Here is a 115,343-nt window from a genome sequence, read left to right on the forward strand (position 1 = left end):
TTTTCCACCCAGCCATGGCTCAGTGAAAGAGAAGTTATAAGAACGGTAAGCTTTACCATTGGAAGATACACGAACAGACAGTTTCTGACCGTCTCCACTTGGTAAAGGATCCCAGGTTTCTTTTCTGAAGATGTTACGTAGAGAGAAGTTATTGAACGTTACGCCGAGGGTACCGGTTAACCCGATATAACCACCCCAACCAGCAGACAGTTCCAGCTGGTCATTGGCTTTTTCTTCTACAGTATAGTCAATATCCACAGTACCATCCTGTACGTTAGGTACAGGGTTCATACCAATCTTTTCCGGGTTGAAGAAGCCGAGATTGGCAATTTCACGGTTGGAACGGATCAGATCCTGGCGGCTGAATTTTTCACCTGGTATGGTGCGCAGCTCACGGCGGATAACGTGTTCATTTGTTTTTTCGTTACCGGCAATGCGTACTTCCTTGATGGTAGCCTGCGGACCTTCACGTAAACGGATTTCGTAGTCGATGGTATCGCCACGGATCCCGATTTCCACCGGATCGATCTGGAAGAAGAGGTAACCGTAGTCCATGTAGTAACCACTGATATCGCCACCTTCCTGTGACATTTGTTTACCAATTCTTTTTTCCAGCAATTCCAGGTTGTACACATCCCCTTTCTTGATACCGAGTAAGCGGGTCAATACAGAGTCGGAATAACGGGTATTACCTTTCCAGGTGATATCACCGAAATAATATTTTTTCCCTTCAGAGATCTGCATATCAATATTCAGATTCTGTGTGCGGGTTTTGTAAGTAGTATCTTTTACGATGAGGGCATCACGATAACCTTTGGAGTTATAGAGACCTACTACTTTACTTTTATCTTCCAGGTATTTGGTTTCGTTGAACTTGGCAGAGCTGAACAGTTTAAAGCGGAAATAAGGATCCAGCTTTTCCAGTGCGCGGGTAGGTTGCAGGAAACCATAGGTTTGCCAGAAATCGTCCGGCTGGGCCAGGGAATCTTCATACACATGTTCCGTATCTGGATGCAGGGTAAAGCGGGAGCGCTCTTTGGTACCCTTCATCTTTTTCTTGATCTTGTTATCGGCAATGTTATAGTTGCCCACAAGATTAATTGTTTCGATACGTACTTTACTTCCTTTAGTGACAGTGAAGATGACATGTTTAGAGTTCACCTGTCCACTATCGGCTCTTTCTTCAATTTTTACACTGGCGTTACCAAAACCTTTATCCGCATAGAATTTATGTACTACCCCGATCACGTTTTGTTTCATCGCCTGGGTAATTACACTTCCTTTACGCAAAGTTGCTTTGGTAGCAATATCGTCTGCTTCGGTTTTTTTAATTCCTTTGAAGGAGAAAGTGGACATACGGGGCATTTCCGTTAATCCTATTTCCAGCCAGATCTTATTGTCTTCAATTTTGGTTACGTAGATGGTCACGTCTGCGAACAGTCTTTGTGACCAAAGGCTTTGGATGGCCTTGGTAAACTGGTCACCACCCGGATAGGTTACCTTGTCACCAACACTGAGGCCGGAAAGCGACAGCAGCAATGACTTATCCAGGTATTGGGTACCGGCAACGGTAATATCGGCAATTTCGTACTGTTGCGGATTTCCCATGTTAATAGGAGAAACGGCCGGCGGATTAGCAGGGGGCTGCGAGGGGGGCACGGTATCTTTTTGCTGAGCGGATACACGAATGCCTGCACTGCAACATAATGCTATAGCCAGAAGGCCCTTAGGAAATAATTTCTTCATTCTGCTGAATTTGTTCGCTTGTTTTGCCAAAGCGCCGTTCTCTGGTTTGGTAATTTAAGATGGCTTGGTAAAGATGTTCATTGCGGAAATCCGGCCAACGGGTATCTGTAAAATACAGTTCCGCATAGGCCAGTTGATATAGTAGGAAGTTACTGATCCTGCATTCCCCACTGGTACGAATCATTAATTCAGGGTCCGGCAGGCCGGTGGTACAGAGATATTTTTCCCATACCTCAGGTGTAACAGCTGCTGGGTCCAGGGCTCCATTTTTCACGTCCAGGGCTATTTTCCTGGCCGCATTCACGATTTCCCACCTTGCACTGTAGCTGAGAGCCATAATGAGATTGAGGCCGGTATTCTGGCTTGTAAGGGCTATTGCCTCCTCCATTTCCCGTTGAGCCTGGGGAGGTAACATATCCATGTCACCTATTACGCTCAAACGGATATTATTTTTTGACAATGTATTCACTTCCATCCGGATAGTGTTTACAAGCAGTTCCATGATGCCATTAACTTCGTAAACCGGGCGGTCCCAGTTCTCGGTAGAAAACGCGTATAGGGTCAGATAACCTATCCCAAGTTCTGCACAGGTCTCCACTATATTTCGCACACTTTCTACCCCCTCGTGGTGCCCGTACAGCCTGTCTTGTCCCCGCTCCTTTGCCCAACGGCCGTTCCCGTCCATAATAATGGCTATATGGCGCGGTAACCGTTGTAAGTCCAATTTATCCTTCAARCTCATTTGTGTCAGGCGTATTATAACAGATTATAACAGATTTACTAAAAGGGTGCAAAGATACAAAAATAGAGTAATGACTTTTTTGGCAAAGCCTAAGAAGGTGTTTTAACGTAGTTTTAACAGCGAATTCAATACCAGTGGGGATTTTAGCAATTTCGGAGACCGATGAAGGCGGTTCGCAGGTATGGAAAGGCCGCCGGCAGAAAGTATTTTCTTCTTAAATTAAAATTTACAGTTGTAAGAAGTAAAAAGAATACTGATCGTGAGCTCAATCGTTAAAAACTGATCCTTATCCCGGCTATTCCCGCGCTGCCGGCCCATTACCCCGATAGGTGTACCTTTTACCCCCGACCTGTCCTGCAATTGCGCAGCTACCGTTGGCTGCCCGTTAGGTAGGGCAGGAAAAGCAGCAGGGCCGGCGTAAGTAGTACTTACATCGTCCAGGTAATCAGTTTGCGTAAAACGATACAGGGCTTCGAGACCCACATTCACCTTTTTGGAAATATTATATTTAAAGCCCCCTCCTATTAACCAGGCATAAGATACCAGGCTATAGGGCTTGCGATCCGGATACAGAGCAGTTCCCTGTCCTTCGGTACGCATAGGCTGTAAAAAATATTTCACGCCGCCAAGATAAGTATAAGGGTTGTAATAAAAAATACTGGCTCCCCCTGTGAGATAGGGCGAAAACCGTTCATATAGGCTTCCGGGCTCAAACCGGAAAAAATTAAAGTCCCCCTGAAGGGACAGTTCAAACAAATTAGTATTGAAACTGAGGTTGCGGCGATTTTGAAATTCATTTTTGTTGTACACATCGGAGTAACCCAACTGCATGTACCGGCCATGCACCCGTACCCCTACATAATCATTCATATACTTTCTATAGTATATACCCACAGCAGGTTTCAGCGTATTCAACGCTCCCCGGGTATTCAGATCCCCGAAGTATTGCGCCCCGCCAATGGATAAACCCAACTCCCCTACATATGACAGCTCATTCTGCGCAGATGCACAATTTGCAAACAGACAACCTGTCGCCAACAGCAATAATAAGGGGATATATTTTAGATATAGAAAAGGTTTCAGCATAAATCAGTTCTACTTAAACGCTAAAATGCCGGATTTATTTAATGTATGGCTGATGATTATGCTTAATGTTTAAACGAACGCCTCATTCCCGGGCATAATTTATATTACAATCAGCGGGCAATATATTTGTAAATGTAACAATATATTTTACATTTCTATATTTTAATCGTGTTCCGCGCATCAATACCCCATAATAATTTATTGCGCAACGTGTGCAGAAAATTGCTGTCATCCAGCCTTAGCAAGCTCAGCTTGAATTCTTCCTTTTTAATAGCCAGCTGCACAGTATTATCAATTGTTTCCATGCGACTGTCCATAGTACACAGAAACTGATCACTGCGTCCTTCTACTTCGAAAGAAATGATATTATTATTTGGAACGATGATGGGCCTTACATTCAGGTTATGTGGCGCCACCGGGGTAATTACAAAATTGCCGGCATCCGGAAATACAATAGGGCCGCCACAACTCAGTGAATATCCGGTCGAACCGGTAGGTGTAGCCACTATCAGTCCATCTGCCCAATAAGTATTCAGGAATTCTCCGTTCAGGTAAGTATGTATCTTCACCATGGCGGAAGTATCCTTTTTGTGAATGGTAAACTCATTCAGGGCATAAGGCACGTCTCCGAACAGGGGCACATTAGCGTCCAGGTGTAACAGCGACCGCTGATCTACCACATAGGTACGGTTCAGCAACGCCTTTACCAGCGCATGAATTTCTTCTTTACCAATACTGGCCAGGAAGCCCAGACGCCCAAAATTAATCCCAATCACAGGAATATTGGTATCACGCACATAACAAACCGTGTCCAGCAGCGTACCATCGCCTCCAAGACTCATCAGAAAGTCAATTTTTCCCGGCAAATCTTCTGCAGAACTAAAAAGTAAAGGAACGCTTTCGAAGGGAATATGCTGCTGGAGGGTACGATAAAAAGGCTCGTAAATGATGGCCTCTATTTCCGCCCGCTGCAATTCTTCCAGCAATAAGCGGATGTTTGCAATATCTTCTGTAATAAATCCCCTGCTATATAGTGCTACCTGCATAATTTTTCTAAGCTTTTAGCTGTTAGCTGCCAGCTGCTAGTGCCGCTTTTCTAAAAGCTAACGGCAAAAAGCTAACAGCTCCACAGTTACATATCCACGCTCGTGTGTAAAAATAGTCCTTTTTGCCCTAACTGGTTAAAGCTATACTCTATCCGGAGGCAGGTATCATAGAACGAAACAATGTCCACGCCCACACCTGCGGTATATAACATCCGGTTATTCAGGAAACCGTTGCCCGGGTACTTACTATAAGCATAACCCGCGTCCCCGAATACTTTTGCAAGGATGCGCACCGGAACGGTGTTGAATTTTTTAGGAACAATGGGGAGTCTTAGTTTAACAGACAATAATTCCTGACGTAAGGTGGATTTAAGCACTGCGAAGCTGGTGCCATCTATCACATAATATTCCAGCCCGCGCAGGTAATCATCTCCGTAACCCAACGCCTGCTGGTTAATATATGGCTGTTCATTCGAGAACTTAACCTGACTGCGAATACCAAGCGCCGCAAAGGTTTTGGGGCGCAGTTCCCAGTATTTAGCCATGTTGAGCCGGAAATGAACATCATTAATATCGTCCCAGGGGCCCAGCCCTTTTTTACCCACTTCTGCCACCAGGTTAAAACCTTTCAGGGGATATACCCAGCTATCAGCTTTAATATAGGTTAAGCGATAGGTGATATCGAGGAAACGTATACGGGTACGGCCATGCCCCAGGTAGTTGGGGTTAAGAATGGCGACGGAATCCGCTACTTTTTCGTAGTTATAGTTCACAAAAACCTGGTGCCGTGTATTAATCGCCGGGCGATAGCTGTAGTTAAGTCCTACCATATACACCTGGCGTAAGAACTCATCTTTCCGGAAAAACTGTTGTTTGTTATTGCTGGTGCTGTCGTTCACCTCACGGTTACGCTTATAGGAAGCAATGATGCCTATCCCATGGCGAAAATGTTTATCGATATAGGGCAGATTATACTGAAGGGCAAAGCGCTGGGTGTAGCCGAACTGTAAAGCAGCATTCAGCGCGTCATTGCGGCCAGTCAGGTTCTCCTGGTTACCGCTTACGCCTATATTAACGCGGCTGAGACTATGCTTTTTTTCTACCCACCACTGGTTAAAGTTGCGATCTGCCAGTTTAAAGATAGGATAAGCAAAGGTGTACCAGCGTTCCCATACTTCAAATACGAGGTCGGCATTATCACCATTCCAGTTTTTTATATTGGCGGTAACATTCAGGAAGAGGGAGGTATTGAGCAGCTGTTTACGCCGCTCTTCGAGGGTATTGGCCAGGTCGCGGTAATAGATCGTATCTCCCGGTACAGTACTGATTTCACGTAAAATAATCGAGGTGCGGGTTTGTTTGTTGCCCGTTACTATGATATTACGCACCACCAGGTAGCTGCTATCCTTTGCAGCAACAGACTGTCCTTCAGCAATTTCCGGTAACACTATTCCCAACAGGCAGATCATGGCCAGCAGGTAGTAACAGCATCTCAGCATGTAGGTCCTGTAAAATTTTAAAACATGTTGACAATATCCAAATATAATGAAAAGCAGTATGCGGACTTTATCTTGCTGCTGATTAAAAAAATTAGCGAAGACAGATGTGGGTATATCCACATTTATCTTCGCTAATCATTATAAATCCAACAAAATAAAATCAATGTAATCCGGCTCCGGAAAAACTACATGCTGATATAATTCATCAACAGATCGTAATTCTTTTTGAGGAGTTCTTCTTCAGGTTCTTCCGCGAAAATGTATTTAATCACGTAGTTAAACCTTTCGAAGGTGGCCACCAATCCCTGTAATTCCTGTCTGTTTGTTTTCAATATCACTTCCAGCTTACCGGTAACCGGGTTGGTAATTGTATTTACGCTCAGCAGGGTTACATCATTTGACTCTGCGATACGGGCAATTTCGCTGAGGGCGTAGTCGCGCGGATCTACTTCAAAAGAGATGATACCACCGGGTTCCTTCACCCCGTTATATCTTGCTAAAGCTGCCAGGAGGTTATCTTTGGTAATGATACCGAGGTATTCATTTTCTTTGGTAACTACCGGAAGGGCAGACAATTTAAAATCGTAAAAAAGTTTAAGCGCTTCAAAGAGATGAGCATATTCCATGACAGCCGGGCGGGTACTTCCGTACTCCATAGATTCCAGGGGTACATCAGGGTCTTCGAGATCCATGATCTCGTCTTCCTCCACCAGGGCCAGGTATTTGCTATCTACTACCATCGGTAGTTGCGTCAGATGATATTCGTTCATCAGACGCAGCGCCTTTGCTCCTGTATCCGAAGGATGCAGAACAGGTACTGAAGATATGAGTTCTCTGGCAATCATGTGTAGCGTATTCTTACACAATAATAGGAAAGAATATGCCAACAGAAAAAGAAATTACATGTACGCGAAACCACTGCACCTTTTGGTACAGTCAGAAAACAACCGGGAAAATGCCGGTTTAACTGGCAGGATGATGTTTCAGTTTCTCCAGGAAAGCATGCAGGATTTTGTTGAATTCATCGGGTACTTCCATCATAGGAGCGTGTCCGCATTTATCAATAAACTGCAATTCAGAATTAGGTATCAGCTTTTTAAATTCTTCTCCTACCATAGGGGGTGTTACGGTGTCGTTCATACCCCAGATCAGTAAGGTTGGTTGTTTGATGTCCTGCAGCTCATCGCCGAGATTGTGGCGGATGGCGGATTTTGCCAGGGTGATAATTTTAATCACTTTCAGGCGGTTGTTTACAATTTCGAACATTTCATCTACCAGTTCTTTGGTAGCAATTTTCGGATCGTAAAAAGTAAGTTCTGCTTTTTTGCGGATGTATTCATAGTCTCCGCGTTTAGGATAGGTTTCGCCCATTCCATTTTCGAACAAGCCGGAACTGCCGGTCAGGGTCAGTGATTTAATAGATGCTTCAGGGTGTTTCAGCAGGTATACCAATGCCACATGACCTCCCAGTGAATTGCCCAGCAGGTTTACATTTTTGTAGCCTCTGGTTTCAACAAACTTGTGCACATATTTGGCCAATCCCCCTACCGATGTTTCCAGGATGTTTAAATCGTACAGGGGCAACATCGGGATCACCACCTTATTATATTGCCTGAAATATTCGATCATGTGCGAGAAATTGCTCAAAGCACCAAAAAGTCCATGCAATAATACCAGTGGTTCTCCTTCTCCTTCTTCTATAAAATTAAACTTACCCTGTGTTTTGATTTCGTAATCCATTGCCAAATCTTGAAAGTCAATTTTACGCTAAAATAATTCTTTTTATTAATCTAAATAATCTTTGAAACGAGTTATCCAGGTTGAATATGATGCGCCGCCGTCTCGAAAAATGACTGCAATTGGGCAAACATATTCTTAAAAACCGGGATCACCTGTCCAATATGATCCAACACCCACGGGCCAATATTCTCAATATATGGATATACAACAGATTGCAGCTTTGTTTCGGGGCTAAGCCAGTATACCTGGTTGGCCATCCATAGCATTACACTATAAATTATTATAAATATAACGCTATACAACAGTATTCCGCCCAGTTTATTCAGCCAGCCCAGCATCACCATTTCCACCAGCTTCTGTAACATCCCGGCTCCAAGCCTTACCAGCAGGATCACTCCTAGGAACAGGCAAATGAAACACAGAACAGGCACCCAACGGGAATGCATATCCCAATGCTGCTGTACATACAAAGCGGTAACCGCCGATAATTTCAGGGCGGCCGCCAGTCCCAGTATGACTGCTACCAGCGAAAACAAGGCTACTATCAATCCACGGGTATACCCTCTGTAAAGGGCAAAGACCATGATAATAGCAAAAATAATGTCTATAGGCATGATAGAGCTATAAGGACGGGCCATTTTCTGACAGAAACCAGTGACCCGCCTTCCGGCCAACACCCATTATCCTGTCAAAAAATGCCCGGCTCCTTTCAAATTATTTGCTAAGCAGTTCTTTTACCAGCGCGGAAATAGCCTTTCCATCAGCTTTGCCGGCCAGTTGTTTGGTAGCAGCGCCCATTACTTTACCCATATCAGCGGGTGAGCTGGCGCCGGTGGAGGCAATAATATCGGTAATGGCTGTACGTAATTCAGCCTCGCTCATTTGCTTAGGCAGGAAACGTTCAATAATAACCAGTTCTTCTTCTTCTTTTACTGCCAGGTCTTCACGGTTCTGCGCACGGAAAATTTCCAGGGAATCTTTTCTTTGCTTGGCCAACTTCTGCAAAATCTTCGACTCATCAGCTTCTGTCAGATCTCCACTTGCTCCTTCGGCCGTTTTAGCAACCAGTATAGCCGCCTTGATAGCACGGAGTGCACGCAGGTCAGCTTCCTTTTTACCCAGCATCGCAGTTTTGATTTCTGCGTTGATATTTAATTCTAATGACATATGGTAAGGTTTAATGGATTATTGTCCTTCTGCTGCTTGCTTATCCTGGAATTTCTTAAAGAAATCCTTGGCAAAAGCACGCATTTCATCGGCCTGGTCTTTATAAGGTGTGGCTCTTCCATAGGTATCGGCCATGGTCATCATAGTCTGAAAAAAGAAATCCGCCATTTCATCCACCATCATATCTTTTGTCCACAGGTCAATGCGGAGAGCCACCTTTTCAGCCGGATCCCAGAAAGATACGATCATGCCCTTGGCTTTGATCATTTTTTCGTCTTTATTATCTGTAGCGCTCCACTCTATTGACTCGGGCACCTTCTGATCGTCCAGCCCAACCTGGATCTTTATAGTAGATATCGTACTCATGATTTTCAATTAAAGCGCAAAAATAGCCATCATTTGCTGATTTTCAGACGCCGGTTTTCCGGAAACCGGAAATTGGCTGGCGTTAACAAGGCCATGCGGACATAAAATATCGTCTCTTTTATGCGGTTAAATGTGCCCACAATTGCTCCGCGGCTTGCTCCCAGCTGCTGAAAGGCTTTATGGGAGGTACTTTGGCCAGCAATCGTGTACGCAACTGCTCATCTTTATATAAAAGACTCATCTTTTCGGATAAGTCGTCCAGGCTGGCCGGATCAGCATACAACACAGTATCCCCGCCTGCTTCCCGGGCCGCCGCACTATCCAATGCAATTACCGGCACTTCGCAACGGTGCGCCGCATAGATGGGCAACGCCAGTCCTTCGAACCTGGATGGATATACGAGCGCATAAGCTGCACCCGTTAACCTGGCCAGTGTATCTTCGTCTGCCGCCTCCACATTAACTACGTCCTGCCGGAACTTATAACTTTGCAAGGCAGCAGCAATGTCGGCTCCTGCAGCGGTAATAGTTCCCGCCAGCACCAACTTGATATTACTGCGCTGCCGTTTCTTCAATGCCGAAAAAGCTTTCAGCACCGGGATAATATTATTTCGTGGATGCAGACTCCCTGTTACCAGGAAATATTCCGCTCCGCCGGTAAACGCCTTCTTCACGGCCTCCCGCTGCTCCCATTCCAATGGTTTGTAAAGCATGCTTAAACCGGTATCCAGTCTTGTCAGCTTTTCTTTCACGGCCGGCGCATAGCGAAGTATTTCGTCCCTGCTGATATCAGATAACGCCGCTATTCTCCTGGCACGGTCCAGGTATTTCGCGGTGTTCTTCTTCAGCGCCCGTTGGTGTATGCCTGGTTGTAAACCAGCATCTCTTAAAAAGGACAGATCCCTTACCAGCAGGCCGGCAGGGATTTTACTGCGCAGGGGTAATGCGCCATCCAGTCCCAGGAACATGTCCGGGCGGAAAGGCTTCATAGCCCGTACCAGCTGCCATTCCAGCCACCAGTAAAGATGCCAGGCTTTATTACCTTTCAGGGGCAATATTACCTTGGTCACATTTGCCGGAAAGCTTAGTCCGGCTGGTATCTCCCCATCAAAAAATAAAGTGAACTGATGCCCTGGCTGTTGCCGGCACATCGCCAGTATTATTTCAGTTGCCACTCTCCCGGTATCGGCAGGCATGTCCTGTCGTAAACAAGCGGCATTAACAGCAATTTGCATAAACGATTCCTTTGTCTGCGAGCTTGCAAACCTACACAATTTTAGTTTCGGGAGAGACTGATTTTGAGATTATCGCTTATTCCGCAGACTTATTGGTAATATTAAACACCTTTGGAGACGTAACATTGGCGGTATTACCCAGGGAGGCCAGCGTAATTGTTACCGTGTATGTTTTTAACGGTTTCAGGTGCTTCAGTGTAATAGTAAAAGGTGTCGTCTTTATATCAGCAACGGCGTCCTGCCCCAACGGAATATTACCGGTTTCTGTGGCCACATTCAGCGTCACCTTTACCCCCTTATCCGGTATTTTCGAAGTGATGTCTACCTTTAAACCATAGGTGCTGTCCAGGACTTGATTGTACTGACCCACTTTTATCTCCGGCAGTTCAAATGCCAGTGATTCCTCCTGCGTACTAGGCGCGGGATCGCTTCCTTTCTTCTTCTTACAGGAAGAAAAAGTTATCAGTGTAATGGCTAAAAATGCTGGGAGGTAGGTTTTCAATAATATCATCTCAAGTGTATATAGGACTATGAAATTAGCTTTTTTTTATATGCAAATCAAATTTTACTTCGCACATCCAGGGCATCGCGCAATCCATTTCCCAATAAATTGAATGCCAGCACCAACAGCATAATAGCAATACCAGGTGCCAGCGCCAGCAAAGGATTGTGGGTGATAATAAAGTTATAATTCTCCTTAATCATCAATCCCCAGGATGGCTGCGGCGGTTGCACTCCTACCCCCAGGAAGCTAAGCCCTGCCTCTACTACAATGGCGGTTGCGAAATTACCGGCGGCAACTACCATTACCGGCCCCATAATATTAGGTAAAATATGTTTTGCAATGATCCTTATATGGCTGTAACCCAGTGCACGGGCAGCTTCCACAAACTCCAGCTCCCGAATGGCCAGCACCTGCCCGCGGATAATACGGGCTACCCCTACCCACATCGTTAGCCCAACGGCAATAAATACCTGCCAGAAACCTTTGCCCAGCGCCAATGTGAGCGCAAACACCAGCAACAGCGTAGGCATGGACCATACCACATTCACCAACCACATGACCACGTCATCGGTCCGCCCTTTGAAATAACCCGCCACCGCGCCCAGTATCACACCGATGCTAAGGGATATGACAACAGCGATGCAGCCTACACCAAGACTTACACGCGTACCTACTATCAAACGACTTAAAATATCCCGGCCAAATTTATCGGTGCCCAGCCAATAGGTGCGGGAAAAAATACGCTCTTTCCCGATGTTTGCCCGTAAATCGCGGGTTGAAAGCGGAGTAGCCGGAGGCTTCCCATACCAGATAGTCGTGAGCGGATAAATTTCTTCCCGGCTGGTAGATTCATCCACGTAGCGCTGAATCACCAGGACGCTATCCCTGAACTGCCAGGACCGTATTGGGATCCAGGTCATGTCAGATTCCGCGCCGAACAACAATCGGGGAAAAACAGCAGTAGCCTTTACCGGCTGTTCCTTCCGCATGGCCAACATAGTTACCTGGAATCCGGGATGCTGCCCCTCTATTTCCAATACCATCCTGTTGGCATCCGGTGTATGATCGGGTGCAATGAAATAGGCCGTTACGCTGATAAATACAGAGAGGGTAATGACCAGCAAACCAGCCACCGCACCCTTATTGCGGCGTAATCGTTTCCAGGAAGATTGCATATTTGACAAAGGAGGCGTATTTAGTTTACCTGGCGGCCCTTCCACTGATAACTACCGAACTTCCCCAGCCAGCCTGCAATTACAATATAAGGAATATGAAATATCTGCCCGGGAATAAACCATAACAGGAGTTCTGTTTTATTGAAAAACCTGGCTACGGGCAGCAGGAAATATAGTTCCAGCGTCACTTTAAATAATAGAATGATCAGGAACCAGGGCCACCACACCGGTAGAAAAAGTGCGATCACCGCCATGGCCAACAACCCCGCATTGAAAAGATATACCAACAATAATACCCAGGTCAGTCTTTTATCTTCATACTTATCTGCTTTGGATGACCAGCGGATACGCTGATTCATGAAGTCTTTCAGGGTGTCTACAGCCAGGGTGCGTACAATGGCATCCTCACATTTCAGGTACATCACCCCTTCCGGATAAGCGCTATAAATTTTGTACATCAGCAGCATATCATCACCAGAAGCGATATTGTCTATCCCTCCGAATCCCCCTACATCATGAAAAGCCTGCTTTTCATAAGCCAGGTTAGCGCCGTTGCACATAGTGCCTGACGCCAGTGCGGCGGCGGCGCCGGTAATGCCCTGCATGGTCATGAAGTCCAGCGACTGTAATCTTTTAAAGAAGTTATGTTCCTTATAGAAGCTGACCGGTGCGGCTATAAATTTAGGTTGATGTTGCTCATAGTATTGTACCAGGGTTTCAATCCAGCGCGGCCCCATCACACAATCTGCATCTGTTGTAACTATAAGATCGCCGGTGGCCTGTGATATGGCTATTTCAATGGCTTTCTTCTTATAGGAATTAAGACGCTCCTGTTGATCCAGGTGCTGACTTAACTCCAGCAGGTGAATATTTTCTGCCGGATAATTACGGATAACTGCGGCCGTATCGTCTGTCGAAAAATCATCAATAATAATTACTTCCAGGAAGGTGGCATGATACGTTTGCCGGTGTAATGCTTCCAACAGTGCGGGCAGGTTATCAGCTTCATTTCTGGCGGGGATAATCACAGTTACCTTTGTATGCCCGACAGGATGTGCCACCGGGGAAAACTTCTTCAATCGCTTCCAGCCCAGACTATACCAAAGCATCAGTATACCATAGCCTAAGGCCAATCCAATTACTATTATTACAAAAAAATGCATCCAGGTTAAAGATTTTCTTTGATGATGAGCCCCAGCTGCTCCGATATCAGCTGATGCCCTTTTTCCAGTACCAGAATTTTAGAGGGAAATGAATCATCCGCAAAGCGGGTACCTAATACAGGTGGAATTACACGATCATATTTCCCAAAGATCAGGAGGGTTAAAACGTGATAACGTGATAATAATTGTTTACAACGCTTTTTATCCGGCATCATATGTCGCAGATTTGTCCATACGTTATACACCAGCTCCCGCTTCTCCACCTCATTCATCCGATGCAGTGCAAATTTATAGATGCTCTGATTGAGCAGCCCTAATTTGCGCCAGGTATGCAACAGGGTAAAAAACAGCTGCGGGTGATAGGTATTGTATTTAAATAATTTGTTGCCGACGGAGGTTTGTGTCACAAACATATGCCAGGGGTTATTTCTAAGTCCATCTGCCGCCGCCAGGATCAGGTGATCGATGCGATCCGCCAACTTTTCTACCAGGCATAATGATAGCCGTCCGCCCATGCTGTAACCTAACAGTGAAAATCTTTCCTTCCCCTGCTGCTGCAGTACCATCTGCACCAGGGCTACCAGGTCTTCTTTTTCAAATACCCGGTTTTCGGCCCATTCGGTACTTCCGTGTAGCGGCATGTCCAGGGCCACCATGGTAAAGGTATCTCCTAAAGTGGCGCTAAGCGGGCGAAAATGAGCAGCACTTTCACCAAAGCCATGCAAACAAATCAATAGTTCGCTGCCCGCACCTTCGCAGGTGCCGTGAAACCGGCTTTTCAAATATGACAGATAAAAATCAGGCATAAAAGGGGGACAATGATAGTGAATAATGCGCAAAGCGGATAGTTAGCCGCGGAAATTGTCTGAACCAGGATTACTGATTATGCTGATTTATTTTTTGTTAAAAATTACAAGCAGCAAAGATGAGTAATCTAATTGGTTTACATTCAGTTAAAAATAAAGGAATCCAGGGAATCAGTATAATCAGTATAATCCTGGTACAGACAGATTCCCCTTTCTGCTTTTTTCAGTAAATTACAGAACTACCAAAAATTCAGTAACATGGACGCAACAGTTGAAAATAAGACTGCGCTGAAAGGCGCAGAATTCCTGGTCAAGGAAAGTGCTCCTGAGGAAGTGTTTACTCCCGAAGACTTTTCGGAAGAACAGCTGATGATCAAAGACATGGCAGATCAGTTCATCAGTAAGGAGGTAACACCTATTGTAGAAAGAATAGACAAACAGGAAGAGGGTTTGATGCAATCGCTTTTGGAGAAAGCGGGTGAACAGGGTCTGTTAGGTGCTTCTTTCCCGGAAGAATACGGCGGATTAGGTAAAGATTTTGTGACAGCTACAATCATCAACGAAGGACTGGGTGCAGGTCACTCTTTCTCTGTTGCCATGGCAGCGCATACCGGTATCGGTTCCCTGCCGATCCTTTACTTTGGTACCGAAGAACAAAAACAAAAATACATACCGAAGCTCGCTAGCGGTGAAATGAAAGGTGCCTATGCCCTTACAGAACCGGATTCCGGCTCTGATGCGCTGGGAGCCAAGACCACTGCTAAACTGACGGAAGACGGAAAATACTACATTTTAAATGGCCAGAAAAGCTGGATCACCAATTCCGGTTTTGCAGATGTATTTACGGTCTTTGCAAAAATTGATGGCGACAAATTCACTGCATTCATTGTAGACAAGGGCACACCCGGATTTACACTGGGCGCAGAAGAACATAAAATGGGTATCAAAGGTTCCTCTACCCGCCAGATCTATTTCCAGGATGCAAAAATACCTCCCGAAAATGTACTGGGAGTGATTGGCAAAGGTCACCTGATAGCCTTCAACATCCTGAACATAGGTCGGTTGAAACTCTGCGCCGCCGCACTGGGCGCCTCCAAGAAGTGCATCAACACCTCCGTACAATACGCTAATACCCGTACACAGTTTAAACAACCAATCGCCAACTTCGGCGCTATCAAACATAAACTGGCGGAAATGGCGATCCGTACCTGGACGTCAGAATCAGCATTGTTCCGCACCGCTCAACTGATAGATGATAAAGAAAGAGAATTGCTTGCTGCTGGTAAACCCTTCAATGAAGCTTTATTAGGTGCTGCAGAAGAATATGCCGTAGAATGCGCCATCCTGAAAGTAAATGGTTCCGAAGTACTGGACTATGTAGTGGATGAAGGCGTACAGATTCATGGTGGTAACGGCTTCAGTGATGAATACATCATCTCAAAAGCTTACCGTGATTCCCGCATCAACCGCATCTTTGAAGGTACCAATGAAATCAACCGTCTCCTTACCATCGACATGACACTGAAACGTGCCCTGAAAGGTAAGCTGGACCTGATGACACCAGCCATGAATGTGATGAAGGAACTGGTAAGCATTCCAGACTTCGGCAACGATGATGAAACTCCTTTCAGCCAGGAAAGAAAAATGATTCTCAATTTCAAGAAAGCGATACTCATGGCTGCCGGCGCTGCTGCGCAAAAGCTGATGGCAAAACTGGAAAATGAACAGGAAATCCTCATGGATATCGCTGACATGGCCATTGAAACATTTGTGGCAGAAAGTGCCCTCCTGCGTTTAATCAAACTCACTAACAGCAAAGGCGAAAGCGCTGCTGAACTGCAGGCCGATATTGTACGCACCTTTATTTATGATGCAGCAGACCGTATCAATAAATCAGGTAAAGATGCGATCAACGGCTTCGCAGAAGGCGATGAACAACGCATGATGTTACTGGGCCTCAAACGCTTCACCAAAGCAGCTTCCTTTAATGCAAAAGATGCCCGCAGAAGAATTGCGGACAAGCTCATTGCAGATAATAAATATAGCTTTTAGCTGTTAGCCATTAGCTTTTAGTAAATGCAGCGAAGATGATGTAATGTTGATCTTCGCTGCATTTACTAAAAGCTAACAGCTAATGGCTAAAAGCTTTTTCTCCTATTCCCCTCACCTGCTTATCTTTACACTCTTTCAAGATATTGATGACAGGTTATTATGCTATCAGCGAAGTTTTTTCCTCAGATTGTTGTTGTACTTTGTATCCCCTTTATAGCCAGCAGCCAGGCATCTCTGCGTCTCAGCCAGCCTTCAAGGGATCAAAATAATGTAAGCACCTCCAAACAGTTTATTGCCGGTCGCACCTGTATTGGCTGTACCGTCCGCATTAATAATGATACTGTACACGTATACTCCACCGGCACTTTCGCCGCTAAATATGAACTGCCCACCGGCAGAAGCAGTTTTGCTGTTACCAGCGAAACACCTAACGGTGAAACCTACACGAAAAACATCGTCTATTATTACAACCAGCCACCGGCGGCAAGTGCTACCAATGTTTTCCGTATAGACTTTATAGAGATATCACCCTCCGGGAACCTTCAGTTATCAGAAGGCGACACATTGCGGATAAAAATGAAGGGCTATCCCGGTGAAGAAGCCAGCTGGTTTAATAACGCCCCCCTCCGCGAAATGCCCACCTCCCAAACGGGTGGAGTACCCGGCTATTACGGCGGCAGCTACATTATACAACCATCCGACTCACTGTTGAATGGCAAAATAATAGTACGGTTGCGTAAGCGCAGCGGAGAAACAGCTATACTTGGCAGCCCATACCGCTACAGTGTTATGCGCAACGAAATACCACTGACCGGCCGTACCATCGACAACATGACCTATCTTACTTCCAGCCCCCATGGCGACCGCCTTGGTCCTGATAAGATTGGTTATCTTGATAAAGATGTACTACTGCACATCGTTGGTAAGCAAGGCGACTACTATAAAGTAAAACTATCTTCCAAAACAACTGCCTTTATACCGGAGCCGTTGGTAGATACAGAAATTCCACAGGAGCAGCTCCCCATCAGCATTGCAGACGATGCCAAAATATGGGGCGATGACAGATACGATTACGTTTCTGTAGCCTTGTCAGACAAGTTGCCCTATACTTCCACCCAACTCGTTTCTTCTAAAAAAATTATACTGGATATACATGGCGCCTATGCAGAAAAAGGACTCAATACCATGCTGCAAAACACCAAAGAAATTACATCCATCGCCTGGGGACAGCCCTCCCCGGATGTTTGCCGCCTGGTAATTTCGCTGCAACATGCACCCTGGGGGTACCAGGTATACTACGACAATAACCGCATAACGGTGAAGGTTAAGCGTGTACCTGAAAAACTATCGCTGAAAAATATCGTTATCGGCATTGATCCGGGCCATGGAGGGACCAATCCCGGTGCTACCGGTCTTACCGGCGTAGTGGAAAAAACCCTTACCCTGGCACTGTCGCTGCAGCTGAAAGCAATGCTGGAAAGAGAAGGCGGTACCGTGATCATGTCGCGCTACACAGAAAAATTTGTAGCCAACGAAGACCGGTTATCGTTCTTTCGCAAAGCCAATCCCGATTTGCTACTCAGCATTCACCTGAATTCATCCGTGAATCCGGTAGATGTAAATGGTACGGCCACCTACTATAAACAACCTTTCTGCGAACCGCTTAATGCCGCTATCCATGAGCGTTTACTGCAAACAGGCTTACGTGATTTCGGGAACAATTCCGACTTTAATTTTATTCTGAATAACCCTACTGAATTTCCGGATGCACTGATAGAAACCCTGTTTCTCAGCAACCCCGGAGATGAAGAAAAGGTGCTGCAACCTGCGTTTCAGCAACAGATGGTAGAGAAGATCCTGGAGGGTGTGAAGGATTACCTGAAACAGGCTGCTGTGGGGAGATAGTAGCGGATTTTGTCTTATCCGGGATTACACTGATGCTGATAATGCTGTGTAAAAGAATTGGGAAGATATGCGTGGATAAATCCGTTCATATCTTCCCAATTCTTTTAAATAAAAAAGTAAAAACTAAGAACCGCGGGATACGGTACTTAAATAGGCAGACAACCTTTTGATGGCCTCTGCAGCAACGCTGATCTGCTCCTGTGCTTCCGTCCAACGGCGTTGTTCAATGGCTTCTCTCACACCAGGAATTGTTTTGACACCGTAGCCGGTATAAAATCCAGGAGCGTACAAGGTATGCTTATACCATGCACGGGCAGGGAGTCCTTTTTCACTGAGCAGCTGCTGTTCTGCCTGATACAGGGCTTTATTGAAAGCGGCACCTGTGAGGTTCTTTTTAGCTGCCAATGCCACGGTAGTTGTATCTAAACCAATCAAAGCATTTTGCAGGGGAGAGAAATCCAGGTAAGGCACTTCAGACTTCTGTGCTGGTGGCATTAAATGCTTTGCGGTATCTGTGGTGAGCTGATATTTACGCTCGCGGATCAGTTGATTATCTATAGCAGTAGATTCCCTCAAATTACCCGCCAGTTCGGTTAATTCGTTTACATATCCATTTACAGTTTCATAGAGTTTACGGAAGTCGAATGGCAGGTTAACGGCATCGGCCAAACGTAATACAGTATGTCCGGCGGTTTGAGAAAGTACCACACCATAACTGAAGCTGGGATCTTTGAAGCGGGAGTAGTCGTCGTAAGAATCGTAGATGGAGTGATATTCTCCGCCTGCGTCTTCTCCCCCAAAACCCAAATCAAGAGAGGGCACACCCAGGTGCTGCAGGAAAGAGGAATAGTCGGAACCGGAGCCCATGGCGCCGATAGCAATACCTTGCTTAGCGAGTTTTTCTTTCTTTGCTTTCGGCGTGGCAGCTTTGAGCACATCCGCAGCCTGTTTGCGGGCGAGGATGCTCACCTGTGTCTGAGGGTCAGTAATATCGCGGGCCACCTCATTCACCAGGGTTTCCAGCGCATGTGAGCCACTGGCATTCAGAAAACCGCGACCATTACCATCAGAGTTGATGTAAACAACCGCTTTTTCTTTCAGTTCAACTGCATGATCTTCCACCCATTCTGTAGAGCCGAGCAGGCCGGGTTCTTCGCCGTCCCAGGCGCAATATACCAGGGTGCGGCGTGGCTGATAGCCTTGTTTATGGAGTTCGCCGATGGCTTTGGCTTCTTCCAGCAGGGCAGCTAAACCGCTGATGGGATCGGCGGCACCGTTTACCCAGGCATCATGGTGGTTGCCACGTATCACCCATTGGTCGGGTTGTTCGCTGCCTTTCAGCTTCGCAATTACATTATTGCAGGGACGTATCTGCCAGTCGAAGGCCAGTTTCAGGTGTACCCTGGCTTTTCCACCACCAATATGATAGGTAAATGGCAAAGCGCCCCGCCATTCTTCCGGTGCTACGGGGCCTTCCAGCGCTTTCAGCAAAGGGGTGGCATCGTGATAGCTGATGGGCAATACGGGTATCTTCAACAGGTTAGGCGCCTGCAGGCGGTCCAGCCGCTGGGCATCGGCAGTAGCGCCTACGTTAGGAGTCAGCGGGTCACCGGGATATATCACGATATCCATCACAGAGCCACGTTGTACGCCATATTCATTTTTAAAAGCTCCTTTAGGATATACGTCTCCATTATAGTAGCCATCATCTTTGGGATCGGAGTAGATGATGCAGCCGGCAGCTCCGTGTTCCTGTGCTACCTTGGGCTTGCTGCCCCGCCAGGAACGGCCGTATTTGGCGATCACTATTTTGCCTTTTACGCTGATACCGGCACGGTCCAGGTATTCATAATCTTCCGGAAGACCATAGTTAACATATACCAGCTCTCCTTCTACATCTCCGTCTGCGCTCCAGGCGTTGTAGGTAGGCAGTTGTCCTTCCTCCCCAGAGGTAGCGTCTTCTTTCAGGGCAGGTTCTTTCAGGAGGGCTTTGTAGGTAGTGGGACCTTTTAGCTCCAGCAGCCTTTCCTTAGGCGTGGGGAACAGCACCTGGTAGGTCACGATTTCAGCATCCCAGCCATAGCTTTTGAAGCGCTGCAGGATGTCTTCTGCTACGGCTTTGCCTCTTACAGAGCTAATATGGTGCGGTTTGGAGGATAGTGACTGAATAGTTTGGCCTATATGGCTGCTGCTCAGTTGTTTGTCGAATTGATTTTCCAGTTGTAATTGCTTTATGGCGGCGCTGTCGGTATATCCAAGTAGTTTCTTATCCTGCGCCTGAGTGGCCCCGCCGGCGCATAACAGGAGCGCCAGCAAACGAACAAAGTTGGTTGTAGTCATAAGTGATGCAGATCTTGTTGTTAAAGAGGGTTTATCTACTCAATATACAAATAGTCTATAATACCAATAGACTATTTTATTGGCATAAATAAACGTAATAACTTTTAGTTATGATCCATAAATACAGGTTATAGGTCAAATAGTCTACTTAGCCAGTAGATTAGTCTATATTTGTAAATCCTTTCATAGCTTTATTCTGTGAAACGATTAACGTAACAACATAAACAGCAGTTATATGGCTAATGCGATTCAGGAGTTTAACGACTACCGTGGTAAAATGAATGAAGTAATACTGGGGAAACAGAATAAAGTCATCAACCGTCTTTTTAACCTGGACACGAATACTTATGCAGAAGGCGCGCTGAGTACCAAAACCAAGGAGATGCTCGGGCTGGTGGCGTCTATGGTACTGCGCTGTGACGACTGTATCAAGTATCACCTGGGTAAAGCATTTGAGCAGGGAGTGACTACGGACGAGATGTATGAAATCTTTGCAGTAGCTAATATCGTGGGTGGAACGATTGTAATTCCGCATACGCGCAGGGCAGCAGAATATTGGGAAGAATTACAGGCCCAATGATCTTAATTTACAGGTATCTATCGTAACTTTACAGACTCTATAAAATTATATTTAACTCATACTAATGTCAACAGCAACTATAGCTCCGCAGGCAGCCCTTACGGCAAAAGACTTTGCAACGGACCAGGAAGTACGCTGGTGCCCTGGCTGCGGCGACTACTCTATACTTAAACAGGTACAAACAATTATGCCTGGCCTGGGGGTTCCCCGCGAAAATATTGTGATTGTTTCCGGTATCGGCTGTTCTTCCCGTTTCCCATACTATATGAATACCTATGGTATGCACTCGATTCACGGTCGTGCTACCGCTATTGCGTCCGGCCTGAAGGCAACCCGCCCCGAGCTGAGCGTATGGATCGTTACCGGTGATGGTGATGGCCTGTCTATTGGCGGTAACCATACCATCCACCTGCTGCGCCGTAACTTTGATGTGAACATCATGTTGTTCAACAACCAGATCTACGGTTTAACAAAAGGACAATACTCTCCTACTTCAGAAGAAAATAAAGTGACCAAATCTACCCCAATGGGTAGTATTGACCATCCGTTTAACCCAATGGCCCTGGCCCTGGGTGCAGATGCCACTTTTATTGCCCGCAGCATGGACCGCGATCCCAAGCACCTGCAGGAAATGCTGAAACGCAGCCATGCACATAAAGGCGCTTCTTTCCTGGAAATATACCAGAACTGTAACATCTTTAATGATGGCGCTTTTGAAGCATTTACAGAAAAAAGCAGCAAACTGGATGAAACTGTTTTCGTAGAACAAGGTAAACCACTGGTATTTGGTGCAACCAAAAATAAAGGTATCCGTCTGGATGGCTTAAAACCGGTTGTAGTGGAGTTGGGTGGTGAATACTCAGAAAGTGACCTGTGGATACATGATGAAAGCGATTTCTATAAGGCACAGATACTGACCCGCATGTTTGATGATGTGCGTATTGAAGGCCATTTACCACGTCCTTTTGGTGTTTTCTATCAGGCAAACCGTCCTACTTACGAAGAAATCATGCAGTTCCAGCTGACCGAAGCCCTCGAGAAAAAAGGCCCTGGCGATCTGGATAAGTTACTGGCTGGTAGCGAAACCTGGACTATCAACGGATAATAACATCTTCCTATAAAGTAAAAGCCTTCCGTGATAAACGGAAGGCTTTTTTATGCTTTAGTAATTATTTATTTAGTGCCCCAACGACCCTACATCAAACAATACTTTATAGAGTAATACCACCCCAAAAATAATCATACTTACCCCGGCAATACGGTTAAGCCATTCTACATTGGTAAGGGTGAGCTTATGGCGGATCTTATCAGAAACGAATACTTTAAGAATATCTGCAGATAAAACCATACTCAGACATACCCCATACATCACCACGCGGTGGCTTATAGAGGTGGCACTGTAGCCGATACACACGGGCAACCAGAAAATAACCACACCCGGATTCAGGGTGTTCATTAAAAACCCTGCCAGCCATATTTTGAGATAATCGTGTGTGCCGAACATTTCCGGTTTTTCTTCCCCGGTGCTGATCTTCACCTTCTTAAAAAGTAACCCGTAAATACCCATACAGATGAGTAATATACCGCCTACTATTCCGATAGTATGATTGTATCCTTCCAGGCCACTGATAAAGGCGGTGGACAGATTACCAACCAGTACGAACATGATATCGCTTACAGACACGCCCAATGCGAAACTAATGCCTGCTTTAAAGCCATTATTAACACTGTATTTTATAATTGCGAATATAACCGGGCCTACCGATAATGATAGAACCAATCCCAGTCCTAATCCCGCTACAATTGCTGCTATCATGCTTATAATTTCCGTGTCACAGGTGCTACTTAATTCTTAACGGTTTTTCCGACCAGAAATTTCTCCCAGTCTTTCAGTTTCTCACCTTTCATTACACGTGGAAACTTGTTCATGGCACCTTCCTTGCCTTTGCAACGGAGGTAATCTATAAACACATCATTCGGCAATATTTCTACAAATACTTCCTTCAGTGCGGCAGAACGTTCTACGGCATAATCATCGTTTACCTCGGCGAGGGTTTGGTCAATGATTTCACGTACACTGCCTGCATCTACACCGGGTGTATCTGTACCCACATACCAACGATGCGCGAACAGGTTTTGATAAGGGAAACCGGCCACTGTGAACTCTCTTACCGTGATACCCAGTTTCTTCTGTACATTATCGATCGCTTTGTTCATGTTGTCGATACTCATATGCTCCCCGCAAAGACTGAGGAACTGTTTGGTACGGCCAACAATCACAATTTCATGCTCTTTTACAGAGGTGAATTTCACCACATCACCAATCAGGTAACGCCATGCGCCGGCGCAGGTAGACAACATCACCGCATACTCCACATCTTCCACCACCTCGTTGATCATGTAAGATTTAGGATTAGGCTTTACCTCTCCCTCTGCGTCAAAGTTCTCTTCATTAAAAGGAATGAATTCGTAGAAGATACCTGCATTCAGTACCAGTTTAATACCCCTGGTACCCGGACGGGCCTGGAACCCAAAAGATCCTTCGGAGGCCATGTACGTTTCGATGAACGCTATAGGCTTTCCGAGCAGCTTCTGAAAGCTGTCGCGGTAAGGTTCAAAGGATACCCCTCCGTGAATATACACCGCCAGATTAGGCCAGATTTCGTGGATATTCTTCACCCCATGATATTTGATGATTTCTTCCAGCACAATCTGTACCCAGGCAGGCACCCCACAAACAGTACCTACATCCCATTCCCGGGCCTTGCGTACGATCAGCTTAATACGCTGTTCCCAATTGGGTTTACGGGAGATTTTGCCCCCCGGCTTATAGAAACGGCGAAACCATTTAGGTATATTTTTGGCCTGAATGCCGCTCATATCGCCTTCATAGTAGTCACCCTTCTCATATAATGAAGTAGTTCCACCCAGCATCAGAATCCCTTTTTCAAAGGAACGGGGTGGTATGTTGAAGTTAGCCATGGAATACAGCTGCTTCACACCTACTTTCTTCACAGTTTTAAGCATTGCTTTGGTAACGGGTATATGCTTACTGGCAGATTCCGAGGTACCTGAACTCAACGCAAAATATTTGATTTTCTCCGGCCAGCTCACATTAGCTTCACCTTCCAGACAGCGATACCACCATTCATCGTGCATTTTTGTATAGTTATGCACGGGGACTTTTTCACGGTATTGTCCTATGAAATTGGGACTATCCAGAATTTCCTGAAATTGATAGTGTTTACCAAACTCCGTCTCCTTGGCCTTCTCCAGCAAACGATGCAGTACCTGCAGCTGGTATTGGCGAGGTGTTCCTAATTTAAACGTGAACTTCTTCCTGATGCGTAGTGACCTGGAAATAAGATTACCTATAATGGCCATTAACTTTCCCTCTCTTTAATTGAACTACAAAAATAAGTGGAATATTGAATATAAGTTGACTGATAATTCGGAATTACAGGTTATGAGTTATCAATAAGTCCTCTATACATACAAAATATCCAAAGATGTAGGCTATAATTCGCAATTCATAATTCGTAATTCGTAATTACCTTTGCGGCATGTTAAAAACAACTTTACTCAAAGCTACTGAAGCCAGCGGAAAAATACTGCAACAATATTTCAATGGCCCTTTCGAGGTGAGCAGTAAAAGTTCCGTTAACGACCTGGTAACGGAGGTGGATAAAAGATCGGAAACGACTATCATCAACATTATCAGGGAAACTTATCCAGATCATTTTATCCTGAGTGAAGAAGTAGGTGAGATAAAGACAGACTCCCCTTTTAAATGGATCATAGATCCTATAGACGGTACTGTCAACTACGCAAACGGTATCCCCATCTGTTGTGTATCCATAGGAGTGGAAAAAGACGGGGAAATGATACTGGGCGCCGTATATAATCCTTTCATGAACGAATTATTTGTGGCTGAGAAAGGAAAAGGAGCCACCCTGAATGATAAACCCATTCATGTTTCTACCAAAGCCGAAGTAGCTACTTCCTGCCTCGTAACAGGATTTGCCTATCAATGGCAGGATATGCCCAATAACCCATTACAGGTGCTGGAGCATATCATTAAACAGGGTATCCCTGTGCGTCGCCTGGGATCCGCAGCTATAGACCTTTGCTGGGTAGCCTGCGGCCGGTTCGATGGGTTTTATGAACATTCCCTCCAGGCATGGGATTCCGCAGCCGGCTACCTCGTCGTAGAAGAAGCAGGGGGCAAAGTCACCGACTTCTCCGGTAACCCATACTCCCCTTATCAGAAAGAAATACTGGCCACCAACGGCCATATTCATAGTGCATTACAAGACCTTGTTAACGGTAAATAAAGATGGAAGAGGAAAGAACAGAAATACAGGACCTGGGAGAATTCGGATTAATCGACTATCTGACCAGGAACATAGAAATACAAAATGCCAGCACCATATTAGGTGTGGGCGATGATGCAGCTGTTATTGACCATTTTGGTAAACAAACAGTCATCAGCACAGATATGCTGGTAGAAGGCATCCACTTTGACCTGATGTATACCCCGCTGAAACACCTGGGATATAAGTCAGTAGTGGTGAACATCTCAGACATCTATGCGATGAACGCCACTCCCACCCAGATTACAATGAGCATTGCTTTCTCCAACCGCTTCTCCCTGGAAGCACTCAACGAATTTTACGAGGGCGTATATGCTGCCTGCGAAAAATACGGCGTAGACCTGGTGGGCGGCGATACCAGCAACTCACAAAAAGGCTTCGTGATCAGCGTTACTGCCATCGGCGAAGTAACCCCCGATACTTTCGTGAAAAGATCTACCGCTGAAAAAGGTGATCTGCTCTGCGTTACCGGCGACCTCGGTGCTGCATACCTGGGCCTTACCCTGCTGGAAAGAGAGAAAAAAATCTATCTCGAAAGCCCCACAGTAAAACCAGACCTGGAAGACCAAACCTATATCATTGGCCGACAACTGAAGCCGGAAGCCCGTAAAGACATCATAGAATTCCTCCAACAGGAAGATATTCTGCCTACAGCCATGATGGACGTAAGCGATGGACTCAGCTCTGAAATACTCCACATCGCCAAACAAAGCAACCTTGGCGTGGTATTATACGAAGATAAAATTCCTATTGCACAGGAAAGCAAGGAAATAGCCATGAAGTTCGGCCTCGATCCTACTGCCTGCGCACTGAGTGGCGGAGAAGACTACGAACTGCTGTTTACCATGAAACAACAGGACTACGATAAAATTGTACTCAATGAACAGATCAGCGTAATTGGCTACATGACCGATATCACAGAAGGAGCACATATCCATACCAAAGGAGGCAACAAATTTAAACTGGTTGCACAAGGATGGAACGCGTTTCAACAATAGCTTTTAGTAAAAATGCAGCGGAGATCTCCGCTGCATTTTTACTAAAAGCTAATGGCTAAAAGCTATCGCACTATCTCTACAGGTATGACCGGACTGTTGTGCGTCGGCGGCATATCTCCTGCAAAAACAGAAAACTTCAGCTGATACTTACCCGGTTTATCCGGCATCACCACTTCCAGGTTAATTAACCGGCGCAGCACAGCCTTTTCCAGCGTCATAGTAGACTTTACCGGAGGCAGGGCTTCATCTTTCATCATAAACCCATAACCCAGCACTGGCTCATTGGTTCTATCTAACCGGATTGGCTGATGATAATCATTCGTAGGCTGCAGGATGACATTCACATGTTCACCACGCTTTGCCTTAATGGTTTTCAATGCCGGCTTTAACTGTATAAGTGAGTAAGAATAATAATCGTTCTGGATATTATAGTCCCAGGTGCCTTGTGTGGTTTTCAGACTGTCGGTAATCGGAATGCCGGTACCAGGATCAAATACCACCATCACCGGCTGACCCCATAACTCCGTTTCAGTATTCCAGAAATTATATTGACTTCTGCGGGAATACCTGCTGTTAAGGCTATAGGATAACTGCCCGGTATAAAACATATACTTCGAGGGCTTTTGATAACTATTTACAAATACTACCGGTTTACCCTGTGCACGCGCGGCTACAGCCGACGTCCATTCGCGGTTATGATGTATTTCCGGTCTTATTTCCATTCCGGGCATAAAGTCCCAGATCATATACACCCTTACCACCAATACCAGCAATAGTGTAACCGGCAACGTATAAAGCAGCCATTTCTGCGATAAGCCTTTTCTTACAATCGCCTGATGCGCCAGGATTACCACCGGCGTAAAGAGCATCACCGTCCAGTTGGCCTCTACCCTGCCTTTGAAGGTGCTAAGCAGGAAAAATGACAGCACACCTACCACACAAAATTTAAGTGCCCGCTCAAATGAGTTCTGTATAGGACTACGAAAAGCATAGTATAATATCAGCCAGCCCAGTAAAGGTCCGAATAGCAAGAGTTGCCCGCCCAGGTAATCCAGCGAAAAACTGATATCATAGGAAGATGCATTGCGGTCTACCAGGTGATATTGCAGAGAAGGGAAACCATGTGTATACTGCCAGTAAATATGTGGTAAGAACAGCAGTGTAGTAATGATCACCGCCACATAAAACTTAAATACCTTCAGCAGGTTGATATTGGATAATAATGTGAAAAAGACCAGCAATATACCATGGTACTTGCTGTAAAACATCAATGCCATGGAAAGTCCCAGCAGGATGGTATTCTTCCAGGTTTGTTCATTTACGAAATTGCGGTATACCCAGAAATAGATGGCGGCAAAAAATATCAGAGGCACATCCGGCACCGCCAGAATCCCGCCTATTTGCATGGCGCCCATACTACCTATGAGCAGGTAAAACAGTTTATTGTCTTTGGAAGCGATGAGCCGCGCCGTAATCCATAGGGTGAGTGTATTCACAAATACGATCAGCAATCTCACACCCAGTTCGTTATGAAAAATACCGTATCCTATTTTGATCAACAAGGCAATCATAGGCGGATGATCAAAGTAACCCCAGTCGAGGTGACGTGAATACACCCAATAATAGGCTTCATCATCCCATAACTCGGAGAAGCAGGCCTGTAAAAGGCCCAGCACCAGCCAGGTTAGCAGGAACAGATTTTTATACCGGTCTTTTCTAAAGAAGCGAGTTAGTGCACTCATGTGGATATACAGTATTATTAATCCTGCGAAGATAGCGCTATTAACAGTATACTGTAGTATCCCAGTTTGAGTCAATTGCCACCAGTGCCGCATCGTAGCCCACAGCAATGCGGCCTAAAGCCTGCTCACGGCCTATTGCACGCGCCGGATAAAGGGAAGCCATACGCAATGCCTCCTCCAGCGGAATACCTACCTGCTCCACACAATTACGAACCGCTTTGGTCATAGTTAAGCAGGATCCGGACAATACCCCGCCAGCGCTTACATAACGATCCTTTTCCCGGATATAGATGTAGCCGGCTTCCTTATCTCTATTTTCTTCTACTGCGTCTGTAATCAGAAACAGACGGTCCTTCATTATTTTTTTGCTGATACGGATAGATGCAAAGTCTACGTGTACGCCATCAGCTACTATGCTGGCGGATACAAGCGGATGATCATAAATGGCGCCCACAATACCCGGTGCACGGCTTTCCAGTGGCGACATGGCATTAAAAAGATGGGTGGCATGGTGAATACCATTATCAAATGACGTATAGGCCTGGGCGTAAGTAGCGTTACTATGACCGGCAAATATCACAATACCGGCAGCAGCTAATTGTCGTACCAGCTCCGGGTCACAGCATTCCGGCGCCAGCGTCATGATCTTCACCACATCTCTGCCGTTTTCCAGTATCCAGTTAATATCTTCCTGCGTAGGTGAATGTATATATTGTTCCAGGTGCGCGCCCTTTTTGGCCGGATTCATAAAAGGACCTTCCAGGTGTAATCCAAGTACTCCTTGTCCGCCCTGCTCCCAATATGCTCTTATCGCTTTCATAGCATCCAGCATTACTTCAGGACCAATAGTAGCCACTGTGGGCATGATCCAGGCAGCTCCCCCACCTTTACTGTAAGCAACTGTAGCTGCCAGGGAAGTAACAGAAGGGTACAGGGAAAATACATGTGCATTTCCACCGTAAATCTGTAAGTCAATGAAAGCTGGTGCCAGTAACGCGCCCTGCAGGTCAATTTCATTTCCTGCTGCCTCTCTTTCTGCATGCGGCCTGATGCTGGTAATTTTACCCTCATGAGTGCTCACAGCATGATCTTCCAATATCTCCTCGCCGGTAAATATCCTTGCGTTGATGAAGGTGACTGACATACAATAAAATTTTACGGGTGTGAATTAACTTCGTATAGCTCTAAAGGCAGCCCATCGGGATCTGCAAAAAATGTAAATCGTTGCTGGGTATGAGGATCGATGCGTATAGGTTCTGTAGTAACCCCATTTTGCAGTAGCTGTGCCACCGCACGGTCAATATCAGCGACTGCAAAGGCCAGATGGCGTAAACCGGCGGCTTCCGGGCGACTTACCCTCGCCGGTGGATCGGGGAAAGAAAATAATTCAATAATGTACTGGTTGCCCAATGCGAGGTCCAGTTTCCAGGAATCCCGTTCTTCCCGGTACACTTCACGTATTACCTGCAGCCCCAGCACATCGGTATAAAATGTTTTACTACGGGCGTAATCGGAACAAATAATAGCGATGTGATGGACGGATTGCAGGAGCATTTTTATATAATTTATCGCCTTTCCAGCTGTTAGCCTTTAGCTATTAGCTGTTAGATTAAAGCGGATGGACTAATGCGGATGGGTTTACCGTACCGGAGCACGCAGCCCTGTCAAGGGCCGCATTGGCTTATCCTTTTGGCAAAATCGTGAAGGCGTCCGCATCTTTCAGAAAAGGAATATTCTTCCTTACTTCTGTGAGACGCTCACGTTGAAGGGTATACGTAAAAATATCTTCGTCATCAGACTTGCGGTAAATGATCTCCCCCATCGGATCAATCAGGCTTGATTCTCCACTGTGGTAGATCTCTTTTCCATCGTTACCTACCCGGTTGACACCAATCACAAAGCATTGGTTTTCAATAGCACGGGCTTGCAACAAGGTGGTCCAGGCAGTTTTACGCCTTTGCGGCCAGTTGGCTACGTTTACCAGCACATCATAAGCCGGTTCGTTGGTATCCGCCTGGATGTTATTGCGTGCCCATACCGGGAAACGCAGATCGTAACAGATACTCAGATTGATTTTCCAGCCCTTTACCTGCGCTATCAGGCGCTTATCACCAGGTTGGTAATGATCCTGCTCACCAGCATAACCAAACAGGTGCCGCTTATCATAAGTACCATAAGTGCCGTTAGGAAGCATCCACACCAGGCGGTTCAGGTATTGACCGTTTTCTTCAATGATCAGGCTACCAGTGATAATAATATTTTTCTCTGCCGCCTTTTTCTTCATCCACTGTACGGCGCTACCATCCATAGTTTCAGCCAGGAGTGATGACTGCATGCTAAAACCGGTGCTAAACATTTCCGGTAAAAAAACCACCTCAGTTTTTTCCTTGATGCTGTTGATTTTCTCATCAAACATGCGGAGGTTAGCTTCCTTATCTTCCCAGTGCAATTGCGACTGTATGAGTGTTACTTTCAGATCTGACATTGTCGGTTATTGTGATCACAAAATTACGGCCTGACTGATTAGAAACTTTTCAAATTATTGCCTGCTTATACGGCTTTATTTGCGATTTGTTCAAGCGCATCATTTATTAACTCAGATTCGAAGCCTCTTTGCAACAGGTATTGCATTGTTTTATACTTACGCTTCATCGGGATTTCGCCCTTCAGCGACTCGTATTTTTTCTCCGTAAGCTTCAGCAGAACTGCAGCATAGTCATCCGGATCAATTTCTTCCATCCCTTTTTTGATGCAATACGCAGACACCTGCTTCTGTTTCAGCTCCATGAGGATTTTTTTCCTCCCCCATTGTTTGATACGGAATTTGCCGCCGGCATAGGCTTTGGCAAATCGTTCTTCATTGAGGAAGTTTTCGGCTATCAATTCGGCAATGGCTTCGTCTACCTCATTTCCCCTCAATCCCAGCTCCAGGCATTTGTATTTGGTTTCCTGGTGACTCCGTTCCTGGTAGGCGCAAAACTGCCGGAGTTTTAATATAGCGCTTAGCATTTAGCTGTTAGCTTTTAGTGATTAACCAGAAGATTAGTGAAAAAAAATCTGCCATCAGCTTTAAGTCAGCCTTGGCACAAAATGCTAACAGCTAACCGCTAATGGCTGATAGTTATCCTATCTCACAATTCTCAGCTTAGCATAGTTAAGCATGATTTTCTTTTCGCCGCCGCCTTTAGGGAATATGATGGTGGCAATCCTGTTGTTGGGTGCACCTTCCACTGCAGCGATGGTACCAAAACCAAACTTCTGGTGTTCTACCTGCATGCCAGGTTCCATACCTGCCGGATCATCCGGGGTAAAGTTATCAGAAGGCACGTGGGTGGTAGCCCCTGAAAAAGTAGGTTTGGCAGCAGGCTTCTGAGCAACAGGCTGCGATTGTTGCGCAGGCGTTTTCTTCTGAATGCGGTCAAACATATTATTGCTGTTACTCCAGCCGGAAGTATTGCCACCACCAAAGGCGTTGCGCACACTACCTCCACCGGCATAACTGCGGTCTATAAATTTCTCCGGCATTTCTTCCAGGAAGCGGCTGGGCTCATTTTGCACCAGGTTCCCAAAACGGTAACGACTATTAGCATAGGTAAGCCATAAGCGTGCTTTTGCGCGGGTAATGGCTACATAAAACAAACGTCTTTCCTCTTCCAGTTCCTCCCGCGTGTTGATAGACATACCACTGGGAAACAATGTTTCTTCCAGTCCTACGGTGAATACAACCGGGAACTCCAGTCCTTTCGCCGCGTGAATGGTCATCAGTTTCACCACATCGCTGTTTTCATCGGTACCCTGGTCAGCATCCGTCAGCAGGGTAATTTGCTGGAGATAGGAACCCATGCTTTTATCGAGCAACTCACCTTCTTCATCGGGGGTTTCAGTAAACTCTTTAATGGAGTTCAGTAATTCCTGCACGTTCTCATAACGGGCAAGCCCCTCCGTAGTTTTATCGTTGAATAATTCTTTTACTAAGTTGGTGGATTTACCTACCATCACTGCTACATCATACGCATTATGATTGGTAAGTGATGCCTGAAAACTTTTGATCATGAYCACAAAAGCCTCAATGGCTTCTACGGTACCTCCTTTGAAACCAAACTCCCTGGCTCTTTCCAGCACCTCCCACATGGTGATGTTGTGTTCATTGCTCAGGATGATTGTTTTTTCAATGGTTGTTTTACCAATACCACGCACCGGATAATTGACGATCCTTTTCAGACTTTCTTCATCACGGGTGTTCATGGTAACGCGGAGATAGGCTACGAAGTCCTTGATTTCCTTACGCTGGTAGAACGACAAACCGCCGAAGATGCGATATGCAATAGCCTTACGGCGCAGGCTTTCCTCAAAGGAACGGCTCTGGGCATTGGTACGGTAGAGGATAACGAAATCGCGGTTATCATAGTGATTCCGCAGCTTTTGTTCTGCAATGGTATCTGCTACAAATTTACCTTCTTCGTTATCTGTCATGGTGCGTACCAGTTTGATGGTATCACCTTCTGTATTATCTGTCCAGAGATTTTTTTCTATTTGTCCTTTATTGTGCGCAATCACTTCATTGGCTACATTCAGGATAGATTTTGTACTGCGGTAGTTTTGTTCCAGTTTCACCACTTTCACATCATCATAGTCTTTTTCAAACTGGAGGATATTTTCTATCGTAGCGCCGCGGAAGGAATAGATACTTTGTGCATCATCTCCCACTACACAAATATTTTCATTTACAGCACCCAGTAATTTGATGATCTCATACTGAGCAGGGTTGGTATCCTGGTACTCATCGATCATGATGTACTTAAACTTGTGCTGGTATTTATGCAGTACTTCCGGGAATGATTTAAGCAGGATATACATTTTAAACAGCAGGTCATCGAAGTCCATGGCGCCGTTCTTAAAGGTACGTTTGGCGTACATGTCGTAGATCTTGCCGATAAGCGGCCTGTTGGCGCGCATATCTTCCTGCTGTACCAGGTTGTCCAGCTGGTATTCATCCGGTCCCATCAGGCTGTTTTTGGCAGCAGAGATACGGTTGTATACGAAGGTTGGTTTATAGTGTTTATCATCGAGATTGAGCTCGTTGATAATTGTTTTGATTACACTTTTGGCGTCATCAGAATCGTAGATGGTGAAGTCGTTCGGATAGCCGAGCCGGTGTGCTTCTGCGCGGAGCAGTCGGGCAAACACGGAGTGGAAGGTACCAATATAAAGATTACGGGCTTCGCTGCCACCGAGTATCTTTTCCACACGTTCTTTCATTTCACGGGCAGCCTTATTGGTAAAGGTGAGTGATAAAATATTAAACGCATCCACGCCATTCCGCATCAGGTGTGCTATACGGGTGGTAAGCACCTTGGTTTTTCCCGAACCGGCGCCTGCTACAATCATCAAAGGGCCGTTGATATGTATTACTGCTTCCCGCTGTTGTTCGTTAAGCTCGTCTAAATAATTTGCCTTCATCACGACTGCTGTTTATATTTTATTTATATGTAGAAAGATGTAGTATTCCAGAAGGGTGTAAAAGTACGAAAAAGGAGCAAAGGAATAAATTACAAATAGCGATTAGCGTTTAGCAGTTAGCTTTTAGCAAAAATGCAGCGAAGAACCTATGTTCTCCGCTGCATTTTTGCTAAAAGCTAACTGCTAAACGCTAACTGCTTTATGGTTTTGCGCCCAGTGCTTTCATAAAGCGAAAGTGTGATACAACAGCTCCCTGCATAGTAGGAATGGAGTTGTAAGGCAAATTATGTTCCTGACATTTCGCTGCCACTATTTTACTGAGGGCAGGATAATGTACATGGCTGATACGTGGGAACAGGTGGTGTTCTACCTGGTAATTCAGTCCACCTACGAACCAGGAAATCAGTTTATGACCGGGTGCGAAGTTAGCGGTGGTTTTGATCTGGTGAATAGCCCACTCATTCTCAATCATTTTAGCATCTTCTCCTACTGCTTCAAATTCTGTTTCTTCTACCACGTGCGCCAGCTGGAATACAATAGCGAGGGTAAAGCCCATTACAACGTGCATCACTGCAAAGCCGATAGCCCAGGCTTGCACGCCTACCAGGTAGATAGGAAGCGCAATGTAAAATACCAGGTATAATACTTTGCTACCCCAGAAAATCATATGATCCGTGAGGTTCATAGGTTGCAGTGGTGTAGTGTATACTTTGCGGCCCAGGTATTTTACGAAGTCCATGATAAACACCCATGCAAAAGAAGAGATGGCATATACCAGTATTACGTAAATATGCTGGATACGATGCATAGGCACCCATTTCTGGGAGCTGCATTGTCTCATCAGCGGGCTTTTTGCGATATCGTCATCTAAACCGTCTACGTTGGTGTAAGTATGGTGAATAATGTTATGTTTCTGTTTCCAGATAAAGGCGTTGCCACCCAATGCATTCAGAGTAAGGCCCAGTGTATCATTTACTTTGCTGTTGGTAGAATAGCTGCCATGACAGGCATCGTGCATCACATTAAAACCGATACTTGCCAGTACAAAGCCCAGTAAAGCGCATAAAGTTACCGAGATAGCCGCTGGCATTGCTGTAAATAATACCGAAATATACAACACAATGGCTACCGGAATAAGGATAGCCGTTTTAAGATATAATTTCCAATTACCTGTTTTCTTGATGTTATTTGACTTAAAATAGTCCTCCACAGCGGATTTCAGCGCTGGAAAGAACATAGCATTCTTGTTGTTAAAAGTTACTTTCGGCATATAAGCATTGTTGGACCCGGCATACAGATAGTGTAGGATATCCGGAAATATTTTGAATATGTGTATGCTAAATAACGGTTTAAAACCGGTAATTGTACATTTTCCTCAATAATAAATGGTTATTTAACAAAGAATTGGGTGTATAGGCGAAATTAGGGAGAAGATACATGGGGTTTTCCGGAAGGGACCGGATAACGGAAGTCCGCAAACGAGCATACAGCATAAATGCCGCTTATCTGCGGAAACAGACAGATAATACAGCATGGTATTACTAACAATCTTAAGCTTACTACCGGGTGTTCATAGTACTTTTAGCAGCAGCTGACAACGGTCTTGCTGAGAGTTTGCAGACTTCTGCTATCCAAAAATCTGAAAAGTTTCAATAATATTATTCAATACAGTACATCAGTGTCTGGTAATGCGGGTTTTCAGCATTTTACGGGCAAAGTGAATACGGCTTTTTACGGTTCCCAAAGGTTCGTTCAGGATAGCCGCTATTTCATAATATTTATAGCCTTCAAAATATAGCAGGAATGGTTGTTTAAAGATGACAGGCAGATTGTATACGGCCATTTGTACATCTTTTACACGCAGATCTGACTCTGCAAAATTCCCGATAGCTGATGGCTGATGACTCAACAGGTAATCTCCTACCGCATTATCCAGCAATCTGTATTGCCGGTTGCCGCGGCGGTAGTTATTAATAAAAATATTTCTCATGATCGTATACAGCCAGGCGCGGATGTTAGTGCCAGCCAGGTACTTATCACGGTTCGACAGTGCTCTGAACAGTGTTTCCTGATAAAGATCCTTGGCTGATTCTGAGTCTTTAGTCAAGGTTACTGCGTATGGGCGCAGAAAATCGGCGTTTCCTAGTAATAAGTTATTAAATTCGGTGGATGACATAACGGTTAACTTTAAATTATTCATAATTAGCTACGGCGACAGCCTTTTGAAGGGCCGGGAGAAAAGAGTCCGACAGTAATGGTAAGTCACCGGATCTCCAGCCAGTGAGTACTGTCAGGCACCTGCAACGCTTTAAATCAACAGGGAGGTATCAACACCCTGAAAGCAGCAGATACAGGTGCCTTAATCAGGTGTTGCAATAATCATCAGGAATAGTTTTAGTTAAAGAATAAGCTTGCATATGGGGTGGTTTAAAATAGTAAACAGGGTGTCTTATCTTAGTTTTTAGCTATCGTTTTTAATGCCTGCTGCGCAGTCTGAATGATAATGATATGAGCATAATACCTGTGATAATGGCGTATATACCAAACATCCAGGTAAGCGTTACTGCAGCTGCTACTGGATTTGAGACCAGGAGAATTCCAAAAATAATTGTCAGCAAGCCACCTGCTATGTACCAGCCTTCACCGGTTGTGACTTTCCTTAACCTGATAGCAATAATTAATTCAAACAAACCGGCCAGCATGGCCCAAAAAGCGATCAGGTAAATGAGTGCAGCGCCTGTAGCAAACGGATTGCAAAATGTGAGGATACCTAATATAACGCCCAGTAATCCAGAGAATAAAAAAAGGCCCCAGTTTTCAGTTGTTTTGCGGGCAGCAATGGCGCCAATGATGGCAAAGAATCCCGCAATAAAAAGATATGCTCCAATGAAAACGATCAGTGTGGCAAAGGTGGCGCCAGGCCAACCAACGGCCAGTACACCCAATACCAGGGCAAAAATTCCTCTCAATAAAAAGATCCACCAATAAGCGTTATAAAAATTATGCATGCATTCTCAGTTTAAGGTTTCACAAAGAGTAGCTGTATCATGGCAGGGTTTACCATTGCGTGCAATAAGCGTTTCCGTTTTCCAACATTCTGAACAACCAGGACTATAAACTAGGTTTCTAAAAATGCATGTATACTAGGTGTTTCCCTCACAACATCGGTCAATAGGACACAAGGGTGCTCTCCTTGTGGAATAGCATTTACTTTCAATCGAAAAGGTGGCAGGTGTTTTCATACTGGTAAGTTTATATGGTTACAGATAGCGAATACCGGCATGATTTCTCATCACCAGTGAAAAATTATCGCATGATCCTATAAATACCGATTGAACAACAACAGCTTAGTTAAAAATGTTTAATGGGGAGCCCGACTCTCGAAAAAATAATGGTCTGAAAACACTTCACCAGCTGATCCCTACATTCACCGTTTCTACAAATACAAAAAAAGAATTATGTATTGATTCCTAAAGAATAAAGACTCTATACACAATTTAAAAAATTTTGTTAAAATAAACAAAAAGGTTTTTCGTAGGCCCAAAGCCAGTGCTGTCGCTATTTTGCAGGCTTTTTCGCTTACTGCAGCGTACGCTGTTTCTTACTTTTCGTGTCTGTCCACCACCAGTTTATGCTCCCGGTTAGCAATGTCCCAGGCAGTATAAAAAACGAGGCGAGCCCGTTTTGCCAGCAGCTCATAGCTGATTTTCTCTACCGTGTCTGTAGGTGCGTGATAGTCGGCATGCGTGCCGTTGAAATAGAAAATAATGGGAATGCCATGTTGTGCAAACATGTAGTGATCTGACCGGTAATAGAAGCCTTCCGGATCGTTGGGGTCGTTGTATTTATAGTCCAGTTTAAGATGGGTATGGATATCGTTTGCTTTTTCGTTAATAGGCCGCAGCTCGGAGCTGAGTTTATTATCGCCGATGATATACAGGTAATTGGTGTCTTTTTCATGCGCCGGATCTATGCGTCCGATCATATCAATGTTCAGGTCTGCTACCGTACGTGTGAGTGGATAAATCGGATGCTCCGTATAATACTGAGATCCCAGCAATCCTTTTTCTTCTCCGGATACTGTCATAAACACCATACTTCTGCGGGGGCCATTACCGGCCTTTTGCGCACGGGCAAACGCCGTGGCGATCTCTATTACCGCACTGGTGCCTGATCCATCATCATCTGCGCCGTAAAAAATTTTATCACCTTCCTTTCCGAGATGATCATAATGCGCTGTCACAAACACCACTTCCTCTTTTTTATCGGTGCCTTCCAGGTAAGCCAGCACATTGGAAGGATGCAGTACAGTAGCGACTTTATCAAATACAATATGAATATTTGTTTTAAGTTCAGCCGGTATCTTTTTTCCTTTATCGAGGTCTTCCAGCAGGCTGTCACTATTATCAATACCCATAATGGCAGATGCCAGCGCAGGTGTAATAAAGTATACGTTCGGACGCGCCGTTGTATCTTTTTGCCAGTAAAGCCCTGTTGTCCGGAGTTTTTGCTGATTTAATGCGCTGAAACGTCCGGCAGATGGTGAGATAATGAGTACGGCGGCGGCTCCTTTTTCTTTCGCGATTCTTATTTTATCTTCCAGGCTGCCTTTATCACGATGCAGCCCTTTTCTCACGGCATCTCTGATCATGATTACCTGGTCCTTTACATCGAGGCGGTTATAATCGTTACGATCAGTGCTCACAATTCCCATGTCTGCATAGATGACCCGCGTAGCGCTGACGTCCTGCGGCTGGCCTGAGCGCAGGTCCGACAGAAAATCGCGTCCGTATAAAAAGGTTTTGTCTTGTATGGTGATAGTGCTTTTGAGAAGACTGTCTTCATACAATGGATAATGCTGTTCCCACTTACCATTTGCGCCTGGCTTTAAGCCTGCTGCTTCAAACTGGCTGATAATATAAGCGGCTGCTTTTGCCTGTCCGGGTGTAGCGGTTTCTCTTCCTTCCATGGCTGGTCCGGCAATAATATGCAGTTGTTTGCTCACGGCAGCAGGCGTAATGGTTTCTCCATACCTGACAGCCGCTGTATTATTTTCCACAGCGGTGGTTTGCTGCGCTTGTGCAGCTGTGATAAAGAGTAAACAGATGACAGTAAGAACAACTCTCATGGAGCATTTTTTAATTGACAGATCACATGCCTTGAAATAAAAAAAGAGCCGGTTGATAGCCGGCTCTTTAATATTACTACATTTTCGTGTATTCGTTACAGTAAAAAATGATATGTGGCTTTAAACCTTTACAGGCAGGCCATTTTACGTACCCTGTCCTGGTGGCGTCCACCTTCAAAAGGGGTGCTGATAAACATCTCCACCATCTCCGTAGCTACCGGAATATCTACAAATCGCGCGGGTATACACAATACGTTTGCGTTGTTGTGAGAGCGGGCCAGTCTTGCCAGTTCCGCACCCCAGCAAATAGCTGCACGGATGCCCTGGTGTTTGTTTGCTGTAATAGCTACCCCGTTTGCACTTCCGCAAACCAGGATACCAAAAGCGGCAAAACCTCTTTCAACTGCAGTAGATACCGGGTGTGCATAATCCGGATAATCTACAGAATCTTTGGAATGGGTACCATAATCCTTTACCTGCAAGCCTTTTGATTCCAGGTATGAAATCACTTCTTCTTTATACTCAAACCCTGCGTGGTCTGAGCCAATAGCCACAGGCAGTGTAAGATTAAATATAGTATTTTCCATTTCAGTTACTTATTTACAGTTAAAGATAATTAAGACCACTCTTCTACTTCGGTTTTAGTCATCTTGTCTTCACGATCTTTCAGCGCCTTTTTGGATATAAAGATACTGATTTCATACAGACAGTATAATGGCACAAATACGATCAGCTGATCGACCAGATCAGGAGGGGTAATAATAGCCGCCAGGATCAGGATCACCACAATCGCATGGCGTCTGTAAGCTCGCAGGAAATCCGGTGTCAGGATGCCTAATTTGGTGAGGAAGAATACCAGGATAGGTAATTCAAACAACAATCCCATACCTAACACGATCTGTGTCATCAGATCAAAGTAATCATCTATAAAAAACTGGTTAACCGCTTTGGTAGTTACGGTGTAAGAGGCAAGGAAGTTAATCGTGAAAGGTGCCATCAGGAAATAGGCAAAACATATTCCCAGGAAGAATTGAAAAGATACCCAGAAAATAACGCCTCTGGCTCCTTTCAGCTCTTTCTCCTTGAGGGCTGGTTTAACAAAGCGCCAGAACTCCCAGAAAATGTAAGGAAAGGCACAAATAAAGCCGATTATAAACGCCAGTTTAAATTGCAGCATAATCTGTCCAACCATCTTGTAATTCAAAAATGTCACCTTTACAGGGGTAATACAGAGCTGATTTCCCAGTCCTACCCAATGGCTGATTTTACACAGCGCTACATAAGAAGGAAAATCTGCGTTGGTTGGCCCGAAAATAACATTGTCAAGAATTTGCTGTGTATATATAAAGCCGAACGTGCTAAATACAACAAGTGCCAGGGCAGATCTGACGAGGTGCCACCTTAGATCTTCCAGGTGGTCGAAAAAAGACATCTCTGCCTTATCCTCATTATTTGCGAAAAATTTCTTTAACATACTTTATGCGGTCGAACGATGTTGAATACAGTTTCTTCTTAAGGATCACAAATATAGCGGTTGAATACTACAAATTAGAGTAGGCAATGATAAAGTAACCTATTTTAATGTGGCTTTAAGTAGTTATCCGTCCTTCGAAGAAGTAGGTACGTAAAAAAGGAAGATCCGGTAAGTAAAAAGAGAAAAAATAAGGAAGAGAGGAATGGAGCAGTAGAAAAAAAAAGAGCCAGCCCGAGAAGAATCAAGAGCCGGCCTTTCATCCATTGTTTGTTAACCCCAAAAAAGTTGAATTCGAGAATGTCTTTAGCTTCCAGTTAAACTACCTACCTAATTGATGGCAAGCGTTCAGAATAAGTAAGAATCCCTGGTCGCGTTTTATATTGTAATACAAAAATAACAAGAATTATTTTATTATCAATGTTGGAACACTTTTTTTACAACCTTTTAACAAAAATCAAATCATTGTGTTACATCATCTGAAGCAAATGTATACAATCCGTGTTAAATTCCTACTACTTTTTTTAAAAACGTTTTAGCAAAATTGTTATTGTATCGTTAATCCAAACATTATAGAAATAATTATATCATATTAATATCCGATAAGTCAACCAATTTAACGGTCATGTCTATACCAACATCTTCATCTTCACCATTTCGATCCTGGTATCCGTAACATTCAGAATATCAAACTCATAATCGTCAATTATAATGCGTTCCTTGATCTTCGGAATGGTCTCGTGATGGTTGATGATGTATCCTGATAATGTTTCACTTTCATCTTCAGGAAAATCCAGGCCATATCTTTCGTTCAAGTAATCAAGTTCTAATCTGCCGGAGAAAATGTATTCTTTTTCAGCAATCTGCTTTTCTACAAATTCTTCTTCATCATGTTCATCTTTTATTTCTCCGAATATTTCCTCCAGTACATCTTCAATAGTCACAATACCAGCAGTACCCCCAAATTCATCTACCACCCATGCAATACTTTTGCGCTCCTTATTAAACTTGCTGAGCAAGTCTATGGCGCTCATTGTTTCCGGTACCGCAAGAATAGGATGAATGATGCTGTTGATTTCCTTCGGATCCTTGAACATGTCCAACTGATGAATGTATCCGAGGATATTATCGATGGAGCCTTCATAAATAACAATTTTTGAAAGCTTTGTTTCCATGAATTTTTTCCTGGCATCACCAATAGGACGCTGTATTTCCAGCGCTTCTATTTCTTTGCGTGGAATAAGACAACCACGGATTTTTACATGCGCAAGAGAGAGCGCATTTTCAAATAACTCTGTATTCAGCTCCTGGTTGTTTTCACCAAAATGCTGTTGTGATTGCCGGATAAAATGCTCTACATCTACGCGGGTAAAGGATTCACCATTCTCTACCAACCTTACATTGAAGAGATATTTCAACATCCACTCGGATATGGATGCGAGTACATTACCGATTACATAGAGTGGTTTTGCAATCAGTGATATCGGTAAGGCAAAGAAACCAAGCAATGTTTCAGGCCGGGATCTGAAAATGGCCCTGGGCACAAAAAAGCCTAAGAACAGCATAATCAGGGTAGCCAGTATCACTTCCAGGAAGATCACCAGGGGTTGCATGCCTGCAGCCTCTGATTGCTGCTTCATCAGGGAATCCCATGCAGGTTGAAAAACACCTGCTACCATGATGCCATAAATGACAACAGTGATCGTGAATCCAACCAGGCTGGTGGCCAGAAAACGACTGGGATTTTCATTTAAACCGGCTAAAATTTTACCAGTAGCCCTGCCTTGCTTCTTTTTGAGCTCAATGCTAAGTTTATTAACATTGGCAAATGCAGCTTCGATACCTGAAAAGAAGCCAGCCAGCAATACCAGGAAAATCAAAATAATTATTGTGTATCCGTCCATCCTAACAAAAATAACGAATTAGGAAAACCAACAATCAAGCCGCTACTTTATATTTAAAAATTCTGTTACCAGCTTTTTTACTTCTTCATAGGCCTGTTCCAGTTCATCATTTATCACAATATGATCAAATTCATGCGAGAACGACAGCTCGTAGCGGGCTTTTGCCAGGCGCTCCTCCAGGGAAGACTGGGTTTCGGTACCTCTTTCACTGAGTCTTACCCGCAGGGCATCTAACGACGGGGGCTGTATGAAAATAGTGAGTGCACTGCCGTGATATTTTTCTTTAATAGATAATGCACCTTTTATATCGATGTCTACCATTGGGATCTGCTCGCTACTCCAGATACGTTCCAGTTCACTTTTCAGCGTGCCATAATACTTACCGGCATATACCATTTCGTATTCTACAAAGGCATTTTCCTCTATTTGCTGATGAAATTCATCGGCAGACAGAAAATAGTAGTCCTTCCCATCTACTTCGTTAGCACGCGGGGTACGGGTGCTGGCGGAAATAGAAAAAGATAATACGGGCATATTGGCCAGTAATTTTTTTACGATGGTAGTCTTGCCTGCGCCGGAAGGTGCGGTAACGATGATGATCTTTTTTTCCATTATTATATTAGAATCAATGTCGCTGATGACTTCAAATGCAAAACCCAAAAACCGGTAAAATGTTTTACTGGAATTTGGGTTGTGCCAGCTATTAGCCATTAGCTTTAGCTTTTAGAAATGCAGCGGAGCTTATATTTCTTTTCTTTTTCTTTGTTATACTCTTTTTATATCTGCTCCCAGCTTTCTCAACCTTTCGTCGATATACTGATAGCCACGATCTATCTGGTCTATGTTCTGGATAGTGCTCTTTCCTTCTGCACTGAGTGCAGCAATCAGGAGAGACACACCCGCACGTATATCCGGAGATGACATGGTAATACCGCGCAACGGGTGCTGCCGGCCCAAACCAATCACCACTGCACGGTGAGGATCACATAAAACAATCTGTGCACCCATATCTATCAGCTTGTCCACGAAGAACAGGCGGCTTTCAAACATTTTCTGGTGAATCATTACACTACCCTTTGCCTGTGTGGCTACTACCAGCACAATACTCAGGAGATCCGGTGTAAAGCCGGGCCATGGATGATCTGAAATGGTAAGAATGGAACCGTCCAGGAAAGTTTGTATTTCGTAGGAATCCTGGGAAGGGATATAAATATCATTGCCCTGGATTTCCAGCTGGATACCTAACTGGCGGAATTTTTCCGGGATAATACCCAGATTTTCGACACCGGCATTTTTAATGGTAATCTCGCTTTGCGTCATCGCAGCGAGGCCAATAAAAGAGCCGATTTCTATCATATCCGGCAGCATGCTGTGTTCGCAGCCACCAAGTTCTTTTACACCTTCAATGGAAAGAAGATTGGATCCTACCCCGCTGATACGGGCGCCCATGCGGTTGAGCATTTTACAAAGCTGCTGCAGATAAGGTTCGCAGGCCGCATTGTAAATAGTGGTAGTTCCTTCTGCCAATACAGCTGCCATTACAATGTTGGCTGTACCGGTAACACTGGGTTCATCCAGCAGCATATAAGTGCCTTTCAGCCCTCCTGCTGTTTCCAGACGGAAATAGTTATCATCCGCATCATACACAAAGCGGGCACCCAACTTTTCGAAACCGATAATATGGGTATCCAGCCTGCGCCGGCCTATTTTATCACCACCTGGTTTTGGAATAAATGCCCGACCAAACCTGGCTAACAGGGGTCCTGCAATCATTAYGGAACCACGGAGCTTACCTGATTTCTTTTTAAACTCAGGGCTTTCCAGGTATTTCAGATCTACTGCATCTGCCTGGAACTCGCATGTATCGCGACTTATACGATTTATTTTTACACCTGCATCTCCTAACAACTCTATCAGCAGATTCACATCTACTATATCCGGAATATTGGTGATTGTAACCTTTTGTGGGGTCAGCATCACTGCACTGATGATCTGTAAAGCTTCGTTTTTGGCACCCTGGGGTACAATTTCCCCCTTTAAGCGGTTGCCGCCTCTTACTTCAAAAGCACTACTCACTTGTTCCTGTTTTTGTTGTATTTGTTATTGTGCTTATTGTTATTATCTCTGCTTTTGCCGCCGCCGCCACTGTTATTATTATTGCTGCTTTTGAATTTATTCTGCTGGAAGCTTTTGCGCTTGGTAGAACGGAACTGATCAGCTGCTCCGGCCACATTACCACCGCCACCACCACCAAAGCTGGCAGGGCTGGCTACATGTGAAGTATGACCCGGATGGTATTCCAGCTGGTTATCGGTAATGGCCAGCAACTCTGCCTTGATAGCATCATCGTGTACACTTTCCTTGTGCCAGTTGGTATAGGCCAGTTTCATATAGTTACCGATACATTGGGTAAATCCTTCTTTTTTATCAGGATTTTCCTCATGCAGGGCTTTGTCTATGATCATTTCCAGGTTTTTACCGAAGTGGCGGTTCCTGGGATATTTTTTTGGATAAGGAAGTTTGTCGGGCTTTGCTCTCAGCTTTTCAATGGTGGGGATTGGATAAGGGGATTCCACCTTGAGGTTAAAACTGGAGATATTGAAAATATGATCCCATAATTTATGCCTGAAGTCTTCCACATTACGTAAATGCGGATTCAACGTACCCATGAGCTCTATTACCGCCATAGCATTACGCTGACGCTCATCGTCGTCTTCTATGGTTACCAGGTACTCCACCATTTTCTGGATATTCCTGCCATATTCCTTCATTATCAGGTAATTACGCGTGGTATTGTATTCCATTACTAGTATTTAAAAAAACATGATTTGATGATGGGACATCTTAAGTGAAGAAAATTAATCGGCAACATCTATGCAAACATAATAAAAAAATATGAGGAACATTTCATAAGGGTGTATTGTTTATAAGTGCCAAAATGTTTGATATGGAAGGATTGAAAAACAAGGTTGCGCTGGTTACAGGCGCAGGTTCGGGCCTTGGCAAGTGTGTGGCAGAACTATATGCAAAGAACGGCACCAGTGTGGTGCTAAGCGATATTGATGAAAAGGCCGGCAGCTACTATCCTATTGATAGTGCACACCTGGCCGGATGATTTTATTATTCACTTATCAGGATGTTTTATATAGATATCACAATAAAATATCCCAATAATTGAATAATCACCCTCCCGAATCCAAAATGTTTGCTAGTTTTAGTCAATGCAAACAAATAAACTCCCCATACTTTTTTTACATGGCGCATTAGGTGCCACCTCACAATTTCAACCGCTGGCAGCCGAACTATCGGAACATTACGATGTGCATCTGCTTAATTTCAGCGGGCATGGCGACGTTCCTTTTTCAGAACAGGGATTCAGTGTACAGGTATTTGCAGCAGAAGTATTATCCTACCTGGAGCGCCATGGGCTGGACTTTGTGCATATTTTCGGATATAGCATGGGCGGATATGTAGCCATGTACCTGGCCCGTCATTATCCCGAAAAAACCGGTCGTGTGATTACACTGGCCACCAAGTACAACTGGAATGAAGCCACGGCCAGTAAAGAAGTAAGGCAGCTGAACCCGATATTGATTGAAGAAAAAGTGCCGGCATTTGCGCGGGTGCTGGAAGAAAGGCATACTGCCAGTGACTGGAAAACGGTGGTAACCCGCACCGCTTCGCTCATTGAAGAGTTAGGGCATCAGTCTTTACTGAAACATGCCGACTATGCGCAGATTGTTACGCCCTGCATGCTGATGATGGGCGACCACGATAATATGGTGTCTTTCCAGGAAACAATTGAAGTGTATAAAGCCTTGCCGCTGGCGCAGCTGACGATTTTACCGGATACGGCACATCCGCTGGAAAAAGCAGATGTACCGTTGCTGGCATATTACATAAGAAGATTTACAACGCAGAATATCTGATCTTAACTACTCGCCCATGGCCAGTTTGCCCCAATTATCAAGTTCTTCTTCTGTCCACAGTTCCGGGAAAAAGACGATGCGCTTGTTTTTTGGAGGCAGGTATTGTTGCCAGTTGGTACCACCTGTGGCGGCAATATCTTCCGGTCTTTTGTGCAGGTACCTTACGGCAGACTTATAGTGCATCAATGGCCAGCGCACATTGATATTGAGGTCATATTCCTTTAACAGGGGCATTACTTCTGCCTGTGCTTCCGGCGTGAGTTGCTGGTAGCTGGCTTGTATGTTACAATCCTTATAGCGGGTAGCGAGTTGCAGGAAAGTATCCATGTATTTCAGCTCAAACTGGCGCAGGGTCAGTGTTTTCTTACCTGTAGCCAGTTCTGTAGCGCCACTTCTCCAGTAGATATTATCGAGCACACCTTTTAATTCCAGGTGCTCCATATCGGGGCGCATAGGTTCATATACCAGGTTGTTTAACCGGGTAGAGCAAATTTCGATCATGCGGAATTGTCCGCTCTGGAAGCCGCTGGCAGGTAACAACGCCATGCGGAATTGCAGGAACTGTTCCTTATCCATCCCATCTACCATTATTTCAAATGAGTTGATGAGACTGCGGAAGTAGTTGTTGATCCTTTTTAGCTGGGTAATAAAAATTTCAGCTGACAGTACAGGTGCAAGGCTGATTTGTTCGATTGCCTGCAGTGATAACTTAAAGTACAATTCCGTGATCTGATGATAAATGATGAATATTCTTTCATCAGGAATCGGCGTGCGCGGATGTTGCAGATTCAGCAACACATCCAACTGAATATAGTCCCAATATGTGAGGTAGTCCGCGTACAGAAGGCCATCCAGGTAGGATGACAGGTTCTGACCCATGGCGGCATACTTTTCTTCCAGCCGTTGAATTTTTTCGGCAATTTCTGTTGTAACCATGGCGAAAATTAATAATTAAGAATGAAAAAGCAACAGGGCTACGCCCTTCCATTCCTAAAAACTATATTATTCCACCACGTTGATTGTTCTGTAAAAGCTTTCTTCGAGGGAAATCAGGGTTTCGGTCCTTTCAATGCCTTTGATTTTCTGCAATTCATCGTGAAGGATACGGCGAAGCTGGGTAATATCTTTACAGATGATTTCCGCGAACATGCTATAGCTTCCGGTAGTGTAATTAAGACGTACCATTTCCGGTATCTTTCTTAATTCTTTGGCAACAGTATCATACATGGAGCTTTTTTCCAGGTAAATACCAATAAAAGCGATTACGTCATAGCCGATCATTTTTAAATCTACATGTAATTTAGTACCTTTAACTACACCCAGTTCTTGTAATTTCTTCATTCTCACGTGGATAGTCCCGCCGGAAACGAACAATTTCTTCCCCAGGTCGGCGTAGGAGATCTCCGCATTAGACATCATTTCGCTGATAATCTGCAAATCGAGTTTGTCAATATTCAAATTGTGGCTCATTTTTACAATTTGTTTTTGAATGTTTTAAAGTTATATGCAAATATTTAAAAAATATCGAAAATTCCAAAATTTCTCTTAAAAAATTTGCAAAAAAGTACCCTTCTCTTTAGATTTGCATCATAATCATTACCAAACAGGTTAACGGAAAGCAATAACAGGTAACGGTTTAAACACTTTGTGGGATGATGAAATTGGCAGACATGCCCTCTTGTCTCGAGGGTGGGGATCACAGGATAAACGTAGTATAATTGGGTTGACCACTAATCTTACTTGTGCTACAGCTAACTGCCCCGTGGAGGTTCGACTCCTCCTCCTACAGCTTAATTGGTTTAAAGAGCTCGTAAGTTATCATGCTTACGGGCTTTTTTTATGCCCGCCGCCGCTACTATGGCCACTTCTGACCTCCCATCCTGGGTTACACATCCGGACGTCATCCCCGCATCAAGTCCACATCAAGTCCACCTCTGCTGCACCACTACTATAGGTACATAGCCTGTCCTAAGCATAGCATCGACGGAGTCTACATAATCCCCCTCCTCCCGGCACCTGATTAATAAAACATCCTATTATTGTCTTTTACAATTTGATTTCTTGATATTATATATTTTAAATAATAAACCTATATATTTATCATGAAGAAATTATTACCTGGTACTGCGGAACCGAAAACCACCAGGTGAAAGTTGTATTACCTGCTAACGTACAGATAAGCGGTGACGCTTCTCTTACCCGGCCCCACCAGTCACCACTGCCAGCCACATCTCCCTATTTATCCTCTCCCCATTCAAAAAATCCCAGTATTTTTGCCGCAAATGGGACAAAAAAAATTAGAACGATTTGCTGAAATCGAAACCTTCCCCAACGTATTGATATACCCGGAAGGTATGCAGGGAAAATGGAATGAATTCTTCAAAAACAGCCACCCTATTACATTAGAGCTGGCTTGTGGTAAGGGAGATTATACCCTGGGTATGGCCCGGCTATTCCCGGATCAGAACTTTTTAGGCGTAGATCTTAAAGGCAACCGCATCTGGAGAGGCGCCAAAACCGCCCTCGAAGAGCCGTTGACCAACGTGGGATTCTTACGCACACAGATAGACAAACTCAACAATTACTTTGCAGCAGGAGAAATAAAAGATATCTGGATTACTTTTCCGGACCCTTTCCTGCGCAATTCCAAGTCAAAGAAAAGGTTAACACACCCGAAGTTCCTGCAATTGTTTCAGCCATTGCTGGCCCCGGGAGCTACTATTAACCTGAAAACAGACTCTCCGCAGCTCTATGCTTTCACGCAGGAAGTAATCAGCGCCGCGGGATGTATCCTCATAGAAGATATTCCTGACGTATATGCATTACCGGAGGTTCCACCACTATTAAAGATCCAGACCTTTTATGAAGGCATGCACCTCGCAGATGGAAGAACAATCCGTTACCTGAAATTTCAACTGCCTGCCGCTCCGCTGAACTGGCAAAGCATAAAACTGCCTTCAGATGAAGCAACCGTTGGTGGAGAAGATTGATTTTTACTATAACGCCCAGGGCTATATGGTATTTACCGAAAAGTTTCACCTCGACCGTGGCTTCTGTTGTGGCAACGGCTGCAGACATTGTCCTTTTGATTATGAAAAAGTACCTGAACCCAAAAGAACTACCCTCCTTGCCCAGCGCAGGGAAGAAGGAAAAGGAGACCGGTGAAAAGGTTTCCTTTTTCGAAACTGTATTTAAAATAGCACGCACCGTACCACGCGGCCGGGTCACCTCTTATGGTGCCATTGCAGATGCCTCCGGCTTAAGGCTCACCGGTCGTATGGTAGGCTGGGCCATGAATGCCGCCGGCAGCGCCAAGCCCCCTGTGCCCGCCCACCGGGTGGTAAACAGCAAAGGTGAATTAAGCGGCAGAAGCCATTTCGCCACCCCAACCCTGATGCAGGAATTACTGGAACAGGAAGGCGTAATTGTAAAAGAAGATAAAATAGAAAATTTTAAAGCTGTATTTTGGGACCCGGGACAACCTTCTTCCAAAAAGGGCAGTAAGAAGAAAGGATAATTATTTTTTCAACATCCAGGCAGGGTGTAGCGTTACTTTTCTATATGACAATACTCAAGTTAAAGCTGGACCAGGACCAATTGGTGGAGGATTTCTTTGAGAACACTCACGTGATTGGCGTCGCTGCTTCTTCACGTGATTACCAGTTGTGCTGGCATATTAATCGTCAGCTGCACACCAATTTCCGGGTGAATAATCACCTGGAAATCACGATTTCCAAGAAGACAAGGTCCTTCCATTTCCCCATATTTGAGTTTCATGAACCTACCAATTCAGTAGCACACTATATTTACAACAATCATTGCCAGGCAGAATTCCTGCTACCAGAACTAAAACAGATTGATTTTTTGTGGATGGTCAAGGGAGATTATTACCAACCGAACGATGTAAAAAAATTATTGGAAGAATTACGCCTTGTTCCGCTTGTACAATTAGTATCTTTACTGGATATCAGAGAGATCAAAAATAAGATGAACCTTATTTTTTAGGATAGGCACAGCACATCAGCGCTTAATAATTTGACCAGATTCAGTGACGGACCCCAGTTTTACATTTTAAAACCCCTGTTATTTTATGTGGGAAGAAAAAAATAAACAGCTTTACCGGGCATTTGAATTCAAGGATTTTCGGGATGCATTTGCGTTTATGACAAAAGTCGCACTGGTCGCGGAAAAAATGGATCATCACCCCTATTGGACCAACGTTTATAATAAAGTAGAAATATTTCTGAGCACACATGATGCAGGAAATATTGTTACCGCTAAGGATGAGGCAATGGCAAAAGCTATTGACAAATTGCTCTAACTAAATTTATATAACACTTTGTGAAGCGCATTATTTTAATGCTGCTGTTGTACTGTTACACTGCAGAATCCTTTGCCAATACGGATCGTACCCCAGTAGATACACTGATAACAGATACTACATTCGCACCTGCGAATATGGATCTGCGCCCCTATATCAACATCCTTACAGACGACAACCAACACCTGACCATGGCGCAGGTGAGTCAACTCCCGTTTATCCACCAGGAAAAATTATTCCATAATAATCCTAAAAACAATGGCCGGGTAAACAATTGCTGGCTACGGCTTACCATCAAAAACCAAAGCAATAAAATCCTTTCCTGCCAGCTGTTTTCAGGCTGGCACGACTATATGTACTGGTACATGCAGGCCCCCGGAGATACCCCGCAACTGCTCATGCAAACCGGCCTGATGTTAGACAATGGCGGTGTGGAAAGATGGAATCACTATGCATTCAATGTAAGCGTGCCCTCCGGTCAGATCCGTACCTTCTACCTGCATATCATCAATAAATCATACAACGAAAATGCCCTGATGCCTATGCTCTTCAGCACAGTAGCATATGCAGCATTCCGGGATAAACAATTGGATACCTATCGTAAAGAAGCAGTCATCATACAGGTACTGCTCGGTATGCTGATGGTCTTCTTCAGTATTTCTATTATTAATTATATACAGCTACCAGACAGATCCTACATCTACTTTGCCGCCTATGTGCTGGGACTCATTCTTTTCTTTGCATTAAGACTGGAGAGTAAGCCTTATCAGTTGTCGTTCTTTCACCGGTGGCCGATGTTGAAATACTACTGGGATATTCCAGGGCTGCTGTTCTGCTTTTACCTGATGTACCTGTTATTCGGTAATACGTTCCTCAACCTCACAGAGCGCTATCCCTTTATGGAGCGGGTATTTACCTGGGTAGCCGCGGTAGTGGGCGGCCTGATTATTCTGTGTATGTATTGTATTGCAGAAGAACAATATCATTTGCCCACCATTATATACAGCTATGTATATTTCATCACCCTGGTGCCTTTACTGGCGGTATTTGTAGCCCTGGCCAGACGCTCCAGGCATCATCCGCTGGTCCGGTTTTTCCTCTATGGGTCTGTGTGCCTGTACCTGGCCTGTTTCGGCTCCTTTTTAATGCATGTGCGCCCACTGGGCTTACTCAGTGCACTGGGAGAGCTGGCCGCCCCCACTATGCTGCTGATTGGCGGTGTATTGCTACAGGCCATGTTTTTCCTGGCAGGATTAAGCTATCGTAACAAACTGGTACATCTTGAAAGAACCCGTACACAGGAGTTGCTCATCAAACAACTAAATAAAAATAAAGAGCTGCAACGTAAGCTGAATGAGCAACTGGAAGAACTGGTAAAAGAACAAACCACCGAAATTCTGCGTAAAAAGCAGGAACTGGAGGAACAACGCAAGAAACAACTGGAAACAGAATACGATAAGAAGCTGACGGAGATTGAGCTGAAAGCGATACGTGCACAGATAAATCCTCACTTCATTTTCAACTGTCTGAACTCTATTCAACTGTTTGTGATGCAGCGCGACTATGAATATGCGCAGAAATACCTGTCTGACTTCTCTTACCTGATCCGCAAAACACTTGATTTCTCCCGGCGTAATTTTATTTCGCTGGCAGATGAAATCACTTACCTGAATACTTACCTGGGACTGGAAAAGATGCGTTTTGAAAACAGGATGGAATATGAAATAGTGGTAGACCCTGTGATCGCCACCGCCGAACTGGAAATCCCGGCCATGCTGTTACAACCTTATGTAGAAAATGCGGTAAAACATGGGATGACGAATCCCCAACAGCCTACCGGCAAGCTTTCTATCTTCTTTAACCAGGTAGCCTCCGACATGCTGGAGTGCATCATAGCAGATAATGGCATCGGCATTGCCCGTTCCAAATCCCTGCGTATGCTGCCCAAGCATCATCAGTCGTCCGGAATGGAAATCAGCCAGAACCGCGCCGAGTTGCTGAACAAAATGTATAACACAGAAATTCAAATAGAAATTATAGACAGATCATCAGAAGATGAATCGGATAGCGGCACGATAGTTAAAATACTGATCCCCCAGTTATAATTAGTGTATCCGTTAATGTTATTTTATGATAAAGGCTATTATTATAGACGACGAGCGAAACAGCCGGGATATTATTGCGTTAATGCTGGAAAAATATTGTCCGGAGATCACCATTGCCGGTACAGCCTCGGACTGTACCGATGGAATTGAAAAAATAAAAACGCACCGGCCGGAGCTGGTATTCCTTGACCTTGAAATGCCTGATGGCACCGGGTTTGATGTACTGGCAGGTACCATGCCCGACATTCCTTTTGAAGCGGTATTTGTTACTGCATTTGAAAAAAAATTCCTGCACGTGATCCGTTTCAGTGATGTGGAATTAATATTAAAACCGATAGATAAGGAGAGTTTATTACAGGCAGTTGCACTGGTGACAGCACGTATTAACTCCGGCAGCAAAAAAGACCGCTATGATGTACTCCTTGAAAATTTCAATCATAGCAAGCCGGTAGCCTGGAAATTACTTATACCGGCAACTAACGGAGAAGCTTACACTATAAACATCCCAGCCATCGAATACCTGGAGGCAATGGGCGAAAATTGCCTGTTCCGTTTAAACACTGGTTTACGCATTACTGCCGTACAGTCATTCCGGTACTATGCGGATCTTTTCGGCTCTCTCCGTTTCTACCAGATCAATAATAGCCAGATGATTCAGATTTCCAATATCAGCCACCTGGATGCTGCTGCCGGTAAAGTAGTGCTGAAAAGCGGTATAGTACTGGATATTACGGAAAGAAGACAACGTGATTTGTTACTCAAAATGAATCATAAATAAAACAGGGAACTACGTGTACCCTTTCCCGGTAATTATACATTTTCAAATTTTCCGGCGTTCTGCTTTCGATTTATTTAATGTTTCTGCCGACGTTTTTTATTAAGACGCGTATTTCCTTCCCATTTCCTCTTTTTAATCTTTTGCGCGAAGGGTACGTAACAATTTCTTAACAAAAAAATTTGGTGGAATTACTTTTGGTTGTACATTTGACCCGCAAAACAAAATAGTCAAACAGTCAGATTTTGTTAGCAGGTATACTTTATGGCAGAACAGGACCAGAAACGAACTATGATTCTGGAAGCGGCATTAAAGCGCTTCAAGCGGTTTGGCTTGTCTAAAACTACCATGGAGGAAATCGCCAGGGATCTGGAGATTTCAAAAGGCTCTTTGTATTATTATTTTTCGGATAAAGAATCCATATACGTAGCGGTAGTGGAGTGTATGATAGCCGAATGCTTCCTGGATATGTCTGCATATGTAGAAGAAGCACCGTCTACCACCGCTATCATGGACCGTTACCTGGAGTTAAAAGAGAAGATGCTGCTGGAATATCACTTTCTGTTTGGTGTAAACGAATGGATTAAAGATGTTCCTTCCAGCCTGATGCGGCAAACCATTGAGTTATTGCAGCAGGTAGAAATTGCTTTTCTCTCTGCGACTATTTCCAAAGGGATAGAAAGCGGAGAACTCCACAAGGATACGGATACGGAACTAACGGCGCAGCTACTGGTAAATGTATTATTCGGTTTATGGGTAATATGGTGCAAGTGGCAGGCGGCAGGTTTTGATCCTCACGACCAGAAAGCGCTGAAATGCTTTATGGCACGTGAAAAACAAGTACTGACCATTTTCTTTAATGGATTAAGATATCGACCAAACATCAACCAGGATTGCTAGAACGTATGTAGAAGAATCACTAACACAGGAATAGTTTTAATGAATATTTAAATTTAACGACAGATGAAAAAGTTGATTGTATTGGCCGCAGTAGCACTGTTCGGCACACAAGTAGCAAAGGCTCAGTTTTCGAAAGGCGATGTAATTGTAGGTGGTAATCTGAATGTTTCTACCACTAGCACAAAAGCAAAAAACACTGACAAAAAAGAAACAGATACTAAATTTGGTATCAGTCCGAAAGTAGGTGTGGCATTGAACTCCAACTGGGTAATCGGTATTTTTGCAGAATCAAAATTTGGTTCAGATAAAACCTTTGAAGATGTTAAAACCAAAACACTGGATATCACCCCAGGTATATTTGTTCGTAACTACCACATGATTGGTCAGAGCAAATTTGCATTCTTCGCAGAAGCCAACGCTGGTTACCATTTTGGTAATACAAAAGTTAATGACAACAAATTCAGTACTGTTAACGGTTTTAAAGTGAATGTACTTCCCGGTATCACTTACTTTGTTACCAAACACTTCATGGTTGAAGGAGCATTTGGTGGTTTAAGCTATGGCTACGACCAAACTAAACTGGAAGCAAACGGTGCTAAAGCAAACACTAGCAGTTTTGATTTTAACTTCCCTAAAGAATTCTCTCTGGGAGTTAACTGGATATTCTAAGCAATAGCTACAGTTTTTATGTAAGATAGTTATACGGTTAAATAGATTGGATAATCCCGCCACAGTTGTACTGTGGCGGGATTTTTGCGTTTTATACCCCGTAGCTTCATCAAATCAACCTGTCATGCGCAAACTAAAATTACTTTTATCACTTCTTGCTGTCACACTTATTTACAGCAGTTGTGTAACTACCCAGCCTGTAGGCAATCCGAACAATTTGCCACCCGGGCAGCAGAAAAAGCAATAGTTCTCTATAAAGTAAAAGCCCGTTACGGATAACCGTAACGGGCTTTTACTTTATACATTCACCTGGTCCTAGCTGTTCATAGAGATCAGGAATTCTTCGTTGTTTTTAGTTCCGCGCATATGTTGCAGCATGAAGTGCATAGACTCATCTGTATTCATATCACCGAGGTGGTTACGCAGGATGTGGATACGTTTGAGAGAATCTTTATCCAGCAACAGATCATCACGGCGGGTAGACGATGCAGAAACATCGATAGCCGGGAAGATACGTTTGTTAGCCAGTTTACGATCCAGCAACAGTTCCATGTTACCGGTACCTTTGAATTCTTCAAAGATAACTTCATCCATTTTAGAACCGGTATCAATCAATGCGGTAGCCAGGATGGTTAATGAACCACCATGTTCAATTTTACGGGCCGCACCAAAGAACTGTTTAGGTTTCTGCATCGCATTTGCTTCCACACCACCGCTCAATACTTTACCGGAAGCTGGTGCCACAGTATTGTGTGCTCTTGCCAAACGGGTAATGGAATCCAGCAGGATCACTACATCATGACCACATTCTACCAGGCGTTTTGCTTTTTGCAGTGCGATAGCAGATACTTTCACATGCTTTTCAGCTGGCTCATCGAAAGTAGAAGCGATTACTTCTGCCTTTACGCTACGTTCCATATCTGTTACCTCTTCCGGACGCTCATCTATCAATACAACCATCAGGTAAATTTCAGGATGGTTAGTGGCAATCGCATTTGCTACCTCTTTCAGTAACATGGTTTTACCCACCTTAGGTTGCGCAACGATCAGTCCACGCTGTCCTTTACCGATAGGCGTAAACATATCCATGATACGCGTAGAGTAGTTATTGGAAGTAGTCGTTAACCGCAGTTTCTCAAAAGGAAACAGTGGGGTCAGGTAGTCGAAAGGTACACGGTCGCGTACTTCTTCCGGTGATTTGTTATTGATGGTTTCCACCTTCAATAAAGCAAAGTACTTCTCTCCTTCTTTAGGTGGACGTACAGAGCCTTTCACGGTATCACCGGTTTTAAGACCAAAGAGTTTTATCTGGGAAGGAGATACATAAATATCATCCGGTGAACTGAGGTAGTTATAATCGGAAGAACGGAGGAAACCGTAGCCATCGGGCATCATTTCCAGTACACCTTCACTTACTATTACACCATCAAATTCTATATTGAAAACTGGTTCTTTCTTGCTTGGGTAGCGGTTCTTCTGCGCTGCAGGTGCAATTGGAATTTCTCCGGGCACTACAAAATCGTCATCGTCTTGTTCATCTTCCTCTGCGGCAGGTATTGTTACCACTTCTTCTTCTTCTTCCTCTTCTGCTTCTTCATCTTCTGTAAAAGAAGGAATGATGATATCATCATCATCATCGAAGGTGAGGGAAGGAATACTGTCCAGGTCTATCTCAAAATCTTTAATCTTAGGTTTTGCAGAATTAGTATTCACCGGGGTTTCATCCGCATCATGATCTTTTGATTTAGTACCGGTAGTTTTTTTGGCAGCTGGTTTTTTAGCAGCTGGTTTTTCTTCAGCGTGAGCAGGTTCTTCAGCACCGTGGTTACCGTCTTCTTTCTTTACAGGTTTGCGTTTACGTGCTTTTTTTTCGTCTCCGTTGGCTTGGTTATCTTCTGAGGCTAATACGGCTTGTTTATCAAGAATTTTGTAGATAAGGTCCTGTTTGTTCAGTTTTTTTGCGTTGGGAACGTCCAGTTTCTCTGCAATATCAAGCAGCTCAGGAACGAGCATGTCGTTCAGTTGTAAGATGTCGTACATCATCTGTGTTGTCAAATTTTAGAAGTGTTGTGAGGCGGGTACCACTGCATACCAACATACACCAATTACAAATAATTGTTTTTGAGTCAATAAATTTAATTAGCTTATTAAATTTGATAGGGAATGATTGAGTTTAGGAACTGCCGATGAAGATGTGAAAATGAACTTAATCAGGCAGAATATACCGCAAGATTAAAACAAGTTTTACTATTATCCAAAAATATTTAGGGTTGAATTGCCCCAAAGCGGCCCGTAATACAGTCTTCCCCGGGCTGTAAAAGACTGTCAGCGGGACGCTCAAAACCTTGTTTCTATTGATTCTGACCAACCTATCCAGTCATTTTTAACATTTCATTTGCATACCTGCGCCGGAAAAAGGCGGGACCCCGGACTATATACTATGAAGTTTTCCGCTTATTTTTGCAGTCCTAAAATATAATATATTATGAGCCAAAGGGTGAAAGTCAAGCAAATCTTGTCAGACGACAAGGCGCATTACGAAGTAACGGTTAAAGGTTGGGTGCGTTCATTCCGCAACAATCAGTTTATAGCGTTGAACGATGGCTCTACCAATAATAATTTACAAATAGTAATCAATACCGAAAACACAGATGCAGCGCTGCTGAAGCGCATCACCACGGGAGCAGCTATCAGCGCTACCGGCGAAATTATTCCATCCCAGGGGAAAGGCCAGAAAGTAGAACTGAAGGCGGTTACCCTGGAAATACTGGGCGACTGTGATCCGGAAAAATATCCGTTACAACTGAAAAACAAGCCCAGCCTGGAATACCTGCGTGAAATAGCGCATCTGCGTTTCCGTACCAATACATTCGGCGCTATTTTCCGCGTACGTCATGCCCTTGCATTTGCCGTACACCGCTTCTTTAATGAGCGTGGATTTGTATATCTGCACACACCTATTATTACTGCATCTGATGCAGAAGGTGCGGGCGAAATGTTCCGCGTAACCACGCTGGACATGAAAAACCCGCCACGGACAGAGAATGGCGAAATTGATTACAAAGAAGATTTCTTTGGAAAATCAACTAACCTGACGGTTTCCGGACAGCTGGAAGGAGAACTGGGAGCAATGGCTTTCGGAGATATTTACACTTTCGGCCCCACTTTCCGTGCAGAAAACTCCAACACAGCCCGCCACCTGGCTGAGTTCTGGATGATAGAACCAGAAATGGCCTTCTATGAGCTGGAAGACAATATGGATCTGGCGGAAGCATTCATTAAATCTGTGATAGGATATGTATTGGATAACAACCGCGATGACCTCGACTTCCTGGCCAGCCGCCTGGTAGAAGAAGACAAACAGAAACCACAGCTCGAACGCAGTGAAATGGGACTCATAGAAAAGCTGGAATTTGTGCTGCACAACGAGTTTGTACGTATTACCTATACAGAAGCCATCGACATTCTGAAGAACAGCAAGCATAACAAAAACAAAAAGTTCCAGTACCTGATTGAAGACTGGGGCGCTGATCTGCAGAGCGAACACGAACGCTACCTGGTAGAAAAACACTTTAAGAAACCGGTGATCTTAACCGACTATCCTAAAGAAATCAAGTCTTTCTACATGAAGCTGAATGATGACGGCAAAACCGTAAGGGCAATGGATATCCTGTTCCCAGGCATTGGCGAAATGGTAGGTGGTTCTCAACGTGAAGAAGACTACGACAAACTGGTAAAACGTATGGGTGAAATGCATGTGCCGGCAGAGGAATTAAGCTGGTACCTGGATACCCGCCGTTATGGTACTGCACCACACGCCGGCTTCGGTCTGGGTTTTGAACGCCTGATGCTGTTCGTTACCGGTATGACGAATATCCGCGATGTGATTGCATTCCCGAGAACACCGAAGAGTGCTGAGTTTTAAGCGATTTTTGTCTTGATCAGGATTATACTGATTAAGATGATTGTCAGGATTATATTTTTTATAAGATTAGCGAAGATAAAAGCTGGATAACTGCTTTTTCTTCGCTAATCTTTTTTTAATCCTTTTCTAATCCTTCTGATAAAAATATAATCATCAACATCGGGCTAATCCTGCGTAAGACAAAAATTCGCGTATGGAATCTTTTCACTGCTGCATCTAATATCTGAAAGCGCTTTCAACCACTTTTCGTTTATCCTAAACCGTTAATGATGGCTGAAATAAATACTTCTGAAAAAAGCGGTGGCCGTGGCACCCATAGCAATAAAAAATCTACCCGTGTAGACATGACGCCCATGGTGGATCTGGGCTTTTTGCTCATTACTTTTTTTATGTTGACCACCACCATGGCACAGCCTAAAACCATGGACCTTTTTATGCCGAAAGATGATGGCGATTCTATGTCATTGCCTGCAAAAAAAGCACTCACCGTTATACTGGGTCCGGATAATCGTATTGCCTGGTATGAAGGTATAGGCAATGACCCTGCTATGCCGCCGCAGGTACACTATACCAGCTATTCCAATCATGCAGGCATCCGTGATATCATCATGGATAAAAAGAATGCTGTACTCCAGGCTTTTCATAAAAATGATTTGATGGTGCTGATCAAAGCAGATAAAAGTTCGAACTATAAAAATGTAGTGGATATCATGGATGAGATGCTGATCAGCCAGGTAAACCGGTATGCCATGGTGGATATCACCCCAGCTGAGGAGCAATACTTTAAGTAGCTTTTAGCCATTAGCTTTTAGCTTTTAGCAAAATGCAGCGGTGATAAACATATAGATGATGTTCTTCGCTGCATTTTCCTAAAAGCTAAAAGCTAATGGCTAACTGCTGGACCAAGCTGACTCGCTATTTTTCCCTACCTTTATCGCTCCAAAACAATAATATCAAGATATGGCAACAACCCACTCTATCCCCTCAGTGGATCTTGCAGACTTCACTTCCGGAGATGCAGGACGAAAAGCTGCCTTTGTGCAGCAGTTAGGTAAAGCTTATGAAGAAGTTGGTTTTGTAGCGGTAAAGAATCATGGGATTCCTGACGAGCTGATTGCAGACCTCTACAATTATGTACAACAATTTTTTAAGCTTCCTTTTGACACCAAACATTTATACGAGATTCCGGAACTGGCCGGTCAGCGTGGCTATACCTCTTTTGGTAAAGAACACGCCAAAGGCTATGATGCGCCGGATCTGAAAGAATTTTTCCAGTTCGGACAAACAGTAGAAGATAATGATCCTATCAGTGCTGAATATCCGGAAAATGTGCAGGTGGCGGAAGTGCCTGAATTTACGCCTACTTTTTTCAAAGCATATCGTGGGTTTGAACAATCGGGGAAATACCTGTTGCAGGCAATTGCCCTGTTCCTTGGTTTAGATGAAAACTATTTTGACGATAAAATACACAATGGTAATTCCATCCTGAGAGCGATCCATTATCCTCCTATTACACAGGAGCCTAAATCCGCTATCAGGGCTGAACAGCATGAAGACATCAATCTGATTACCTTGCTGGTAGGCGCCTCTGCAGACGGGTTACAGATCCTGGATAAGCAGGACAACTGGGTACCGGTTACTTCCCTGCCGGAACAAATTGTGGTAAATGTTGGGGATATGCTGCAACGCTTAACCAATAACCGCCTGAAATCTACTACTCACCGGGTGGTGAATCCTCCCCGCGAAAAGTGGAATACTTCCCGTTATTCCATTCCTTTCTTTCTACATCCCAAATCAAATGTGAAACTGGATTGTCTGGACAGTTGTGTAACTGTAGCGAATCCGCTGGCGTATGAGCCAGTTACAGCCGGTGAATACCTGGATGAACGTTTACGTGAAATAGGGTTAAAGAAATAGGCTATACATAGCGAAGTCCCGGGAAACTAACGTCTCCGGGACTTTACAAATATCCTGCGTATAAGCAAGTCATTCCTTAATGGTTTTCTCAATATGGTTATTCTTTAGATCCGAACATTCTTCGATGTTGGTGGGCGATTAACCTATCTAGTAACAAAACTGATCACAACGGACAAAAGGCCATATTCGTTATAACGGATACCGATATTACAAGTATTGTGCCTTTATTAATTCAGGGGATGCTCAATATTAGCAACATGGTTGTATTTTGTCCGGATATTTGATTACCTTATAAATTCGTCCAATCGGAATTCACTTAAATTCACTGTGCTTCTACGTCATATTCCTTTCTTAAAAGCAGTGCTATTACATAGCRTCACCGCCTACGGAGGGCCGCAAGGCCACCTGGCCATGATGATGAAAACATTTGTACAGCAACGTAAGGACGTAACCGAACAGGAACTGATGGAGTACAATGCTTTCTGCCAGTTACTACCAGGCGCGTCATCTTCCCAAACCCTTACCTTAATAGGCTATAAACGGGGCGGTGCCATACTGGCCATCATTACCCTCTTGATATGGATAACACCGGCCTGCCTGATTATGGGTTCGCTGAGTTTCTTACTACAGTATTTCGGCAAGAATGCACTGAAGACAGACATCTTCAAATATGTACAGCCGATGGCGGTAGGCTTTCTGGCCTATGGAGGTATCCGTGCTTTCCGTATCAGTATTAACAATGTGGCCACCTTTGCTATCATGGTGGTATCTATGTTTACTGCCTTTTATCTTAAATCACCCTGGACATTTCCGGCCCTGATTATCCTTGGGGGCATCGTGTCCAATTTCAGTAACAAACGTATTCCCGGCGTGGCAGAAAAGCCCCGGAAGATACAGTGGGGGAACATCTGGTTGTTTGTCTCCCTGTTTATCCTGGCAGGTATCTTTTCTGAGCTGGCCCGTTCCCATGAATGGATCACCAGGCGGCCGTTTAACTTATTTGAGAACTTCTACCGATTCGGCAGCCTCGTATTTGGCGGGGGCGATATCCTCATCGCTATGATGCTGGAACAGTATGTAACCCGTGCAAAATCACAATACCTTTCTGCAGAAGAGTTGCTCACCGGAGCCGGTATTATGCGGGCACTTCCTGGTCCTACCTTTTCCATTTCCGCCTACGTAGGCGGTATGGCTATGCGTAACCTGGGCATGGGCTACCAGTTTCTGGGCTGCATACTGGCGCCTATCGCTATTTTCTTACCCAGCTTATTATTGGTATTATTCTTCTTCCCTATCTGGAATAACCTGAAGAAATATGTGGTAATATATCGTGCATTGGAAGGCATCAACGCCGTGGTGGTGGGAATTATGTGGGCAGCTACGATGATCCTCTTTTTTGTGATACCCATCAACTGGTATAACCTGCTGATTATGGCCAGTACGCTGGCATTGTTATGCCTTACAAGGGTACCTTCTCCCTTTATCGTACTGGCGTGCCTGTTGTTAGGCTGGTTACTATGACGTGATGATATTGTATTCCTTAATTTTATTATAAAGGGTGGTTAAACCGATCTCCATCAGCTCTGCCGCCTTTGTTTTATTTCCTTTGGCATGTGCCAGTACCCGGATTATATGCTTCTTTTCCATATCAGCCAGTCGTAATGATGAATGTTCTTCGGCGCCTCCCTGCTGAAAATCCAGTGGTAATACCGGTGTATCCAATATATCCGTATCCGTTAGAATGGCGGCTCTTTCAATCACATTACGTAGTTCACGGATATTTCCTTTCCAACTGTGTTGCTGCAATGCCTGCAGGAAAGCCGGGGTCATGCCGGTAATCCGCTTATTCATTTTGGGTGCTATCTGTTGCAGAAACCAGGCCGCCAACAGGGGAATGTCTTTACGACGTTCATTCAGGGAAGGCAGCGATATCTGGAAGGCAGACAGGCGATAGTACAGATCGGCCCGGAAATGCCCTGCGGCAATTTCCTGCTCCAGCAGCCGGTTAGTAGCGGCAATAATACGAACATCTGTTTTAGTGGGTTTGGACTCCCCTACTTTGTAGAACTCCTGTGTTTCCAGTACCCGCAGCATTTTGGCTTGTAACTCTATGGCCATCTCTCCTATTTCATCCAGGAAGATGGTACCTCCGCGGGCTTCTTCGAAAAAGCCTTTTTTATCTTTTACTGCGCCGGTGAAAGCGCCTGCCACGTGTCCGAATAATTCACTTTCCAGTATTTCTTTGCCAAAGGCGCTGCAATTTACTGCCACAAAAGGCTGCTGCCGGCGCTGGCTGCCCTGGTGAATGGCCTGGGCAAAAACTTCCTTGCCAGCACCTGTTTCACCCAGCAACAACACCGTCATGTCCGATGGCGCTACTTTCTCGGCCAAAGCAATGGCAGCACGTATTTCGGGAGATTCTCCCAGAATATTATCAAATTGGTACTTTCCGCCGATTTTCTTTTCGAGGTCACGGATGCGGACCTGGAGGTGAGCTTTATCCATGGCCTTACTCACGAGCGGCAGGATACGGTTGTTGTCATCCCCTTTTGTTATATAGTCAAATGCGCCGTTTTTAATGGCCTGTACCCCATCGGCGATGTTACCATATGCCGTGAGCACAATCGTCTCAATTTCGGGGTACCTGGTGCGTATATTGCCCACTAATTCTACCCCATTACCATCCGGTAGCTTTACATCAGAAAGAATAACGTGTATTTCTTCCTTTTCCAGGATCTTCATGGCGGCCCTTATATTGGAGGCTTCATGAAGGGTATATCCTTCGAGGGCCAGCAGGCGGCTTAAAAGCTTCCGGAGCTGGTCCTCATCATCGATAATTAAAATGTGGCCTTTAGACATATCCCTGCAAAGATAATAGTTCCTATGGCTCGTTGGATAAGGTCGTTTTTTGAAGTTATACCTTTACCTGGCTTTCTATTTCCTTTATGGCTTTACGCAAATCATTCTTTACACTCCTGATATCCTGCCACAGGTCACCTTTTTCGTTTACACGTTTCAGAGAGTTGAATATATCAAAATCACTGATGCTTAATTTCTCTGTCACTTCTTTCCATAATAACGGCATAGATACGGTAGCACCGGGTTTGGGACGAACGGAATAAGGAGCCGCTACCGTTTGACCACGGCTGTTCTGCAAAAAATCAATGTACACTTTCTTATTCCTGGCGGCCTTTGCTCTGACTACGCTGGTGCTTTTAGGCAGCTCTTCATTAACATGCCGTGCAATATATTCCGCAAACAGGCGGCTACTATCGTAACTTACTTTAGCCGTTCCCGTTGGGATATAAATATGCAGGCCGGTAGAGCCGGAAGTTTTACAGAAGGAAGTGATATTAAAATTATCGAGCATTGCCTTAATATGCAGTGCAGTTTCCACCACATATTTGAAATCAATATTTTCAGGGTCGAGGTCTAGTATGATAAAATCCGGATTATCCAGGGCATTCACCCTGGACAACCATGGGTTTATTTCAATACAGCCCAGATTTGCCATATATGCCAGCGTAGCTTCATTATTACACACCAGGTAATCCACATTTTTACCGGTAGAATCGGCCAGCAGCGGCACGCTCTTAATCCAGGAGGGTGTTTGCGTCAGGTCCAGATCTTTCTGATAAAAAGAAGGCCCGTCAATACCATTGGGGAAGCGATGCAGCGATAAAGGACGGTCTTTCAGGTGCGGTAAAATATATTTCGATACCGACAGGTAATAGTCAATCAACTGCCCTTTGGTAATTTTTTCGTTCGGCCAGTACAGCTTTGACTGATTTGTCAGCGTTACTTTTTTACTGTTTAAAGTCAGTATGCGTTCTTTTTCAGGTGTTGCCATGGTTAAATTTTTTTAGCCGTTTCCGGATGTACATCCTTTGCTGGTTTATCTTCCCGTAAACCCAGGAAAATGGGTTGTCTTAAATGTCCGTCACCGGTCCATTCCTGGAATTTTACCTGGCATACCAGCTTTGGCTTCACCCAGGTTACCGGCATATTGGTAGCTACCTTTTCTTCGAATGGAGAGGCTTTGGCGATCAGTGGCTGCAACTTGTTGTAGAGATCTCCGATAGTGGCTTCATTCAGCCCTCCGCCACAATGCCCGATGTACTTCAGCTTTTTGCCTTCATACATTCCCAGTACCAGGGCGCCTATTTTTTTTCTGCTTCCACGGGGTGCCGTATAGCCACAGATCAATGCTTCCTGTTCATTTACGATTTTAATTTTCAGCCACGACATCCCTCTCCTGCCTTCTTCATACATACTATCCGTTCTTTTGGCGATGATGCCTTCCCATTCTTTCTCCTGTGCCTTTTTAAAGAAGCGCAGTCCATTTTTTAATACATGTGCTGAAAAGCGGATAGTTTTATCACCCAGCCCGGCTACCAGGTCTTTCAATAAACTTTTTCTTTCCAGTAGGGTAAGTTGCTGTAATTCGTGGCCGTCCAGATGAAGCAGGTCAAACACTACATATACCAGGTTACCCTTGCCCGTGGTCTTGTAATTTTGCAGCGACTGAAAGTTGGAGCCCCCCTTTTTATCCACTACAATGATCTCTCCGTCCAGTACCACATTGTGCGAAATTTTCTCCACGGCAGCCACTACCGGGAGATAGTCCTTCAGGAAGGATTTCTCATTCCGGGAGTAAAGGGCTACTTTATGATTGTTTACGCTGGCAATGGCGCGATAGCCGTCCCACTTGGTTTCAAACAGCCATTCAGCACCATCAAAGGCATCGCTTACCAGTGTTGCCAGCATGGGTTTGTATACTTTTTTAATGGCTGTTTTCTTTGTTTTTTTTCCGGAAGATGCAGGTGCTTCAACGGAAGAGCTCACGCGTATTACCGGTTTTTTTTTTGCCACCTGCTTGGCAGCGGCTTTTTCTTTCAATCCCTGGGCTTTTATTTTTTCCGGCGTATAGTCTTCACTGTTATACTCATCTACGGCGTACTTATCTTTGTGTTTAATCAGCAGCCAGGCGTTTTCTTCTTTCCCTTTCATTTTCACAAGCGCGAATTCGCCTTTCAGCTTCTTTCCTTTCATCACTATTTTCAGGTCGCCGGATTTTAATTCTTTAAGTGCTTCCTTATCGAAGCTGCTGCCATTGGGATTCATCAGCTCAAAGGTGCCTTTGTCCCAGATGTATACCGTACCAGCGCCGTAGTTACCTGCCGGGATGGTGCCTTCAAAGTCTTTATAATCATATGGATGATCTTCCACTTCCATAGCCAGTCGTTTATCTGCCGGATTCATGGAAGGTCCTTTGGGCACTGCCCAGCTTTTTAGTACGCCGTCTACTTCCAGTCTGAAATCGTAATGCAAACGGGAGGCATGATGACGTTGTACCACAAAAATATGTTTCCCTTGCACGGCCTTTCCGGCTGTGGGTTCTGTGGTTTCAGAGAAGTTCCTTTTTTGCTTGTATTTAGACAGGGTCATGATGCACGCTTTTTTGCCGCTGGTTTTCCGAGACTGGCTTTTAACTGATCAAAGAGGTCATCGCTCTTGGTATGCACTACCCGCATTTTTTTCACAACAGTTTTCTTACCACCAGCTTTGGCCTTGATTATTTTAAGCAGCTCTGCCTTATATTCATCTTTATACTGTGTAATATCAAAGTCGGCGGTATATTGTTTTACCAGTTCCATGGCCATATCCAGCTCCTTTTTGGTGAATTTAACATTAGCCGGAAGGGTGAGATCTTTGGATGACCTTACTTCTTCTTCAAAGCGGAGTTGCTGTAGCAGGAGGTAATTTTCGCGTGGTCGGATAACGGAAAGGTGTTCCTGCGAACGCAGTACAAAACGGCTTAAGCCTGCTTTACCGGTTTTTTCGAGGGTTTGCAGCAATAAAGAATAGGCTTTTTCTCCTCCTTTTGCCGGTTCAATAAAGTAAGCAGATTCGAAATAGATGTCATCTATATCTGTTTCTTCCACAAAGGATTCGATTTCTATGATCTTGCTTTTCTTTGGGCTGGCGGCTTCGAAGTCTTCGTCTTCCAGCACTACATATTCATCTTTGTAGAGATATCCTTTCACGATCTGTTCCCAGGGAACTTCTTTACCTGAGTTTTCGTTTACCCGTTTAAATTTGATATGCGCCCCGTCTTTGCTGTCGAGCATATCCAGGTCCAGACGGCTGTCCTGGGTAGCGCTAAATAGTTTCACTGGAATATTTACCAGTCCAAATCCTATAGATCCTGACCATATTGCACGCATGATGTAATAGTTTTGGTATTAATAAAAAGTTAACACAAATAGTACCACTCTCATAAAACATCGCGGCATAACTTTTGGTTTTTGACATTTCAACTAAAACCCTTTTTTTATGGAAAAGCCAGGTGAAATGACAACTTTATCAAGAGTGCTGGAAAAACTGCATGAGAGAGGCTTTGATCATGAATTAAATATGAGTGATCACGGCAGATTACAGAATAAGGATGCGCAGAAGATTTATAATCCGGAAGACCTGACTATCATTAAAACGTATCGTTTTGAGGGAGAGTCAGATCCATCAGATTCCTCTATTCTGTATGTACTGGAGGACAAAGACGGGCAGAAAGGTTACGTACTGGACGCTTACGGCGCTTACAGTTCGCACGAAGAGGCAGGATTTGATGAATTTATTCAGAAGATTAAAGTCGAAGACAGAGAAGAACAGCTCCTATTTTCATAGCTTGTTTTACGCTTATTTTACGGAAGCCTGATCAGGCATTTTTAAGAAATTCCAAGAGTACTTTTTCATCCGCATGTAACCCGCCACTGGCGGGTTTACTGCGTTTAGCACGCAGCTGTTGCAGCCAGGGCTCCAGATCGCCTTTTTCGTAACTGTCGAGGATTTGCGGATGGATGTAATATTTCTTACACACGGCGCGGGTATTCCCCAATTTGCCCGCCACACCGTCTATTATTGCTACAATGTTACGGCGGCATTCGGTCACGGATTCAAAGGGGGTAAGATCTGCCAAAAGATTTAATGCATTTACGGTGCCCGCCCAGGTCCGGAAATCCTTGCAGGTAAATTCATCTTCCGTGCAGCATTGTTTGATATAGTCATTTACTTCACCGGAATCCAGTCCTTTATGGTCTCCGTTTTCATCGTAGTATTGAAACAACACCTGTCCCGGAACATCCTGTACTTTCTTAAGCAATTTCGCCAGGGCGGCATCACGCAGTTCAATTTTATGTTCCACGCCTTTTTTGCCCCGAAACTGGAAGAAGGCTTTGCTCCCGTTTATTTTCACATGTTTATCCCGCAGGGTGGTTAATCCATGTGAGCCGTATAACCTTTCGTAGGAAGCATTTCCCACCCGGATGAGCGTTTCCTCCATCACAGATAATGCAATAGCAATGACTTTGTCTTTATCCAGCTCCGGTCGTTTCAAATCTTCGTGTATTCGTTTCCGTATACCGGGTAATTTTTCGGCAAACTGGCGGAGACGATAGTACTTCGTTTCATTGCGGGCTTTACCCCAGGTGGTATGATAGCGGTATTGCTTACGACCTTTTGCATCTATCCCGGTGGCCTGCAGGTGGCCATTGGGCCAGGCGCAGATCCATACATTTTCCCAGGCCGGAGGCAGTACCAGTCCACGGATGCGGGCCAGCACTTCCTCGTCCTTCACTACTGTGCCCTTACTATCCTGGTAAATAAAATCCGCACCTCTACGCACGCGTGTGTATCCCGGCATGTCTGCCTTTACGTAGCGAAGCTTGACGGATTTGGCTACTGCTATGGGGTCTGTGATCTGATCAATGCTAACCATTTACGATTTCCCCTCCATTGGGATGCAGGATTTGTCCGGTGAGGTAAATTCCCTTTTTTTCATTTGCCTTTTCAAATACCGGTGATGGGTCCATTACTTCTTCCAGTCCGGGTTGTACGGATTGTTGGCGGGCGGGCCTTACTGCCTTTTTAGTATTTGTTTTTTGCATACGATCAGATTGAAAAAAAAGGTCCCCGAAAAACCAGGGACCTTTTTGCAGTTTTTCCATTAACAATTATAGAATCTTCATTCACTTATTCTGCTGCCGCCGCCTCATTCACCGTAGATTCAGCTACTTCTGTGAGTAAGCTGTCAGCATTTTTTTCTTCCTTTAAAGTTTGCTCCAGTAATTTCACTACTGCGGTATGCCCCATTACATTGGCCAGTGTTCGTAAACTGCCGTAGGCAGATATTTCGTAGTGCTCAATTTTCTGGGAAGCAATGATGATACCTGCATCTCTAACAGCGGTATCTTCTTCTGTATCTGCTACCACTTCCTGTCCTTCTGCAATCAGACCTTCCATGGCTTCGCACTTCTTTGCCTGTGGCTTTTTCCCCAACAGTTCAAATACCCGTTCCAGCCTTGCTACGTGTTCTTTCGTTTCTACCAAATGATTACCTATGCAGGTAGTCAACTCAGCGGAGGTAGCAGCTTTCTGCATCTTAGGCAGTGCTTTCACAAGATTTTTCTCTGCCCAATAAATGTCTTTCAGTTCATCCATGAATAGTTCATGAAATTTGGAACCAGACATTTTTTCGCTGCCGGCTTTCTTCACAGTGCCATTGGTGGCTGTTTTTGTAGTAGGCATTGTAACAGATTTTTTAAGAATGGTTAATGATTACCAGGTGATTGTCTTTTAAAAGCTTGTTCTTTTTCTTCTCCCGCCTGCGGATCTGCAGGTTTCCGGGGATTATCCCTCTCCGGCAACTCTTCTGGAATGGGTTCAATTTCGGGTTTATCCGGTGGCGGTTGTACCGGTGTTGGATCTTCTTTTCCGGGCTGTTGTTTGTCTGGAGCTGCAGGATCAGTGATAGGCTGTTTATTTTTATCGGGATTATTCATAACTCAATTTTTTATTGTTAAAGAACTATTGTTAGTTATCCAAAGTTCATTCCAATGACGGGCGACCGGCATTATCGCTGCATAATACATCTCCCTAAAACTCACTACTGACAATCATTACAAGGTGCTTCTATCTCTGCGGTAAAGTTGCTCATGCTCTCATCCCGCAGGGTCCGCAAGGCCTGTAGAATTAAATGGCATTCTGTGGAATATGTTGCTCAGCACCACATTGCGGGAAAAACGCTGTTTTTTAATCTTAAATTTCATACATAAATAGTAACTTGAAATGCTTTCTCAACATCCCATACAATCAGATGCATTTTTCAGTACACAAGAAAATACGACTTGGATTTTTTATTGCATTCACGGTAATCGTAGCCGCCTCGGTGTTCTCTTACCTGGTGGCCAAGAACCTGCTGGACAATGCGGGCAGACTTAATCATGCAATAGAGGTGTCTAAAAGGCTGGAAGTCATTACCCGTCAGCTGAAAGAGGCCGAAGCCGCCATCCGTGGTTACGGTCTTACCAAAGACAGCTCCTTTCTGGACCCCAGTATGCTGGAACGCAGCAACCGGATTGAAAAAGAATACCTCCTGCTAAGAAAAATCACCGCCGATAACCCGGTGCAACAACGGCACCTGGATACGCTCCGGCGATTGCTGGCAATCAAGTATCAACAACTGAAAGTAGGCGGAGAAAACGATACACAGCTGAAGCAATCGTTGTCTGTAAAAGAAGGGGAAAAGTCAATGGACCTCATCGACAATAAAGTACGGGACATGATCCGCATTGAAGAAAACCTGGTACAGGAAAAATCGGAGCTGTTTCATTTCTTTGCTGTCATGTGGGTGCCCATGATCTTCATTTCCTCGCTGGTAGCCATTTTAATCGGCATCTACTCTTATATTACCCTTACAAGAGAATTCAAACTACAGCTGCATATCGAAAGCCGGATGAAGTCCTATCAACGGGACCTGCAACAAAACATTTCTCTGTTGAACAAAACCAACCAGGAACTGGAGCAGTTTGCCTACGTGGCTTCACATGACCTGCAGGAGCCCCTAAGGAAAATTTCCACTTTCAGCGACCGGCTGCAAATGAAATACAAGGAACAACTCCCCCCGGATGCCACGCAACTGATAGATCGCATGGTATCAGCCGTGTCGCGGATGCGGGTACTCATCAACGATCTGCTCATTTTTTCCAGGGCAGGCCGTATTACACCCGAAAGTATTACACCTGTAAATATGAATAAGCTGTTACAGGAAGTACTCAGTGACCTCGAAGTAACGCTGGAAGAAAAAAATGTACAGGTTAAATATGATCTGCTGCCTGTTATTGAAGGCAGTGATACTTCTTTCCATCAACTTTTTCAAAACCTGCTGGCCAACTCCATTAAATTTGCCAGTCCCGACCGGCCACTGAACATCAATATCCATCATCAGATCCTGACAGGGAAGGAATTGAGCATAGCGAAGGAAAGTCGTGGAAACGAGGTTTTTTGCCGTATCAGTCTCGATGACAACGGGATCGGTTTCGAACAGGCCTATGCTGAGCGCATCTTCCTCATCTTTCAGCGACTGCATGGCATCAGCGAATATTCAGGAACAGGAATAGGCCTGGCTATCTGCAAAAAAATAGTAGATAGTCATAATGGTTATATACAGGCTTATGGCGAGCCTGATAAAGGTGCCGCCTTTGTGATCATATTACCGCTGAAACAAAAGCCCAAAACAGAGGATCATGAAAACAATTAAAAGCCTAGCATCTTTATTGCTGTGATTCTTGTCTTTTATTGCCAAACTACTAATCTTAAGCGATGAGCGAGCGCCCGATACACATTTTAATGATAGATGATGACGAAGATGATTTCTTTCTCGTAACGGAATTGCTGCACGACATTTCACCCGGACAATACATACTGGAATGGGCATCTACCTACCAGAAAGGTATCGCTGCACTTGAAACTAATACACATGATGTATTCCTCGTAGACTACCGCCTGGGGCCGAATACCGGTATCGACATTCTGCACCGCATACAACAAATGCCCAATCAGCTGCCGGTAATTATGCTTACCGGTAAAGGCGATTATAATATTGACCAGGAGGCCATGCTGGCCGGCGCCTATGATTACCTCGTAAAAGGAGAAATTACCGCCGACCTGCTGGAAAGATCTATCCGGTATGCGGTAGATGAATATAATCACCTTCGTACCATTGAGGATAGTGAGAAAAAGTATTATGGCATCTTTGAAAAAGCACATGATCTCATTATACTGGCAGATGGAGACAGCAACATTATAGATGCCAACCCTGCCGCACTGCGGACATTACATTACAACAGAGAACAAATACTGCAACTACATCTGCGGGACCTCTTCATCTCCAAAGAACAAAGCGATAATTTCCTGGCTGACATATATAACAATGGATTGCCTGGTAGCCGGGAATATGAATTTAAAACCGCGGAGAATAAAAAACTGGTAGTGCTTATCAATGCAGTTACACTGGATGAAGCAGCACAGATATTCCTTTGTGTGATACAGGATATTACAGATAAAAAAAGAGAAGAACAGGAGAAACAACACCAGGAAAAGTTTGTAATCACCGGCCGTATTGCCAGGGTGATAGCTCATGAGGTAAGAAATCCGCTCACCAATATTCTACTGGCTGTTAGCCAGTTTAAAGAAGAAGAAGATGTGGTGGCCAATGAAGATGCGCTCCTGTATACCGATATCATTGAACGGAATTGCACCCGTATTAATCAGTTAATTACGGAACTGCTGCACAGCACCCGTATGATAGAATTGCATATAGATAATTACGGTATCAACGAACTGGTAGAAAAGGCGTTACTGCTGGCGCAAGACCGGCTGCAACTGAATGAAATAAAGGTAGAAAGAAACCTGGTGTCTCCGGATATCATGGTAAGTGCCGATGAAGAGAAAGTAGTGATTGCTTTTCTTAATATCATCATCAATGCTATTGAAGCGATGATACCAGGAAAAGGCATACTAACCATTACGAGTATACGTAGTCAGGATAAAGCCAAGTTAATGATTGGCGATAATGGAATGGGCATTCCGGAAGAGAAGCTGGCCAGGTTGTTTGACCCGTTCTACACCAGCAAGGCTAAAGGCACTGGTCTTGGGTTAACCAGTACACAAAACATACTTTTAAATCACAAAGGAACGATACATGTAGATAGTGAAACCGGGAAGGGAAGCGTATTTACCATTGCACTTCCAATTATGCTTCCAGTATAATTGAAATTACGAATTAGGAATTACGAATTACGGATTTGTGGGTAGATAGTAAACGCGTATATCTACCCACAAATCCGTAATTCGTAATTCCTAATTCGTAATTTTCTTAGTAGTTAATATTCAGCAAACGCAACTTATTATAAAGTGTTTTGCGATCTATATTCAGTACTTGTGCTGCTTTTGTTTTATTATACTTTACTTCTTTCAGCACATTAATAATCTTATTATACTCTGCCTGCAAGGCCACTGTCTTCAGGTCATTATCGTTGGATAACATCGCCAGTTCACCTGAAACATGGATTTCTTCGGGCGCCTGTGAAAATGATTCTTTCATTTCCAGCGGCAGGGCGATCATGGTAATGTCTTCCATTTCCGGTGTCAGCAAACATGCTCTTCTGATGACATTTTTCAACTCACGGATATTACCAGGCCAGTTGTATTGTTTGAAGCAATCCCATACTTCCGCAGAAATTTTTCCGCAGGATTTGTCCAGTTCTCTCTCTACCTGATTTACAAAAGCAGTAGTAAATAAAGGCAGGTCATCGCGGCGTTCTCTCAACGGCGGAATATAGATAGTGAATTCGTTCAGGCGGTGAAACAGATCTTCTCTGAATTTGCCACGTTGTACAGACTCAGACAACTTCTCATTGGAAGCTACGATGATGCGTACATCGATCGGAATTTCTTTCAGACTACCTACTCTGCGTATTACTTTTTCCTGCAGCACGCGAAGCAACGCCACCTGTATATCGTAAGATAAATTGGAGATTTCATCCAGGAATAGTGTACCTCCCTGTGCCTGTTCAAAGGCGCCTATTTTGGTATTGATGGCGCCTGTAAAGGAACCTTTTTCATGACCAAACAGTTCGCTGGCAGCCAGTTCCTTCGAAAGACTACCACAATCCAATGCCACAAACGGCTGTTGATTTCTTTTGCTGTGATGATGAATCAAATGGGCGACGGATTCTTTACCGGTACCGGTTTCGCCAAAAATAATCACACTATAATCAGTAGGTGCCACCAGTTTAATCTGACGGATTAATTCTTTGGCGCCTTCACTTTCACCATATACGTATTTGTCGTTTTTATCGTTCTGACTGCGGGATAATAATGTTTCCCTCACTTCCGGCTCACTGCCAGATTCCACTGGTCTTACCGCTTGTCTTTCCTGTTCGGATTCCTTATGTGCAAAGGCTTTATGCACCAGGCTCAGAATTTCATCCGGATATAGTGGTTTAGAGAGGTAATCGTATGCACCATTTTTCACCATTTCCACAGCCACTCTCACATCCGTATAACCAGTGATAATGATCACAATAGTGGCAGGATTGATCAGGCGGATATCTTGTAGCAGTTGTGCGCCGTCAGTATCTTTCAGCCTGTAATCACAAAGTACCAGGTCATAGGTTTTCTCCTTCATCATTTTCAGTGCGGCACTACCTGTCATGGTAGTATCCACATCAAATCCATGCTTCCCGAGAAACTTACTCAGGAGCGTACAGATATTAATTTCATCGTCTATGATCAGAATATTTTTCATACTTCTTTAATATGTGGTAATTGGCAACAGAAAAGCTTAGTTAAAATTACTAATTATATAACTAAGAGGCACCTAGCTTTTAATTGTGTCTATTAGTTCATCAACATGTTTTACGCTGAAAGGTTTAGCCAGAAAAAATGCCGCTCCTGCTTTCAGTGCTGTTTGTTTCTCCATCGCATTGTCATACGCGCTGATGGTGATGACGGGTAAAGTCGGACATTTCTCCTTTATCACCGGCAATGCTTCCAGTCCTGATCCATCTGGCAGATGGATATCGAGAAAAAGCAGGTCCGGTTGATGTTTGAAGATGGCCTGCATACCTTCTCCCAGCTCATGTACATACTTTACGGTATACCCATGGCGTACGAGTGTAAGTTGCAATAACCTGCAAATATCCGGTTCATCGTCAATTATAAGAATACTGGGATATTTCATTGTGCTATCAGTTGAAGCCGAGTCGGACAGGCTCCAGGCTATTTTGTTTCGTTGTAACATACTTATGTTTATTCCATTGTTCCATCAAAAGTCTGGCAATCAGATAACACACGGTAGATTCAGCGCCCTGGTTCTGGTTTATATTATTTTTCTCCAGGCCGTCGTAGCAACCGTAAGTTAGCGGATTATACACCAGCTGTTTCAGGTGATTATTACCTAAATACCAGCTAAATGCCAAACGCATTTTCTCCAGATATGATTTATTCTTTGTGATATTATAAAACGTGTTCATTGCCAACATCGTATAAGCTACTTCGATAGATTGTTCTCCACCATCTTCTGATTGTTGGTTGGTATGCCTGTGGTACCATGTTTTATTGCTGATGACCTTCATGTGACTATCGGTAAAGGTTTTGCTGCAAAGGAACGTCAGACTATCTTCTGCTGTTTTACGATATACTTCTACCCCTGTCACATAATATGCCATCATCATGGCTTCGGGCAGTACTGCATTACCGTATGTCAGGTAAGATTCATACCAATGCCAGTTTTCATCTGCCTCGTCTTTGTAGTTATTATACAATTTTGCAGCCAGAATATTTAAGATCTCTGCTGCTCTTCCACCTTGTTTGTACTTTAAGAAGTAGTACAGGCCTTTAATGGCAAAGGCGATGGCTCTTGGTGATTGCAATACCTCCATCCAGTTAAAACACTGTCTGAAGAGTGATAATGAGTCCTGTACGGCATCAAACGGGAGACTTCTGTGTGAAGACAGTACGTACCCCAAAGCCCATACTGCACGGCCGTTGGCATCTTCCAGGTTTACTTCTTCATTCATGGCAGAAAAGTCGCCGTCAATATCCACATAGTTGAGGAATTTGCCGGAAGGTTTCTGGCAATAGCCTATAAAATCAATGTATTTGCGGCATAATGAATTTACAAAGCTGCTGGGCTTCAGTTCATTGCTATACATACACATGGCAATGAGTGCGCGGGCGTTATCATCCAGGGTGTAGCCGAATTCAGGATCGGGTATATCATGCTTGGAAAACTGCAGCATTCCAAATTCGTCTGTCATACGATCGATATGATCGAGGTATGGAGGCGGCAGATTAGGCAGTATTTTATCTTCCACCAAGGCTTCGCTGATCACGCTCATGTGGGCAATCGCTACATTTTCCCAGATAGAACTGCGTGTTTTTTCAATAGCCGACTGGCTCATTTGCTGTCTTAGTGCAGGGTTTCCCAGTAATAACAGGGCGCTTGCCGCGAGTTGTTCCGGGTTATTGAAATCGATCAGACAACCAGCTCCGTCTTCCAGCATCTCACGAGCCTGTACAAACGAGGTAGAGATGATAGCGCAGCCTGCGCTCATCGCATACACGAAAGTGCCGCTAACCGCCTGATGTGGGTCTTTAGACGTAAAGAGGTATATATCTGTCAATGATAAATAATCGAGTAATGTTTTCAGCGAGAGATAGGAGTTGACAAATCTCACATTCTGCTGTAGTCCCAGTTCAGTGACCAGTTCTTCCAGTGAATTTCTGTATTTCTCTCCTTCTCTGGAAAATATCACCGGATGTGTTTTTCCCAGTACCAGATATACCGCATCAGGATATTGCTTTACAATATCTTTCATGGCTCTGATAGCGGTTTCTATACCTTTATTTTCGCTGAGCAGGCCAAAGGTGCTGAGTACCATTTTTCCTTCCAGGTTATAATGTTTTTTCAGTGCTGGTACATCTTCTACGATGTGCGCGTGTGTACCGTGTGGTATGTGTACAATTTTATCGGCAGGCACGTGGTATACGCCGCGCAGTAATTCAGCGGATGAGCGGGTCATCACAATCACTTTTGCGGCCAGTGCGCTGATAAGACTTACTACTTTGGTGCATTTATGGTCCGGGTAAGGTAATACGGTATGGAAGCGGACTACAAAAGGCTTATCCAGTAAGGAAAGCATCGCTAACAGGTTATGTCCGTATTCACCACCATACAAGCCAAACTCGTGTTCAAAACAAACCAGGTCTATTTTATCGTTCTCATTTATTTTCTGGGCAAAATCAATACAGTTGTCAATATCGAATGGATTAACAGAGTATGTAACAGGCGTTTGTTTGATGTTGGCAGGTTTTCCCGATTCTTCCAATGCAGCTATTTCAATGTTCAGGTTGCCGGCAAAATTCTTATTCATAGCATTTACCAGGTCCTGCGCGAAGGTAGCAATGCCGCATTCGCGTGGCGGATAAGAAGTAACAAAAAGCAAGGTTCTAATCTTCATGGTAAAAATTTTATGCAACGCAGTTAACAAGTAACCAGTCCCCCCTCATTCCTGGAGCAGGATGTAGGATGTTCCAAATATCAATCCAATGCCTGCCTTGAAGGGTTGCAGCGGATTTGTCCGGCAAAAAGTGTGGAATAATCTCCACACCATTTGCCCCCTATCCACAAGTACCGGAACAGATTTATATTTTCTGTATTTACATTCTATTAACGGTCTCTATAAACATAATTATTTATAATTGTATTGTATTTCACAGGCAGGGATGCATAAGCTGGCACAAATGACAATATTTAATCAAAATCGGCTGTCAATATTGTTCTTTGTCCATATCAGCTTAATTTAGCTGAAGTATGACCACCCAAGCTACCATGTGAAACACAACTAACCATTCCATTTTCTCATTTAAACCCAAAATCGTCGTTATGCGCAACATTGCATGTACATTCAACGTAGATGGAATACCGACCAAAATCAATTTGCGGAAGTTACCGCGGCAAAGGAGGTTTCAGGCTATTATAGACAGGAATATTACAGAGTATATCATCTCTGACGAAACAAATGAAATTGAATATTATGAAGGGCCGGTGTTAAGCGAATATCTTTTTACCAGGATTGCTACCCTGATTAAACAATACTTCCCAAATGTGCGGGCTATTATGAAGATTGGGGAAGATAACTACGAGGACTACGATGATTTTTAGGATATACTTTCCCGCAAAACCATAAACAATGACCAGAATGGAATCGAAGGGAGATGATGGGAGTTTTTTCCCCTAGATTCCATTTTACTTCTGTATTGATTTTGCGGGAAATAACTTTATATAAAGCCCTTCTCCAGCGACAGGAATGCTTCTGAAGGATGCACCTGCTGCCACAAAATAGCATATACTGCCTGGGCTACCGGCATATAAGCCCCAATATTCCTGTTCATTTCGTGCATACACTTGCTGGCATAATACCCTTCTGCAATCATATTCAGCTCCAGCTGTGCAGCCTTAACGCTGTATCCTTTTCCGATCATATTTCCGAAAGTACGGTTACGGCTATGTAATGAATAGCAAGTCACCAACAGATCACCCAGATAAGCACTGGCACTGTAATTATGTACCATCGGCTCCGTTCCTGCCACAGCAGCCTTCTGTTCTTCATACTTTTCCAGGAAGTCCTGCATTTCCCGGAAGCAATTGGTGATAAATACGCTGATGAAGTTATCACCATATTCCTGTCCGTGTGCAATACCTGCACCCAGCGCATAAATATTTTTAAGTACTGCCGCCAGTTGCACCCCTATTACATCAGTATTTACAATAGTTTGAAGATAACTGCATGTAAACTTATCCGCAATAGCCTGCGCAGTGGCAACATGGGTACCTGAAAAAGTGAGGTAAGAGAGCTTTTCATTGGCTACTTCCTCCGCATGACAGGGACCAGTTATGGTGAAGTACTGGCTGGCCGGTAAATTGAATTGTGCATCCAGGTATTCTCCTATCAGCACATTGTTACTGGGTACCAGGCCTTTAATAGCAGAAATAATGTGCTTGTTCTGCAGGGCATCCGATGGCAACTGGCTTAGTACATCTTCCAGAAAAGCAGAAGGCACCGCCAGCACCAGCTCATCACAAGCAGCTACTACCGTCTTTACATCGCTGCTGAGCGATAACAGGCTGGTATCGAAATATACAGAAGTGAGATAGTGTTTATTATGATGACGTTGCTGCATATGACGAATCGTATCTTCATTTCTGATCCACCAATGTATATGATGCCCGTTGTCTGTCAGGATTTTTGCCAGGGCAGTAGCCCAGCTGCCACTGCCAATTATACCAATGCTCTTGCTCACAGTGCAAATTTTTACGCAATGTAATTAAAAAAGCAGTTAGCCATTAGCTTTTAGCTTTTAGCAAAAAAATGCAGCAGAGAAAGAGCGGTAGTTATTATTCTACTTTACCCTTGTCTTTGCTGCATTTTTTTGCTAAAAGCTAAAAGCTAATGGCTAATTGCTTAAAAGTTATTTTGTCTGTCCTTCAAACAGGTCTGTTTTAGGCACCACCTTCACTTTCTTACCATTTTCCAAAAGACGGGAGATGGCGGTGTATGGTGCGCTGATAACCTGGTCGCCGGCACTAAGACCGGAAGTGATTTGAATCCAGGCATCATCCTGTACTCCTGTTTTCACGGCAACCATTTTCACAGTACCATCTTTCTGTAATATAAACACCACTTCATTTACAACGGGCTTTGTATTGGCAGAAGAACCAGGAGTAGTATCGTCCTGTTCAGGTTTCTTTTTATCTCCGTGACCCTTGGTCGTATCTGCATCACGGGTAGTTACCGCGTTAATCGGAATGGTGAGTACATCATTTACGTGTCTGGTTTGAATATCCACGCTGGCGCTCATACCCGGGCGGAAAGGAAAGGTCCTTTTGCCCACCTTGTCAATCAGGTCCTGATAGCTCGATGGCAGAACGCGGATATGTACAATATAGCTGGTTACCTGTTCTGCAGAAGAAGCGGTGCTGGCAGTCGCCGTGGCAGCGCCTTTGCTGGAACTGGCAATTTGCGTTACAATACCTTTAAACTGACGGTTATTATAGGCATCCACTTCAATGATAGCAGTGTCGCCATATTTTACTTTAGGTACATCGTTTTCACCTACATCTACCTGTACTTCCATGGTATTCATATCTGCAATGCGGAGCATTTCAGTACCCGTCATTTGTGCGGTACCTACTACACGTTCCCCTTTCTTTACAGATAGTAAGGAAATGATACCACTCATTGGTGCGGAGATGGTGGTACGACCCAGGTTTTTATTGGCTTCATTCAGATCCGCTTTGGCGCTCTGGATGGCAAATCTATTCCCGTTTATTTGTTGTACTGCTGCGTTATAATCTGCCAGGGAGGCGAGATAGGTTGCTTCAGCTGTTTCGAATTCTGATCTGGAGATCACTTTCTGGCCAAGTAATTCTTTGTTACGGTCGTAAGCTGCCTTGTTCTGGGCCAACCGGGCTTTAAAAGAGTTGAGGGCTGCAGATGAATTGGCTAACTGGGCTTGTTGCTGACTTACAGAAGCCGCTGCCTTATCTACCATAGATCCGTAAATATCTGCGTATATCCGTGCCAGTACCTGTCCTCTTTTTACGGAATCGCCTTCCAGCACAAGCAGGTCAGTGATTTCACCGGATACATCGGAGCTTACTTTTACTTCTATTTCAGGATAAATTTTCCCGCTGGCGGTTACTACTTCTATAATGTTTCTGTTAGAAGCTTTGTCTACTGCAACTTTAATCCCTTCTTCCTTACCAATAACCCCGGACGCTTTCAGTACCAGGAGCAAAATAACGAGTGAACAAAGTATGCCTATGAGCCAATAAAGTGTCTTTTTCTTCATAAAGCAATTTAATTTCCCGGCATCACTACAGCGATATTTTCTGATCTCTGTAGAATTCCAGCAATTTCATTTTAAATATGTAATCGTATTGGGCCGATACCTTATCTACCTGCGCCCTGAATAATTTACTTTGGGTGGTGATGTAATCAATGGTATTCATTAATCCGAGGTTAAAGCGTTTGGTGGCAAAATCATACGCTTTTTGTGCCGCCATTACCCCGGTGGATGATGCATTATATTTCTGTAATGCTGCTACAGCATTGGCATGTGCGGTATAAATATCCTGTTTCAGCTTCTGATTGTCAATATCACGGGTCAGTTCCTGGCTGTATACATTCATTTTTGCTTTGGCAACAGTGGTACGCTGCTGCCAGCCATTGAAGATAGGGATACTCAAATTTACCCCTATATACTTCCGGAAGGTATTATCGATCTGCTGACGAAATGGTATCAGCTTATTAGTCTGATCGTAATAGTTATTCGCATAGTTGGTGTTCAGGTTACCTCCTATACCCAGACTCGGATATAATTGTGCTTTAGCAGCCTGGTAAGCCTTTGTTGCGCTCTGGATCTTTAACTGATCGGATTTAACCAACGGATAGTTTGTTAAAGCAGCGCTGTATACCATTTCCGGGGCCATTTCCTGCAATGGTGCCAGGGGCAGACTGCTAATATTTTCCGGCACCTCTGGTTTGAACGGGATTTCAAATCCCAGGTTCAGATAAGCTTTTATCTGGAGAATAGAAATGATGACATTATTCTGCGCAGTAACCAGATTGGTACTGTCCTGCGCCAGCTGGGCTTCCAGGTCGGCCTGGTTACTTTCTGGTACGGAACCGGCAATTACCAGTTTCTTGGTATTGTCCAGGTTAGAATTAGTCAGCCTTACGTTTTCTTCATTTACGTTAACTGTCTGAATATTGAGTAGTATCTGCAAAAAGGCGGTAGCTACATTAAAAGCCAGGTCGTTTCTTGCTTTTTCCAGCAGGAAGCTGTTGGCATGGGCATCCAGTCTGTTAGCAGCAATCGTTTTTTGCAAATAAAACCAGCTAAAGAGATTACCATCCATATTCAGACTACCATTGGCAGTAAATACAGACTGATTAACATACTGGTTGTTTCCCAGAGCGGCAAGCCTACCATCAGAATATCCCGCGTCCGTAGATGCTCTGAAATTAGGAATTCTTTGCAGCTGGCTTTGCTGTAAAGTCAGGTCGGCGAGGCGTTTCTGCACCACCTGTTGTTTAACCGTCAGGTTATTTTGCAAGGCATAATCCACACAGCGTTGCAAGCTCCACGTATCCTGTGCTACAGCGGATGATATGTTAGCAAACAATAAAACCAGGATTACTCCTGCTATTCGGGATATTCTCATAACATACCAAAAATATAATAATTGTGATGATACTTTTCCACCTTTCTTGATAGAAGGCAAAAATTTAACAGGTATGGCAGTATACCTCATAAATTGAGTGTACAACATAATCTTTTTTTTACAAAATTCTAAAAAGTGACCGGCCTTACGGTTGTATTTGACCATCGCGGATCTGAATAACGCGGTTACCATAGGTGGCATTCACGTCTGAATGGGTTACTTGTATAATGGTGATCTTATCCTGCTCGTTTAGGTGTTTGAACAACTGCATGATAACTTTCGCCTGGTCAGAATGCAGGTTACCGGTAGGCTCATCGGCCAGGATAACGCGCGGTTCTGCAACAATAGCGCGGGCTATACCTACCAACTGTTGTTGTCCACCAGATAGCTGGTTAGGGAACAGGTCTTTTTTTGCCACCATATTAAAACGATCCAACACATCGGCTACCCGGCTTTTTCTTTCCGAAGTAGGTATGTTCTTATACAGTAAAGGGGTTTCAATATTTTCGTATACGGTCAGCTCGTCTATCAGGTGATAGGCCTGAAACACAAACCCAATGGAGCCGCGATGCAGCTGGGTACGTTTTTTTTCGTTCATTTTGTCTACACGCTCTCCTTCAAACAGATATTGCCCTTCGGAAGGCTCTTCCAGCAGCCCCATAATGTGCAGCAGTGTGGATTTCCCGGAACCGGAAGGGCCCATGATAGATACGAACTCTCCTTCATTAATAGTGAGGTCAATATCTTTCAGGATGTAATTTTTTCCGAATCCAACCGGGTAATGCCTGGAAATTTTCTGCAATTGTATCATGATCGGTTAATTTGTTTTTTTGATAATTGTGATGTTGCTGCATATCGGCATAGCAATATAATTAAAAGTAATTGCCCGCGTTTACTCAGATTTTAATGCATTTACCGGGTTGCTCCATGCCGCCCGGGCGATTTTTATACTCATAGTGGCCAGGGCCAACAGGGCCATTAACCCACCTCCTATCCCGAATACCCACCAGCTTACAGGGGTACGGTAGGCATAGGACGCCAGCCAGTGCTGCATAGCCCACCAGGATAACGGGATGGCCAGTACGAAAGCAATACCCACCAGCTTCATAAAATCGGAAGTAAGCAGTGTAATCATTTGCCAGGCCGTAGCTCCCAATACTTTGCGGATACCTATTTCCCGGGTACGCTGGTTGGTGGTAAAAATAACCAGGCCCAATAATCCCAGGGCGCTGATAAAAAATGCCAGCCCTGCACACCAGTTTAATAAGGTGGCGGTACGTTGCTCACTTTGATACAGCCCTTCTATTGTTTTGTCCAGGAACTTATAACTGAATTCCTCCCGGGGATATACTTCTTTCCAGGCTTTTTCGATTTTAGCAATGGCATGTTTCCATACCAGACCACCTTCACCCGGTTCCCGCAGCAGAATATGCATGTTACGATGCTGTTTTTCCGCCCAGCTGGCAATGGCCATTGGAGGTATGGCACTGCGCATACTACCGGAATTAAAGTTTTTGACTACGCCTACAACAGGATGTTCGTTGATAATAACGCCTATCACATCCTGTGGATGTTTGAAGCCAAATGCTTCCACTGCCTTTTCATTCAGCAGCCATTCTGAAATGGTGTCTGTTGTCCGCAGGTTTCGGCCAGCTAATAGCTGCAAATGATACACCTGCGTGTAGTTGCTATCGCCGTAGCGCATTTCCATGTTCCTGGCAATATCTTTTTTGCCGTCATTATAATTGAGCGTAGTGGTTACCGTACCGCCAAAAATAGGCGTATAATTTCCTCTGCTCACCAGGTCAACTTCCGGTATGGCTGCGATCTTTTCCTGCAGCGCCTGGCGTTTGTTACCCTGCTCATCATAAAAGGGGGTATTAGCCACCAGTATGGCATCTTTCCGGAAACCCAGATCCTTATTAATGGAATAATGAATTTGTTTACTCACTATCAGCGTAGCTATAATAAAAAACTGCGCTACTACAAACTGGGAGATAGTCAGTGTTTTACGCAGCCACACTTTACCCCCTACTGCATTCACCTGTGATTTAAGTACGGCCACCGGCTGAAACTGTGATAGTACCAGGGCCGGATAAATACCCGCGAGCAATGACACGACTACGCATAATGCACACAGGAAAAGCAATACCGGTGCAGTATACAATGCTACGCTGGAGAGTTCTTCCGGTAAAAATGATTTGAAGGCCAGCAAAATGCCAGGGGCTATCAGCAAAGACAACAAACCTGCCACCAGCGTCAAGATAAACGTTTCACTAAGAAACTGCGTCATCAACTGCATGGTGGTGCTACCCATTGATTTGCGGATGCCTGTTTCCCGCGCACGGCGTGCTGCCTGGGCGGTAGTAAGATTAATAAAGTTGATACCCGCCAACATCAGTAGTGCTACTGCTACCATTCCAAAGGCATATAACTGCGATCTGCTGGCAATACGGGTAAATCCACCATACTCTCTGTTAAAATGAATATCGTTCAGCGGTTGTAATTGTAATATCGCTGGTTCATCGCCTTCTTTGTGTTGCTGACTAAGTTTGGCCAGTTGGGTTGTCACACTGCTGGCGTCTGATGCATTCTTCAGTTTTACCAGCAACTGGGTAGTAGCGCTGGTATTATTCCAGCTGTCGGATATAAAAATATTTTTGAGTCCCCCGGTATAAGCCGTGGAGAGAGCAATGAACTCATTATACCTAAGGTCGGTATTTCCCTTCAGATCAGCCACTACGCCGGTAACGGTGGCGTGAATGCTGTCATCATAGACGATGTCCTTACCAATAACCTGCACCGGTGTTAAGCCCGGGAAATACTTCTTTACCCGGCTTTCCGATAATACAACGGTAAAAGGTTCCCGCAGGGATGTTTCCGGAGTGCCGTACAGCCATTGATAATTAACGAGGTCAAAGTAATTTTTATCTGCGTAAATGATGTCATAGCTCTTATTCTTAAAATCCTTGCCCGCTACGGTAATTCTCCCCGTCACATCATTTACAAAATAGAGTGCAGCAGTAGTCACGGCCGGTATGTTTTCCCGCATGGCTGCTGCCACTGGTACCGCTACACCGGAATTTTTTACGCTGTCGCCGCTAAAATGAATATTAGACACCACGCGGTACATGCGATCACCATCATTTTGAAATTTATCAAAACTGTTTTCATAATGTACCAGCAAATACACCACCAGTGCAGCAGTAATGCCCACTACCAGTCCCAGGATATTAATCAGGGAAAACACTTTATTGCGCCAGATACTTCTTAATGATACCAGTAGATAATTTCTAAACATGATGCGGAAATTTATTCGGATCTAAGACTTTTGACAGGGTTCATTAATGCGGCTTTCACCGATTGAAGACTTACTGTCAGCAGGGCGATTACAATCGCTATTGCACCGGCCAACAGGAAAATCCATATACTCAGATGGGTATGATACGCGAATGTTTCCAGCCAGTTATGCATCGCATACCAGGCCAACGGAGCCGCCATACAGAGTGCGATGAGGACGAGCTTAATAAAATCTTTAGACAACAACGCTACCAGGTTAACCGGAGAAGCGCCCAGTATTTTACGGATACCTACTTCCCGGGTACGCTGCTCTGCAGTAAAAGCTGCCAGCCCCAGTAAACCCAGGCAGGAAACCAGGATCACCACGGTAGAAAAGGTCGTCAATATCGAACTGGTCCTGAATTCTGATTTGTATAAACTATTGAAATCTTCATCCATGAAGTGGTATTCAAATGGTGTTCCCGGCACATATTCGTCCCAGATCTTTCCTATGCCGGCAATCGTTTTGGGGTCATTTTTACCGGAAGTTTTAATCAATATTTCTCCGAAATAATCATACTCTGGAAAAACAATGATCGGCTCAATTTTGCTTTTCATAGAGGCAAAATGAAAATCCTGCATAACGCCCTGAATGGTGCCTACGCGGCCATTCATGACCATCCTTTTGCCGATGGCTTCTTCCGGTTTCCAGCCCAGGTGGCGCACACCGGTTTCATTCAAAAAGAAGTGATTCACCCTGGCACTATCCGGCCGCTGTACATCAAGCACATTGGCAGCCGTTAGATCGGCACCCGCAATGAGCCGGATGCCCATGGTACGCAAATAATCTTTCTCTACCGGGATAGCAGTAACCGTCATGCTGTAGTCGGCCGGCTTACCCTCCAGTCTACCAATGGTATAGCCACCGCCGACAGCTACGGGCGAATCATAAGATGCGCTTACTTCCTGCACATCCGGCTGTTGTAATAACCGGTTTTTAAGTGTTGCCAGTAACTGTGGACGAATATGGTCGCCGGACAACACCAACACATGTCCTCTGTCGAGTCCTAGTTTTTTATGTTGAATATAATTCAGCTGATTACCTACTACCAGTGTGCAGATAATAAAGAATACTGAAGCTGCAAACTGGAACACTACTAATGTTTTGCGGATATTACCACCTGTGGCGTAGGTCATWCTTCCTTTCAACACCTGTACCGGCCGGAATCGGGATAATAATATAGCCGGATAAGTACCTGCCAAAAAAGTGGTCAATAAAAACACCAGGGTCAATAAAACGTAGATGCGGTATCCGTTAGCCAGGCCCATCGTAAGCCGGACATCTGCCATATTATTAAACGAAGGCAGTAATATCAATGCCAGGAGAACACCTATCACCATAGCACAACTGGTGATCAGGGTAGATTCTGCCATAAACTGCCAGAATACCTGTCCGCGTACTGCTCCCAGTGCCTTGCGCACCCCAATTTCCCGGCCTCTGTCGGCCGACCGGGCAGTAGCGAGGTTCATAAAGTTGATGCAGGCGATCAGTAACAACAGGATGGCTACTATGGTCAGGATAGTATTATAGCGGGCATCGCCACTGGCTTCTGTGGCGGCGCCCGCTATAGAATACATGTGAATACCCGTCACTGGTTCCGGCACAAAATCAAGGGTCGCGCCATTCCTGGTCACCTCTTTCAGCATATCCTTAATCAAGCCACCAAGGCGTCGATGTAACCCTTCTGCTCCCCCATTGCCGGCTACCTGTACATAGGTGAAATAGTTCGGCGAATTCCAGTTATCTTTTAGTCCTAAAGACGCATAGCTGGCCACAAAATCAAACTTCAGGTGTGTATTGGCAGGAGCATCTTCTGCTACGCCGGTAATCTGGTACTCCGTTTTATCGTTTATTTTCAGGTTTTTGCCGACTATGTCTGTGGTGCCAAAATACTTCTTCGCCATGGAGACCGATAACACGATCATATTGGGACCACTGAGTACTGAAGTGGCGTTACCAGCGATTAGTGGGAAAGAGAACATCTGAAAAAATGCCGGATCGGCATATATAAATCGTTGTTCATTGGCCACTTTATCACCATACTTTACCGTACTGGCGTATGGATAAACCCTCGACATCTGCTTTACCTCCGGGTAATCCTTTACCACATTTCCCAGCGCATTAAAGTTATACGCTGTATGGATAACCGGCTGATCTTTCTCACCATAATCAGTACGAATGCGATATAATGTCGCAGCATTCGTGTGGAATTGATCATATGTCCATTCGTTCTGCAGATAAAGCGCCAACAGTATAAAGCAGGCAATGCCTGTTGCCAGACCGGTGATGTTGATCACCGAATACAGCTTACGTTTAACAAGATTCCTTACTGCCGTTTTTAAATAATTACGCCACATACAAGTGCTGTTTAAAATACTAATCTCTTTTCAGGCTATCTACCGGGTTAGCCAATGCAGCTTTCACCGATTGCATACTCACAGTTAAAAATGCGATCAACACCGCCACCAGACCGGCTACTGCAAATACCCACCAATTTATGTTTACATGGAATTCAAAGTTCTGCAACCAGCGATGCATGAAATACCAGGCGGCAGGTGTGGCAATCACTACAGCCACCAGTACCAGGCGCAGAAAATCTTTGGACAACAGTAATACGATGCCTCCAATAGAAGCCCCTAATACTTTGCGGATACCTACTTCCTTTCTCCGTTGTGCCATTACCAATACTGCTATGGCAAATAATCCCATACCAGAAATAATGACGGCAAGAATAGCCCCCGTCATAAATATTTTTGAAAACCGCTGCTCCTGCTGATACAGCCTTTGTGTATTTTCATCCAGGAAAGAAGCCTCATTTTCTGCCAACGGGTTTAAATTCTTCCACACCGCTTCTATATTCTTCAACGAGGCGATGGGATTACGCGTTTCTACTTTTACAAAAATATAGTAGAGCGCAGAAGGTTGATTCATGATCATTATCAATGGATCTATCTTCTTACGCAGGGATTCATAGTGATAATCTTTCACTACGCCGATCACATGTACGGGCATATCATCTCCCATTTTAAACTCCAGGCCCACGGGGTCGGCTACCCCAAGTTGTTTGGCCATTCCTTCATTAATAACAACAGCTGTACTGTCTGTGCCGTAGTTGCGGGAAAAATCACGACCGGCTATCATCTTCAAATCCAGCGTAGTGGCATAGTCATAGTCCACCACCAGGCATTGCGTTGTAATATGCCCGTCTTTATAACTAAAGCCCCTGGTCCAGTTGCCGGAAGAGCCATCGTTTCCTAATCCCAGATTAAGCATACTGCCTGTAACACTTTTTACTTCCGGAAAGTTAGCCAGTCTGGCGCGCATGGCTGCAATAGCAGATGCCGGCGCATTATCCAATGGGATGCTGATGACTTGTGTGGCATTGTATCCTAACGGGGCTGACTGTATGAATTTTAGTTGTTGCCAGATAATAGAAGTGCAGCTGATCAGGGCTACGGCCACCACAAACTGTACGATAATCAGGCTGTTGCGTACGCCACTGCTTTTCGACAATCCCAGCTTGCCTTTTAATACTTCCAGGATATTGAGGCGGGCTACTTTCCATGCAGGATAGCCTCCGGCCAGCAGCGTGATGACAAAAAAGCCAACTACGATACCGGCTACTACGTTTAAATTATGGAATATGCCCAACGCAATGTTATGACCAAATACCTGGTTGTAATAAGGCAGGATCGTTATCATGAGGAACACACTCAGCAAAAATGAAAAGCAGCATAGCAGGAATGCTTCTGCCCAAAACTGCAGTAACAGCTGTCTGTCCTGCGCTCCCAGCGATTTTCTCAGCCCTATTTCTCCACTGCGCCCAAAAGACCGGGCAATAGAAAGGTTAATAAAATTGATACAGGCAATGCTAATGATCAGCGTAGCCAGGATCACCATCAGCCAGGGATAAAATTTGTTCAGACCACTATTAAATGCGCCGTTCGGGCTCAGATGAAAGTCTTTCAGGGCCAGGGCTTCCATCCAGAACACTTCTTTGCTTTTAGCCGTTGCACCTACATTCTTTTCCATGTCCTCAATTTTACCTTTGTAGTATTTGTGTAAAAGCGGAACAATATTTTTTTCGAAAGAAGCAGGCTTTACGCCCGGTTCCAGTTGTACAAACAAGGGAAAATTAGAAGCATTCCATTCACCTTTGGTTTTGGCATATTCCGGTTCATTTTCGAAACGGATCAGGAGCGCGAACTTCAACCCTGAATTGTCCGGAATATTGGCAACGACGGTACTTACGATAAAAGGTTGCCATTTGCCGCCCAGATCCAGCTCTATCGTTTTCCCTACCGGTTCCTCATTTTTAAACAAGGTGGATGCTGCTTTTTCCGTAAGCACAATTTGATCCAGCTGCTGCAGGGCATTGTCTTTATTCCCTTTCAGCACAGGGAAGGTGAACATCTTTAAATAATCAGCGTTCACCATTTGGGTTTCCAGATAATAATGGTTAGCACCATATCTTACCGGCAAATTATCATTGGCTATAAAGGTGGTATACTTTACGCCAGGAACTTCTTTTTTAATAGCTCCTGCCAGTGGCTGTGACATACTGGAACTGGTTTTCACCTGAGTACCTGTATTTTCTTTACCCAATAGCTGGTAGATATCCTTTCCGTTTTCATGAAAGTTATCGAAAGTCCACTCCCTGTAAGCCGTGAGTGATAACAGCAATGCAGCGCATAATGCAGTACTCATTCCCACAATGTTTACGGCAGCAAACACTTTTTGCTTCTTCAAATTCCTCCAGGCAATTTTTAAATAACTTTTTAACATAGTGGTGTATATAATTATAGTGAAAAAAAGAAGCAGGGTGCGTAGACACACACTCTGATTTGCTGTYCACTTGTTATTCAATTTTTAATGCATTTACCGGGTTCCTGATCRCGGCTTTGATGGTTTGTAGTCCAATGGCCATCAGCGCTGCTGCAACAGCTACAAAGGCCGACAATACAAACATCCAGGGCTGCATATGAATGCGATAAGCAAATTGCTGCAACCACTCCTGCATCAGGTACCAGGCAATAGGTGAGGCGATCACCAATGCTATTAAGACTAATTTTACAAACTCTTTTGAAAGCAGGGTCGTGATTTGTAATACGCTGGCCCCCAGCACTTTCCGTACGCCAATTTCGCGGGTACGTTGTTCCGCCGAAAAAGCGGCCAACCCTAATAAACCCAGTGCAGCGATTAAAACGGTGAGTGCGGTAAATCCGCCGAAAATGCTGGCCAGCCTGTCTTCTGCAGTATACATTTTACCAAATGCATCATCCAGGAAACTATACTGAAAAGGGGTGAGCATATCATAGCCTGCATATATTTTTTTGATCTGATCCAGTAATACAGGGATGTTTTGTTTAGGCGCAATCTTTACAAATAAGCATCCCGGGGTGTTAGCACCCCATGTAGCTGAATTACTTTTTTCCACGGTCAGCCCCAGTGGCTGAATGGCGGCATGCAACGATTTAAAATGGAAGTTCTTCAGTACGCCGATTACGGCTACTTCTTTATTACCCATTTTTATATGTTTCCCTACGGGAGATGGGGTAAGATTGAAGCTTTCTGCTGCCACTTCATTTAATACGATAGTTCCGTCCATGCCCAGTTGCTCCATATCAGCGGGTGGTACCTTCCACTGTAAACCTGCCATGTCAATCAGCGGGCGGTCAATGCGCAGCATGGAAAGCGCCATGCCCGGACGGTTGCCCTCTCCTGCTACAAACCACATATCATACCCATCGTACAAAGGATAACGCGCCGTAGCGGTTTGCATCACGCCATTTAATCCGGCTACCTGTTGCCGGAATGCCTGGTAGTGTGTTCCTATAGAATTCTGAAACGGCAGCATCACTACATTTTCCTGGTTGATACCAGTAGCAGTATGCCGGAAAAAGTAAAGCTGCCGATTAATAACAATACTACAGATGATGAGTACCGCCGCGATGCCGAACTGTAATACCGTCAGCACTTTCCTCACACCAACACCACCCGTCTTACTCATTTTACCTGATAACACGGCAACAGGATTATAACGGGAAAGCACAAACGCAGGGTAGCTGCCTGCAATTAAAACTGTCAGGAAAAGTAATCCTGCATATATCATCAATACAACCGGATGATAGAGGAAACTTACATCTACCTTCAGTTGTAACAAATTAAAAAATCCCGGACGCAACAGCATACAAAGCACTACGGCCAGGCAAAATGCCAGGAAAGCATACATGGCAGACTCCACATAAAACTGCTGCGCAATACGTTTATGATCTGCACCCAACGCTTTTCTCACGCCTATTTCACGGGCACGCACAGTAGCCCTGGCGGTAGCAAGACTCATGTAGTTGATCAGGGCCATTAGCAGGATCAGGCCTGCTACCAAGGGAAACAGCTTCAGATAACGCAGGTTAAATCCGGCGTTGAAATTAGCGGCCATATGTACACTGGTCAAAGGAACCATCACGGCTCTGCCCTCTTCCTTAGACAATTGATTAATATGCTGCTCTGCCTGCCCTGCATAGGCGGCATCTGCCAGTTTGATATAGGTTTTGAAAAGGCCTCCAAAGCCACGATCATCCGTCACAAACGATTTCATGGATTCAATACCGGCCATGCTGGAAACAGATAATAAAAAGTCAGGCTGAATGCTGGAATTGGAGGGTGCATCAGCCATGACGCCGGAAACAACAAAAATATATTTTCCATTAAACCGTAATTGCTGCCCAACAGCCTCATTGGTGCCGAAGTATTTCTTTGCTATGGAAGTGGTTATCACCGCTGTAAATGGCTGTTTAAGCACTTCGACAGGATCGCCCTCCAGCAAGGGGAAAGAGAAAAAGCTGAAGTAGTTGGCATCTGCAAACCAGGTGGCACTTTCCTCATCACGGATAGCAGGATTGGCTACATTTTGCATCACCGTAGTCTCTCCTGGTAAACTACCCATGCGCAGAAAGCTCTTTACGCCTGCATCCTGTTGCAGTATAGCCGGCCCTGTTGCATAATTAAACCGGTCAAACTGTATGGTATCTTTCTCCATCTTTATTTTTTCCAATAAAGAGAAGATCCTGTTACTGTCTTTATGAAAACGGTCGTAGCTCAGTTCATGCGCTACATAGAGCATAATCAACATGCACACGCACAATCCCGTTGCCAGCCCACCAATATTGATGAAGCTATATAATTTTCTTTTAGCCAGATTGCGCCATGCGAGCTTTATGTAGTTGTATAATAACATTGTTAATCGTTCCTCAGGTTGTCAACAGGATTCACTTCAATAGCTCTCCATGTTTGTGAAAGAATGGTAATCAGGGCCAGTAGTATCAGGAAAGCAAAGCTTCCCAACATAGGAAGAATCCCTATACTGACCCGGTAAGCGAAAATTTGTAGAAAAAGCAGACTGCCCAGATACCCTAACGGCAGGGCAATACAGCCGGCAATGAAGATCAGGCGCACATAATTCTTAGACAACAATATCAATAACCCGGATGCACTGGCGCCCAGTATTTTACGGATACTGACTTCTTTTTTGCGGGTAAAGGTAGTATACGCCACCATGCCCAGCAGGCCCAGCGCAGAAATCATGGTAGAAATAAATACCAGGAATCCCAGTAGGGAAATCATTTCCTGTCCGCTGCGGGCGAGTAATTGCTCATCCATCCATTCGGAAGAAAATATTTCACCTGGATGCAATTCCATCCAGRTCTTTTTCACCGCAGCGATTTGTTGTTCCTTATCTCCCTTGGCCATCGACAATTGTAACTGCCTGAATTCAGCAGGACGATAACGAATGGCCATGGGTCGTATGTTTACTTCTATCGGTTGAAAGTTAAAGTCCTGTACAACTCCTACAATATTTACCGGCAGTGAATCAGATAGCCACAGGGTTTTACCGATGGCATCAGCGGGCGTTTTAACCCCCATTACGCTCACTGCTTTTTCATTCACAATTATATATTGTTCCTTTTCTTTAGATGCCGCGGCCGGAAAGCTGCTACCCGCCATCAATTTGAGATGCATCACTTTTAAGAAATCAGCATCTCCCGCATAATAGCCAAACTCTATTCTATCTTTGCTATCGCCGGTTCTCATCTCGCAAAAGCTGGCATCCCGGGGCATGCCGAGTGTGCCGGAACTGGCCGCCACCGTTGTTACGCCATTCAGTGACATCATACGTTCCTTCATCAACTGAAAGTCCACATCTGCCAACGGTACATTCAGAATATCTTTTCGATAGAAACCCATGTCCTTTACCGCCTTATAGCTAAACTGCCGGTATACGGTCACCAGGAAAATGATGGCAGTTAAGGAAAGTGAAAACTGAATAACAATGAGCGACTTCCTCAATCCCAGTCCACCAAACAGTTTAATATCTATCAGGTTCTTCAGCACCTTAACCGGTTGGAAAGACGATAATGCCCAGGCAGGTATAGTACCTGCCACCACTCCGGTGATGATGCTGAATGCCAGGAACAGGAGCAATAGCCGTCCATCCAGCAGGTTGGTATCAGGTATAGGCAACGCCTTAAAGTGAGTACTCTGCATCACTAACAGCAGGATAATCGCCAGGATCAACGATAATATACACATCAGCACAGATTCAGTGATGAACTGCATGAAGATCTGCCAGCGCTGCGCGCCATTAACTTTACGCACGCCCACTTCCTTGGCCCGCTGCAGGGAACGAACAATAGATAAATTAGTATAATTGAAACAGGCGCAGGTCAGGAGCAGCAAGGCCACGCCAACTTCTGTCAATATTTTTTCCCATGGCGGCGCGCTCGTAATATCATCATACAATCCCTGTGAAGGGCTGATTTTACTAAGTGCCTGAGGTTCAAAAGCAATATGACCCTGCCCCTTTCCAGGTAAGTCGTCATACCGGTGGGCCAAATCATTGATGGCTGCCGTTAATGCGGCTCTTCCCTCTCCGGGACGCATCACCACATAGGTGTAACTACTCAGAATAACATTCCAGTTCTGTTCTCTATCCGGCAATACATGGTTTTGCTCCAATGCTGCTACAGACGACATGGAGCCAAATGCTTCATAGCCAATATGTGTCAGGGAAGGTGCAGGTTGTAATACGCCGCTAACAATAAAACTACCCAACTTATCGAACTGTATCACTTTCCCCATAGGATCAAGTGTACCAAAAAATCGTTTGGCCGTTTCGTCTGTCAGCACAATGCTGTTGGGAGTGGTTAAGGCCATGAGCGGATTGCCTGCAGCCAGTTTGAATCCAAAAACATGGAAAAAAGAGGGCGTAGCAAAGGCGCCGCTTATATTAATTTTCTTCTTATTTATTTTACCAGCTCCTGATAATGCCCCATATAACGTTACTTCCTGTTGAATAGCGGTGTAGTTGTTTTTCAATGCCTCTCCCATAGGCAGCGGCGTGCTCGCCATGTGATACTTTCTGCCATCAGGCGTTTGTACCCTGGTAGTAATGCGCCAGGTATGGTCGATATCAGGGTGGAAATTATCGTAGGAGAAATTATTCCGGGTAGAAATCAGTGCCAGCAGGCATACCGCCATACTCACCGCCAACCCGGCAATGTTGACAAAGGTAAATAACCTTTGTCTGCGCAGATTTCTGATTGCTATGATAATATAACGGTAAAACATATACGGTAACGTTTATTCTGATTTTAAAGATTGTACCGGGTTCGCCAATGCTGCCTTTACTGACTGGAAGCTCACTGTAGCCAGGGCAATCATCAATGCCAGCAAACCGGCAGTGATAAAGACCCAGGCAGATAAGTTTACGTGATATGCAAAACCCGATAACCAGTTGTGCATCAGGTACCAGCTCACCGGTGTGGCCAGCATCACGCCCAAACCCACCAGCAACAGGAATTCACGGGAAAGCAATGTAGTTACACTCATCACCGATGCACCCAATATCTTCCGGATACCTATTTCCTTTCTACGCTGTTCTGCTGTAAAAACAGACAAACCAAATAATCCCAGACAGGAAATCAACACGGCCACAATCGCAAACACTTCTGCCAGCTTCTTCAGCATCGTTTCTGACTGGTACATGCTATCAAAAGTTTCATCCAGGAAATGGTAATCCAACGGATATTCCGGATTCAACCTGTTAAAAACTTTTTCTACAGCAGCAACTTCTGCGGCCACATCTCCCTTAGCCAAACGCAGCATGATATAGTTATTATCCTTTGGTTGCAGCATCATCACTACCGGGTTAATATTTTCACGCATAGAGGTAAAATGAAAGTCTTTCACTACGCCTATGATCTTTCCTTTTCCATTCCAGAAGCCAATCTCCTTCCCTACCGGATCTACCATTCCCATTACGCGGGCCGCTGTTTCGTTGATTAGATAGCCGCCTGAATCAGAAGCAAAATCGCGGGAAAATTCGCGGCCTTCCATCATCGATATTCCCAATGTTTTTGTATAATCATATCCTATCACCAATGGTGCCGTATTCACTACCATTTGATCTGGCTTGCCTTCCCAGGCAAGATCAGCGCTACTCCCTCCGATGGATAACGGCAGAAAATTACTGTAGGTAAATGATTTTACCTGCGGCAACTGTGCCAGCGCCTGTTCAATAGCATCCTGCTTAGGATGAAAACCATTGTCCAGTTCTACATACATCACATTTTCACGATCTATTCCCAGGTTGCGATGGTAGATATAATTCATCTGGCTGTAGATGACCACACTGCCCACAATGAAAATAAAAGACAATACAAACTGTATCACCACCAGGTTTTTCCTTAACAGGGAAGCACCTCCGCTGCTGCTAACATCGCCCTTGAGTACTTTCACCGGCAGGAACCGGGATAACACAAAGGCAGGATAACTGCCGGCCAGTAAACCCGTTACCAGCGTTACGACTAATAACCCGAGCAAATATTTGCCAACAATAGGTAGCGTAAAGACAATATGTTTACCCGTAAAATTATTAAACACCGGCATCAGCGCTGCTACAACTACTCCTGCAATGATGGCCGCAATTGCCGCCATCAGTATAGCTTCGCCGGTAAACTGCATAATCAGGGAAGAGCGGGTAGCTCCCAATGATTTACGGACGCCTACCTCCCGTGCACGTCTCGAAGCTTGTGCAGTAGAGAGATTCATGAAGTTGATGCAGGCAATAGCCAACACTATCAGAGCCGTGATAAAAAATAAGCGTACATATTCTATTCTTCCACCTGTTACTTTTCCGTTTTCATATTTTCCATGCAGGTAAACGTCTTCAAAAGGCTGCAGCCACAATTCGTTCTTTTGCGTAGGATTTTGCCGCTTGTAATTTTGCTGCATTTTGGCGGTTAGTTGCGTAATATCCGTACCTGGCCTGAGCACCATATAGTTAGAAATGCTGTAGCTGCCTGGCTTTAGCAACCACGGATCATTCTGTAACGTAAGCGCGAAAGGCATAATGAAATCGAAGGATAGGGAAGAGTTGGCCGGAAGCTTTGCCAGCACACCTGTTACCTGCAAACTCTTTCCATCACCCAGTTTTATAATTTGCCCGATAGGGTCACCATCGCCATAATATTTTTTAGCCAACGCCTCGGTCAACACAATGGAATTAGGCTGTGCCAGTGCGGTATGTTTGTCGCCAGCTACTAAAGAGAAGTCAAATGTTTCCGGGAAGTTAGGTGTAGCATATACTGCCTTCCGCTCTACTTGTGTTTTACCGTTTGTTTTAAACAGCATATTATCTTCAAACGATCTCACCTTTACATTAGCTGTTATTTCAGGAAATGTGTTTTTCAATTCATCTCCTAAAACAACAGGTGTAACGCCCATGGTTCGCATGCCGCCCCAGTCCACATTTACCTGTAGTCGATATATATTTTTACCATTCGCATGAAATTTATCTACGCTGTATTCATCTGTCACCCAGCATAAAATGAAGAAACATACCGCCATGCCAAAGGCAAGCCCGGCTATATTCAGCGCAGCAAAAAAACGGCTTCTTTGCAGATTCCTCCAGGCAATGCGGAAATAATTCTTAATCATGTTTATTCAGATCTAAGTGATTTAACCGGATTCAGTAATGCCGATCTTACAGACTGCAGACTTACAGTACACAACGCAATCAATACTACCAGCACCGCAGTGAGGGCAAATACCCACCATTCTACATGTACTCTGAATGCGAAATGTTGCAACCATTTCTCCATACCGTACCAGGCTATTGGTGAGGCAATGCAGATACCGATCAATACCAGTTTGAGAAAGTCTTTGGATAACAACAAGGATATATTGGCAACAGAAGCACCCAGTACTTTCCGTATACCGATTTCTTTTGTACGCTGCCGGGAAATGAGCATGGATAATCCCAGTAAACCCATACAGGCAATGAAGATAGCCAGTCCGGAGAAGATGCCGAATAATTTACCCAGGGTACGTTCTGCGGCATATTGCGCCCTGATATCATTTTCTACGAAGGTGAAATTAAACGGCGTATCCGGAACAATGCTGTTCCATGCCGCTTCCACACGTTTTAATATTGCTTTTTGATCACCTGCAGCCAACCGCAACGTAAGGATCGCTGCTTCATCCTGTTTTACCATATAGATGATGGGATCTACCGGCATTTGCAGCGAGCGGAGATTAAAATCTTCCACCACACCTATAATGGTGCCGTGTCTGTTCATATATCCCGGTCTCCATTCAATTCGTTTACCAACTGCATCATCCTTAAAGCCCAGTTGCCTGGCGGCTGTCTGGTTTACGATAAAAGCATCGGAAGAATCTGTGGACAATGCCGCATTGAAATCACGCCCCGCCACCAGCTTAATTCCCGTTGTTTTGAGCAGATCAAAATCTGATTGTATAATACCAGCTACAAAACCATCTTTATCCTCGCCACCTTCCCGTACAATGGGGTTATTGTTAAACACCCCGCTGCCCATTAAAAAGTTGTGCATGGATACTTGTTGTACACCGGATAAGTTTAAGAAAGACGATTTCAGCAACGCCGTTTTAGCGCCACCATCCACGCCCGAGAGGTATACATTCACCAGGTGTTCTTTGTCGAATCCCAGGTTCTTTTGTTGCCAGTAACGCAGTTGTGAAAACACCACTACAGTAGAAATAATCAATGCAACCGCTACAGCAAACTGTGCGACCACCAGCCCACGACGCACCAATACACGGGAACCAGATGTAACGAAATTGCCTTTCAGCACACGCAACGGTAACAGACCGGATAAGTAGAGCGCAGGGTAACTACCGGCGATAAGCCCCACTACCAACACCAGTAACAGGAAACCGGCATACAGCAACAGCTTCGTAGAAGATAACAACGATAATTCTTTACCGGTAATCGCATTAAACATAGGCATTAGCGTAGCCGCCAATATAAATGCCAGCACAAAAGATACGATGCTGATCACCAGCGATTCTGTGAGAAACTGCAGCACGAGGCTCTTTCTTTCTGCGCCCAATACCTTACGCAATCCTACTTCCTTGGCCCTTTCATGTGCCCGGGCAGTGGTGAGGTTCATAAAGTTCATACAGGCAATCAGGATCAGGAAAACAGCAATGGCAATGTACATCCAGATCATGGCGGAATTATTAACGCCCTTATCTCCCTGCGGATGCAGATGTACATTTTTAACCGGCTGCAATTCCAGTTCAAACTTTATATTATGTCTCTTCAGTATGCCGCCTATATGAGTGGTTACAAAAGCTTGTAGCTCTTTGGTTAATTTAGCCGGAGGCGTATGATCAGCCAGTTGTACATAGGTAACATTATTGGCAAACATGAACCACTGCTCTTCAAGCATACTTCCCGCTTTTGCCGACTGAGTGATCATGGTAGAGAGCGACATGATCATATCCAGGCGCAGGTCCGTATTAGATGGCAAATCTTTCGCGATGCCGGTTACGGTACAGCTATAACCATTACCTACCTTGATGAGCTTACCTATTGCCGGTTCGGTTCCAAAGTATTTCTTAGCTGCCGATTCGGTTAAAACAATGGAATAGGGTTCTTTCAAAACAGTAGCCGGATTCCCTTCCAGCAAAGGAAAATTAAAGAGCTGAAAGAAGCCCGCATCTGCAAAACCTGTGTTCTCTTCCCAGATTTTTTTATCCCCTACAGTATAAAGCGTTTTACCAGGCCCCATTACACGCACCGTCTCTTTGATACTGCTGATATCCTTCTTCAGATTCGGTCCCAGGGGAAACTGGGTACCTGCATCATACTCTGTAGTACCGGCATCGACATGTGTAGTGGCCGTAGTAACGCGGTAGATATTATCGAGATTATGGTGGAATCTGTCAAAACTCAACTCATCACTGACATACAGCACGATCAGGATACAACAGGCCATGCCTACTGCGAGTCCGGAGATGTTAATCACCGTAATAAACTTATGCCGTTGCAGATGACGGATAGCAATTTTGAAATAATTCCGGAACATAATGATGTGGTTTTAGAATGGCGAAAAAAAATCACACATGGAACTGTTCCTTGATATTCTCTGTTACTACTCTTCCATCAAACAGGTTAACAATACGGTGTGCGAAGCCGGCATCATATGGGGAGTGTGTTACCATGATCAGCGTGGTTCCTGAATTATTCAGTTCCTGTAACAGCTTCATCACTTCTTCGCCGTTGGTAGAATCCAGGTTACCTGTAGGCTCATCCGCCAGGATCAGGTTGGGCTTGGCAACTACTGCGCGGGCAATGGCCACCCTCTGTTGCTGACCTCCTGATAACTGCTGCGGGAAGTGATTACGGCGATGCATGATGTTCATACGTTCCAGTACTTCTTCTACTTTCACTTTTCTTTCGGCAGCGGGTACTTTCAGGTATAGTAAAGGCAATTCTACATTTTCGAAAACAGTCAGTTCATCGATGAGGTTAAAGCTCTGAAATACAAATCCAATAGAGCCCTTGCGGAGCTGTGCTCTTTGTCTTTCACTCATACGCGCTACTTCCTTATCCCAGAAGTGATACTCGCCATCACTGGGGTTATCCAGCAAACCTAAAATGTTCAGCAAAGTGGATTTGCCACAACCGGAAGGCCCCATGATCGCCACAAATTCGCCATCCTGCACTTCCATATTAATGCCGTTGAGAGCAGTGGTTTCTACCTCTTCTGTTGTAAACAGCTTCTGTAAGTTAACGGTGCGTATCATAAGTGTTTGTGATTTTAAATGCTAGTTTATATAAAAAAATGGATGATTACTAAAAGGATAAAACATCTTTATTACCGAAGTTCTCGTAAGAAGAAGTAATGACCTGGTCTCCAGGCTGTAAACCTTCCAGTACTTCAAAATATAAAGGATTTTTACGGCCCAGCGAAATATTGCGTTTTACTGCACGGTTGCCGTTTTTATCTACTACATATACCCAGTTACCACCAGTGTCGGAGAAAAAGCCACCGAGTGGTAAAAGAATGGCTTCTGCAGACTTACCCAATACCAGGCGGATAGGAGAGGATTGTCCACGGCGGATGCCTTCGGGTGTATTCTTTTCGAAGGTCATATCGGCCTGAAAGCGACCGCTTTTTACTTCGGGATACACTTTGGTAACCACCATATCATAAGATTTCCCGTCAAATTCGAAGGAGGCCTTCAAACCGGCAAATACCTGGGAAACGTAGTGTTCATCTATATCAGCACGTAATTTAAACCCGTTCAGATCATCGATCTGGCCTATATTCTGTCCGGCAACAATACTGGACCCTACTTCCACATCTATGGAAGACAGCTGTCCGGATACCGGGGCACGCACGATCAGGCTGTTCAGGTTTTCCTTCATCAGCTCCAGGTTACGCTGGGTTCTGGCCAGGGTACCTTCCAGCTGAGTGATCTGCGTTTTAGCATTCTCCTGCTGGTATTTCTGGGATTGTAACTGAATGTCCTTCTGGCGGAGCAGACCTTCCAGCTCAAATTTGTTCTTATTAAAGTCCTGGCGGGCTACTATCTTTTCCTCTACCAGTTGTTTATTACGGTCATACAGATCCTGGGCAGACTCTATCTTGGCATCTATATCCGAGATAGTTTGTTGCATGGTAAAGTCCTGCTGACGAATACTCAACCGGGTATTCTGCAACTCATTACGTAACCGGTAAATCTCAGTTTCATGATTTACGAAATCCATCATCATGTGCTGGTTATCCAGTCTGAGAATAGAAYCCCCTTCTTTTACCATACTACCCCCATCGAGGTATTTGCGGCTTACATATCCTCCTTCGATGGCATCCAGGCGAATGGTTTTGAGGGGCATTACTACAGCCGTCACGGCAATATATACATCAAAGGTTCCCTTTTTCACAGTAGAAATAGTGATCTTGTCCTTTTCTACATTAAGGGTAGCCCGGTGATCAGCAAAGATCAGGGTGTACAGCAGCAGCATTGCTACTACGGCACCACCACCTATCATCATGATGCGTTTCTTATTCCAAAACTTCTTTTCTATTTTTCTGTCCATGTTTATTAGCGAAAAGTTTGCTGTTCCTAGAAAGTCAATCCACATGCCAAAGCTATAAAGACTTTACCAGCAACGATTCCATTGATTTTTTGCCTAAAAAAACGTCCTTTGCCGGACATGGGGTGTCCAGAATCGGACACTTTTAAAAGATCCTGAATTTAGCTGTGGCTTTGAAAGAATCTTTGTTTAATATTGTCAACTATTCACCTTTCGCATATGACTAACATGCAACCAGCTAAGATTTTAATTGTAGATGATGATGTAGACGTTTTACGTGCAGCACGCCTGTTATTGAAAAGACATTTTGAACAGGTTGATTTTGAGAAGAATCCACAAAAAATACCCTACCTCGTATCCAACTTTGATTACGATGTAATCTTACTGGATATGAATTTCACCCGCGACCTGAGCAGCGGGAAGGAAGGCTTCGAATGGCTGGACCGTATACTGGATATTAAACCAGAAACAGCTGTCGTCTTATTCACCGCCTATGGCGATGTGGAAATGGCTGTAAGAGCTATCAAAGCGGGTGCGGTAGACTTTGTACTCAAACCCTGGGAAAACGAAAAACTACTGGCCACTATTCAAACAGCCTATAATAAACGTGCTGCCCAACAGGATAAACCTCCCGCTGCCGTTCATCATCCCGGCAACCAGGTAATCGGTAAAAGTCCCGGTATGCTGGCTGTATTTGATACGGTATCCAAAGTAGCTGCCACCGATGCCAATATCCTTATTCTCGGGGAAAATGGTACTGGTAAAGATATGCTGGCCCGGCAAATACATGCGCAGTCCAACCGTAGCAGCAAACCGTTTGTCAGCGTGGATCTGGGTGCCATCAGCGAAACCCTTTTCGAAAGCGAATTATTCGGCCACGTAAAAGGCGCCTTTACCGATGCCCGCGAAGATCGCACCGGCCGCTTTGAAGAAGCCGGCGGCGGTACCATCTTCCTGGATGAAATAGGTAATATCTCTATTCCCTTCCAGGCAAAACTGCTGACGGTACTGCAAAACAGATCTGTTACCAAAGTGGGTTCCAATAAAAGTGTACCCATTGACGTTAGACTCATCTGTGCTACCAACAGAAATATACAACACATGGCAGCGCAACACCTGTTCAGACAGGATTTGCTCTATCGTATCAATACCATCGAAATACACCTTCCTCCCCTGCGCGAACGGGTGGAAGATATCATTCCACTCGCCGAACATTTCCTGCAACTGTACCGCGATAAATATAAACGCCCGGTAAACAGTATGCATGAATCACTGATCACTCAATTAGAGCGCTACGACTGGCCAGGTAATATCCGCGAACTGCAGCATGCTATTGAAAGAGCGGTGATCCTTTCACAAGGGAAAACGCTGCAGCCCAAAGACGTTTTTGTAAAAAATAACAACAACGCAGATCAGGCCATGGATACCGGTTACAACCTGGAAGAAATGGAAAGGAATATCATTTCACAGGCCATGAAAAAATGTAACGGCAACATCACCGAAGCCGCGAAAGAACTGGGACTCAGCAGAGCAGCACTATATAGAAGATTGGAAAAATATAATATTTAAATAGCTTTTAGCCGTTAGCTATTAGCTTTTAGCCTGTAGCGTACGRCTATCAGCTAAGACTATACGCTACAGGCTAAAAGCTAATAGCTAACGGCTAAAAGCTCTCCATGAATCGCTTCAGCATTAATATCAGTCTACGGGTCATCCTGCTGGCTATCACACTCACAGCAGCCATATGGTTGTACATGCACGGCATGCAGCCATTGGCATTCCTGTTATTGCCACTGATATTATTACAGCTGTACGGCATTTACTATTACCTGAACCGGATTAACCGGAAACTCACACTATTCCTGGAATCTATCCGGTATGAAGATTTCTCTATCCGCTTCAGCGCGGATAACAAACTGGGTAAGAGCTTCAGCATGCTCAATCATCAGTTTAATGAAGTGCTGGAAGCTTTCCGCCAAACCAGGGCAGAGAAAGAAGCCAACCTGAAATATATTGACACCATTGTACAACATATCAGTATCGGCGTATTATCTTTTGATACGGAAGGGAAGATAGAACTCATTAACCCCGCGGCTTTCCGCCTCATGGGCATCTACCGGCTCCGTAATATTCACGAACTGAAAACCGTGCATCCCGGCCTGGCGGAGTTACTAATGGAATTATCTTCCGGCAACAAAACATTGTATGCTACCCGGCAGGAGCAACAGCTCTCTATACACGCCGCCACCGTGCGTTTGCAGGGACGACTCATCAAACTTATTTCTATACAGAATATTCATTCGGAACTCCAGAAAAAAGAACTGGAAGCATGGCAAAACCTTACCAAAATTCTTCGCCATGAAATCATGAATTCCGTCACACCAATTGTATCGCTGATTGGTACCATGCAGGAAATCGTTGATTTTGACATTGCCCCCGGCGCGCAGCACCAGGAAGGCATTTCAGACTTACGCGAAGCACTGCAGACAGTGGAAAGCCGTAGCAAAGGCATCATGAACTTTGTGAATGCTTACCGCGATTATACCACACTTCCACAGCCGCAGTTTACCAGCGTAAATGTAAAAACACTCATCACCTCTGTCAGCAGTCTTTTCCAGACAGATATGAAACAGGCAGGCATACAGTTCACCCTCGAAGTAGATGCCGAAAACATGGAGATCCATGCCGATGTATCGCAACTGCAAATGGTGCTGATCAACCTGGTAAAAAATGCCATGGATGCACTGGAACAAACACCGCAGGCTGCTATCAGCATGAAACTGTATATTAACAACATTCAGCAGATATGCATTGAAGTAACAGACAATGGCCCGGGCATCGACCGGGACGCGATGAACAAAATATTCATTCCGTTCTTCACTACTAAAAAGAAAGGCTCTGGTATTGGTTTGAGCTTATCACAACAAATCATACAAATGCACGGCGGACAACTAAAAGTGATGAGCCCTGGTATTAACGGTAACGGCACTACGTTCTATATTCTGTTGAATACTTAGAGAATAATTGTTATATTAGTACCATAAGCCCTTTTCCACATGCTGCGCCCTCGAAGTCTGATTATATTCTTCCTTGTATTACTGGCAGATATACTGCTCATTGCACTTGACAAAGATAGTTACAGGTATGCCACAAAGCCTTTGCTGGTAGTGATCCTGGCGATTTATGTATTGTATGCCGATGTCAAAATACCGCGCAGTTTCCGCCTCTTCCTGTTGCTGGCGTTGTTCTTTTCCTCCCTGGGAGATGATCTGCTGCTGTTTAATAATTTATTTCTTCCCGGACTGGGCAGCTTCCTCTTAGCACATATCATGTACATTATCTTCTTTCTGAAAATAAGGTATAGTAATCTGCCGGTACCGTTTTGCAAATACCCACTGGTGTTTTTGAACGCAGCAGTCGTGATTGTGTTTATCTTGTTTTTGGTGCCTTATCTCGGTAGTTTAACCATTCCTGTTATTGTATATGCACTGGCACTTTCTATTACGGTGCAAAGTGTACTCCATGCCTTTCACTTCCGGCGACAACCAGCAGGCTGGTATTGTATGGCAGGCGCCGTATTATTTCTGATCTCTGATTCCCTGATTGCCGTAGGCAAATTTTACCACCCGCTGCCCGGTGGGGATATCCTGGTAATGCTCACCTATGGCTTTGCTCAATGGGGGCTGGTATATGGTAGTACAGAGTACTTCCGGGTAAGAATTACGAATTAAAAATTACGAATTACGGGTTTGTGAGAAGTTACCTGCGATATCATCCCCCTCCCCACTAATCCGTAATTCGTAATTTTTAATTCGTAATTCTTACTTTTGTCTAACTATGCAACAAACAGACTTTCTTGTCATCGGTTCAGGAATTGCGGGGCTCACTTATGCGCTCAAGGTATCACAACAATGTCCGGATAAAAAGATCAGGATTATCACCAAGAGCCGCGAAGATGAAACCAATACCAAATACGCCCAGGGCGGTGTGGCAGTGGTCAATGACCTGGAAAATGATAGTTTCGAGAAACACATTGAGGATACCCTCATCGCCGGTGACGGACTCTGTAATGAGGAGATAGTAAAAATCGTGGTAACGGAAGGTCCGGAAAGGGTCAACGAAATCATTGAGTGGGGGGCTAACTTCGATAAAAACCCCGATGGCGACTTCTCGCTGGGCCGTGAAGGTGGACACTCTGTATTCAGGGTTATTCATCATAAAGACATTACCGGTAAAGAAATAGAACGCGCGCTGCTGGATGCTATTCATCGCCGCCCCAATATAGAACTGATCACACATTGCTTTGTAGTAGACCTCATCACCCAGCATCATATGGGTTACCTGGTCACCAAATCCACACCAGACATTGAATGCTACGGTGTATATGTGCTGAACCTTACCTCCAACAAAATAGAAAAGATTCTTGCCAAAGTAACGTTGCTGGCCACCGGCGGCAACGGACAGGTATATCGCAGTACTACCAATCCCAATATCGCCACCGGCGATGGCGTGGCAATGGTATACCGCGCCAAAGGTCGTATCGAAAACATGGAGTTCATCCAGTTTCACCCTACGGCTTTGTACCAGCCGGGCGTAAACCCTTCGTTCTTGATTTCAGAAGCCGTGCGGGGCGATGGCGGTATTCTTCGCAATATTCATGGGGAAGACTTCATGCATAAATACGATCCGCGCCTGTCGCTGGCGCCACGCGATATTGTGGCCCGCGCCATTGATAGCGAAATGAAGATCACCGGTACCGAACATGTATACCTCGACTGCCGGCATATGGATCTGGAGAAATTTATTCATCATTTCCCCAACATCTACGAAACCTGCAAGGCTGCTGGTATTGATGTAGCTACCCAAATGATTCCGGTAACGCCTGCAGCTCATTACAGCTGTGGTGGTATCAAAATCAATGAGTGGGGACTGACCTCCATCCGCAATTTATACGCCTGCGGCGAATGCTCCAGCACCGGCCTGCACGGCGCCAACCGCCTTGCTTCCAACTCTCTCCTGGAAGCCATGGTATTTGCACACCGATGCTTTATAGATACTACCAGCAAAATAGACCAGCTGGAATTTAAAGAAAATGTGCCCGACTGGGTGGCCACCGGCACTACGGCGCCAAAGGAAATGATCCTCATCACACAAAGTCTGAAAGAACTCAAACAGATCATGAGTGATTATGTAGGGATTGTAAGAACAGATGTGCGTTTACAACGCGCCCTTCGCAGACTGGATATCTTACACGAAGAAACAGAAGATCTCTACGAAAAAACCATGGTGTCACCACAATTATGTGAACTACGCAATCTTATCACAGCAGGTTACCTGATTGTAAAAGGCGCGTCCTTCCGCAAAGAAAGCAGGGGACTTCATTTCAATACTGATTATCCGTTTAAGTCTGAGCTGATACAAAACATTGTATTGTAAGCTAAACGGCTGTCTTTCATTACCTTTGCGTTGGATTTACAACAAACAGGAATATGTATTATCTGCTGCTTGCTTTTTGCTATAGTCTTTCCATATTGCCATTTCCGGTACTCTACTTTATCAGTGATGTGCTATACGTGCTGGTATATTATATTATCGGATATCGCAGGAAAGTGGTGATGGAGAATCTGACACAAGCCTTTCCGGATAAGTCGAAGGAAGAAATTACCATTATTGCTAAAAAATACTACCACAACCTTACAGACATGATGGTGGAAACCATCAAGCTACTCACTATGAGCAAAGCGCAATTGCAAAAGCGCTTCCAATGTGATCTCTCCGTACTGCACGAATTATATGCACAGGGCAAAAGCTGTCAGCTGCACCTGGGGCATAATTTTAACTGGGAATGGGCTAACCTGTTTTGTATGCAGGACGTAGCTTTCCCCTTCCTCGTGGTATATATGCCACTTACCAGCAAGCCCGCGGATCGCATGTTCCGCCACTTCCGGGAAAAGTTCGGCACTATCCTGATCCCCGCCAATGACATGGGTAACAGCATGAAGGCATGGACCAATAAGCAATACCTGATCGCATTGGTAGCAGATCAGAATCCGGGTAATCCCCGCAGCTGCTATTGGTATCCGTTCCTCAACAAAATGACGCCTTTCTACAAAGGCCCTGAAATGGGGGCTAAGCGCAGCAATATCCCCGTAGTATTTGTGGATATCCGCAAAATAAAAAGAGGCTACTATAACGCTACTTTAAAGCTCGCATTCGAAAATCCTCAGCAGGAACCTGATGGAAAAATCACAGAAACGTTTGTACGCTATCTGGAGAATAACATCCACGAACAGCCTGAAGTATGGGTGTGGAGCCATCGTCGCTGGAAACATCAATATCAGGGACAGAAAAACGGGAAGGGTTAATAGGGAGATGTCAACCACAAGGTCTATGCATCGCTGCATACAAAGTCAGGGTAGTACGGCATCAGTTTATTTCACTTTCACCTTCACATTATTCGTTACTTTTTTTGCGGCAGATTGCTGCGCTATCTGCACGACTTTACGCAGTTGTTTCTTTTTGACTGTGCCATCAAGGGTCACTTCTCCATTAGCGATGGTCACTGTAATATCTGTAAAGCCATTAGCAGCATAAACTGAGTCCAGCGCTTTTTTAAGTATTTCATCCGGGTTAATAGCTACTGGCGGTGTTTCCGGGGGCAGCGGGGCTTTTATGGTAATATTATCCTGCACAGACTTCACGCCTCTCACTCCTTTCAACGCTTCTTCTGCGGCCGATTTGGCTACTTCATCGCTTACTTCTCCAGTGAGAATAACTACACCATCTTTCACATCAGCAGAGATGCCGGGAACGAGGCTTAATTTTTCATTTACTTCTGCTTTCAATGTTGCATCAGAGGGTTTACAGGCGAATATAAACGCACCTATGGAGAGTATGGAGGCTATTGCCAGGGTTTTGGTAGTCATGCCCAAACAATTTTGTGAGAAGAAGTTAACGATTACAAAGCGAATAGCCAAAAGAAGGATAACGAATTACGGATTTGCAGGGAGATGATAAACGCAGATGTTATCCGCTATTATCTCCACACAAATCCGTAACTCGTAATTTGAAATTCGTAATTCTTATCTATTAGTTCAGTACTGTTTTTTCCTGTACCACCTGTAATCCTTTCTGGTCTTTCATTTTAGCGAAGCCACCGTCTACGTTGCGCAGGTTGTGGATACCTTCTCTTTTCATGATAGAGCAGGCAATGATGCTGCGATAACCACCCTGACAATGAACGTACAGGTTAAAGTTATCTTCCATATCTGCCATTTTTCCGGGATCCATCATATCACCCAGTGAAATGTTGATGGCATTTTTGATGTGGCCATCTGCAAATTCAATTGGTTTACGTACATCGAGGATCACCAGGTTTGGATCGTGTGGCAAGTCCATGGCCAGTTCATCTGCTTCTACAGTGATGATCATGTCTTTGGCTTCGCCGGATGCTTCCCATGCAGGGTAGCCTCCATTCAGATAGCCGGTAACGTTATCAAATCCTACACGGGCCATTCTCACAACAGTTTCTTCTTCTTTGCCAATTGGCGTAACCAGGATGATGTCCTGATCAAAAGGCAACAAGCTTCCCGCCCATTCTGCGAAACGTCCTTCCAAACCTATGCTGATAGCGCCGGGAACAAATCCGTCACCGAATTCAGTGGCCGGACGGGTATCCAGGATCAATGCACCTTCCTGCCCTTTTGCTTTAAATTCAGCAGGAGAAAGTGGCTGCATTGCCTTTTCCATGACAGCTTTCAGCGCATCATATCCTTCTTTATTTATTTTAGCATTGATAGGAAAGTAAGATGGAGGCGTGGCTAAACCGCTGGTTACTTCTTCAATAAACTTTTCCTTATCTGTGGCCAGCAACGCGTAGTTGGTGGCTTTTTCATCACCAATGGTGCTGTAAGTATTAGGACCCAGGTTTTTGCCGCAGGCAGAGCCAGGGCCATGTGCCGGGTAAACAATCACCTGATCAGGTAATGTTTTGATCCTGTTGTTGAGAGAATCAAACAGGTATGCTGCCAGTTCTTCTTTGGTGAGGTCACCGCTGAAAAGATCTGGACGACCTACGTCTCCAACGAATAAAGTATCTCCGGTAAATACAGCATAAGGCTGTTCTTTTTCATCAAGCAGCAGGTAGCAGGAAGATTCCAGTGTATGACCAGGCGTATGTAATACTTTCATGGTAACGGCGCCAATCTTGAATACTTCGTTGTCTTTGGCTACATAAGTTTCAAAGTTGGTCACTGCATCCGGACCAAAAACGATTTTTGCGCCGGTAGCTGCAGCCAGTTCCAGATGGCCGGAAACAAAGTCCGCATGAAAATGCGTTTCAAAAATGTATTGAATGGTTGCGTTGCGTTCTTTTGCCAGATCTAGATAAACTTCGATATCACGTAACGGGTCTATCACCACGGCTACTCCTTCAGATTCAATGAAGTATGCCGCTTCCGACAAACAGTTGGTGTACAATTGTTTTACGAACATGGTTTTTGATTTTTACAAATTTACAACTTCTCAGTAGGTGTAGATATGGATAAAATCTATACCAAAATAAAAAAGTAGCCGTTATGGCTACTTTTTTATATAATTTTCTTCCGTATGTAATACGGAGCAATACTTTTACCCAACAAGTTCTTCCACAAACTTCGCCACTTCAGCAATACGTTGCTTGTTGATGGTGTAGTGAATAAACTTACCATCTCTTTCTGTAATTACAATGCCTGCACGCCTTAATATGGCGAGATGTTGCGATGCTACCGATTGTTCCAGACGCAACTTCACATAAATCTCGGTCACGGTCATTTTTTTGTGGTCTTCCAGCAGCTTAATCATCTGCTGGCGCAGCTTATGGTTGATAGCACGTAAAACCATAGCAGCCTTCTTGACGGCAATGTAATCCAATTTGATCTGGTCTTTTTCATTGGTACCTCTAGAAATAATAAGAGTATTAGAAGAGGTAGTTAATAATGTTTTTTCCATCGCATAATAGTTTTAAAAAAATGATGAAATGAAAGGGATCAACGGACAGTACTCGCAAACAGTTAGACAACAATTGCGGTAATCGATTTATACAAAAATATAATATCTATCACAATAAAAAAAATTTCCATACCTTATTTTATCATATATAACCCCCGGATACTTGCAAATTAGATGTAATTTGACTATTCCATGACAAAACAACGTTATGTGTTCAGGGTTTTTGAGGAGAATAAAATGGCTTGAGGTAGAATGGACTGAAATAAGCCAGATCAACGAACATTTTTTTATCGAAAGCCTGTGCGGAAAGCGGTGCCATATGCGCCGCACTTATCACATATTCTGCAAAAATAGCATTTTTATGCGAAGATAACATCAGCTCCCATTTAGGGCTGCCATCTCCGAAAAAGTAAATTTTCTTTTCTGCCAGCGGACCATCCAGGGAAGAAGGCTCCAGGATCATGGCCTGTGGCGGCATGATCTCCTGCAAACCGGCATCATACAGCCCCATAAACACTTCCTGCCTGCGGGCATCCAGCATCGGACAATACCAGGCCTGTTCATCTTTTACAGCAGCGACTAATCCCTGCGCCATCATCTGTAACGTGGAAATAGCCAGCAGCGGCTTATGCCAGGCATAGCACAAACCCTTTGCAGTAGCCACTCCTACCCTTAATCCGGTATAGGAACCAGGACCGGCACTCACCGCAATAGCATCCAGTGCTTCAGGTAAAATGCCTTGTTCCTTCAGTATCTGCTGCACAAATAAAATCATAGTTGCAGCATGATCCTGCTGCTTTTCATTCACCAGCGTTTGTATGGCTTGCCCATCGCGGGAAAGGCTCACAGAGCCGGTAGTTGTTGCGGTATCTATATTCAGTATAAGTGCCATGTAAAAAATTAAATCGCTTCGTATGCTGTTTGCAAAGAGGCTGCTACTTCATAACGGTCATCACCGGTAACATCGTGTATGGCCTTCAATACTTCGTACACATGCAGTATTCCGATCCGCTCACTCCATTCAAAAGGACCATAAGGATAGTTGGTACCCAAACGCATTGAAGTGTCTATATCCTCCCGGGAGGCCGTTCCTTCCTGTGCCGTGAGATAAGCTTCATTAATAATCATACACACCACCCGGGGAGTAACCATACCAACAACATCCGCCACCAGCGCATATTCCCAGCCTAGCTTATACATGATACTATCCAACGTTTCTTTTTGTCCTTCATCCATCACCGTTACCTCCATCACCGGCATATTCACAAACCCCGGCAAAAAATTACACCCCATGATATTGAATCCCTGCTCAAAGGCAAACTGGTTCATGATGTCGGATAAGGATGTTTTTACCATACCTGCCAACACCGGAATCCCCGGATTCTTTGCATACATGAGGGCATGCTCCGGCCGGTCGTCGAAGATAAGATCCAGCACCAGGTCAAATACTTTTAGTGACAATACCTCTTCCAGGCTTGTTTTCCATTGTATGTCATGATGCGTGGCCATTCCCTTCTGCTGCAATTCTTCGTACCGTTGCGCATCTGCTATTACCAGGATATTCATGCGTTAAATTTCGGCAAACCTAATAAAGAATCATTAATTATAGCACATCTGCCCTGACAGACATTTGTGCGTTCTTAATTATTATTTACTTTCGTTTACATGGAAAAGCAAATCATTAACACCACTAATGCGCCCGCTCCTATCGGGCCTTATAACCAGTCTGTGAAAGCTGGTAACACACTATATGTATCTGGTCAGATAGCCCTGGACCCGGCTTCCGGCGAACTGATTAAATCAGGCATCGTGGACGAAACACACCAGGTAATGAAAAATCTGCAGGCCATTCTTACCGAAGCTGGTTTGGGTTTTCAACACGTGGTAAAAGCAACGATCTTTCTTACAGATATGAAAACATTCCCACAAGTGAATGAAGTATATGGCAGTTATTTTACCAGCGACTTTCCAGCCAGGGAAACTGTGCAGGTAGCAGGATTACCTAAAGGAGTGGATGTTGAGATTTCTGTTATTGCAGTAAGCCTCTAAAGATTATTACTATAAAAAAAGCAGCAGCGGAAAGGAAATCTTCCTGCTGCTGCTTTTTTTATAGTTTGTTCGATTACTTTGTTCCAAATAAGGAAGTAGCCAGTTTCGCATCGTGCCCATACACGTCATCCCGGAAATTCAGTCTGCCGTCACTATCCACAAAGGCAGTGAAATACACAATAAATACGGGCACTTTATCTTTTACGGTCACATATTTCTCTTTACCGGCATTCATCGCATCATCAATTTTCTTTTCTGTCCAGGTGGAATCATCGCGCAGTAGCCATTGCGCCAGGTGCTTGGGTTCTGCAATCCTGATACAGCCATGACTGAAAGAACGCTTGTTTTCTCCAAACAGGTAACGGGCCGGGGTATCATGTAAATAAATATTGTATTCGTTGGGGAAAAGGAATTTCACTTTGCCCAATGAGTTTTTACCACCAGGTTTCTGTCTTACTACGTAAGGGAAATTACCCCCGGAATACTTGCTGAAATTGATAGACCCCGGAGAAATAGTTTTTCCGCTGGCCCCTACAATTTCCATATTCAGTCTTGACAGATAACCGCCACCACTACGTTTCAAGCCAGGCAACACTTCTTTTGACAATATTCCCGGAGGCACATTCCAATAAGGACTAAACACGATATGGCGTAGTTCTTTCGTAAATATAACGGTGCTGGCACCAGGTTTACCTACCACTACATTGCAACTCCAGGCTAATTTGCCTTTATCATATACATGCATTTTAAACTGTGGGATATTCACCAGGATGTAGTCTGTAGTGGGCTCTATAGGTACCCAACGCAAACGTTCCATATTCAGTAATATTTTTTGAATACGATCCTGCAGCGGCGTATTCAGGGCATCCAGTACACTTTTATTGATAGTACCATCTTCTTTTATGCCCATTCTGGCCTGGAAGCTACGGATAGCAGTATCCAATGCTACAGTGAAGCGTTTGCTGCTGTCAGTTCCTGGCAGGTCACCAAAGGCTTCCAGCCTGTATTTCACTTCCGCAATTACGCTGGAGGAATCTCCTTTTTTGAAGCTTTTCTGGGTGGTCCGGATGGAGTCCCATTTGTTGCCAGATTCCAGCTGAGCCAGTTTTTTCAGCTGTTGGCGCAGGAGGATATATTGTCTGTTTACAGGTTCATCGTCTTCAAAAGCGTTATTCTTTTTACCAACCATAGAATCCAGTAAGCTTTCCATGTCTATTTTCTTACGGGGAATAAACCATTCCAGGTCCTTGGCCGAATCAGCGGTAATACCATTCCATACCTTATTGCCATAGGCAAAGAATTGCGCGGTAAGCAACATTTCAATACGGGGAACAGATGTATCTCCTGGTTTCAGGCCCACATCGCTGACCAGCAGGGTATCGGTCAGTTGTTGCAGATCTGGTGTCATCAGACTGCTGTCTTTGATACCATAGGCGGCATCATTTTTCATCATGTTAATAAAGTTGCTGGCCTGTTCTGTCAGTCCGTCTTTATTGATCCATGCGTAATGAAAATCGCGCTTGCGGTAGAAGTTGAGAATAGATTCATCATAGGCATCATAAGCTTTATGTGACTGCAGAAACGTGTTCACATAATTGCTGTCGATAGTCTGGTCAATATACGCCTGTTTGGTATAGTGAGAGGTATCTCTTGCCTTTGTTCTTTTGCGGGAACCGCTTTGTTGCTGGCAGGCAGCAAAGATGATCAACGACAGTAAGGCAAATAAGGAGTAGAAACGTATAGTCATATGCGTAATGGATGTATTTATTTACTTAAACAAACATGACAATTATAATTGGGATTAAAAGGGTATTTATGACGGTAAATGTATGAAATATATATACTTATAGCTTCAGGCCGTTGTTAAAATCTGCTGTATAAACTATATTTAATATCTAAATGCTATAAATATGAATAAACCTGCTTCTTTAGATGAGATCCCTGTAAAAAACACGATTGCCGGCCATTACGGTCGTTTTGTACATGGTAGCAAAAGTACATTGGCATTCTGGGAAATAACAGCTGGCTCGGATTCGCCTATCCATCAGCATCCGCATGAGCAGATCATGTATGTAGCGGAAGGCAGTTTTGAAATGAATCTGGATGGAAGAAAATATCTATTGAAGCAATATGATACGCTGGTGATTCCACCAAACACGCCGCATGGTGGCCGTGCGCTGGCGGATTGCAAAATAATAGACAGCTTCAGTCCAGCAAGAGACGATTATCGATTCTAGCTTTTAGCCATTAGCTTTTAGCTGTTAGCAAAATCCAGCGAAGTTGATGTTATATACTGCAATCTCCGCTGCATTTTGCTAACAGCTAAAAGCTAACGGCTAAAAGCTGGAAATTAAGTTATAAAAAGCAAAAGGTCCGCAACTGCGGACCTTTTGCTTTTTATAACTTAATTTCCTCGTCATTGGCGTCAAAGAAACGATATTCAGTAAGGTGGTAATTGGAGTCGGCTTTTAATTTGATCCATTTTTTATAATGGAAATACCATTTCCATTGTTTGGATGCAAGGAATCCTTTGGTAAGGTAAGCGTATAATATAGGATGTGTGCGAATGGTGAGACCTTTATGCTGGTGATTCAGCAGGTATTGCAGGTTTTTCTCAATGTCTTCGAGGATCAGCATGGAG

At 44.4% G+C, this 115,343-nt stretch carries 100 protein-coding genes (2 of these 100 cut by a window edge); 32 read left to right on the plus strand and 68 right to left on the minus strand.

What is annotated here, in order from left to right; genetic code table 11:
• From AC1DP6_RS01925 to AC1DP6_RS01995, 15 genes are all read right to left on the minus strand, one after another.
• Positions 1–1,746 carry the 5' portion of a BamA/OMP85 family outer membrane protein gene (locus AC1DP6_RS01925; protein WP_477053346.1) on the minus strand. 1,011 nt of this gene lie to the left of the window's left edge, so the window shows 1,746 of its 2,757 coding nt (coding positions 1–1,746); its start codon is at positions 1,744–1,746; its stop codon lies beyond the left edge, outside the window.
• Complete coding sequence (locus AC1DP6_RS01930; protein WP_477023590.1) at positions 1,727–2,488, minus strand: isoprenyl transferase; 762 nt, start codon at positions 2,486–2,488, stop codon at positions 1,727–1,729. The genes AC1DP6_RS01925 and AC1DP6_RS01930 overlap by 20 nt, the downstream gene beginning before the upstream one ends.
• A gap of 219 nt (positions 2,489–2,707) precedes the next feature.
• On the minus strand, positions 2,708–3,574 hold the full coding sequence (porG, locus tag AC1DP6_RS01935) for a type IX secretion system protein PorG (RefSeq protein ID WP_477053347.1): 867 nt from the start codon (positions 3,572–3,574) through the stop codon (positions 2,708–2,710).
• A gap of 155 nt (positions 3,575–3,729) precedes the next feature.
• A complete protein-coding gene (locus tag AC1DP6_RS01940) occupies positions 3,730–4,620 on the minus strand; it encodes an NAD kinase (RefSeq protein ID WP_441577775.1) in 891 nt (296 codons plus the stop codon).
• Positions 4,621–4,706: 86 nt separating this feature from the next.
• Positions 4,707–6,119, minus strand: a complete 1,413-nt coding sequence (locus AC1DP6_RS01945; protein WP_477053348.1) for a POTRA domain-containing protein — start codon at positions 6,117–6,119, stop codon at positions 4,707–4,709.
• 185 nt (positions 6,120–6,304) lie between these two features.
• Positions 6,305–6,964 (minus strand): CBS domain-containing protein, encoded by a 660-nt coding sequence (locus AC1DP6_RS01950; RefSeq protein WP_331959711.1) that lies wholly within the window; start codon positions 6,962–6,964, stop codon positions 6,305–6,307.
• Positions 6,965–7,082: 118 nt separating this feature from the next.
• Entirely contained in the window at positions 7,083–7,859 is a 777-nt protein-coding gene (locus AC1DP6_RS01955) for an alpha/beta fold hydrolase (protein WP_477053349.1), read from the minus strand.
• A 71-nt stretch (positions 7,860–7,930) separates the two neighbouring features.
• The gene (locus tag AC1DP6_RS01960; protein WP_477023592.1) at positions 7,931–8,473 is read right to left on the minus strand and encodes a CvpA family protein; all 543 of its coding nucleotides are present in this window, start codon (positions 8,471–8,473) and stop codon (positions 7,931–7,933) included.
• A 100-nt stretch (positions 8,474–8,573) separates the two neighbouring features.
• A complete protein-coding gene (locus AC1DP6_RS01965) occupies positions 8,574–9,026 on the minus strand; it encodes a GatB/YqeY domain-containing protein (protein ID WP_441577771.1) in 453 nt (150 codons plus the stop codon).
• Between the two features lie 18 nt (positions 9,027–9,044).
• Positions 9,045–9,392 (minus strand): gliding motility protein GldC, encoded by a 348-nt coding sequence (gene gldC, locus AC1DP6_RS01970; protein ID WP_477023593.1) that lies wholly within the window; start codon positions 9,390–9,392, stop codon positions 9,045–9,047.
• Between the two features lie 118 nt (positions 9,393–9,510).
• On the minus strand, positions 9,511–10,626 hold the full coding sequence (locus AC1DP6_RS01975) for a glycosyltransferase (RefSeq protein ID WP_477053350.1): 1,116 nt from the start codon (positions 10,624–10,626) through the stop codon (positions 9,511–9,513).
• 76 nt (positions 10,627–10,702) lie between these two features.
• The gene (locus AC1DP6_RS01980) at positions 10,703–11,137 is read right to left on the minus strand and encodes a hypothetical protein (RefSeq protein WP_477053351.1); all 435 of its coding nucleotides are present in this window, start codon (positions 11,135–11,137) and stop codon (positions 10,703–10,705) included.
• Between the two features lie 47 nt (positions 11,138–11,184).
• Positions 11,185–12,306: an ABC transporter permease gene (locus tag AC1DP6_RS01985; RefSeq protein ID WP_477053676.1), complete on the minus strand. Its 1,122-nt coding sequence runs from the start codon at positions 12,304–12,306 to the stop codon at positions 11,185–11,187.
• Between the two features lie 20 nt (positions 12,307–12,326).
• Positions 12,327–13,469, minus strand: a complete 1,143-nt coding sequence (locus AC1DP6_RS01990; RefSeq protein ID WP_477023596.1) for a glycosyltransferase — start codon at positions 13,467–13,469, stop codon at positions 12,327–12,329.
• 5 nt (positions 13,470–13,474) lie between these two features.
• Positions 13,475–14,251 (minus strand): alpha/beta hydrolase, encoded by a 777-nt coding sequence (locus AC1DP6_RS01995; protein WP_477053352.1) that lies wholly within the window; start codon positions 14,249–14,251, stop codon positions 13,475–13,477.
• Between the two features lie 282 nt (positions 14,252–14,533).
• Between AC1DP6_RS01995 and AC1DP6_RS02000 the strand changes: the two genes are divergently transcribed.
• Positions 14,534–16,327, plus strand: coding sequence for an acyl-CoA dehydrogenase family protein (locus tag AC1DP6_RS02000; RefSeq protein WP_477053353.1), 1,794 nt, complete (start codon positions 14,534–14,536; stop codon positions 16,325–16,327).
• A 159-nt stretch (positions 16,328–16,486) separates the two neighbouring features.
• The gene (locus AC1DP6_RS02005) at positions 16,487–18,232 is read left to right on the plus strand and encodes an N-acetylmuramoyl-L-alanine amidase (protein ID WP_477053354.1); all 1,746 of its coding nucleotides are present in this window, start codon (positions 16,487–16,489) and stop codon (positions 18,230–18,232) included.
• A gap of 123 nt (positions 18,233–18,355) precedes the next feature.
• Here AC1DP6_RS02005 and AC1DP6_RS02010 read toward each other — a convergent pair whose 3' ends face one another.
• Entirely contained in the window at positions 18,356–20,572 is a 2,217-nt protein-coding gene (locus AC1DP6_RS02010) for a transferrin receptor-like dimerization domain-containing protein (protein ID WP_477053355.1), read from the minus strand.
• A 235-nt stretch (positions 20,573–20,807) separates the two neighbouring features.
• On the opposite strand from AC1DP6_RS02010, the gene AC1DP6_RS02015 reads away from it, so the two are divergent.
• Both AC1DP6_RS02015 and AC1DP6_RS02020 read left to right on the plus strand, forming a co-directional pair.
• Positions 20,808–21,152: a carboxymuconolactone decarboxylase family protein gene (locus tag AC1DP6_RS02015; protein ID WP_133807561.1), complete on the plus strand. Its 345-nt coding sequence runs from the start codon at positions 20,808–20,810 to the stop codon at positions 21,150–21,152.
• Between the two features lie 64 nt (positions 21,153–21,216).
• On the plus strand, positions 21,217–22,257 hold the full coding sequence (locus tag AC1DP6_RS02020) for a 2-oxoacid:ferredoxin oxidoreductase subunit beta (RefSeq protein ID WP_477053356.1): 1,041 nt from the start codon (positions 21,217–21,219) through the stop codon (positions 22,255–22,257).
• Positions 22,258–22,329: 72 nt separating this feature from the next.
• Here the strand turns inward: AC1DP6_RS02020 and AC1DP6_RS02025 are convergent, their stop codons facing one another.
• Both AC1DP6_RS02025 and AC1DP6_RS02030 read right to left on the minus strand, forming a co-directional pair.
• Positions 22,330–22,968, minus strand: a complete 639-nt coding sequence (locus AC1DP6_RS02025) for a LysE family translocator (protein WP_441577761.1) — start codon at positions 22,966–22,968, stop codon at positions 22,330–22,332.
• Between the two features lie 29 nt (positions 22,969–22,997).
• On the minus strand, positions 22,998–24,536 hold the full coding sequence (locus tag AC1DP6_RS02030) for a GH3 family acyl-acid amido synthetase (protein WP_477053357.1): 1,539 nt from the start codon (positions 24,534–24,536) through the stop codon (positions 22,998–23,000).
• 179 nt (positions 24,537–24,715) lie between these two features.
• Here AC1DP6_RS02030 and AC1DP6_RS02035 point away from each other — a divergent pair, with 179 nt between their 5' ends.
• Together AC1DP6_RS02035 and thiL are read left to right on the plus strand one after the other, a co-directional pair.
• Positions 24,716–25,486 (plus strand): inositol monophosphatase family protein, encoded by a 771-nt coding sequence (locus tag AC1DP6_RS02035; RefSeq protein WP_477053358.1) that lies wholly within the window; start codon positions 24,716–24,718, stop codon positions 25,484–25,486.
• A gap of 2 nt (positions 25,487–25,488) precedes the next feature.
• Complete coding sequence (gene thiL / locus AC1DP6_RS02040; RefSeq protein WP_477053359.1) at positions 25,489–26,523, plus strand: thiamine-phosphate kinase; 1,035 nt, start codon at positions 25,489–25,491, stop codon at positions 26,521–26,523.
• Positions 26,524–26,585: 62 nt separating this feature from the next.
• Here the strand turns inward: thiL and AC1DP6_RS02045 are convergent, their stop codons facing one another.
• From AC1DP6_RS02045 to AC1DP6_RS02120, 16 genes are all read right to left on the minus strand, one after another.
• Entirely contained in the window at positions 26,586–28,265 is a 1,680-nt protein-coding gene (locus AC1DP6_RS02045; RefSeq protein WP_477053360.1) for an ArnT family glycosyltransferase, read from the minus strand.
• A 40-nt stretch (positions 28,266–28,305) separates the two neighbouring features.
• Positions 28,306–29,409 carry an N-acetylglucosamine-6-phosphate deacetylase gene (gene nagA, locus AC1DP6_RS02050; protein WP_477053361.1) on the minus strand — a complete coding sequence of 368 codons (1,104 nt, stop codon included), beginning with the start codon at positions 29,407–29,409 and terminating at the stop codon, positions 28,306–28,308.
• An 11-nt stretch (positions 29,410–29,420) separates the two neighbouring features.
• Positions 29,421–29,819 carry an SMU1112c/YaeR family gloxylase I-like metalloprotein gene (gloA2, locus tag AC1DP6_RS02055; RefSeq protein ID WP_477053362.1) on the minus strand — a complete coding sequence of 133 codons (399 nt, stop codon included), beginning with the start codon at positions 29,817–29,819 and terminating at the stop codon, positions 29,421–29,423.
• Positions 29,820–29,946: 127 nt separating this feature from the next.
• The gene (locus AC1DP6_RS02060; RefSeq protein WP_477023607.1) at positions 29,947–30,750 is read right to left on the minus strand and encodes an amidohydrolase; all 804 of its coding nucleotides are present in this window, start codon (positions 30,748–30,750) and stop codon (positions 29,947–29,949) included.
• 65 nt (positions 30,751–30,815) lie between these two features.
• The gene (locus AC1DP6_RS02065) at positions 30,816–31,274 is read right to left on the minus strand and encodes a regulatory protein RecX (protein WP_441577753.1); all 459 of its coding nucleotides are present in this window, start codon (positions 31,272–31,274) and stop codon (positions 30,816–30,818) included.
• A gap of 117 nt (positions 31,275–31,391) precedes the next feature.
• The gene (locus AC1DP6_RS02070) at positions 31,392–33,725 is read right to left on the minus strand and encodes an ATP-dependent helicase (RefSeq protein WP_477053363.1); all 2,334 of its coding nucleotides are present in this window, start codon (positions 33,723–33,725) and stop codon (positions 31,392–31,394) included.
• A 199-nt stretch (positions 33,726–33,924) separates the two neighbouring features.
• Positions 33,925–34,995, minus strand: a complete 1,071-nt coding sequence (locus AC1DP6_RS02075) for a fatty acid desaturase family protein (protein ID WP_477053364.1) — start codon at positions 34,993–34,995, stop codon at positions 33,925–33,927.
• Positions 34,996–35,400: 405 nt separating this feature from the next.
• Positions 35,401–35,901 (minus strand): RNA polymerase sigma factor, encoded by a 501-nt coding sequence (locus AC1DP6_RS02080; RefSeq protein ID WP_079471211.1) that lies wholly within the window; start codon positions 35,899–35,901, stop codon positions 35,401–35,403.
• Between the two features lie 298 nt (positions 35,902–36,199).
• The gene (locus AC1DP6_RS02085; protein ID WP_477053365.1) at positions 36,200–36,733 is read right to left on the minus strand and encodes an HdeD family acid-resistance protein; all 534 of its coding nucleotides are present in this window, start codon (positions 36,731–36,733) and stop codon (positions 36,200–36,202) included.
• A gap of 593 nt (positions 36,734–37,326) precedes the next feature.
• Positions 37,327–38,853: a M28 family peptidase gene (locus AC1DP6_RS02090; protein WP_477053366.1), complete on the minus strand. Its 1,527-nt coding sequence runs from the start codon at positions 38,851–38,853 to the stop codon at positions 37,327–37,329.
• Between the two features lie 128 nt (positions 38,854–38,981).
• The gene (rpiB, locus tag AC1DP6_RS02095; protein ID WP_477023611.1) at positions 38,982–39,440 is read right to left on the minus strand and encodes a ribose 5-phosphate isomerase B; all 459 of its coding nucleotides are present in this window, start codon (positions 39,438–39,440) and stop codon (positions 38,982–38,984) included.
• A 29-nt stretch (positions 39,441–39,469) separates the two neighbouring features.
• Positions 39,470–40,327 (minus strand): twin-arginine translocase subunit TatC, encoded by an 858-nt coding sequence (gene tatC, locus AC1DP6_RS02100; protein ID WP_477023612.1) that lies wholly within the window; start codon positions 40,325–40,327, stop codon positions 39,470–39,472.
• 626 nt (positions 40,328–40,953) lie between these two features.
• Positions 40,954–42,228 (minus strand): hemolysin family protein, encoded by a 1,275-nt coding sequence (locus tag AC1DP6_RS02105; RefSeq protein WP_477053367.1) that lies wholly within the window; start codon positions 42,226–42,228, stop codon positions 40,954–40,956.
• A gap of 42 nt (positions 42,229–42,270) precedes the next feature.
• Positions 42,271–42,939 (minus strand): guanylate kinase, encoded by a 669-nt coding sequence (gmk, locus tag AC1DP6_RS02110; protein WP_477053368.1) that lies wholly within the window; start codon positions 42,937–42,939, stop codon positions 42,271–42,273.
• A gap of 54 nt (positions 42,940–42,993) precedes the next feature.
• Entirely contained in the window at positions 42,994–44,304 is a 1,311-nt protein-coding gene (murA, locus tag AC1DP6_RS02115; protein ID WP_477053369.1) for a UDP-N-acetylglucosamine 1-carboxyvinyltransferase, read from the minus strand.
• Entirely contained in the window at positions 44,301–45,032 is a 732-nt protein-coding gene (locus tag AC1DP6_RS02120) for a DUF4290 domain-containing protein (protein ID WP_477053370.1), read from the minus strand. Before AC1DP6_RS02120 ends, murA begins: the two co-directional genes overlap by 4 nt.
• A gap of 143 nt (positions 45,033–45,175) precedes the next feature.
• On the opposite strand from AC1DP6_RS02120, the gene AC1DP6_RS02125 reads away from it, so the two are divergent.
• Together AC1DP6_RS02125 and AC1DP6_RS02130 are read left to right on the plus strand one after the other, a co-directional pair.
• Positions 45,176–45,343 (plus strand): SDR family NAD(P)-dependent oxidoreductase, encoded by a 168-nt coding sequence (locus AC1DP6_RS02125; RefSeq protein ID WP_477053371.1) that lies wholly within the window; start codon positions 45,176–45,178, stop codon positions 45,341–45,343.
• Positions 45,344–45,449: 106 nt separating this feature from the next.
• On the plus strand, positions 45,450–46,157 hold the full coding sequence (locus AC1DP6_RS02130) for an alpha/beta fold hydrolase (RefSeq protein WP_477053372.1): 708 nt from the start codon (positions 45,450–45,452) through the stop codon (positions 46,155–46,157).
• Between the two features lie 6 nt (positions 46,158–46,163).
• Here the strand turns inward: AC1DP6_RS02130 and AC1DP6_RS02135 are convergent, their stop codons facing one another.
• Together AC1DP6_RS02135 and AC1DP6_RS02140 are read right to left on the minus strand one after the other, a co-directional pair.
• The gene (locus AC1DP6_RS02135) at positions 46,164–47,093 is read right to left on the minus strand and encodes a tryptophan 2,3-dioxygenase family protein (protein ID WP_477023617.1); all 930 of its coding nucleotides are present in this window, start codon (positions 47,091–47,093) and stop codon (positions 46,164–46,166) included.
• A gap of 66 nt (positions 47,094–47,159) precedes the next feature.
• Entirely contained in the window at positions 47,160–47,627 is a 468-nt protein-coding gene (locus AC1DP6_RS02140) for an Lrp/AsnC ligand binding domain-containing protein (RefSeq protein WP_079471223.1), read from the minus strand.
• 812 nt (positions 47,628–48,439) lie between these two features.
• Between AC1DP6_RS02140 and trmB the strand changes: the two genes are divergently transcribed.
• From trmB to AC1DP6_RS02185, 9 genes are all read left to right on the plus strand, one after another.
• Positions 48,440–49,147 (plus strand): tRNA (guanosine(46)-N7)-methyltransferase TrmB, encoded by a 708-nt coding sequence (gene trmB, locus AC1DP6_RS02145; protein WP_477053373.1) that lies wholly within the window; start codon positions 48,440–48,442, stop codon positions 49,145–49,147.
• The gene (locus AC1DP6_RS02150) at positions 49,119–49,322 is read left to right on the plus strand and encodes a DUF5522 domain-containing protein (protein ID WP_477023619.1); all 204 of its coding nucleotides are present in this window, start codon (positions 49,119–49,121) and stop codon (positions 49,320–49,322) included. Before trmB ends, AC1DP6_RS02150 begins: the two co-directional genes overlap by 29 nt.
• Positions 49,249–49,674, plus strand: coding sequence for an MGMT family protein (locus AC1DP6_RS02155; RefSeq protein ID WP_477053374.1), 426 nt, complete (start codon positions 49,249–49,251; stop codon positions 49,672–49,674). The genes AC1DP6_RS02150 and AC1DP6_RS02155 overlap by 74 nt, the downstream gene beginning before the upstream one ends.
• Positions 49,675–49,718: 44 nt before the next feature.
• The gene (locus AC1DP6_RS02160) at positions 49,719–50,162 is read left to right on the plus strand and encodes an IPExxxVDY family protein (RefSeq protein WP_477053375.1); all 444 of its coding nucleotides are present in this window, start codon (positions 49,719–49,721) and stop codon (positions 50,160–50,162) included.
• 85 nt (positions 50,163–50,247) lie between these two features.
• Entirely contained in the window at positions 50,248–50,478 is a 231-nt protein-coding gene (locus AC1DP6_RS02165) for a 4a-hydroxytetrahydrobiopterin dehydratase (protein WP_133807589.1), read from the plus strand.
• A gap of 20 nt (positions 50,479–50,498) precedes the next feature.
• Positions 50,499–52,583: a histidine kinase gene (locus AC1DP6_RS02170; protein WP_477053376.1), complete on the plus strand. Its 2,085-nt coding sequence runs from the start codon at positions 50,499–50,501 to the stop codon at positions 52,581–52,583.
• A gap of 25 nt (positions 52,584–52,608) precedes the next feature.
• Entirely contained in the window at positions 52,609–53,361 is a 753-nt protein-coding gene (locus AC1DP6_RS02175) for a LytR/AlgR family response regulator transcription factor (protein WP_477053377.1), read from the plus strand.
• A 261-nt stretch (positions 53,362–53,622) separates the two neighbouring features.
• The gene (locus tag AC1DP6_RS02180; protein WP_477053378.1) at positions 53,623–54,258 is read left to right on the plus strand and encodes a TetR/AcrR family transcriptional regulator; all 636 of its coding nucleotides are present in this window, start codon (positions 53,623–53,625) and stop codon (positions 54,256–54,258) included.
• A 63-nt stretch (positions 54,259–54,321) separates the two neighbouring features.
• A complete protein-coding gene (locus AC1DP6_RS02185; protein ID WP_477053379.1) occupies positions 54,322–54,927 on the plus strand; it encodes an outer membrane beta-barrel protein in 606 nt (201 codons plus the stop codon).
• Between the two features lie 315 nt (positions 54,928–55,242).
• Here the strand turns inward: AC1DP6_RS02185 and rho are convergent, their stop codons facing one another.
• The gene (rho, locus tag AC1DP6_RS02190; RefSeq protein ID WP_477053677.1) at positions 55,243–56,967 is read right to left on the minus strand and encodes a transcription termination factor Rho; all 1,725 of its coding nucleotides are present in this window, start codon (positions 56,965–56,967) and stop codon (positions 55,243–55,245) included.
• 445 nt (positions 56,968–57,412) lie between these two features.
• Here rho and asnS point away from each other — a divergent pair, with 445 nt between their 5' ends.
• The 4 genes from asnS to chrA all read left to right on the plus strand — a co-directional run bounded on the left by asnS (position 57,413) and on the right by chrA (position 62,290).
• Positions 57,413–58,852 carry an asparagine--tRNA ligase gene (gene asnS, locus AC1DP6_RS02195; RefSeq protein ID WP_477053380.1) on the plus strand — a complete coding sequence of 480 codons (1,440 nt, stop codon included), beginning with the start codon at positions 57,413–57,415 and terminating at the stop codon, positions 58,850–58,852.
• Positions 58,853–59,121: 269 nt separating this feature from the next.
• Entirely contained in the window at positions 59,122–59,643 is a 522-nt protein-coding gene (locus AC1DP6_RS02200; protein ID WP_477053381.1) for an ExbD/TolR family protein, read from the plus strand.
• Between the two features lie 169 nt (positions 59,644–59,812).
• A complete protein-coding gene (locus AC1DP6_RS02205; RefSeq protein ID WP_477053382.1) occupies positions 59,813–60,769 on the plus strand; it encodes an isopenicillin N synthase family dioxygenase in 957 nt (318 codons plus the stop codon).
• Between the two features lie 360 nt (positions 60,770–61,129).
• Positions 61,130–62,290 (plus strand): chromate efflux transporter, encoded by a 1,161-nt coding sequence (chrA, locus tag AC1DP6_RS02210; protein WP_477053383.1) that lies wholly within the window; start codon positions 61,130–61,132, stop codon positions 62,288–62,290.
• Here the strand turns inward: chrA and AC1DP6_RS02215 are convergent.
• Genes AC1DP6_RS02215 through ku form a run of 4 tightly spaced genes read right to left on the minus strand, consistent with a single transcriptional unit; the run spans position 62,285 to position 66,996 of the window.
• A complete protein-coding gene (locus AC1DP6_RS02215) occupies positions 62,285–63,628 on the minus strand; it encodes a sigma-54-dependent transcriptional regulator (RefSeq protein WP_441577725.1) in 1,344 nt (447 codons plus the stop codon). The genes chrA and AC1DP6_RS02215 overlap by 6 nt on opposite strands.
• Positions 63,629–63,683: 55 nt before the next feature.
• Complete coding sequence (gene ligD, locus AC1DP6_RS02220; protein WP_477053384.1) at positions 63,684–64,619, minus strand: non-homologous end-joining DNA ligase; 936 nt, start codon at positions 64,617–64,619, stop codon at positions 63,684–63,686.
• Positions 64,620–64,621: 2 nt separating this feature from the next.
• Positions 64,622–66,217 (minus strand): non-homologous end-joining DNA ligase, encoded by a 1,596-nt coding sequence (gene ligD, locus AC1DP6_RS02225; RefSeq protein ID WP_477053385.1) that lies wholly within the window; start codon positions 66,215–66,217, stop codon positions 64,622–64,624.
• Positions 66,214–66,996: a non-homologous end joining protein Ku gene (gene ku, locus AC1DP6_RS02230; RefSeq protein ID WP_441577722.1), complete on the minus strand. Its 783-nt coding sequence runs from the start codon at positions 66,994–66,996 to the stop codon at positions 66,214–66,216. Before ku ends, ligD (AC1DP6_RS02225) begins: the two co-directional genes overlap by 4 nt.
• 109 nt (positions 66,997–67,105) lie before the next feature.
• On the opposite strand from ku, the gene AC1DP6_RS02235 reads away from it, so the two are divergent.
• On the plus strand, positions 67,106–67,453 hold the full coding sequence (locus AC1DP6_RS02235; RefSeq protein WP_477053386.1) for a hypothetical protein: 348 nt from the start codon (positions 67,106–67,108) through the stop codon (positions 67,451–67,453).
• A 31-nt stretch (positions 67,454–67,484) separates the two neighbouring features.
• Here AC1DP6_RS02235 and AC1DP6_RS02240 read toward each other — a convergent pair whose 3' ends face one another.
• From AC1DP6_RS02240 to AC1DP6_RS02255, 4 genes are all read right to left on the minus strand, one after another.
• On the minus strand, positions 67,485–68,543 hold the full coding sequence (locus tag AC1DP6_RS02240) for a DNA topoisomerase IB (protein ID WP_477053387.1): 1,059 nt from the start codon (positions 68,541–68,543) through the stop codon (positions 67,485–67,487).
• Positions 68,536–68,712, minus strand: coding sequence for a hypothetical protein (locus AC1DP6_RS02245; RefSeq protein WP_477053388.1), 177 nt, complete (start codon positions 68,710–68,712; stop codon positions 68,536–68,538). The genes AC1DP6_RS02240 and AC1DP6_RS02245 overlap by 8 nt, the downstream gene beginning before the upstream one ends.
• A gap of 85 nt (positions 68,713–68,797) precedes the next feature.
• Positions 68,798–69,352: a YciE/YciF ferroxidase family protein gene (locus AC1DP6_RS02250; RefSeq protein ID WP_477053389.1), complete on the minus strand. Its 555-nt coding sequence runs from the start codon at positions 69,350–69,352 to the stop codon at positions 68,798–68,800.
• A gap of 23 nt (positions 69,353–69,375) precedes the next feature.
• Positions 69,376–69,606, minus strand: a complete 231-nt coding sequence (locus AC1DP6_RS02255) for a hypothetical protein (protein ID WP_477053390.1) — start codon at positions 69,604–69,606, stop codon at positions 69,376–69,378.
• 314 nt (positions 69,607–69,920) lie between these two features.
• Between AC1DP6_RS02255 and AC1DP6_RS02260 the strand changes: the two genes are divergently transcribed.
• Both AC1DP6_RS02260 and AC1DP6_RS02265 read left to right on the plus strand, forming a co-directional pair.
• A complete protein-coding gene (locus AC1DP6_RS02260) occupies positions 69,921–71,363 on the plus strand; it encodes a sensor histidine kinase (protein WP_477053391.1) in 1,443 nt (480 codons plus the stop codon).
• A gap of 62 nt (positions 71,364–71,425) precedes the next feature.
• Positions 71,426–72,874: a two-component system sensor histidine kinase NtrB gene (locus AC1DP6_RS02265; RefSeq protein ID WP_477053392.1), complete on the plus strand. Its 1,449-nt coding sequence runs from the start codon at positions 71,426–71,428 to the stop codon at positions 72,872–72,874.
• Positions 72,875–72,980: 106 nt separating this feature from the next.
• On the opposite strand, the gene AC1DP6_RS02270 is transcribed toward AC1DP6_RS02265, so the two are convergent.
• The 3 genes from AC1DP6_RS02270 to AC1DP6_RS02280 all read right to left on the minus strand — a co-directional run bounded on the left by AC1DP6_RS02270 (position 72,981) and on the right by AC1DP6_RS02280 (position 77,130).
• The gene (locus tag AC1DP6_RS02270; protein ID WP_477053393.1) at positions 72,981–74,414 is read right to left on the minus strand and encodes a sigma-54-dependent transcriptional regulator; all 1,434 of its coding nucleotides are present in this window, start codon (positions 74,412–74,414) and stop codon (positions 72,981–72,983) included.
• 72 nt (positions 74,415–74,486) lie between these two features.
• Positions 74,487–74,849, minus strand: a complete 363-nt coding sequence (locus tag AC1DP6_RS02275; RefSeq protein WP_441577713.1) for a response regulator — start codon at positions 74,847–74,849, stop codon at positions 74,487–74,489.
• Between the two features lie 7 nt (positions 74,850–74,856).
• Complete coding sequence (locus AC1DP6_RS02280) at positions 74,857–77,130, minus strand: glycosyltransferase (protein WP_477053394.1); 2,274 nt, start codon at positions 77,128–77,130, stop codon at positions 74,857–74,859.
• 425 nt (positions 77,131–77,555) lie between these two features.
• On the opposite strand from AC1DP6_RS02280, the gene AC1DP6_RS02285 reads away from it, so the two are divergent.
• On the plus strand, positions 77,556–77,834 hold the full coding sequence (locus AC1DP6_RS02285; protein WP_441577711.1) for a hypothetical protein: 279 nt from the start codon (positions 77,556–77,558) through the stop codon (positions 77,832–77,834).
• 116 nt (positions 77,835–77,950) lie between these two features.
• Here AC1DP6_RS02285 and AC1DP6_RS02290 read toward each other — a convergent pair whose 3' ends face one another.
• From AC1DP6_RS02290 to AC1DP6_RS02350, 13 genes are all read right to left on the minus strand, one after another.
• Positions 77,951–78,973, minus strand: a complete 1,023-nt coding sequence (locus AC1DP6_RS02290) for an NAD(P)H-dependent glycerol-3-phosphate dehydrogenase (protein ID WP_477053395.1) — start codon at positions 78,971–78,973, stop codon at positions 77,951–77,953.
• Positions 78,974–79,141: 168 nt separating this feature from the next.
• On the minus strand, positions 79,142–80,524 hold the full coding sequence (locus AC1DP6_RS02295; protein WP_477053396.1) for an efflux RND transporter periplasmic adaptor subunit: 1,383 nt from the start codon (positions 80,522–80,524) through the stop codon (positions 79,142–79,144).
• 25 nt (positions 80,525–80,549) lie between these two features.
• Complete coding sequence (locus AC1DP6_RS02300; protein ID WP_477023646.1) at positions 80,550–81,899, minus strand: TolC family protein; 1,350 nt, start codon at positions 81,897–81,899, stop codon at positions 80,550–80,552.
• 145 nt (positions 81,900–82,044) lie between these two features.
• The gene (locus AC1DP6_RS02305; RefSeq protein ID WP_477053397.1) at positions 82,045–82,710 is read right to left on the minus strand and encodes an ABC transporter ATP-binding protein; all 666 of its coding nucleotides are present in this window, start codon (positions 82,708–82,710) and stop codon (positions 82,045–82,047) included.
• An 81-nt stretch (positions 82,711–82,791) separates the two neighbouring features.
• Positions 82,792–85,200, minus strand: a complete 2,409-nt coding sequence (locus AC1DP6_RS02310) for an ABC transporter permease (RefSeq protein WP_477053398.1) — start codon at positions 85,198–85,200, stop codon at positions 82,792–82,794.
• A gap of 11 nt (positions 85,201–85,211) precedes the next feature.
• On the minus strand, positions 85,212–87,596 hold the full coding sequence (locus AC1DP6_RS02315; RefSeq protein WP_477053399.1) for an ABC transporter permease: 2,385 nt from the start codon (positions 87,594–87,596) through the stop codon (positions 85,212–85,214).
• 19 nt (positions 87,597–87,615) lie between these two features.
• Positions 87,616–89,988 (minus strand): ABC transporter permease, encoded by a 2,373-nt coding sequence (locus tag AC1DP6_RS02320; protein ID WP_477053400.1) that lies wholly within the window; start codon positions 89,986–89,988, stop codon positions 87,616–87,618.
• Positions 89,989–90,097: 109 nt separating this feature from the next.
• Entirely contained in the window at positions 90,098–92,476 is a 2,379-nt protein-coding gene (locus tag AC1DP6_RS02325; protein WP_477053401.1) for an ABC transporter permease, read from the minus strand.
• A gap of 2 nt (positions 92,477–92,478) precedes the next feature.
• Positions 92,479–94,866 carry an ABC transporter permease gene (locus tag AC1DP6_RS02330; RefSeq protein WP_477053402.1) on the minus strand — a complete coding sequence of 796 codons (2,388 nt, stop codon included), beginning with the start codon at positions 94,864–94,866 and terminating at the stop codon, positions 92,479–92,481.
• 12 nt (positions 94,867–94,878) lie between these two features.
• The gene (locus tag AC1DP6_RS02335) at positions 94,879–97,236 is read right to left on the minus strand and encodes an ABC transporter permease (RefSeq protein ID WP_477053403.1); all 2,358 of its coding nucleotides are present in this window, start codon (positions 97,234–97,236) and stop codon (positions 94,879–94,881) included.
• 2 nt (positions 97,237–97,238) lie between these two features.
• Complete coding sequence (locus AC1DP6_RS02340) at positions 97,239–99,650, minus strand: ABC transporter permease (protein WP_477053404.1); 2,412 nt, start codon at positions 99,648–99,650, stop codon at positions 97,239–97,241.
• Positions 99,651–99,681: 31 nt separating this feature from the next.
• On the minus strand, positions 99,682–100,371 hold the full coding sequence (locus AC1DP6_RS02345) for an ABC transporter ATP-binding protein (protein WP_370908667.1): 690 nt from the start codon (positions 100,369–100,371) through the stop codon (positions 99,682–99,684).
• 49 nt (positions 100,372–100,420) lie between these two features.
• On the minus strand, positions 100,421–101,668 hold the full coding sequence (locus AC1DP6_RS02350) for an efflux RND transporter periplasmic adaptor subunit (RefSeq protein WP_477053405.1): 1,248 nt from the start codon (positions 101,666–101,668) through the stop codon (positions 100,421–100,423).
• 225 nt (positions 101,669–101,893) lie between these two features.
• Here AC1DP6_RS02350 and AC1DP6_RS02355 point away from each other — a divergent pair, with 225 nt between their 5' ends.
• The 5 genes from AC1DP6_RS02355 to AC1DP6_RS02375 all read left to right on the plus strand — a co-directional run bounded on the left by AC1DP6_RS02355 (position 101,894) and on the right by AC1DP6_RS02375 (position 108,030).
• Positions 101,894–103,234: a sigma-54-dependent transcriptional regulator gene (locus AC1DP6_RS02355; protein WP_441577699.1), complete on the plus strand. Its 1,341-nt coding sequence runs from the start codon at positions 101,894–101,896 to the stop codon at positions 103,232–103,234.
• Between the two features lie 107 nt (positions 103,235–103,341).
• A complete protein-coding gene (locus AC1DP6_RS02360; protein WP_477053406.1) occupies positions 103,342–104,682 on the plus strand; it encodes a sensor histidine kinase in 1,341 nt (446 codons plus the stop codon).
• A gap of 39 nt (positions 104,683–104,721) precedes the next feature.
• Positions 104,722–105,396, plus strand: coding sequence for a lysoplasmalogenase (locus tag AC1DP6_RS02365; RefSeq protein ID WP_477053407.1), 675 nt, complete (start codon positions 104,722–104,724; stop codon positions 105,394–105,396).
• 106 nt (positions 105,397–105,502) lie between these two features.
• Positions 105,503–107,101, plus strand: coding sequence for an L-aspartate oxidase (nadB, locus tag AC1DP6_RS02370; RefSeq protein WP_477053408.1), 1,599 nt, complete (start codon positions 105,503–105,505; stop codon positions 107,099–107,101).
• Positions 107,102–107,154: 53 nt separating this feature from the next.
• Positions 107,155–108,030: a lysophospholipid acyltransferase family protein gene (locus tag AC1DP6_RS02375; protein ID WP_477053409.1), complete on the plus strand. Its 876-nt coding sequence runs from the start codon at positions 107,155–107,157 to the stop codon at positions 108,028–108,030.
• Between the two features lie 66 nt (positions 108,031–108,096).
• Here the strand turns inward: AC1DP6_RS02375 and AC1DP6_RS02380 are convergent, their stop codons facing one another.
• The 5 genes from AC1DP6_RS02380 to AC1DP6_RS02400 form a co-directional block, all read right to left on the minus strand.
• The gene (locus AC1DP6_RS02380) at positions 108,097–108,591 is read right to left on the minus strand and encodes a BON domain-containing protein (RefSeq protein ID WP_477053410.1); all 495 of its coding nucleotides are present in this window, start codon (positions 108,589–108,591) and stop codon (positions 108,097–108,099) included.
• A 163-nt stretch (positions 108,592–108,754) separates the two neighbouring features.
• A complete protein-coding gene (locus AC1DP6_RS02385) occupies positions 108,755–110,158 on the minus strand; it encodes an MBL fold metallo-hydrolase (protein WP_477053411.1) in 1,404 nt (467 codons plus the stop codon).
• Positions 110,159–110,293: 135 nt separating this feature from the next.
• Positions 110,294–110,653, minus strand: a complete 360-nt coding sequence (locus tag AC1DP6_RS02390; RefSeq protein WP_012788619.1) for an ArsR/SmtB family transcription factor — start codon at positions 110,651–110,653, stop codon at positions 110,294–110,296.
• A gap of 214 nt (positions 110,654–110,867) precedes the next feature.
• Positions 110,868–111,545: a tRNA (adenosine(37)-N6)-threonylcarbamoyltransferase complex dimerization subunit type 1 TsaB gene (gene tsaB / locus AC1DP6_RS02395; protein ID WP_477053412.1), complete on the minus strand. Its 678-nt coding sequence runs from the start codon at positions 111,543–111,545 to the stop codon at positions 110,868–110,870.
• Between the two features lie 8 nt (positions 111,546–111,553).
• Entirely contained in the window at positions 111,554–112,219 is a 666-nt protein-coding gene (locus AC1DP6_RS02400; RefSeq protein WP_477053413.1) for a 3-hydroxyacyl-CoA dehydrogenase family protein, read from the minus strand.
• Between the two features lie 99 nt (positions 112,220–112,318).
• On the opposite strand from AC1DP6_RS02400, the gene AC1DP6_RS02405 reads away from it, so the two are divergent.
• Complete coding sequence (locus AC1DP6_RS02405) at positions 112,319–112,702, plus strand: RidA family protein (RefSeq protein ID WP_477053414.1); 384 nt, start codon at positions 112,319–112,321, stop codon at positions 112,700–112,702.
• Positions 112,703–112,775: 73 nt separating this feature from the next.
• Here AC1DP6_RS02405 and AC1DP6_RS02410 read toward each other — a convergent pair whose 3' ends face one another.
• Positions 112,776–114,449, minus strand: coding sequence for a L,D-transpeptidase family protein (locus AC1DP6_RS02410; protein ID WP_477053415.1), 1,674 nt, complete (start codon positions 114,447–114,449; stop codon positions 112,776–112,778).
• Positions 114,450–114,612: 163 nt separating this feature from the next.
• On the opposite strand from AC1DP6_RS02410, the gene AC1DP6_RS02415 reads away from it, so the two are divergent.
• Positions 114,613–114,939 carry a cupin domain-containing protein gene (locus AC1DP6_RS02415; protein WP_477053416.1) on the plus strand — a complete coding sequence of 109 codons (327 nt, stop codon included), beginning with the start codon at positions 114,613–114,615 and terminating at the stop codon, positions 114,937–114,939.
• 160 nt (positions 114,940–115,099) lie between these two features.
• Here the strand turns inward: AC1DP6_RS02415 and AC1DP6_RS02420 are convergent, their stop codons facing one another.
• Positions 115,100–115,343, minus strand: the end of a protein-coding gene (locus tag AC1DP6_RS02420; RefSeq protein WP_133807633.1) for an Rne/Rng family ribonuclease. 1,307 nt of this gene lie beyond the right edge of the window; 244 of the gene's 1,551 nt are visible here — the last part of the coding sequence; the start codon falls outside the window, past its right edge; it ends in the stop codon at positions 115,100–115,102.

It is taken from the genome of Chitinophaga sp. 01L420, from assembly GCF_056399985.1.

What these genes read in the sequence shown, in the direction of transcription:
- AC1DP6_RS02045 (WP_477053360.1), bottom strand. Translation starts at nt 28,265, where the DNA reads ATGAGTGCACTAACTCGCTTCTTTAGAAAAGACCGGTATAAAAATCTG.
- trmB (WP_477053373.1), top strand. Translation starts at nt 48,440, where the DNA reads ATGGGACAAAAAAAATTAGAACGATTTGCTGAAATCGAAACCTTCCCC.
- AC1DP6_RS02310 (WP_477053398.1), bottom strand. Translation starts at nt 85,200, where the DNA reads ATGTTTAGAAATTATCTACTGGTATCATTAAGAAGTATCTGGCGCAAT.
- AC1DP6_RS02270 (WP_477053393.1), bottom strand. Translation starts at nt 74,414, where the DNA reads ATGAAAAATATTCTGATCATAGACGATGAAATTAATATCTGTACGCTC.
- AC1DP6_RS02105 (WP_477053367.1), bottom strand. Translation starts at nt 42,228, where the DNA reads ATGGACGGATACACAATAATTATTTTGATTTTCCTGGTATTGCTGGCT.
- AC1DP6_RS01985 (WP_477053676.1), bottom strand. Translation starts at nt 12,306, where the DNA reads ATGCAATCTTCCTGGAAACGATTACGCCGCAATAAGGGTGCGGTGGCT.
- AC1DP6_RS02185 (WP_477053379.1), top strand. Translation starts at nt 54,322, where the DNA reads ATGAAAAAGTTGATTGTATTGGCCGCAGTAGCACTGTTCGGCACACAA.
- AC1DP6_RS01940 (WP_441577775.1), bottom strand. Translation starts at nt 4,620, where the DNA reads ATGCAGGTAGCACTATATAGCAGGGGATTTATTACAGAAGATATTGCA.
- AC1DP6_RS02200 (WP_477053381.1), top strand. Translation starts at nt 59,122, where the DNA reads ATGGCTGAAATAAATACTTCTGAAAAAAGCGGTGGCCGTGGCACCCAT.
- AC1DP6_RS02150 (WP_477023619.1), top strand. Translation starts at nt 49,119, where the DNA reads ATGAAGCAACCGTTGGTGGAGAAGATTGATTTTTACTATAACGCCCAG.
- AC1DP6_RS02415 (WP_477053416.1), top strand. Translation starts at nt 114,613, where the DNA reads ATGAATAAACCTGCTTCTTTAGATGAGATCCCTGTAAAAAACACGATT.
- AC1DP6_RS01960 (WP_477023592.1), bottom strand. Translation starts at nt 8,473, where the DNA reads ATGCCTATAGACATTATTTTTGCTATTATCATGGTCTTTGCCCTTTAC.
- AC1DP6_RS02130 (WP_477053372.1), top strand. Translation starts at nt 45,450, where the DNA reads ATGCAAACAAATAAACTCCCCATACTTTTTTTACATGGCGCATTAGGT.
- AC1DP6_RS01950 (WP_331959711.1), bottom strand. Translation starts at nt 6,964, where the DNA reads ATGATTGCCAGAGAACTCATATCTTCAGTACCTGTTCTGCATCCTTCG.
- AC1DP6_RS02060 (WP_477023607.1), bottom strand. Translation starts at nt 30,750, where the DNA reads ATGTCAGATCTGAAAGTAACACTCATACAGTCGCAATTGCACTGGGAA.
- nadB (WP_477053408.1), top strand. Translation starts at nt 105,503, where the DNA reads ATGCAACAAACAGACTTTCTTGTCATCGGTTCAGGAATTGCGGGGCTC.
- AC1DP6_RS02235 (WP_477053386.1), top strand. Translation starts at nt 67,106, where the DNA reads ATGGAAAAGCCAGGTGAAATGACAACTTTATCAAGAGTGCTGGAAAAA.
- AC1DP6_RS02090 (WP_477053366.1), bottom strand. Translation starts at nt 38,853, where the DNA reads ATGAGAGTTGTTCTTACTGTCATCTGTTTACTCTTTATCACAGCTGCA.
- AC1DP6_RS02400 (WP_477053413.1), bottom strand. Translation starts at nt 112,219, where the DNA reads ATGAATATCCTGGTAATAGCAGATGCGCAACGGTACGAAGAATTGCAG.
- AC1DP6_RS02255 (WP_477053390.1), bottom strand. Translation starts at nt 69,606, where the DNA reads ATGAATAATCCCGATAAAAATAAACAGCCTATCACTGATCCTGCAGCT.
- AC1DP6_RS02155 (WP_477053374.1), top strand. Translation starts at nt 49,249, where the DNA reads ATGAAAAAGTACCTGAACCCAAAAGAACTACCCTCCTTGCCCAGCGCA.
- gldC (WP_477023593.1), bottom strand. Translation starts at nt 9,392, where the DNA reads ATGAGTACGATATCTACTATAAAGATCCAGGTTGGGCTGGACGATCAG.
- AC1DP6_RS02085 (WP_477053365.1), bottom strand. Translation starts at nt 36,733, where the DNA reads ATGCATAATTTTTATAACGCTTATTGGTGGATCTTTTTATTGAGAGGA.
- AC1DP6_RS02390 (WP_012788619.1), bottom strand. Translation starts at nt 110,653, where the DNA reads ATGGAAAAAACATTATTAACTACCTCTTCTAATACTCTTATTATTTCT.
- AC1DP6_RS02080 (WP_079471211.1), bottom strand. Translation starts at nt 35,901, where the DNA reads ATGTCATCCACCGAATTTAATAACTTATTACTAGGAAACGCCGATTTT.
- AC1DP6_RS02180 (WP_477053378.1), top strand. Translation starts at nt 53,623, where the DNA reads ATGGCAGAACAGGACCAGAAACGAACTATGATTCTGGAAGCGGCATTA.
- AC1DP6_RS01980 (WP_477053351.1), bottom strand. Translation starts at nt 11,137, where the DNA reads ATGATATTATTGAAAACCTACCTCCCAGCATTTTTAGCCATTACACTG.
- AC1DP6_RS02165 (WP_133807589.1), top strand. Translation starts at nt 50,248, where the DNA reads ATGTGGGAAGAAAAAAATAAACAGCTTTACCGGGCATTTGAATTCAAG.
- AC1DP6_RS02140 (WP_079471223.1), bottom strand. Translation starts at nt 47,627, where the DNA reads ATGAGCCACAATTTGAATATTGACAAACTCGATTTGCAGATTATCAGC.
- AC1DP6_RS02260 (WP_477053391.1), top strand. Translation starts at nt 69,921, where the DNA reads ATGCATTTTTCAGTACACAAGAAAATACGACTTGGATTTTTTATTGCA.
- AC1DP6_RS02385 (WP_477053411.1), bottom strand. Translation starts at nt 110,158, where the DNA reads ATGTTCGTAAAACAATTGTACACCAACTGTTTGTCGGAAGCGGCATAC.
- AC1DP6_RS02405 (WP_477053414.1), top strand. Translation starts at nt 112,319, where the DNA reads ATGGAAAAGCAAATCATTAACACCACTAATGCGCCCGCTCCTATCGGG.
- AC1DP6_RS02365 (WP_477053407.1), top strand. Translation starts at nt 104,722, where the DNA reads ATGCTGCGCCCTCGAAGTCTGATTATATTCTTCCTTGTATTACTGGCA.
- AC1DP6_RS01990 (WP_477023596.1), bottom strand. Translation starts at nt 13,469, where the DNA reads ATGCATTTTTTTGTAATAATAGTAATTGGATTGGCCTTAGGCTATGGT.
- AC1DP6_RS02410 (WP_477053415.1), bottom strand. Translation starts at nt 114,449, where the DNA reads ATGACTATACGTTTCTACTCCTTATTTGCCTTACTGTCGTTGATCATC.
- AC1DP6_RS02000 (WP_477053353.1), top strand. Translation starts at nt 14,534, where the DNA reads ATGGACGCAACAGTTGAAAATAAGACTGCGCTGAAAGGCGCAGAATTC.
- AC1DP6_RS02015 (WP_133807561.1), top strand. Translation starts at nt 20,808, where the DNA reads ATGGCTAATGCGATTCAGGAGTTTAACGACTACCGTGGTAAAATGAAT.
- gloA2 (WP_477053362.1), bottom strand. Translation starts at nt 29,819, where the DNA reads ATGCTCCTGCAATCCGTCCATCACATCGCTATTATTTGTTCCGATTAC.
- AC1DP6_RS02065 (WP_441577753.1), bottom strand. Translation starts at nt 31,274, where the DNA reads ATGCTAAGCGCTATATTAAAACTCCGGCAGTTTTGCGCCTACCAGGAA.
- AC1DP6_RS02240 (WP_477053387.1), bottom strand. Translation starts at nt 68,543, where the DNA reads ATGGTTAGCATTGATCAGATCACAGACCCCATAGCAGTAGCCAAATCC.
- ku (WP_441577722.1), bottom strand. Translation starts at nt 66,996, where the DNA reads ATGCGTGCAATATGGTCAGGATCTATAGGATTTGGACTGGTAAATATT.
- tsaB (WP_477053412.1), bottom strand. Translation starts at nt 111,545, where the DNA reads ATGGCACTTATACTGAATATAGATACCGCAACAACTACCGGCTCTGTG.
- AC1DP6_RS02035 (WP_477053358.1), top strand. Translation starts at nt 24,716, where the DNA reads ATGTTAAAAACAACTTTACTCAAAGCTACTGAAGCCAGCGGAAAAATA.
- AC1DP6_RS02360 (WP_477053406.1), top strand. Translation starts at nt 103,342, where the DNA reads ATGAATCGCTTCAGCATTAATATCAGTCTACGGGTCATCCTGCTGGCT.
- AC1DP6_RS02345 (WP_370908667.1), bottom strand. Translation starts at nt 100,371, where the DNA reads ATGATACGCACCGTTAACTTACAGAAGCTGTTTACAACAGAAGAGGTA.
- AC1DP6_RS02265 (WP_477053392.1), top strand. Translation starts at nt 71,426, where the DNA reads ATGAGCGAGCGCCCGATACACATTTTAATGATAGATGATGACGAAGAT.
- AC1DP6_RS01945 (WP_477053348.1), bottom strand. Translation starts at nt 6,119, where the DNA reads ATGCTGAGATGCTGTTACTACCTGCTGGCCATGATCTGCCTGTTGGGA.
- AC1DP6_RS02120 (WP_477053370.1), bottom strand. Translation starts at nt 45,032, where the DNA reads ATGGAATACAATACCACGCGTAATTACCTGATAATGAAGGAATATGGC.
- AC1DP6_RS01975 (WP_477053350.1), bottom strand. Translation starts at nt 10,626, where the DNA reads ATGCAAATTGCTGTTAATGCCGCTTGTTTACGACAGGACATGCCTGCC.
- AC1DP6_RS02075 (WP_477053364.1), bottom strand. Translation starts at nt 34,995, where the DNA reads ATGCCGAAAGTAACTTTTAACAACAAGAATGCTATGTTCTTTCCAGCG.
- nagA (WP_477053361.1), bottom strand. Translation starts at nt 29,409, where the DNA reads ATGTCAGTCACCTTCATCAACGCAAGGATATTTACCGGCGAGGAGATA.
- tatC (WP_477023612.1), bottom strand. Translation starts at nt 40,327, where the DNA reads ATGTTAAAGAAATTTTTCGCAAATAATGAGGATAAGGCAGAGATGTCT.
- AC1DP6_RS02335 (WP_477053403.1), bottom strand. Translation starts at nt 97,236, where the DNA reads ATGATTAAGAATTATTTCCGCATTGCCTGGAGGAATCTGCAAAGAAGC.
- AC1DP6_RS02280 (WP_477053394.1), bottom strand. Translation starts at nt 77,130, where the DNA reads ATGAAGATTAGAACCTTGCTTTTTGTTACTTCTTATCCGCCACGCGAA.
- AC1DP6_RS02275 (WP_441577713.1), bottom strand. Translation starts at nt 74,849, where the DNA reads ATGAAATATCCCAGTATTCTTATAATTGACGATGAACCGGATATTTGC.
- gmk (WP_477053368.1), bottom strand. Translation starts at nt 42,939, where the DNA reads ATGGCTAATAGCTGGCACAACCCAAATTCCAGTAAAACATTTTACCGG.
- AC1DP6_RS02340 (WP_477053404.1), bottom strand. Translation starts at nt 99,650, where the DNA reads ATGTTCCGGAATTATTTCAAAATTGCTATCCGTCATCTGCAACGGCAT.
- AC1DP6_RS02125 (WP_477053371.1), top strand. Translation starts at nt 45,176, where the DNA reads ATGGAAGGATTGAAAAACAAGGTTGCGCTGGTTACAGGCGCAGGTTCG.
- AC1DP6_RS02160 (WP_477053375.1), top strand. Translation starts at nt 49,719, where the DNA reads ATGACAATACTCAAGTTAAAGCTGGACCAGGACCAATTGGTGGAGGAT.
- AC1DP6_RS02295 (WP_477053396.1), bottom strand. Translation starts at nt 80,524, where the DNA reads ATGAAGAAAAAGACACTTTATTGGCTCATAGGCATACTTTGTTCACTC.
- thiL (WP_477053359.1), top strand. Translation starts at nt 25,489, where the DNA reads ATGGAAGAGGAAAGAACAGAAATACAGGACCTGGGAGAATTCGGATTA.
- AC1DP6_RS02025 (WP_441577761.1), bottom strand. Translation starts at nt 22,968, where the DNA reads ATGATAGCAGCAATTGTAGCGGGATTAGGACTGGGATTGGTTCTATCA.
- AC1DP6_RS02285 (WP_441577711.1), top strand. Translation starts at nt 77,556, where the DNA reads ATGCGCAACATTGCATGTACATTCAACGTAGATGGAATACCGACCAAA.
- AC1DP6_RS02300 (WP_477023646.1), bottom strand. Translation starts at nt 81,899, where the DNA reads ATGAGAATATCCCGAATAGCAGGAGTAATCCTGGTTTTATTGTTTGCT.
- AC1DP6_RS01955 (WP_477053349.1), bottom strand. Translation starts at nt 7,859, where the DNA reads ATGGATTACGAAATCAAAACACAGGGTAAGTTTAATTTTATAGAAGAA.
- AC1DP6_RS02010 (WP_477053355.1), bottom strand. Translation starts at nt 20,572, where the DNA reads ATGACTACAACCAACTTTGTTCGTTTGCTGGCGCTCCTGTTATGCGCC.
- AC1DP6_RS02305 (WP_477053397.1), bottom strand. Translation starts at nt 82,710, where the DNA reads ATGATACAATTGCAGAAAATTTCCAGGCATTACCCGGTTGGATTCGGA.
- asnS (WP_477053380.1), top strand. Translation starts at nt 57,413, where the DNA reads ATGAGCCAAAGGGTGAAAGTCAAGCAAATCTTGTCAGACGACAAGGCG.
- AC1DP6_RS02175 (WP_477053377.1), top strand. Translation starts at nt 52,609, where the DNA reads ATGATAAAGGCTATTATTATAGACGACGAGCGAAACAGCCGGGATATT.
- AC1DP6_RS01965 (WP_441577771.1), bottom strand. Translation starts at nt 9,026, where the DNA reads ATGTCATTAGAATTAAATATCAACGCAGAAATCAAAACTGCGATGCTG.
- AC1DP6_RS02205 (WP_477053382.1), top strand. Translation starts at nt 59,813, where the DNA reads ATGGCAACAACCCACTCTATCCCCTCAGTGGATCTTGCAGACTTCACT.
- AC1DP6_RS02005 (WP_477053354.1), top strand. Translation starts at nt 16,487, where the DNA reads ATGCTATCAGCGAAGTTTTTTCCTCAGATTGTTGTTGTACTTTGTATC.
- AC1DP6_RS02380 (WP_477053410.1), bottom strand. Translation starts at nt 108,591, where the DNA reads ATGACTACCAAAACCCTGGCAATAGCCTCCATACTCTCCATAGGTGCG.
- AC1DP6_RS02355 (WP_441577699.1), top strand. Translation starts at nt 101,894, where the DNA reads ATGCAACCAGCTAAGATTTTAATTGTAGATGATGATGTAGACGTTTTA.
- ligD (WP_477053385.1), bottom strand. Translation starts at nt 66,217, where the DNA reads ATGACCCTGTCTAAATACAAGCAAAAAAGGAACTTCTCTGAAACCACA.
- AC1DP6_RS02135 (WP_477023617.1), bottom strand. Translation starts at nt 47,093, where the DNA reads ATGGTTACAACAGAAATTGCCGAAAAAATTCAACGGCTGGAAGAAAAG.
- porG (WP_477053347.1), bottom strand. Translation starts at nt 3,574, where the DNA reads ATGCTGAAACCTTTTCTATATCTAAAATATATCCCCTTATTATTGCTG.
- rho (WP_477053677.1), bottom strand. Translation starts at nt 56,967, where the DNA reads ATGTACGACATCTTACAACTGAACGACATGCTCGTTCCTGAGCTGCTT.
- AC1DP6_RS02030 (WP_477053357.1), bottom strand. Translation starts at nt 24,536, where the DNA reads ATGGCCATTATAGGTAATCTTATTTCCAGGTCACTACGCATCAGGAAG.
- AC1DP6_RS02375 (WP_477053409.1), top strand. Translation starts at nt 107,155, where the DNA reads ATGTATTATCTGCTGCTTGCTTTTTGCTATAGTCTTTCCATATTGCCA.
- AC1DP6_RS02245 (WP_477053388.1), bottom strand. Translation starts at nt 68,712, where the DNA reads ATGCAAAAAACAAATACTAAAAAGGCAGTAAGGCCCGCCCGCCAACAA.
- rpiB (WP_477023611.1), bottom strand. Translation starts at nt 39,440, where the DNA reads ATGGAAAATACTATATTTAATCTTACACTGCCTGTGGCTATTGGCTCA.
- AC1DP6_RS02020 (WP_477053356.1), top strand. Translation starts at nt 21,217, where the DNA reads ATGTCAACAGCAACTATAGCTCCGCAGGCAGCCCTTACGGCAAAAGAC.
- AC1DP6_RS02215 (WP_441577725.1), bottom strand. Translation starts at nt 63,628, where the DNA reads ATGTCTAAAGGCCACATTTTAATTATCGATGATGAGGACCAGCTCCGG.
- AC1DP6_RS02250 (WP_477053389.1), bottom strand. Translation starts at nt 69,352, where the DNA reads ATGCCTACTACAAAAACAGCCACCAATGGCACTGTGAAGAAAGCCGGC.
- ligD (WP_477053384.1), bottom strand. Translation starts at nt 64,619, where the DNA reads ATGGCAACACCTGAAAAAGAACGCATACTGACTTTAAACAGTAAAAAA.